Annotated in this window: 103 protein-coding genes and 1 tRNA gene (1 of these 104 cut by a window edge); 58 read left to right on the top strand and 46 right to left on the bottom strand. The window is 66.7% G+C overall.

From position 1 onward, the window contains the following. Positions 1-132 precede the first annotated feature (132 nt). Together MWN33_RS19180 and MWN33_RS00005 are read right to left on the bottom strand one after the other, a co-directional pair. Positions 133-309: a Coenzyme F420 hydrogenase/dehydrogenase, beta subunit C-terminal domain gene (locus MWN33_RS19180; protein ID WP_425531946.1), complete on the bottom strand. Its 177-nt coding sequence runs from the start codon at positions 307-309 to the stop codon at positions 133-135. 121 nt (positions 310-430) lie between these two features. Further along, positions 431-802, bottom strand: coding sequence for a hypothetical protein (locus MWN33_RS00005; RefSeq protein ID WP_247197983.1), 372 nt, complete (start codon positions 800-802; stop codon positions 431-433). 355 nt (positions 803-1,157) lie between these two features. Between MWN33_RS00005 and MWN33_RS00010 the strand changes: the two genes are divergently transcribed. The 4 genes from MWN33_RS00010 (at position 1,158) to MWN33_RS00025 (ending at position 5,980) form a co-directional block, all read left to right on the top strand. Continuing rightward, positions 1,158-2,162, top strand: a complete 1,005-nt coding sequence (locus tag MWN33_RS00010; protein ID WP_247197984.1) for a nitroreductase family protein — start codon at positions 1,158-1,160, stop codon at positions 2,160-2,162. Between the two features lie 271 nt (positions 2,163-2,433). Further along, positions 2,434-3,558: a polysaccharide pyruvyl transferase family protein gene (locus MWN33_RS00015; protein WP_247197986.1), complete on the top strand. Its 1,125-nt coding sequence runs from the start codon at positions 2,434-2,436 to the stop codon at positions 3,556-3,558. Continuing rightward, on the top strand, positions 3,542-4,723 hold the full coding sequence (locus tag MWN33_RS00020) for a Coenzyme F420 hydrogenase/dehydrogenase, beta subunit C-terminal domain (protein WP_247197988.1): 1,182 nt from the start codon (positions 3,542-3,544) through the stop codon (positions 4,721-4,723). Before MWN33_RS00015 ends, MWN33_RS00020 begins: the two co-directional genes overlap by 17 nt. Before the next feature lie 81 nt (positions 4,724-4,804). Further along, positions 4,805-5,980 (top strand): glycosyltransferase family 4 protein, encoded by a 1,176-nt coding sequence (locus tag MWN33_RS00025; protein WP_247197989.1) that lies wholly within the window; start codon positions 4,805-4,807, stop codon positions 5,978-5,980. Positions 5,981-7,589: 1,609 nt separating this feature from the next. Here MWN33_RS00025 and MWN33_RS00030 read toward each other — a convergent pair. The 5 genes from MWN33_RS00030 to MWN33_RS00050 all read right to left on the bottom strand — a co-directional run bounded on the left by MWN33_RS00030 (position 7,590) and on the right by MWN33_RS00050 (position 12,684). Continuing rightward, positions 7,590-8,339: a glycosyltransferase family 2 protein gene (locus MWN33_RS00030; RefSeq protein WP_247197990.1), complete on the bottom strand. Its 750-nt coding sequence runs from the start codon at positions 8,337-8,339 to the stop codon at positions 7,590-7,592. Between the two features lie 94 nt (positions 8,340-8,433). Then, positions 8,434-9,585 carry a glycosyltransferase gene (locus tag MWN33_RS00035; protein ID WP_247197991.1) on the bottom strand — a complete coding sequence of 384 codons (1,152 nt, stop codon included), beginning with the start codon at positions 9,583-9,585 and terminating at the stop codon, positions 8,434-8,436. A 150-nt stretch (positions 9,586-9,735) separates the two neighbouring features. Then, a complete protein-coding gene (locus tag MWN33_RS00040; protein ID WP_247197994.1) occupies positions 9,736-10,716 on the bottom strand; it encodes an NAD-dependent epimerase/dehydratase family protein in 981 nt (326 codons plus the stop codon). Between the two features lie 82 nt (positions 10,717-10,798). Beyond that, entirely contained in the window at positions 10,799-12,172 is a 1,374-nt protein-coding gene (locus MWN33_RS00045; RefSeq protein WP_247197996.1) for an O-antigen ligase family protein, read from the bottom strand. 68 nt (positions 12,173-12,240) lie between these two features. Further along, positions 12,241-12,684: a hypothetical protein gene (locus MWN33_RS00050; protein WP_247197997.1), complete on the bottom strand. Its 444-nt coding sequence runs from the start codon at positions 12,682-12,684 to the stop codon at positions 12,241-12,243. A 418-nt stretch (positions 12,685-13,102) separates the two neighbouring features. On the opposite strand from MWN33_RS00050, the gene MWN33_RS00055 reads away from it, so the two are divergent. Genes MWN33_RS00055 through MWN33_RS00075 form a run of 5 tightly spaced genes read left to right on the top strand, consistent with a single transcriptional unit; the run spans position 13,103 to position 19,439 of the window. Then, positions 13,103-13,948, top strand: coding sequence for a tyrosine-protein phosphatase (locus tag MWN33_RS00055; protein ID WP_247197998.1), 846 nt, complete (start codon positions 13,103-13,105; stop codon positions 13,946-13,948). After that, positions 13,851-14,702 carry a polysaccharide biosynthesis/export family protein gene (locus MWN33_RS00060; RefSeq protein WP_247197999.1) on the top strand — a complete coding sequence of 284 codons (852 nt, stop codon included), beginning with the start codon at positions 13,851-13,853 and terminating at the stop codon, positions 14,700-14,702. The genes MWN33_RS00055 and MWN33_RS00060 overlap by 98 nt, the downstream gene beginning before the upstream one ends. A 58-nt stretch (positions 14,703-14,760) precedes the next feature. Continuing rightward, positions 14,761-17,091 carry a GumC family protein gene (locus tag MWN33_RS00065; RefSeq protein WP_247198000.1) on the top strand — a complete coding sequence of 777 codons (2,331 nt, stop codon included), beginning with the start codon at positions 14,761-14,763 and terminating at the stop codon, positions 17,089-17,091. Positions 17,092-17,094: 3 nt separating this feature from the next. After that, entirely contained in the window at positions 17,095-17,814 is a 720-nt protein-coding gene (locus MWN33_RS00070) for a J domain-containing protein (protein ID WP_247198001.1), read from the top strand. An 8-nt stretch (positions 17,815-17,822) separates the two neighbouring features. Next, the gene (locus tag MWN33_RS00075; RefSeq protein ID WP_247198002.1) at positions 17,823-19,439 is read left to right on the top strand and encodes a hypothetical protein; all 1,617 of its coding nucleotides are present in this window, start codon (positions 17,823-17,825) and stop codon (positions 19,437-19,439) included. A gap of 3 nt (positions 19,440-19,442) precedes the next feature. Here the strand turns inward: MWN33_RS00075 and MWN33_RS00080 are convergent, their stop codons facing one another. The 4 genes from MWN33_RS00080 to MWN33_RS00095 all read right to left on the bottom strand — a co-directional run bounded on the left by MWN33_RS00080 (position 19,443) and on the right by MWN33_RS00095 (position 26,806). After that, positions 19,443-20,912, bottom strand: a complete 1,470-nt coding sequence (locus tag MWN33_RS00080) for a lipopolysaccharide biosynthesis protein (RefSeq protein WP_247198003.1) — start codon at positions 20,910-20,912, stop codon at positions 19,443-19,445. Positions 20,913-21,306: 394 nt separating this feature from the next. Beyond that, complete coding sequence (locus tag MWN33_RS00085) at positions 21,307-22,641, bottom strand: YncE family protein (protein ID WP_247198004.1); 1,335 nt, start codon at positions 22,639-22,641, stop codon at positions 21,307-21,309. A 522-nt stretch (positions 22,642-23,163) separates the two neighbouring features. Beyond that, the gene (locus tag MWN33_RS00090) at positions 23,164-26,232 is read right to left on the bottom strand and encodes an autotransporter outer membrane beta-barrel domain-containing protein (protein WP_247198006.1); all 3,069 of its coding nucleotides are present in this window, start codon (positions 26,230-26,232) and stop codon (positions 23,164-23,166) included. A gap of 498 nt (positions 26,233-26,730) precedes the next feature. Continuing rightward, positions 26,731-26,806, bottom strand: a tRNA-Ala gene (locus MWN33_RS00095). 170 nt (positions 26,807-26,976) lie between these two features. Here MWN33_RS00095 and MWN33_RS00100 point away from each other — a divergent pair. Both MWN33_RS00100 and MWN33_RS00105 read left to right on the top strand, forming a co-directional pair. Next, on the top strand, positions 26,977-27,261 hold the full coding sequence (locus tag MWN33_RS00100; RefSeq protein ID WP_247198008.1) for a YggT family protein: 285 nt from the start codon (positions 26,977-26,979) through the stop codon (positions 27,259-27,261). Further along, positions 27,258-27,593, top strand: a complete 336-nt coding sequence (locus tag MWN33_RS00105) for a DUF167 family protein (protein WP_247198012.1) — start codon at positions 27,258-27,260, stop codon at positions 27,591-27,593. The genes MWN33_RS00100 and MWN33_RS00105 overlap by 4 nt, the downstream gene beginning before the upstream one ends. Positions 27,594-27,614: 21 nt before the next feature. Here the strand turns inward: MWN33_RS00105 and MWN33_RS00110 are convergent, their stop codons facing one another. The 3 genes from MWN33_RS00110 to MWN33_RS00120 all read right to left on the bottom strand — a co-directional run bounded on the left by MWN33_RS00110 (position 27,615) and on the right by MWN33_RS00120 (position 30,469). Next, entirely contained in the window at positions 27,615-28,124 is a 510-nt protein-coding gene (locus MWN33_RS00110; protein WP_247198013.1) for a GNAT family N-acetyltransferase, read from the bottom strand. A 121-nt stretch (positions 28,125-28,245) separates the two neighbouring features. Then, complete coding sequence (typA, locus tag MWN33_RS00115) at positions 28,246-30,075, bottom strand: translational GTPase TypA (RefSeq protein ID WP_247198014.1); 1,830 nt, start codon at positions 30,073-30,075, stop codon at positions 28,246-28,248. Positions 30,076-30,235: 160 nt separating this feature from the next. Then, positions 30,236-30,469, bottom strand: coding sequence for a hypothetical protein (locus MWN33_RS00120; RefSeq protein WP_247198015.1), 234 nt, complete (start codon positions 30,467-30,469; stop codon positions 30,236-30,238). 208 nt (positions 30,470-30,677) lie between these two features. On the opposite strand from MWN33_RS00120, the gene MWN33_RS00125 reads away from it, so the two are divergent. Further along, on the top strand, positions 30,678-30,944 hold the full coding sequence (locus MWN33_RS00125; RefSeq protein ID WP_247198016.1) for a hypothetical protein: 267 nt from the start codon (positions 30,678-30,680) through the stop codon (positions 30,942-30,944). Between the two features lie 10 nt (positions 30,945-30,954). On the opposite strand, the gene MWN33_RS00130 is transcribed toward MWN33_RS00125, so the two are convergent. Continuing rightward, complete coding sequence (locus MWN33_RS00130) at positions 30,955-32,070, bottom strand: site-2 protease family protein (RefSeq protein ID WP_247198017.1); 1,116 nt, start codon at positions 32,068-32,070, stop codon at positions 30,955-30,957. A 160-nt stretch (positions 32,071-32,230) separates the two neighbouring features. Between MWN33_RS00130 and MWN33_RS00135 the strand changes: the two genes are divergently transcribed. Next, entirely contained in the window at positions 32,231-32,752 is a 522-nt protein-coding gene (locus tag MWN33_RS00135; protein WP_247198019.1) for a pyridoxamine 5'-phosphate oxidase family protein, read from the top strand. Positions 32,753-33,097: 345 nt separating this feature from the next. Here MWN33_RS00135 and MWN33_RS00140 read toward each other — a convergent pair whose 3' ends face one another. From MWN33_RS00140 to MWN33_RS00155, 4 genes are all read right to left on the bottom strand, one after another. Next, on the bottom strand, positions 33,098-34,324 hold the full coding sequence (locus MWN33_RS00140) for an argininosuccinate synthase (protein ID WP_247198021.1): 1,227 nt from the start codon (positions 34,322-34,324) through the stop codon (positions 33,098-33,100). A 150-nt stretch (positions 34,325-34,474) separates the two neighbouring features. Next, a complete protein-coding gene (locus MWN33_RS00145) occupies positions 34,475-35,005 on the bottom strand; it encodes a hypothetical protein (protein WP_247198022.1) in 531 nt (176 codons plus the stop codon). Positions 35,006-35,011: 6 nt separating this feature from the next. Continuing rightward, positions 35,012-36,244, bottom strand: coding sequence for a dual-specificity RNA methyltransferase RlmN (rlmN, locus tag MWN33_RS00150; protein ID WP_247198024.1), 1,233 nt, complete (start codon positions 36,242-36,244; stop codon positions 35,012-35,014). Between the two features lie 267 nt (positions 36,245-36,511). Next, complete coding sequence (locus MWN33_RS00155; RefSeq protein ID WP_247198025.1) at positions 36,512-37,315, bottom strand: GyrI-like domain-containing protein; 804 nt, start codon at positions 37,313-37,315, stop codon at positions 36,512-36,514. A 201-nt stretch (positions 37,316-37,516) separates the two neighbouring features. On the opposite strand from MWN33_RS00155, the gene dapF reads away from it, so the two are divergent. From dapF to MWN33_RS00175, 4 genes are read left to right on the top strand one after another with little or no spacing between them, the layout of a single operon-like run. Then, the gene (dapF, locus tag MWN33_RS00160) at positions 37,517-38,410 is read left to right on the top strand and encodes a diaminopimelate epimerase (protein WP_247198026.1); all 894 of its coding nucleotides are present in this window, start codon (positions 37,517-37,519) and stop codon (positions 38,408-38,410) included. A 3-nt stretch (positions 38,411-38,413) separates the two neighbouring features. Then, on the top strand, positions 38,414-39,694 hold the full coding sequence (gene mtaB, locus MWN33_RS00165; RefSeq protein ID WP_281493547.1) for a tRNA (N(6)-L-threonylcarbamoyladenosine(37)-C(2))-methylthiotransferase MtaB: 1,281 nt from the start codon (positions 38,414-38,416) through the stop codon (positions 39,692-39,694). Then, positions 39,691-40,641: a signal recognition particle-docking protein FtsY gene (gene ftsY / locus MWN33_RS00170; RefSeq protein WP_281493548.1), complete on the top strand. Its 951-nt coding sequence runs from the start codon at positions 39,691-39,693 to the stop codon at positions 40,639-40,641. The genes mtaB and ftsY overlap by 4 nt, the downstream gene beginning before the upstream one ends. A 2-nt stretch (positions 40,642-40,643) precedes the next feature. Beyond that, positions 40,644-41,246, top strand: coding sequence for a septation protein A (locus MWN33_RS00175; protein ID WP_247198027.1), 603 nt, complete (start codon positions 40,644-40,646; stop codon positions 41,244-41,246). Between the two features lie 589 nt (positions 41,247-41,835). Here the strand turns inward: MWN33_RS00175 and MWN33_RS00180 are convergent. Beyond that, positions 41,836-42,792, bottom strand: coding sequence for a LysR family transcriptional regulator (locus MWN33_RS00180; RefSeq protein ID WP_247198028.1), 957 nt, complete (start codon positions 42,790-42,792; stop codon positions 41,836-41,838). A 154-nt stretch (positions 42,793-42,946) separates the two neighbouring features. On the opposite strand from MWN33_RS00180, the gene MWN33_RS00185 reads away from it, so the two are divergent. From MWN33_RS00185 to MWN33_RS00220, 8 genes are all read left to right on the top strand, one after another. Next, positions 42,947-43,771, top strand: coding sequence for an HpcH/HpaI aldolase family protein (locus MWN33_RS00185; protein WP_247198029.1), 825 nt, complete (start codon positions 42,947-42,949; stop codon positions 43,769-43,771). Between the two features lie 187 nt (positions 43,772-43,958). Next, complete coding sequence (locus MWN33_RS00190; RefSeq protein ID WP_247198032.1) at positions 43,959-45,116, top strand: enolase C-terminal domain-like protein; 1,158 nt, start codon at positions 43,959-43,961, stop codon at positions 45,114-45,116. A 41-nt stretch (positions 45,117-45,157) separates the two neighbouring features. Further along, positions 45,158-46,114: a D-2-hydroxyacid dehydrogenase gene (locus tag MWN33_RS00195; RefSeq protein WP_247198034.1), complete on the top strand. Its 957-nt coding sequence runs from the start codon at positions 45,158-45,160 to the stop codon at positions 46,112-46,114. Between the two features lie 112 nt (positions 46,115-46,226). After that, the gene (locus MWN33_RS00200) at positions 46,227-46,682 is read left to right on the top strand and encodes a tripartite tricarboxylate transporter TctB family protein (RefSeq protein WP_247198036.1); all 456 of its coding nucleotides are present in this window, start codon (positions 46,227-46,229) and stop codon (positions 46,680-46,682) included. Beyond that, complete coding sequence (locus MWN33_RS00205) at positions 46,682-48,187, top strand: tripartite tricarboxylate transporter permease (RefSeq protein ID WP_247198037.1); 1,506 nt, start codon at positions 46,682-46,684, stop codon at positions 48,185-48,187. The genes MWN33_RS00200 and MWN33_RS00205 overlap by 1 nt, the downstream gene beginning before the upstream one ends. A gap of 35 nt (positions 48,188-48,222) precedes the next feature. Next, entirely contained in the window at positions 48,223-49,191 is a 969-nt protein-coding gene (locus MWN33_RS00210; RefSeq protein WP_247198038.1) for a Bug family tripartite tricarboxylate transporter substrate binding protein, read from the top strand. Between the two features lie 105 nt (positions 49,192-49,296). Further along, positions 49,297-50,229 (top strand): Bug family tripartite tricarboxylate transporter substrate binding protein, encoded by a 933-nt coding sequence (locus MWN33_RS00215; protein WP_247198039.1) that lies wholly within the window; start codon positions 49,297-49,299, stop codon positions 50,227-50,229. Positions 50,230-50,434: 205 nt separating this feature from the next. Next, complete coding sequence (locus MWN33_RS00220) at positions 50,435-50,902, top strand: GntR family transcriptional regulator (RefSeq protein ID WP_247198041.1); 468 nt, start codon at positions 50,435-50,437, stop codon at positions 50,900-50,902. A gap of 51 nt (positions 50,903-50,953) precedes the next feature. On the opposite strand, the gene MWN33_RS00225 is transcribed toward MWN33_RS00220, so the two are convergent. From MWN33_RS00225 to MWN33_RS00240, 4 genes are read right to left on the bottom strand one after another with little or no spacing between them, the layout of a single operon-like run. Continuing rightward, positions 50,954-52,117: an osmoprotectant NAGGN system M42 family peptidase gene (locus MWN33_RS00225; RefSeq protein ID WP_247198043.1), complete on the bottom strand. Its 1,164-nt coding sequence runs from the start codon at positions 52,115-52,117 to the stop codon at positions 50,954-50,956. Continuing rightward, the gene (ngg, locus tag MWN33_RS00230; protein WP_247198045.1) at positions 52,114-53,805 is read right to left on the bottom strand and encodes an N-acetylglutaminylglutamine synthetase; all 1,692 of its coding nucleotides are present in this window, start codon (positions 53,803-53,805) and stop codon (positions 52,114-52,116) included. The genes MWN33_RS00225 and ngg overlap by 4 nt, the downstream gene beginning before the upstream one ends. A gap of 13 nt (positions 53,806-53,818) precedes the next feature. Further along, entirely contained in the window at positions 53,819-55,594 is a 1,776-nt protein-coding gene (locus MWN33_RS00235) for an N-acetylglutaminylglutamine amidotransferase (protein WP_247198047.1), read from the bottom strand. Further along, on the bottom strand, positions 55,525-55,848 hold the full coding sequence (locus tag MWN33_RS00240) for a hypothetical protein (RefSeq protein ID WP_247198049.1): 324 nt from the start codon (positions 55,846-55,848) through the stop codon (positions 55,525-55,527). The genes MWN33_RS00235 and MWN33_RS00240 overlap by 70 nt, the downstream gene beginning before the upstream one ends. Between MWN33_RS00240 and MWN33_RS00245 the strand changes: the two genes are divergently transcribed. Both MWN33_RS00245 and MWN33_RS00250 read left to right on the top strand, forming a co-directional pair. Beyond that, a complete protein-coding gene (locus MWN33_RS00245; protein WP_247198051.1) occupies positions 55,840-56,220 on the top strand; it encodes a hypothetical protein in 381 nt (126 codons plus the stop codon). The two genes, MWN33_RS00240 and MWN33_RS00245, sit on opposite strands and share 9 nt — an antisense overlap. Before the next feature lie 341 nt (positions 56,221-56,561). Further along, complete coding sequence (locus tag MWN33_RS00250) at positions 56,562-58,256, top strand: uracil-xanthine permease family protein (protein ID WP_247198052.1); 1,695 nt, start codon at positions 56,562-56,564, stop codon at positions 58,254-58,256. A 331-nt stretch (positions 58,257-58,587) separates the two neighbouring features. Here the strand turns inward: MWN33_RS00250 and MWN33_RS00255 are convergent, their stop codons facing one another. Together MWN33_RS00255 and MWN33_RS00260 are read right to left on the bottom strand one after the other, a co-directional pair. Further along, the gene (locus MWN33_RS00255) at positions 58,588-58,743 is read right to left on the bottom strand and encodes a hypothetical protein (RefSeq protein ID WP_247198054.1); all 156 of its coding nucleotides are present in this window, start codon (positions 58,741-58,743) and stop codon (positions 58,588-58,590) included. Between the two features lie 129 nt (positions 58,744-58,872). Continuing rightward, the gene (locus MWN33_RS00260) at positions 58,873-59,721 is read right to left on the bottom strand and encodes an oxidoreductase (protein ID WP_247198056.1); all 849 of its coding nucleotides are present in this window, start codon (positions 59,719-59,721) and stop codon (positions 58,873-58,875) included. 156 nt (positions 59,722-59,877) lie between these two features. On the opposite strand from MWN33_RS00260, the gene MWN33_RS00265 reads away from it, so the two are divergent. The 12 genes from MWN33_RS00265 (at position 59,878) to MWN33_RS00320 (ending at position 73,373) form a co-directional block, all read left to right on the top strand. Further along, a complete protein-coding gene (locus MWN33_RS00265; RefSeq protein WP_247198058.1) occupies positions 59,878-60,744 on the top strand; it encodes a LysR family transcriptional regulator in 867 nt (288 codons plus the stop codon). Positions 60,745-61,236: 492 nt separating this feature from the next. Beyond that, positions 61,237-62,364, top strand: coding sequence for a DegT/DnrJ/EryC1/StrS family aminotransferase (locus tag MWN33_RS00270; protein WP_247198060.1), 1,128 nt, complete (start codon positions 61,237-61,239; stop codon positions 62,362-62,364). A gap of 41 nt (positions 62,365-62,405) precedes the next feature. Continuing rightward, positions 62,406-63,110 (top strand): acetyltransferase, encoded by a 705-nt coding sequence (locus tag MWN33_RS00275; protein ID WP_247198062.1) that lies wholly within the window; start codon positions 62,406-62,408, stop codon positions 63,108-63,110. After that, a complete protein-coding gene (locus MWN33_RS00280) occupies positions 63,107-64,138 on the top strand; it encodes a glycosyltransferase (RefSeq protein ID WP_281493550.1) in 1,032 nt (343 codons plus the stop codon). The genes MWN33_RS00275 and MWN33_RS00280 overlap by 4 nt, the downstream gene beginning before the upstream one ends. A gap of 75 nt (positions 64,139-64,213) precedes the next feature. After that, positions 64,214-67,099, top strand: coding sequence for a glycosyltransferase (locus MWN33_RS00285; RefSeq protein ID WP_247198066.1), 2,886 nt, complete (start codon positions 64,214-64,216; stop codon positions 67,097-67,099). Between the two features lie 244 nt (positions 67,100-67,343). Further along, the gene (locus MWN33_RS00290) at positions 67,344-68,474 is read left to right on the top strand and encodes an ABC transporter substrate-binding protein (RefSeq protein ID WP_247198068.1); all 1,131 of its coding nucleotides are present in this window, start codon (positions 67,344-67,346) and stop codon (positions 68,472-68,474) included. Positions 68,475-68,500: 26 nt separating this feature from the next. Then, positions 68,501-69,430 (top strand): ABC transporter permease, encoded by a 930-nt coding sequence (locus MWN33_RS00295; RefSeq protein ID WP_247198070.1) that lies wholly within the window; start codon positions 68,501-68,503, stop codon positions 69,428-69,430. Next, positions 69,427-70,248, top strand: a complete 822-nt coding sequence (locus MWN33_RS00300; RefSeq protein WP_247198072.1) for an ABC transporter permease — start codon at positions 69,427-69,429, stop codon at positions 70,246-70,248. Before MWN33_RS00295 ends, MWN33_RS00300 begins: the two co-directional genes overlap by 4 nt. 1 nt (position 70,249) lies before the next feature. Next, positions 70,250-71,332, top strand: a complete 1,083-nt coding sequence (locus MWN33_RS00305; RefSeq protein ID WP_247198074.1) for an ABC transporter ATP-binding protein — start codon at positions 70,250-70,252, stop codon at positions 71,330-71,332. A gap of 47 nt (positions 71,333-71,379) precedes the next feature. Then, a complete protein-coding gene (locus tag MWN33_RS00310) occupies positions 71,380-71,889 on the top strand; it encodes a nucleoside deaminase (protein ID WP_247198076.1) in 510 nt (169 codons plus the stop codon). Between the two features lie 30 nt (positions 71,890-71,919). Continuing rightward, positions 71,920-72,699 (top strand): GntR family transcriptional regulator, encoded by a 780-nt coding sequence (locus tag MWN33_RS00315; protein ID WP_247198077.1) that lies wholly within the window; start codon positions 71,920-71,922, stop codon positions 72,697-72,699. Further along, positions 72,696-73,373 (top strand): flavin reductase family protein, encoded by a 678-nt coding sequence (locus MWN33_RS00320; RefSeq protein ID WP_247198079.1) that lies wholly within the window; start codon positions 72,696-72,698, stop codon positions 73,371-73,373. Before MWN33_RS00315 ends, MWN33_RS00320 begins: the two co-directional genes overlap by 4 nt. A gap of 92 nt (positions 73,374-73,465) precedes the next feature. Here MWN33_RS00320 and MWN33_RS00325 read toward each other — a convergent pair whose 3' ends face one another. The 3 genes from MWN33_RS00325 to MWN33_RS00335 form a co-directional block, all read right to left on the bottom strand. Continuing rightward, positions 73,466-74,509 carry an aldo/keto reductase gene (locus MWN33_RS00325; RefSeq protein ID WP_247198081.1) on the bottom strand — a complete coding sequence of 348 codons (1,044 nt, stop codon included), beginning with the start codon at positions 74,507-74,509 and terminating at the stop codon, positions 73,466-73,468. A 95-nt stretch (positions 74,510-74,604) separates the two neighbouring features. Then, positions 74,605-76,659 carry an acyltransferase family protein gene (locus MWN33_RS00330; RefSeq protein ID WP_247198083.1) on the bottom strand — a complete coding sequence of 685 codons (2,055 nt, stop codon included), beginning with the start codon at positions 76,657-76,659 and terminating at the stop codon, positions 74,605-74,607. A gap of 155 nt (positions 76,660-76,814) precedes the next feature. Continuing rightward, complete coding sequence (locus MWN33_RS00335; protein WP_247199742.1) at positions 76,815-77,411, bottom strand: arylesterase; 597 nt, start codon at positions 77,409-77,411, stop codon at positions 76,815-76,817. 155 nt (positions 77,412-77,566) lie between these two features. Here MWN33_RS00335 and MWN33_RS00340 point away from each other — a divergent pair, with 155 nt between their 5' ends. The 3 genes from MWN33_RS00340 (at position 77,567) to MWN33_RS00350 (ending at position 81,874) form a co-directional block, all read left to right on the top strand. After that, complete coding sequence (locus MWN33_RS00340; protein WP_247198091.1) at positions 77,567-78,319, top strand: ABC transporter ATP-binding protein; 753 nt, start codon at positions 77,567-77,569, stop codon at positions 78,317-78,319. Continuing rightward, positions 78,316-80,928, top strand: a complete 2,613-nt coding sequence (locus MWN33_RS00345) for an ABC transporter permease (RefSeq protein ID WP_247198092.1) — start codon at positions 78,316-78,318, stop codon at positions 80,926-80,928. The genes MWN33_RS00340 and MWN33_RS00345 overlap by 4 nt, the downstream gene beginning before the upstream one ends. A gap of 163 nt (positions 80,929-81,091) precedes the next feature. Further along, a complete protein-coding gene (locus tag MWN33_RS00350; protein ID WP_247198093.1) occupies positions 81,092-81,874 on the top strand; it encodes a Bax inhibitor-1/YccA family protein in 783 nt (260 codons plus the stop codon). A gap of 71 nt (positions 81,875-81,945) precedes the next feature. On the opposite strand, the gene MWN33_RS00355 is transcribed toward MWN33_RS00350, so the two are convergent. Beyond that, complete coding sequence (locus tag MWN33_RS00355) at positions 81,946-82,653, bottom strand: winged helix-turn-helix transcriptional regulator (RefSeq protein WP_247198094.1); 708 nt, start codon at positions 82,651-82,653, stop codon at positions 81,946-81,948. Positions 82,654-82,757: 104 nt separating this feature from the next. Here MWN33_RS00355 and MWN33_RS00360 point away from each other — a divergent pair, with 104 nt between their 5' ends. From MWN33_RS00360 to MWN33_RS00375, 4 genes are all read left to right on the top strand, one after another. Then, a complete protein-coding gene (locus tag MWN33_RS00360) occupies positions 82,758-83,183 on the top strand; it encodes a VOC family protein (protein WP_247198095.1) in 426 nt (141 codons plus the stop codon). A 36-nt stretch (positions 83,184-83,219) separates the two neighbouring features. Then, positions 83,220-83,579: a DUF1428 domain-containing protein gene (locus tag MWN33_RS00365; RefSeq protein ID WP_247198096.1), complete on the top strand. Its 360-nt coding sequence runs from the start codon at positions 83,220-83,222 to the stop codon at positions 83,577-83,579. 4 nt (positions 83,580-83,583) lie between these two features. Continuing rightward, positions 83,584-84,060, top strand: coding sequence for a VOC family protein (locus MWN33_RS00370; protein WP_247198097.1), 477 nt, complete (start codon positions 83,584-83,586; stop codon positions 84,058-84,060). Between the two features lie 97 nt (positions 84,061-84,157). Next, a complete protein-coding gene (locus MWN33_RS00375) occupies positions 84,158-85,600 on the top strand; it encodes an NAD-dependent succinate-semialdehyde dehydrogenase (RefSeq protein WP_247198098.1) in 1,443 nt (480 codons plus the stop codon). 26 nt (positions 85,601-85,626) lie between these two features. On the opposite strand, the gene MWN33_RS00380 is transcribed toward MWN33_RS00375, so the two are convergent. Beyond that, positions 85,627-85,851: a hypothetical protein gene (locus tag MWN33_RS00380; protein WP_247198099.1), complete on the bottom strand. Its 225-nt coding sequence runs from the start codon at positions 85,849-85,851 to the stop codon at positions 85,627-85,629. Positions 85,852-85,922: 71 nt separating this feature from the next. Then, the gene (locus MWN33_RS00385; protein WP_247198100.1) at positions 85,923-86,564 is read right to left on the bottom strand and encodes a TetR/AcrR family transcriptional regulator; all 642 of its coding nucleotides are present in this window, start codon (positions 86,562-86,564) and stop codon (positions 85,923-85,925) included. 136 nt (positions 86,565-86,700) lie between these two features. Between MWN33_RS00385 and MWN33_RS00390 the strand changes: the two genes are divergently transcribed. The 6 genes from MWN33_RS00390 to MWN33_RS00415 all read left to right on the top strand — a co-directional run bounded on the left by MWN33_RS00390 (position 86,701) and on the right by MWN33_RS00415 (position 91,840). After that, positions 86,701-87,780: a putative urea ABC transporter substrate-binding protein gene (locus tag MWN33_RS00390; RefSeq protein WP_247198101.1), complete on the top strand. Its 1,080-nt coding sequence runs from the start codon at positions 86,701-86,703 to the stop codon at positions 87,778-87,780. Between the two features lie 120 nt (positions 87,781-87,900). After that, the gene (locus MWN33_RS00395; protein ID WP_247198102.1) at positions 87,901-88,719 is read left to right on the top strand and encodes an ABC transporter permease; all 819 of its coding nucleotides are present in this window, start codon (positions 87,901-87,903) and stop codon (positions 88,717-88,719) included. Then, entirely contained in the window at positions 88,720-89,556 is an 837-nt protein-coding gene (locus MWN33_RS00400; protein WP_247198103.1) for an ABC transporter ATP-binding protein, read from the top strand. 5 nt (positions 89,557-89,561) lie between these two features. After that, on the top strand, positions 89,562-90,875 hold the full coding sequence (locus MWN33_RS00405; protein WP_247198104.1) for an NtaA/DmoA family FMN-dependent monooxygenase: 1,314 nt from the start codon (positions 89,562-89,564) through the stop codon (positions 90,873-90,875). 73 nt (positions 90,876-90,948) lie between these two features. After that, positions 90,949-91,488, top strand: coding sequence for a flavin reductase (locus MWN33_RS00410; RefSeq protein ID WP_425531947.1), 540 nt, complete (start codon positions 90,949-90,951; stop codon positions 91,486-91,488). 139 nt (positions 91,489-91,627) lie between these two features. Then, on the top strand, positions 91,628-91,840 hold the full coding sequence (locus MWN33_RS00415; protein ID WP_247198105.1) for a hypothetical protein: 213 nt from the start codon (positions 91,628-91,630) through the stop codon (positions 91,838-91,840). A 30-nt stretch (positions 91,841-91,870) separates the two neighbouring features. On the opposite strand, the gene uraD is transcribed toward MWN33_RS00415, so the two are convergent. The 7 genes from uraD to MWN33_RS00450 all read right to left on the bottom strand — a co-directional run bounded on the left by uraD (position 91,871) and on the right by MWN33_RS00450 (position 99,727). Then, positions 91,871-92,758: a 2-oxo-4-hydroxy-4-carboxy-5-ureidoimidazoline decarboxylase gene (uraD, locus tag MWN33_RS00420; protein WP_247198106.1), complete on the bottom strand. Its 888-nt coding sequence runs from the start codon at positions 92,756-92,758 to the stop codon at positions 91,871-91,873. An 8-nt stretch (positions 92,759-92,766) separates the two neighbouring features. Then, the gene (guaD, locus tag MWN33_RS00425) at positions 92,767-94,119 is read right to left on the bottom strand and encodes a guanine deaminase (RefSeq protein WP_247198107.1); all 1,353 of its coding nucleotides are present in this window, start codon (positions 94,117-94,119) and stop codon (positions 92,767-92,769) included. Then, positions 94,116-96,842: a molybdopterin-dependent oxidoreductase gene (locus MWN33_RS00430; protein WP_247198108.1), complete on the bottom strand. Its 2,727-nt coding sequence runs from the start codon at positions 96,840-96,842 to the stop codon at positions 94,116-94,118. The genes guaD and MWN33_RS00430 overlap by 4 nt, the downstream gene beginning before the upstream one ends. Continuing rightward, the gene (locus MWN33_RS00435; RefSeq protein ID WP_247198109.1) at positions 96,839-97,660 is read right to left on the bottom strand and encodes an FAD binding domain-containing protein; all 822 of its coding nucleotides are present in this window, start codon (positions 97,658-97,660) and stop codon (positions 96,839-96,841) included. Before MWN33_RS00435 ends, MWN33_RS00430 begins: the two co-directional genes overlap by 4 nt. 48 nt (positions 97,661-97,708) lie before the next feature. Then, entirely contained in the window at positions 97,709-98,548 is an 840-nt protein-coding gene (gene pucL, locus MWN33_RS00440) for a factor-independent urate hydroxylase (protein WP_247198110.1), read from the bottom strand. Between the two features lie 121 nt (positions 98,549-98,669). After that, positions 98,670-99,239, bottom strand: a complete 570-nt coding sequence (locus MWN33_RS00445) for a TetR/AcrR family transcriptional regulator (RefSeq protein ID WP_247198111.1) — start codon at positions 99,237-99,239, stop codon at positions 98,670-98,672. Further along, complete coding sequence (locus MWN33_RS00450) at positions 99,239-99,727, bottom strand: HPP family protein (RefSeq protein ID WP_247198112.1); 489 nt, start codon at positions 99,725-99,727, stop codon at positions 99,239-99,241. Before MWN33_RS00450 ends, MWN33_RS00445 begins: the two co-directional genes overlap by 1 nt. A gap of 140 nt (positions 99,728-99,867) precedes the next feature. Here MWN33_RS00450 and MWN33_RS00455 point away from each other — a divergent pair, with 140 nt between their 5' ends. From MWN33_RS00455 to MWN33_RS00465, 3 genes are all read left to right on the top strand, one after another. Beyond that, entirely contained in the window at positions 99,868-100,656 is a 789-nt protein-coding gene (locus tag MWN33_RS00455; protein WP_247198113.1) for an SDR family oxidoreductase, read from the top strand. Positions 100,657-100,736: 80 nt separating this feature from the next. Further along, positions 100,737-101,381 (top strand): TenA family protein, encoded by a 645-nt coding sequence (locus tag MWN33_RS00460; RefSeq protein WP_247198114.1) that lies wholly within the window; start codon positions 100,737-100,739, stop codon positions 101,379-101,381. Between the two features lie 415 nt (positions 101,382-101,796). Further along, positions 101,797-102,261 carry a Ros/MucR family transcriptional regulator gene (locus MWN33_RS00465; protein WP_247198115.1) on the top strand — a complete coding sequence of 155 codons (465 nt, stop codon included), beginning with the start codon at positions 101,797-101,799 and terminating at the stop codon, positions 102,259-102,261. Between the two features lie 143 nt (positions 102,262-102,404). Here MWN33_RS00465 and MWN33_RS00470 read toward each other — a convergent pair whose 3' ends face one another. The 6 genes from MWN33_RS00470 to MWN33_RS00495 all read right to left on the bottom strand — a co-directional run bounded on the left by MWN33_RS00470 (position 102,405) and on the right by MWN33_RS00495 (position 108,419). Further along, on the bottom strand, positions 102,405-103,151 hold the full coding sequence (locus MWN33_RS00470) for a glutamine amidotransferase (protein WP_247198116.1): 747 nt from the start codon (positions 103,149-103,151) through the stop codon (positions 102,405-102,407). A gap of 134 nt (positions 103,152-103,285) precedes the next feature. Next, entirely contained in the window at positions 103,286-103,747 is a 462-nt protein-coding gene (locus MWN33_RS00475) for a tellurite resistance TerB family protein (RefSeq protein ID WP_247198117.1), read from the bottom strand. Positions 103,748-104,054: 307 nt separating this feature from the next. Beyond that, entirely contained in the window at positions 104,055-104,780 is a 726-nt protein-coding gene (locus MWN33_RS00480; protein ID WP_247198118.1) for a GntR family transcriptional regulator, read from the bottom strand. Positions 104,781-105,110: 330 nt separating this feature from the next. Continuing rightward, the gene (locus MWN33_RS00485; RefSeq protein WP_247198119.1) at positions 105,111-106,622 is read right to left on the bottom strand and encodes a tripartite tricarboxylate transporter permease; all 1,512 of its coding nucleotides are present in this window, start codon (positions 106,620-106,622) and stop codon (positions 105,111-105,113) included. A gap of 55 nt (positions 106,623-106,677) precedes the next feature. Beyond that, entirely contained in the window at positions 106,678-107,178 is a 501-nt protein-coding gene (locus MWN33_RS00490; RefSeq protein WP_247198120.1) for a tripartite tricarboxylate transporter TctB family protein, read from the bottom strand. A 230-nt stretch (positions 107,179-107,408) separates the two neighbouring features. Beyond that, positions 107,409-108,419, bottom strand: coding sequence for a Bug family tripartite tricarboxylate transporter substrate binding protein (locus MWN33_RS00495; RefSeq protein WP_247198121.1), 1,011 nt, complete (start codon positions 108,417-108,419; stop codon positions 107,409-107,411). A 769-nt stretch (positions 108,420-109,188) separates the two neighbouring features. On the opposite strand from MWN33_RS00495, the gene zwf reads away from it, so the two are divergent. The 3 genes from zwf (at position 109,189) to edd (ending at position 113,435) form a co-directional block, all read left to right on the top strand. Then, positions 109,189-110,664: a glucose-6-phosphate dehydrogenase gene (zwf, locus tag MWN33_RS00500; RefSeq protein ID WP_247198122.1), complete on the top strand. Its 1,476-nt coding sequence runs from the start codon at positions 109,189-109,191 to the stop codon at positions 110,662-110,664. 144 nt (positions 110,665-110,808) lie between these two features. After that, positions 110,809-111,507 carry a 6-phosphogluconolactonase gene (pgl, locus tag MWN33_RS00505; protein ID WP_247198123.1) on the top strand — a complete coding sequence of 233 codons (699 nt, stop codon included), beginning with the start codon at positions 110,809-110,811 and terminating at the stop codon, positions 111,505-111,507. 89 nt (positions 111,508-111,596) lie between these two features. Continuing rightward, entirely contained in the window at positions 111,597-113,435 is a 1,839-nt protein-coding gene (gene edd / locus MWN33_RS00510; protein ID WP_247198124.1) for a phosphogluconate dehydratase, read from the top strand. 112 nt (positions 113,436-113,547) lie between these two features. Here the strand turns inward: edd and MWN33_RS00515 are convergent, their stop codons facing one another. Next, on the bottom strand, positions 113,548-113,911 hold the end of the coding sequence (locus tag MWN33_RS00515; protein ID WP_247198125.1) for a DUF2125 domain-containing protein. Its footprint extends 743 nt past the window's final position; the window shows 364 of its 1,107 coding nt (coding positions 744-1,107); its start codon lies beyond the right edge, outside the window; it ends in the stop codon at positions 113,548-113,550.

Below are 113,911 nucleotides of genomic sequence, written 5' to 3' on the forward strand. Positions count from 1 at the left end.
CCGCTCCGCACGCCCGAGAGGGAAAATCCAACCGTCAGGGCGAACTCACAGCTGGATAGAAGTTGGGGGCAACGTCACCAGTCGTCAGTATATTGTGGCAACCAGGCATCCCCGAGGGCGACATCCGCCGCCTCACCGAAAATGCGTGCTCTTCATATGACCGCAGACCAGAGCCACAAAAACGGTGATTTGCTGCCCCAGAACCGCATCGACTCGCGCGAGATGACGCGCCGCCGTAATGACACGAGGAACGCCTACGATTGCATATCTGCGGCCGTCGCCCTTTATACAAAGAAGCGCTTCATGCATGGACGATGCGTAATATTTCGACTTTCGACCTTGGCGTAGCTCGTGGGCGTTCTGGCTTGCGCAGAATGAAAATTTTCGTAGTCGGTGCTCGCATCTCCGCTACTCAGATGAACGACGCCATCTATGTATTTTTCGAGAGTAGAGATTCGAGCATCCAATTCGTCAGCCCGCCGGAACTGCTTTGTTCCCGTGCGGCGGCGTCAGTGACATAACCACTCATGAGACGGGAATATCGACCGATACGCCGATCCTGGATCGGATCCTCGTCGGAGAAAAGCGTCGCCGCCAACTGCGTTTCGTCAGGTGTGCTGTCGGAGAAGGGGCATACGGCATCCGCCCGAATGAGATCGTCATCGCCAAGATGGGAGACGTCGGGTTCAAAAGTGCCGAAATCCGTCCGCTCGATAGTGATTGCGGGTTGCGCAATCGCACACACACCGCAGCCGACACGGATTCCGGTGTCTACCACATCGCGAATACCGAACGCGGCCATCACCTACACAACTTTCCAATGCCGCGGGACGCGGCGAACCCGCCTGCCGGCGGACAGCGGCTTGCCGCAAAAACCAGCCGAGCAACGATCCGACGACAGAGCGAAAATGCCCGAGTCGTTAGCCGTTCGCGACTCTTTTCACGACCGCCGCAGCAGCACAGAACTCTCCCGCCCGCGCCCGCGATGCCGACATACGTTGCGAATGCTTCCTCTGGTTCCATTCGCAAAGCTCGCGCACATATGCCGGGCTCGGTCCGGATTGTCTGGACCGGCATCGACTTGGCGCGGCGAGACACGCGCCTTGCATAAGGGCCCGACTATGAAAGCGGGCGAAAACAGGTGACGGACGTCATTAATGAGCACACTCGGCCGCATCGCGAAGCGCGTACTGCCCGCCCCCCTCGTCCGCACGCTGAGGCGGTGGGCCCGACACCTGTCGCTGTGGCGCAACGGCGCTTATGATCGAGACCGCTTCGGCCGGCATTCCTATGCCCTCGGGCCGCCGTCGAACCGTGGTCAGCGCCGGGCGGCGCTGACCTTTATCTATCACCGCATCGAGAAGGGGCTGGCGCTGCCACAGCCGCGTGCGGGTTTCGGCGGCGACAGCGTCCGCGATCTCATCTCGGGCCTCGCGCGGTACGAGGCCAAGTTCGGCCGGGACGACCTCGGCGCGACCGTCGAGGGCGTGCTGCGCGATTATGTCCGCTCTGGCCTGGGCGATCCTGTGGTCGCGAGAGAAGCGGGCCGGTTCCTGGCCGGCCGCCCGGACCTTCTGGCTGAACGAGCCGGCACGCTGTCGCTGACGCGCGACACCCTTTGTCCGGTTTCGCCGGATATCGCCATGCGCTTCATGGAAAGCCGCCACAGCCTGCGCAGCTATACCGGAGCTCCGCTGCCCCGCGAGCTGATCGAGCGCGCCTCGCTGCTGGCGCAGACGGCACCCTCGGTCTGCAACCGCCAGGCCGGGCGGCTCTACGTCACTAACGACGCTGCCCGGATGCAGGAGGTTCTGTCTCACCAGAACGGCAATCGCGGCTTCGGTCACACGCTCGGGGCCGTGTTCATCGTCGCCGTGGATCTGAGCGCCTTCAATTCCGTGGGTGAGCGCAACCAGCCTTTCGTGGATGGCGGCATCTTCGCCATGTCCCTCGTCCTCGGCCTGCATGCTCTCGGCGTCGGTGCCTGCATGCTCAACTGGAGCAGCACGCGCGAAGCCGATCTGGCGCTTCGCCGCGCCTTCGGCATTCCCGACAGCCATGTCGCCATCACGATGGTAGGCGCTGGCGAGGTACCCGAAGGCCCGTTCAAGGTCGCCGCATCGCATCGCATCCCGCCGACCGACGTGCTGCACTGGCTGTAGAGCGTCCCTGGGCGTTTCAAATGGCTCCCGCGCCTGCTCAGAGACACAGACGTCAATGACATGATCGGTCGTGGCTCAGCATCCGACGCGCTAGAACAACCAGCGACACCTTCTCGTCTTCCCGACTGTTCATTATTGTGATTCACCGCATGTCGAAGCGGCTTGGATGAGGTTCGCCACAGGCCTCAGGGATGCGCGTGTGAACGAGCTGAAGATCGGCCTGGTCTGGCATAATCTGAATTCCAGCAATTACGGCGTCGCCGCCCTTGCCGTGGCGCATATCGGGCTGCTCGTCGAGGCGGCCCGCGAATGCGGGCTCGAACCTCGCTTCGAGACGGTGGGCACGCGCGGCATGAGTGATATTGGCACCCGCGAGGAAACCGAACGTCTCTTCGACACGCGCATTACCCATGTCGATTATTCGCTGCGCACGCTGGTAAAGCGGCTGCTCAGGCTCGATCTGGGCATGGTCCGCCTGTTTCGCCGCTACCATATCGTGTTCGATATCGGCGAGGGCGACAGCTTCACGGACCTCTACGGCCCGCGGCGCTTCATCGTGCAGATGTGTACCAAGACCTTCACGGTGTTGGCCGGCGTGCCGCTGGTCATCGCGCCGCAGACGCTCGGGCCGTTTCGCTCATTCGCCTCCCGGCGCGCGGCGACCTGGATCCTGAAGCGGTGCCGCTCCATCTACACGCGCGATGCCAGTTCGGCGACGCTCGCCGGCGAACTCGGCGTCGCGGCTACGGACCTCACCGATGTCGCCTTCGCGCTGCCTTATGACGCCGCGACACCGGCCCCTTCGAGCGTAGGCCTCAACGTGTCGGGCCTGCTCTATAGCGGCGGCTACGACCGCAGCAACCAGTTCGGCCTGAGCATCGACTATCCCGCCTTCGTCGCGCGCGTCGTGGAGATGTTCCGGACAAAAGGGGCGAGCGTGCATCTCGTCGCCCATGTCATCGCGCCGGATAACGAGGTCGAGGACGACTACCGTGCCTGCGAAAAGGTGAAGGCGCTTTATGCGGACGACCCCGCCGTCGTGGTGGCGCCACGCTTCACCTCGCCAATGGACGCCAAATCGGGGATCTCGGGCTTCGGCTTCTTCGTCGGCTCGCGCATGCACGCCACAATCGCAGCGGTTTCCGCAGGCGTGCCGACGGTGCCGGTCGCCTACAGCAAGAAGTTCGCGCCGCTCTTCGAGGGCATCGGCTACCCGTTCACCCTGGACGCCCGCAGCGCGACGATCGAGGAACTGCTCGAAGCGATTTCCACGGCCTATGACGCGCGGGCGGAACTGGCGGCAAAGGCGCAGGCCGCCGCGCAGGCGGCCCGGACGAGACTGGACATCTACCGGGACCGGCTGAAGGACGAGTTGCGCGATGCCAGACGCGCTTAGTACCGTCCTGCGCAACGGCATGTGCGTGGGCTGCGGGCTGTGCGCCACCGAGGCCGGCGAGATGCGCATGGATCCCAGCGGCTTCCTGCGCCCGGTCGCGCCCGCCCTTGCCGAGGCACGGGACGCCTGCCCCGGCTTTCATGTCGCGCATCACAATGACGAGGCGCCCTACCATCTTCTCTGGGGACCTATCCGCAGCTGCGAGGTCGGCTATGCCACCGACGCTGCCTTCCGCCATGCCGGCTCTTCGGGCGGCGTCGTCACCACGCTCCTGCGCTTCCTGCTGGAGAGCGGACGGGTCGACGGCGTCGTGCAGATCGGCGCCGCGACCTCCGATCCGCTGCGCAACGAGACCTATGTCCATGCCAGCGTGGAGAGCCTGCTGCATCATGCCGGCTCGCGCTATGCGCCTTCCGCGCCGCTTGCCGCGCTGCGTGCGCTGATCGGCAACGGCCGACGCTACGCCTTCGTCGGCAAGCCCTGCGATGTCGCTGCGCTACGCGCCATGACCCGGCTTCGGCCGGAATTCCGCGAGCAGTTCCCCTACCTGCTTTCCTTCATGTGCGCGGGCATACCCGGCGAGAAGGGAACGCGGGCGGTGCTGGACAGGCTCGGGCTCGACCCGGCCGAGGTGATCTCCTTCCGCTATCGCGGCAATGGCTGGCCCGGCCTCACCACGGCCGTGACTGCATCGGGCGAGGAGCGCTCGCTCACCTACAACGAGGCCTGGGGAAAGATGCTCAACCGGCATCTGCATCCCCGCTGCAAGATCTGCGCGGACGGCATCGGCGAGGCGGCTGACGTCGTGTGTGCCGACGCCTGGCACGCGACCGGGGACGGATACCCTTCCTTCGACGAGATGGACGGCCGGAGCCTCGTATTGGCGCGGACCGATCTGGGCGAAGAACTTGTGCAAGGTGCCGTCCATGCCGGCTACGTGCGGTGTGCGCCGCTCGATCCCGGCGCGATCGAGCGGATGCAGCCCTACCAGGCCAATCGCAAGCGGACCGCCCTCGCCCGCGCAGCGGCGCTGAAGCTGTTCGGCGTGCGGACGACGCGTTTTTCCGGCTATCGCCTTGTGCGAAATGCCTGCACCTATGGTCTCATCGCGAACGCGAAGGCATTCCTTGGAACGGTACATCGAAAGCTCGTGGGGCGTATCTAGGCCCCCTCGGTACCCCCGACGCGGCACGGCCGTTGGCCGTCCCGGCCGTTCGGCCGAACAACGCGGCCGGAGCGGCCGGCCATGACAGCGAGTAACGCGCCGCCGCATGGCGAGCTCGCCGCGGGCTTCCCCCGTGCCGTGACCATACTCACCTGCGAATTTGACCCGTTTCCCGGCGGTATCGCGACCTATTGCACACGCATGGCGCAAACGCTGGACGCGGCCGGCGTTGTCGTCGACGTGATCTGTCCCGCCTATCCCGATCTCGCCTCCGCCACGGACCCGGGCAGCATGCCGGGCGACATTTTCACCCGCCGGCTGCTCGGCCACCATTCGATTCCGGCGAAGGCGGTACCTACCATGCTGCGCACCCTGCGCGGGGGCGGCGCGGACAAGATCGTGCTGGCGGCAGACATTCGCAGTGTGCTGTTCATGCATGTCACGCGCCGGCTGCACGGGCGGCGCTATCTCGCCATGGTGCATGGCAGCGAGGCGGCCAAGTTCCGCCCGGGGTCCCTGCTGTACCGATTGGTGCGGGGCGCCTATTTTGGCGCGGAGCGGGTCAATTACAATTCGCAGGCGACCCGAGCGATCTTCCACGCCGCTTTCGGCGCGCCACCCGAAGAGCGGGTGACGTATCTCGGCGTTGATCCCGGCTGGTTCGAGGAGGCACCGGGCCCCTTCGATCACCCGCTTCTTGCGCAGCTTCCTGCAGGCGCACAGGTCGTCTGCTCGGTTGGCCGTATCGAGCCACGCAAGGGTCATGTCGAGGCCGTCCGCGCCCTGGCCAGGATGCGGGACGACATGCAGACGGGCGAACTCATTTACGTCGTCGCCGGCAAGCCGGAGGAACCAGCCTTCGCCGAGCGGATCGAAGCGGAGGCCCGTCGCCTCGGGGTGAACGCGATCCTCGCCGGCCGCTTGTCCACCGACGATATCAAGCGGCTTTATCGGCGCGCCGCCTGCCATGTTCTCCTCGCTCAGCCGATGCCGGGCAAGGTCGAGGGATTCGGCCTGGTGCTGGCCGAGGCGGCCGCCCAGGGCTGCCCATCGGTCGCCACCAACGAGGGCGGCATCCCGGAGGTTATCGCAGGCTGCGGCGCCCTTGTGCCGGCCGGCGACACGCCGGCTGCGGCGCGGGCGATACAGGCCTATCTGTCGGACGCCGCCTCGCGCGCCCGTGCCTCCGCCGCATCAAGGGAGCGGGCGAGGAGCTTCACGTGGCAGCGCTGCGCCGACGCGACGTTCCGCAGGTGAGGCATACAGATGCATTCTCTCAGGAGGTCACATCTATCTTCGGCGATTCATCTGTCATTGTTGCCGGTCATCGTCCCATGCCGGATGGACTTCCACGTGAGAAGGATACCCAGATCAGGAACATGGAATAATCGAAAGACTATTCACCTGGAAGCACGAAACAATGATGCTTCAAACTGCAAATCTTCACCGGACGGGGTGATTTAGCGAAAAGGCACCAAAAGCCGCCGACGACGCGCCGGCTTTTTTAACTTCGCGACCGACGTAACGCCTTCCGCTTTTGATATTAAATAGAGACCAATCATAATCAGAATCGCAACTCTCGCCGAAGTCGAATCTGGACTTACTGTGGTATACACCATCAGAAACGCGGATAGCGGCTTGTATGCAAAACCTTTAGTATTTACACACATATGTATCATTACGATGTAGAAAATCATCGCCGGTATTGCACCAAGGAAAAGACCGAAGGCGAGATACAGACAATGAACGGACAAACCCTCTCTATCCTGCGTATACCTGAACTCGACAAATTCAGAAGATACATCTTCATTTAAAGTAAATGGTGTATACGAAAGTATTTCTAACGATCTATAATTCATGAATGCGCGCTCATAATTTGAAATACTACCATATATGTATTCCAGATTGTTTAAATATTGTAGAATATCAATTATATAGGCATAAATTAATCCGAATGCAAATAATCCAATGTATTGAACTATTCTTGGTATCGGAACATTTCTTTCTAAAGAAAATATTACGGCTACGATTGAGCATAATGTTATGCCTCTAGCGGACACCTGCTGTGACACTACAATGTCAGCAATAACAAATATCATAAATATAAATATCTTATATTTTATTGCCAAATTTGAAATAACCGCCGCACCCCATGTGTACTGAAAACTTGGAGCGTCGTATTTATTTTTATAGTCAATCGACGATTTAGAGAATTCATTTAACGAAAGGACAACAAGAGAAAATAGCATCACAGCTCGAATTTGTCTCGCAATCGTCATGTCGAAAGGATTGCTTAAGGCAGCAAGAATAGCAAGAAAGATAAAAATCAAATGGTACGCGCTTTTATAGAAGCCGTACGCGAAAATTATCACTACAAATAAAAATAGTAAAACAGATATTAAGAAATTTATCTTGCCGTTCTTAAAACTAAGAACGGATATCAAATAGTATAAGTAAAGTAAAATAAAAATTTCAACTATTGGACTTAGTATAAACATATTAATTTGATCCAAAGCAAGATTCGAATAATGCGACGATACATCCGGATATCATCAGGTCGAATTCTTTGGAATCACGACAGCCGATTACTCCATGTAGCCCGTCCTCGGGGATCGCCCCAATGGCCAGATTCGGGCCGCATCCACGCCTCTCGTTCCAAATCACACTGCCGTGGCTGCAAAACTGAAAGAAACAAATTCTCTTCGCCTCGATTAACCTCATGCAGTTCTCTGGCTGTGGGCCGTTATGAAACTCCAATGTCGTTCTCATGTTGTCAAACGTCCGAAGCCCTCGGCAGCCAGCGCACGCAAAGGTACCAAAACCCCGCTCGGCGCCCTCCTTTCCGCGATCCGATTAAGCTCATTTCTCAAATCCGCCGTCCGCTGGCGAGATGAACGCTGTCCAGCGCCGCCCGCAAGGGACCCCAGCCGTGGCTGCGCAGCGCCGTGTAGTGGCCGCGACAGGAGCGGAAGAACCGCTTCCAGCGCGCTTCGAAGCTGGAGGAGGACCGCCCACCGGAATGGTCGATCACGATAGAGCCGAAAATATGCATCCGTGCACCGTGCCGCGCGGCGGTCAGGCAGAGCGACAGGTCTTCGCCATACATGAAGATGTTCTCGTCGAAGCCGCCATATCCGAGAAAGCTCGCCCTCCCCACCACCATGCAGGCGCCCGAAATGTACAGCACCTCGGTCGGCGCGTCGCGGGACGGCGCGATCACGTCCCGGCGGAAGGACAGGAACAGGCGGCCGGGGCGTCGCAGCGTGGCGACGGTACCGCGCCGGCTCAGGATGGCCGGCCCCCAGATCTCACCGGCATCGACATGCCCGCACCGCACCAGCTCCACAAGGTCTTCCGCCTCGATGACCGCGTCGGGGTTGAGGAAAACGACGATATCGGCATCGGTGGCGCGCACGCCCGCATTGCAGGCGGCGCCGAAGCCGACATTGCGGCCGGGCCGCACGATGAGCGTGTCGGCATTGCGCGCGGAAAACTCGCCGCTGTTGTCGACGACGATGATCCGCGTGTCCGGCGCCTGGCCGAGGCGCGCCTCCATCTCATGGATCAGCGGCGCGGAGAAATAGTTCACGGTGATGACGGCTGTCCGCGTGCTCACTCGGTCACCTCGCTCTAGTCCGCCGTCGTGAAGGATCGCTGCCAGCGACGATGGCTGCCGGTAGAGGTGGCTGTATGCTCCGAGCCCGCCACGGTCAGCGCTCCGCCCTTGTTAGCAGGTTCCGATACACTTCCTCGATGCTCCGGCACATGTTCTCCACCTGCCAGCTATCGAGATCGGTTGCACGAGCCCCCTGCGTCAGTCTCTGCCGGACAACTTCGTTCTCAATCAGCTCTATGGCCGCCTGAGCGGCAGCCTCCATATCGTCGGCTGGCGTGACGATGCCATTCCACCCATGTCGGACCACAACCTCAATCCCCGGGAGATCAGACACGATGCAGGGTCGTCCGCCGGCAAGATACTGCATGATCACACGCGGCAAGCCTTCGCGGGTGGAAGTCAGCATGCAGAAATCGGCCAGCGCGATGAGATTTTGCGGATCGGTACGATAGCCGAGAAGCAGCGCGTTCCTTTCCAGTCCAAGCTCGCGAATGACGGATTCGACGGCCTCCCGGTGCGGCCCCTCTCCAGGCATGAGGAGCCGCACGCCCGGATGACGGGCGACGACGGCGGGAAATGCCCGCAGGAACTCGCAATGGCGCTTGCGCGGCTCGAGCGCGGCCATCATCAGGATGACCGGCGGGCGCGGCTCGTTTTCGGCGAGCCCGAGAATATCCCGCCACTCCTCCGGCGCATGGCCGGCACGAAACCGGCCAAGATCGAAGCCGGAAGGGATGACGTGGTGCCGATCTGCCGTGCCGACGCCGGCATTGACGCATGCCGCCTTCATGGCCGGTGAAACATCGATGAAGGCGTCGGTTACGGCACCGGCCGCGCGCTCGGCCGCGAGATAGACCAGGCGCTGCAGCGTGCCGACATTCATGAACGGCACGATATGGACGCCATGCACGATATGCCGGACGCCCGCCGCCTTCGCCGCGAACCGGCCGAGAACCCCGGCCTTGCTTTGATGCGTGTGAACGATGTCGGGCCGAAGCTGCGAGAACAGACGCTTCATGGCCCGGAAGGCTGCCACGTCCTTCCCCGGGTTCAGCGGGTGAACCAGACTGTCCACCCTCACCAGTTTCAACCCTGCAATCGGATTTTTATAGTAGGATTCATCGTACTCATTGCCATGGATCAGGTAGACCTCGTGCCCACCCGCGATCTGGGCGCTACAGGACGCCAGGGTATTTTCTTCCGAGCCCGCCCGTAGAAGCCGCGTCAGCACGTGAACGATACGCATGAATTCTACCCAGCGGACGACAGCCGTAACAACGATGGAATAAAGCGGCGAAAGAAGTTCACGGCCGAGACCCGCATGACAGCGCCACCGCCGAAATGGACAGCCGCCGATGCGAAGTAAGGGTATGCACGATGATCAGCCCGCGCGCGCTCACCGATAAGTTCCGCCCGTCTTTTGTCCCCAATCCCTGAGGGCGCTTTCCACGTCGGTGCGGTATCGATAGCCCGCCTCAACCAAGGCTGTCGGCAGCACGTTGGTTGAGCGCGCAAGCTTCAGGACCCGCTCCCTATTGATGGAAGTTCGCAGCCCGAGCTTGCCCAGTATCTCGAAGCCGAATGCCGCTGCAAGCATCAGGGGGAGAGGTACGACCCACCTCGGCGCGGCAAAGCCCGCGGCGCGCACGAAGGCATTGCAGATATGCTCCGATGTCGTGCGCTCGGGATAGGAGAAGTTGTAAGTGAACGTGCGGCGATTGAGATCGCGGGCAAACTCCATGGAGTCGACGAGTTCCTCCACATAGCCGCACGACTTGATCGTCTCGCGGCGTCCCGGATAGACGAAACGTTTGCGGGCGAGCAGCGAAGCGAGCTTGGTGAAGTTGCCGCCTTCGCCGGGCCCGAAAATGACGGCGGGCCTGACGATCACCAGCTGGCGATCGCTCCCGTTCTCGACCCAGCTGCGATGAATTCCCTCGGCCTGGAACTTCGACCGGCCATAGGCGGAGACAGGGGCCGGCGGCGTGCCCTCATCCACTGGCTCCTCGCTCGGGCCGTAAACCGAAATCGAGGCGGTGAACAGCAGAAACGTCGTACCTATCCGTGACGCGAAATCGCAGACATGGCTGGCACCGAGAACGTTCGTCCAGAAATATTCCCAGTCTTCATGTCCGGGCGTGGTATGTATCGCAGCCAGATTATAGATTTCCGCTCCGGACAGATCGCCGTCGAGCGAGATCGGCTCCCGCACGTCGCCGGTTACATACTCCACCCCGGCGACGGGGGCCTTGGCAGCGCGGATGTCATAGGAGATGACACGCCCGTAGCGACCCGTATGGGCGAGACGTTCCAGCAGATGGGTGCCGATAAACCCGGCTCCCCCGAACACGATCACAGCCGAACGTCGAGCACTCATAACCACGTCCTGTAAGACCCCTATGCGTTCTGCACACGGCCCTGTTCCCCATCGCATCCATGGTTGCGCACAGCAGGGCCGGTTACACGGGCTGTCCATCCACCCGCGCGCTGCCGGGCGGTGGCGTCATCAGGGCGCAGCAGAGGGCGAAATAGGCGAACAGCGTCGCGGTGCGCAACGGATAATCGACGAAGGAATGGATCAGCAACAGCAGCACGGCAAGCGACGCGCAGCGGGGCAGCAGGAGGCGCACCGGTGCCGCTCCGTCCGGCGGTCGCAACCAAAGGCGGAAGCCGCGCAACATGAACCACGCGAGAAACAGGACCATCAGCAGGATGCCCGCCGCGCCCGCCTCAAGCGGGAACTCCAGCCAGTCATTGTGCGCGCGGTTGACATAACCCGGCCGAAGATCGTCAAGGCGTTCATAGGCGGGGTAGACGGCGGTGAAGCTGGCGAGCCCGGTGCCCGTGGGCAGCGCGTCGCCGACGAGTTCCAAGCTCCTGGCGTTCAGCTTGAGGCGGATCTGGTCGACGATGCCGTCATCGAAACGATGGAGGAACCGCTCCGCGCCGATCTGGCCGACAAGGAGCAGGACGCCGGCGACGGCTGCGAAGGCGATCCAGCGCACGCGCCGAAAGTTGCCGCGCCGGCCGGTCAATATGGTGAGGATCGAGGGTGAGATCGCGACGATCACCCCGGCCACCAGAACGGTGAGCAGGATGCCGGCGCGCGAGCGCGCCAGCGCGATGCCCCCGAGCAGCAAGACCAGAAGCCCGAAGGTGGTGACGAGCCAGACCAGCTTACGCTGCTGCGGCACACGCGCCGCCAGCACGCCCTCTCCCCGCGCGACACACCACGCCGCGCCGAGCGTGAGCGTGACATAGAGCAGCGCGGAGAAATGATTGCGGTTGGCGAAGAAGCCGACCGCCTCGACCCGGTGTCCGAACTCGAAGAAGCGCAGCGGGCTTTGCGGCCCCTGCGAGACCTGGACGACGCCGAGCGCCAGCGCCAGCAGGCTGAAGAACACCGCCCAGCCAATGAGGCGCAGGCGCTGCTCGCCGCCCAGAAGCCCGACCAGCAGGAACAGCGCCAGCGGCGGCAGCACGGCCGGCAACGCGGCAAGGCTCGCCGCCGGATCGACCGACGAGCTTCCGGTCCACGCCGCGTCGAGGGGGGGGCCGCCGGCCGCGACGATCTGCCGGGAGATCCCCGCCCAGCCGGGCGCGCCGAACAGCGGAACAAACTGTGCAAGGCCGATGGCGAGGGCGACGACGATCATGCCGACACCGAGAATGAGTTCCGGGGACGGGGCCCGGCTCCGCGCTACCGAGCTCAGCCGATCGATCCACAGCCAGATTCCCAGCATGAGGAAGGGAACCGAGAGGAACTGCAGGATGACGTCGGACAGGTAGCCGGCCGTCGTGGCCCCGCCGAGAACGATGTTCGCAAAAAGCAAAAGGACCGACGCTGGAAACGCCGGCCCTATGTCGAAATGGGATTTCTGAAACAGCTTGAACGTCCCGCTCAGGGGCTGATCGGAATGAACGGCACCTTCTTGTCATCCGAATCGGAAACCAGCACCGCCGCCGTGATGCCGCCTGCGATCACCGTCGTGGTGACGATCAGCCCGGTAGGATCCTCGGTAAGGGTCAGGCCGCAGCCCGGAATCTTGAGGGTCTCGGTGGTGGAGCCGGGGACGGTCACCGTCCGGTCACTGCCGAAGTCGACGACGGCACTGCCCGACCCCTGCACGGCAACCTTGTCGCCACTCTTCAGCGAGGTACCCACCGTGCCGGGAACGAAGCCATTCCCCTTGTCGACCACAACCGTGCCGGCTACTTCGGTCAAGGTTCCGGCCGTCTGGCAGACATCCGCCCGAGCGGCGCCCGCAAAGCCCAGCATTACCAAACCACAGGTAGCGACTACCGTTCCCGCGCGATACATCGGCCCCTCAACAAATTTCAGCACGCGCTGCCCAACGCATTCCGAAGGCTAAATTCCAGCTTCTTTGTAACCACACTTCCTTCCCGGGGGTCAAGGATCGAATGGCCGACAACGGCATCCGGATACAGATCATCCGCTCCGACAGACCTTCTCGTCGCCGCCGCGACCAAAATGCAACAGCAGAAAAAACGTGCAAAATCGCCGATCCGCGCAGAGATGAACCATCCGTTAACATAAATGCACTTCATTCGATAAATAGTTCCGCGGCCGAGGGCGCGGGTTCCAGGATGTCATATCCTCTTGCTTCACGGTAAGTCCGCGCCGATAAGCTCAAGGACGACCACGTGCCCGGTAATGGCGGTCGCGATTCGGGAGCGGATCGACAACGCCGGAGCAAACGGCGCGGCGGCGACGGGCCTGCCAACCATATCGAACACAACGAATGATCGACCTGCACAGCCATATTCTTCCCGGCATAGATGACGGCGCACCCGACATGCGGACGTCGCTGGAGATGGCGCGGATGCAGGTCGAGCAGGGCGTGCGGATCGCCGCCTGCACGCCGCATATTCTTCCCGGCGTTTTCCACAATTCCGGCGCGCAGATCCGCGGCGCCGTGGCACGGCTGCAAGCGGCCCTCGACGAAGCGGGCATCGCGCTCAGGCTGGTCACCGGCGCCGACAACCATGTCGTTCCCGGCTTCGCCGAGGGGCTGCGCCAGGGGCATCTGCTCACGCTGGGCGACACGCGCTACGTGCTGGTCGAGCCGCCCCACAATCTGGCGCCCGCACGCCTCGACGAACTGGTCTTCTCCATCCTGCTCGCGAATTACGTGCCGATCATCACCCATCCAGAACGGCTGCGCTGGGTGGAGGACAAGTACGAATTGATCGAAAGCCTGGCCGCGCGTGGTGTCTGGATGCAGGTGACCTCGGGATCGCTTACGGGCAGGTTCGGCCGCCGGCCCAAATATTGGGCCGAGAGAATGATCGGCGAAGGAATTATTCATATCCTGGCAAGCGACGCGCATGATACTGTCAAGCGGCCGCCGGATCTTGCGGAAGGATGGCGGGCGGCGGAACGCCTGGTCGGCCGGGCGGAGGCAGACCGATTGGTCTTCGGGCGCCCACGGGATATCATTCTGGATAAACCGGCCGCAGAATGCGCGCCTATAGAAGTGGAAAGGTTCGATGGGGCTTGGCAGGACGATGGCGGCGATGGCCATGCGCGGGGCGGCGCTGGTGGCGGCGGTCTTCGTGGCCGGCTGCGTCGCCTCCTCGGGCGGTAACGACCCCGCCTTCACCACCGGCACCTCATCGGATCCCGCCTCGGTCAGCAGCTTCACCGAAACCCCCGCACCGGTCAGGTCTTCCTCGCGGACATCGCCCTCACTAGGCACCTCCATTCCGGTCGAGGCGGCTCCGGCCGGTCCCGCCGGCGCTGCCGCCGCCAGCGAGGCGAGCGCGGTGACGGCGGCCAGCACGCCGGGCAGCGAGGGCTACCGGGTCGGCCCGCTGGACGTGCTGTCGATCCAGGTCTTCAAGGTCGAGGACCTGACGCAGACGGTGCAGGTGTCCGAGAGCGGGCGCTTCGGTTTCCCGCTCGTCGGCGAGGTTCAGGCGGGCGGGCGCACCGTGAGCGAGATCGAGAAGGATCTCGCCGGCAAGCTCGAAAAGGACTATGTGCGCAATCCCCAGGTGACGGTGCTGGTGAAGGAGTACAACAGCCACCGCATCACCGTGGAAGGCGCCGTGAAGAAGCCGGGCGTGTTCCCCATGCAGGGGCCGATGTCCATGCTGCAGGCCATTGCCTCCGGCGGCGGTCTCGACGAGACCTCGGACGGCACCGTGCTGCTGTTCCGCAAGGTCGAGGGCCGCACGGCGGTGGCGCGTTTCAGCATGAACGACGTGCGCGGGCAGCGCACCGAGGATCCCGCGCTGCAGGCGGGCGACATCGTCATGGTGCCGACCTCCGATATGAAGGTCGGGATGCGCTATATCCTCCAGGCCGTGCCGCTGGCGCGCATGTTCCTCCTTCTGTGACGGCTCTGGCTGCGCTTTAAGGATATCGGGGTGGTGGCTTTTCATGCGGGATGAAGGCTTGGAGGGAGATTCGGCCGGGGCACGCTCGCGGCAATTGCCCGCGATCGCGGAGAACCGCGCCGTATCGACCCGTACCGAAGGCGCCGGCTACGGGCCCGGCGGCTATCCCGTCACCGAGCCCATCTACGAATCGGAGCTGGCCGCGGCGCTGCACTATCTGATCGGCATCGCGTGGAAATGGCGGACCCTGATCCTCGGCACCGCCGGCGCCGCCTTCGTCGTCGGCGTGATCTACTGCTTCCTGGCGACGCCCCTCTATTCCGCCATCGTCCGCATCCAGATCGACCGAGAGCCTGGCAAGATCATCGACGGCGGCTCGACCTCACCCACCGAGCAGGGCGGCACCGAGTTCCAGAAGACCCAGTACGAGTTGCTGAAGAGCCGGGGCATGTCCGAGCGCGTTGTGGCGTCGCTGGCGCTCGACCAGGACCGTAACTTCTCCGTCCCCACGCCGGGATTGATCGGCAGCCTGCTCGGCATCTTCTCCGATACGTCGCAGGAGGCCGATACCGGGGCGGCACAGGAGCGCGCGCGGGCGGTGGCGGTAGGCCGTATCCAGCAGAATGTCGAAATACGCCCGATCACGGTCTCCCGCCTCGTGGACATCGAGTACACGGACCCGTCCTCGCAGCGAGCCGCCGCCATCGCCAACGCCTATGCGGACGCCTATGTCGCCTCGAACCTCGACAAGCGCTTCGAGGCGAGCTCCTACGCGAAGGTGTTCCTGGAAGACCAGATCAAGCAGCTCAAGCTCCGGCTGGAGGAATCCGAGAAGGCGATGATTGCCTTCGCCGAGAGCGAGGACATGGTCGAGACCAGCGACAAGACCTCCATCGCCGAGAACAATCTCGCCGCCGCGAATGCCGCGCTCGGCCAATTGATCTCCAACCGGATCCGCGACGAGGAGACGTGGAAGCAGGTGGCGAACTCGACCGCGATCAACCTGCCCCAGCTGCTCACCAACAATGTCATCGACGGCCTGCGCACCCAGCGCAACGAGCTCAAGCGCGACTATGAGGAGAAGCTGGAGACCTTCAAGCCGGGCTATCCGGCCATGGTCGAGATCTCCAAGAAGATCGCCGAGCTCGACCGCCAGCTCGCCACCGAGGTGAACACGATCCGCAGTTCGTTGAAAGCGGCCTATGAATCGTCGGCCAACCAGGAAGCGCAGATGCGCGCCCGGATCGACGAACTGCGCGCCGAGGTCATCGAGCTGCAGAAGAAGAACGTGCGCTACAACATCTTGCAGCGGGAGGTGACGTCCAACCGAAACCTCTACAACGACCTTCTGCAGCGCTATAAGGAAGTCGACGTCGCCAGCGGCGTCGGAACCAACAACGTCTTCATCGTCGACCGCGCCCTCGCCCCGCCCTCTCCCTCCTATCCGCGCACGCTGCTCATCCTCGCGGGCGCACTCGCAGTGGGACTGCTTGGCGGTTTCGGCGCTGCCAATCTCATCGAGCTGCTCGACGACCGCATCCGCAATCCCGAGGACGCGGAGAAGGCCACCGGCCTTCCGGTACTCGGTATCGTGCCGCGTTCGGAATTCGAGAACGGGCTTATGGCCGAACTCGCCGATCCGCGCTCGCCGGTCGCAGAAGCCTATCGCTCGCTGGCGACCTCGCTCCAGTTCTCGACCGAATACGGTCTTCCCCGCACGCTGGTGCTCACCAGCGCCGGCGCGTCCGAAGGCAAGTCGACCACCGCCATCGCGCTGGCACGCCATTTCGCCGTGACCGGCAAGAAGGTCCTGCTCATCGACGCGGACCTGCGAAAGCCCTCGGTCCATGCCAAGATCGGCCTCGACAACGCCGTCGGCCTCTCCAATTGCCTGACCGGAATGGCCACGCTCGAAGAGGTGACCCAGCGGACGGAGATCCACAATCTGTTCTTCATCGCCTCGGGCCCGCTTCCTCCCAACGCGGCGGACATTCTCGGCGGAACACGGGTGTTCACGCTGATTTCCGTGGCGCTTGAGACCTATGACCTGGTGGTTTTCGACAGCCCGCCCATGCTCAGCATCGCCGATGCACAGCTGCTTGGCGCGGCGGCCCACGCGACGATCTTCGTCGCCGGCGCCGGCGACAGTCGTCGGGCGGTCGCCCGCAACGCGCTGCGCCGCCTCCAGCTCGCCCGCGCCCTGACGATCGGCCTCGTCCTCACCAAGTTCGACGCCCGCAGTTCGCGCTACGGCTATGGGTATGGTGCGTACGGCTATGGCTACGGCTATGGGCAGGAGCAGGACGGCGTCGGCTCGGGCGGGGTGAAGGCGCTGCTCCCGAAGTTAAAACGGCGCGATTCGAAGTCGAACGAGTCCGAGCTGGTATGAGCCATGGCGGAATTCGACGCGCTCGAAGCCGCATTGGCGCTGCTCAAGGACCCGGTCGTCGCGCATCGGCTGCCGCAGGTTCCCCTTCCCGACGGCGTCGCCGTGGTGCTTGCTGCGGCGATCGGCGATGAGCAGGTGCTTGGACTGGTCAGCCGCCGCTACGGCAAATCCCAGGAGGTGATCCGGGAAGCCGCCAGCTTCTATGTCGAGCAGGCGCTGCTGGCGCCGGGCGGCGACAGCTACCGGGTGCTCGGCGCCTCCCGCAAGGCGACCCACGAGGAGCTGCGCCGGAACATGGCGCTGCTGATGCGCTGGCTGCATCCGGACTTGCAAGCTCTGCGAGGAACAGCCGCCTCCGTCAATCGCGAGGTGTTCTCCGCCCGCGTGACCGCCGCCTGGGGCGACCTGAAGTCGGACGAGAAGCGCGCCAGCTACGATCTCGCGCACCCCCCTTCTGCCGATCCCCCCAGGCCGGGTCGGGCTGGCTTCCGGTGGACGAAGCGTGGAGTGAGGCGCACCGCGAGTGACAGCGGTCGCCCCCCCGCGCACCCAACGGGCGCCGCGTCGAAGCCGCGTGTCGCAGCTGAGAGCGCGGATGCACGCATCAAGGACGCTGTGCCGCTCATTCGCCGGGGACGGCGGCCCTCGGCGCTGAGCCTGCGCAAGATCGAGGGCGGCTCGTTCTGGCTCCGCCTGCTGTTGCTGTTCCGGGGAGCGCGATGACCCTTCACGTGGGGAAGGCCCGGCGCCCGGTGCGTGCCCCCCGGCCGCAGCCGGCCCAGCTGCGGGTTCGCAGCCTGCGCCTCGGCATCGCCGTGCATCCCTGGCGCACCGGCGCGCTCGCCCTCGCCGGCCTGCTGCTCGTCGTGGGTATCGCGACGACCTCGTTGCCGACGGCTCTCGCCGATCAGCACCCTCGCCTGGCGCTGATGCTTCACCCCAATCACCCCGCCGCGATGCTTTCGCTCACGCGTGACGAACGGGAGGCCCTGCTCGCCCTGGCCGCCGGCGGGCGGGAGGCGCTCGCCGCTGACACCGGCGCTTCGGAAGCTGCCGACGCCGCAGCCGCCGCGGACGAGGAGCGCCCGAGCGAGGAGATGGTGCCAACCGATCAGGACGCCGGCGCGGCTCCCTCTCCCGACGGCGACGCGCAGGACCCGGCGGCGACGGACCAGAGCGCACCCGCCGCCGCGCCGGACGCGTCCGCCGACACGCCCACCGATGTGGGGACTTCTCCCACGGTCGCCGCCGCGCCGCGAACCGACGCCCTCCTCGCCGCCGAGATTGCCGCCCGCCGGGAGCACATTCGCGCGCTCGCCGACGCCATCATCGCGCGCGCGCCGCTGGAGGCGGCCGCCTACCGGCTCCTGGCCGATGGCTCCGATGACCCCGCGCTGATCCGGCAGGCGATGATCGACGCCGTCGCCCGTTCGCGGCGCGAGACGGTGGCGGTGTTCTGGCTGCTGCAGCACAGCTATATGGACCGCGATTATCCCCGCGCCGTCGCGATGGCCGACATATTGCTGCGCACCCGCCCGGTGCTCAACCGGTTCACCTTCAGCTATCTCAACTCGATGGTGCTCGCGCCCGAGGGACGGGAAGCGCTCGTATCCGCGCTCGCCCCCGGCCCCGGCTGGCGCATGGGCTTCTTCCGCAACATGGCACGCCCGCTGGCCGCCTCGAACGAGCCGCTGCTGCTGTTCGAACGGCTCAAGGAGACCGGCGCCGCGCCGTCGGACCTCGAGTTGGCGCCTTTCCTGCGGCAACGGATCGCGCGGGACCGCCGCCCCGACGGCGCCTACAATATCTGGCTTCAGATGCTGCCCGGCGATCAGCTCCTCAAGGTGCGTCCGATCAATAATCTGGACTTCTCGCAGGACCCGACCCCTCTGCCCTTCGGCTGGAATGTGCCGCGCTCGACCAACGCCTTCGTGGACTTTGCGCCGAGGCCGACGGGGGAGAGCGGGCGCATTCTCCGGGTCCGCTTCGGGCTCGGGCGCGTCACCGTCGGCAAGGTCAACCAGATCGCGTTCCTGCGGCCGGGAACCTACCGCTTCTCCGGCCAGCAGAGAGGCTCCATGTCGGCGAGGCGCGGCATGCGCTGGCAGGTGATCTGCTTCGGCACCGGAATGCTGGCAGGCCAGTCGGAGCAGCTTATGGGCTCGCCGCGCCAGTGGCGCGACTTCTCCTTCGACCTGACGATTCCGGACGACGGCCGCTGCACCGCGCAGCAGGTCCGGCTGATCCACGATGCCCGCACGCCTTCCGAACAGCTGGCCTCGGGCGACATCCAGTTCCAGTCGCTGGACGTGAGCCCGATCCCGACGGCAGCGGGCGCCTCGCAATAGGCCCTAGCGCCCCCCAAGACGGCTCCGCGCCAGCGAGATCACGAAGGTCTCGGCGCCTTCCGGCCGGCCGGCGGCCAGCCACAGGCCGACATGGGTGGCGACATAGGCTCCCGCCCCGGCGAGGACGAAGACCAGAAGGTTCGCGATCTCGCCCGCGAGGGCGTCGGACGGGGCAAGCCAGTGCTTCGCCAGCAGCGTCGCAGCGATCATCGCCAGCGTGCTTGCGAGACTCCGGCCGACATTGGCCAGTTGGTGCAGCACGGAGACGTGCAGGAATCTGCGCGCCAGCGTCAGGGTGAGGAAGATGATAAAGGCGCCGCCCACCGAGCGCGCGACGACGGCGCCCAGCAGGCCGTAATACCAGGCGCCGGCCAGCGTCGCGGGAAGCCGGCAGCCCAGGTTGATGGCCTCGCGAAGCGTGACCACGCCCGGCCGGCCCATCGCCATGGAGAGCGACATCAGCGGCAGATACAGCACCTGAAGCGCGACGACCGGCCCCAGCCAGACGATCACGGTGACGGCCGCATCCCAGTTCGGACCCAGCACCAGCGGCACCAGCCGGTCCGCGACGACCGACAGACCGACGCCAAGCGGCAGGAGGAAGATGACGAGCACCTGCTGGCCTTTGAGATAGGCCGCGCGCAGGCGTCCGGCCTCGGACTGCAGGCGCGAGAAGCCGCCGAACATGGTCTGCATGATCGGGTTGGCAAAGGTGTAGGTCGCGATCGAGGCGATGTCGCTGCCCATCGTGTACTGGCCGAGCTGCGACTTGCCGAGCATATGGCCGATGAAGAACCGATCCGACTGCAGGTTGAGCGTCGAGATGATCCGCGAGGCGGTCAGCCATCCCGTGAACTTCAGTATGTCCCCCGCGCCGCCGAGGCGCAGGCGCGGCCTGTAGGGCGCATAGCGATAGGTCACGGCGGTCGAGATGAAGGCGGATGCCAGCTGTCCGACGATCAGCGCCCAGTAGGAATGCGTCGCCAGCGCCGTCGCCAGCGCCACCAGCACCCCGCAGAACTTGCCGACAAGCTGCGAACGGGCGGTCGGGCCGTATTCGATCCGGCGCTGGAAATGCACCAGCGCGGGGCTCGCCAGCGCGGTCAGCAGCGGCACGAGCGAGAGCGCGTAGAGGATCGGCGCCAGCCGGGCGTCCTCGTAGATCCCCACCATCGGACCGGCGGCGAGGCCGATGATCAGCATCACCGCCAGACCACGTGCCAGATTGAGGGTGAAGGCGGTGTCGATGTCCTGCGGCTCGATGCTGTCGCGCTGGACGAGGGCGTGCGCGACCGGGATGTCGGTCACGGCGGAGGCGATCAGCAGCACCGACGCGGCGAGCGCGACGAGGCCGAAATCGGCGGGGGTGAGCAGCCGCGCCATGACGACGAGGGCGAGCATGTCGATGCAGCGGGTCAGCAACTGCAGCGCCGTCAGCAGCGCCGCGCCGAGTGCCACCCTGTGTCCAAGCATGTTTCCCGGCTTCCCCCTTCGCACGGCGGCGCGCGGGCGGTGCACGGACGCCGCCGCTCTCGCCCGGAAGGCGATTCGAGATGAGTAAGGCCCCGCGCCGGGTTTGGCTATGCCCGCGGCGTCCCAAGCCGCTGACGCCCGCGCATGCCGTCAGTCGACGATGTGGCTACCCCCGTCGATATAGAGCACCTGCCCCACCATCAGCCGCGCCGCATCATGGGCGGGTGCGGGCTGGGAAGGCCTCCGCTATCGCCGGATTGACGGCGGCGCGCATGAAAGGCTGCACCAGCGGGTCGAGCTCCACGCCCTCGGGCGGCGCGATGCGCATCAGGAGGTGTTGACCGGCTGGGCGCCGCCCGCCCTTGAGGCGACGGGCGACGCTTCGCCGGAGGGTTCAGTCGGCCTTGAAATAGCCGATCATATAGCTTTCCGAGCCGATCTGGGTGACGCGGCCGGCGACCTTGTTGGCCGCGAGGTCGATGATCCAGACCATGCTGGAATTGTGCCCGCCCTTGGGCGGCGCGCCGGTGATCGCGGCGTAGCGCCCGTCCGGCGTCACCGCCACGCCGCGCGGGCGCGAGGGATCGTTCGAGCCGGTCGACAGCGGGATGCGGGCGATGGTCGCCTTCTCGCCGGCGAGCGCCTTGGCGACGTCGATGATGTCGATATTGTTGGTGCGGAAATTGGTGGAGATGATCTTCTTGCCGTCCGGCGTGAAGGCGGCCACGAAGGGGCGCGAGGGCTCGTTCGCGTCGTCCGTGCCGACCTGCACGCGGGCGACCTCGGCCTTGGCCGGCTCCTTGCCCGCCTTCTCGACATCGATGATCGAGATGGTGTTGCCTTCCTTGCCGTCCTGCGCGTTCTCGCGCGAGGCCTGGGCGACCAGCTTGCCGTCCGGCGAGGCGGAGATGCCGAACCCGCCGGCCTGCACCGGGATGCGGCCGATCTCGGCGCCCTTCTCGCCGGCGATGGCCTTGGCGACGTCGATCACCGAAATGTCGTCCGTGCCGCCATTGGCGGTGAAGATCAGCCCCTGCGGCCCACCCAGCGGCGAGGCGGCGACACCGTTCGAATCCGGGAAGCAGCCGAAGCGCTTGTCCGGCGCGCTGTGGGGAATCTCGGCCGGCGGGCAGGAATGGCCGGGCGAGCCATAGGCCTGCTCGACCTTGTGCACCACCTTGCCCTGGGCGAGGTCGACGATGTTGATGTGCCGGCCGCCATCCTCGTTGCCTTCGGCCTCGGCATGGGCGAGAGCGGCGAACTTGCCGCCGGGCAGCAGCGCGAAGCCGGTGGCGCCGAAGCCCTGGCTGTCGATCCAGCCGTCGACCGCGCCCAACGCCTCGTTGTTCTTGGGGTCGCGCGCCTTCTTGAGGTCGAGCACGGTGACGGAGCCGGCATGGCCGTGCTGGAAGGCCTGCGCCAGCTTGGCGCTGGTCTTGCCGGAATGGTTGGCGATGTAGGCCTTGCTGTAGTCCGGCGCGATGGCGACGGTGATGGGCTGGCCGCTGGCGATCTCGGTCTTGCCGTCGACCTGGATGTCGTGGGTGACGCGGGGGCGGTTCACCACCGCGTTCGGGGTGCCGTCATTGGCCGGGTCGATCGCCTTCTCAAGGTCGATCACCAGCATCACATTGTCCCAGCGCCCGGTGGCGAGGAAATAGTCCTTCGCGCAGACAGGCGTGGCGAGCGCCGTCGCTGCCAGCAGCGCGGCGGTAAAGATTTTCGACATGGCGTTTCCTCTCTTGCCCCGATTTGCCCGGGTGCCTTGTGCCGGCGGGGCCGGCTCCCTCCCCCGGGGCGGGCAAGGCCCGTCCCGATGCGGATCTGCAGGGCCGCCGCGCCTTGTGATCGGCGCAGCCCCTCGCCCGCGCCGGCCAAAGGGCAGCACGTTCCGGCCTCACGGCCGGCGAGGGGTTCTGGCGACAGAAGGTGCCGGATGGCGAAGGAGGTTACCCTCGATCCGGAGCGCCCTATGAGCCGGCACATAATCGGCGCGGCGGCTCCGGCCGCGCACGGCTCATTCGACTAAAGGGTAAAGCAGCCGCGCCCAGGCAGCAAACGAAATATGAATGCAGAATTCATAAAACAGTTATCGGTTTCAAAAGGACGCCGACGCCCGCAGGCGTTGCGGGTGCAGATCGGCGACGCGCGACGGCCCAAACCGACGGCGGGACGGACGAGGCTACGGCAAAGACTGCCCCGCCGGGCATCGATCTGCGCAGCGGGGCAGCGGGAGCGTGGGAGGGCGCCCTCAGAAACGGAGCTGGCCGCCGAGCTTGATGCCGACGCCGGTGCGGTCCTCGGTGAAGTCGAAGCTGCCCTGCACGAAGCCGCCATAGCTGTTGGTCAGGTCGCTGACCGCAAGGCCCGCGCTCAGATCGCCATAGACGCCCTTCTGCTCGCCCGCATAGCTGCTGTCGAGCGCGGGCACGACGACGTTGTCGTCCGCCAGGAATTCATAGCCGAGCGTGAAGATCGTGTAAGGCTTCAGCAGGACGCGTTCGTTGCGGAAATTGCCGGCAAGGCGCAGCCGGCCCTCGGCCGCCAGACCCGTCGTGTCGTCGAAGCCGGCGGTGATGGCGGCCACGTTCACCGTGTCGAACGAAGTGTAGCTGGCCTGCAGCGCCACCGAGGGTTCGACCACCAGCGTGCCGTAGTCGAGGCGCACGCCGGTCTCGACCCGGCCACCCACGCTCGATCCGCTGAAATCGGTCGAGACGGAGGCCAGCGTCATGTCGACGTCGAACACCTGGCCCATCACGATGCCGTTCACGAACACGCCGTTGCCGGCGACATAGGTGGCGTAGGCGCCGAACAGCGGCCCGTCGATCGCGGCATCGGTGGCGCCGGCGTTGAAGTCGAGCGTGGAGCGCCCGTAGCCGGCGATCAGGCCCGCCGCGACGAAGTCGCTGCCGACTTCGCGGGCGAGGTCGAGGCCGCCCTGGAAAACGCCGGTGTCCATGTCGTAGCCGTCGCCGTTGGAGGTCTCGCCGGTCGCCTTCAGCCAGAGCCGTCCGCTCGGCGCGCCCGGACCCTGGTCGATGCCGGCGAAAGCGGAGGACGGCGCCTTCACCGGCGCGTAGGACATCGGTGCGGCGGGCGCCGCCGCCGCGAAGAACAGGTCGCGCAGCTCGTCGATGCGGTCGGTGACGAGCTGGGTCGAGATGCCGAGAAGGTTGCGCGCGGCAGAGGCGGTGTCGCTTAGGGCGGCGGCGCCGTCGACGTTCACGCCGCGGGTGAGCGACCAGGTCTCGTCCTCGCCGCTCGCATAGGCGAGACCGTAGTTCACGAGGCCGTAGGACTGGTCCATGTAGAAATGGCTGGCGCCGGCGGGGGCATCGCCTTCGACTGTAACGACGGTGATGGGAGACGCGGCGGCCCAGTTCACCGTGGCGAGCTGCCAGGGATTGGCCAGCAGCACCTCGGTCCGGCCGCTCACATCGCCCTCCACGTGCAGCGCCGGTATCGCCGAGACATCGGCGGCCGACGGCCAGCTCAGCGACAGCCGCGACAGGCCGGTGCCGGTGTAGTCGCCGAGGATCGAGGTGCCGCCGCCATGCGCGGTGGTGGCGACGATGTTGAGAATGCCCGCATTGACGAAGTCCCCTTCGAACCCGGTCTTGTCGAGCGCCCAGATCGCCCCGCTGTTGCGGAAGGTGCCCGAGGCGGCGTCCGCCGTGATGGAGGACAGGCCCGTGACGACCCAGGAGCCGGAATTCGTCACCGCGACCGCGCCGGTCGTATCGGGGATGTCGATGCCCTCGGAGACGGCGGCCGGCGTCTCCACCACCACGCGCCCGAACAGCACGCCGGCATTGCCGATGGACACCTCATCCGCCCGGACGGCGGAGAAGATGGCGAGATTGCCGGCGGCCTGCGAAAGGCTGCCGAACTCGCCCGCCGTCATGCCTGGCAGCTTCGCGGCGTCGAAGCCCTCGTCGAGATCGAGGCCCGCGCCCACGACGCCGCCGGCCTCGTTGATGAAGGAGGCTGTGTTCACGTCGCCGGACAGCGTGACGAGGCCGAAGGTGCCCTGCGGATCGGGCACGGTTGCGAACGCCGTAACGATCCCGCGATTGGCGATGGTCAGGTCGCCGCCCATGGCGCCCGCATAGGCGGGAATGTCGTCGCCGACGATGACGGCGCTGTCCTGCGCGCCGACATGTATCGCCGTACTCGCGCCCTTGATGAGGCCGGCATTGTCGATGACGACATCGCCGTCCGTGCTCATCAGCCACGCGCCCCAGCCATCGGGAGCGACGAGGCTGCCGCCGGCGAGGTTGATCAGCTCCGCCTTGCCATAGGTCTGCGACCAGATGTGCGCACCGTTGTAGAGCGTGGCGTAGACGTTCCGGTCCAGATTGTCGTGCGAGGTGATCGCGCCGCTGTTGACGAGGGTGGCGTCGCCGGAAACCGCGCCGCCGGCCCACACGTTGACGCCCGGACCGTCAAACGAGGTGACCGTACCGTAATTGGTCAAGATGGCGCTGTTCGTGTCCGACCACACGACCACGCCCCGGCGGCCGTTCGAGGTCACGACGCCGTTCACATCGTTCACAACGCTGGCGAGGCCGTTGTAGCTGTTGACGCGAAGGCCGTCATTCATCGCCGTGACAGTGCCGTCATTGTAGATGCTGACGGGGACGACCTCGGCCGCCGAATGGCCGCCATCGGCAAGGATGCCGTAGGTGTCCCAGGCATCGTAGACGGTGTTGGTGGTCGTCACCGTCCCGTAGTTGACGATCGAGACGCCGCCGCCATTGGCGAGGCCAGCGATGCCGTTCGTGCCCATCGGATCGGGCGTTGCGCCGGCGATGACGGTGCCGCGATTCGTGATCGTGACGTTGCCGCCGATATAGGTGTCGCCGGCCGGCCAGCTTGGGGTTTCGGTGGAGGCGACATAGACTCCCGTCTCGTCCGGCGCGATAGAGACGTTCTCACCGATATTGACCGTGATGTCGCCGCGCACTGTGCGCACGTCGACGCCGTCATAGAGCTGGCCGAGCACCGTCGTGGTACCGGTCAGGTTCAGGGTGATGTCGGTCGGGTTGGCAGCGTCGTCATCCGCCTTGAAGAGGATGCCCGGCCCGCCATTGGTGTTCGAGCTGAAGTAGCCATTGTCGACATTCAGCGTCGCGGACGGCCCGGTGGCGGTCGCCGAGAGCCGCTCAGCGGTACAGTTGAGAATGGTGACGGCGCCTTCATAGGTCACCGTGCCGGCATTGGTGCAGATGGGGCCGGCCGTCGCGGTCGTCGCCGCGAGGACGACGCCACCCGATACCACAAGCCCGGCAAAAAGCGGTTTGCGAACAAAAACCATCTGCACCCCCGTCGCCGTTTCTTGCCCTGCTCCTGAATGGAACCAACGGCAAGACGCGCCAATGCCAAAGTCGCCACTTCCTCTACGGCAGGCTTTCCATTCGCACGACCTGTTGCCATGGGGTGACAGTCGCTCGGGTCGTCAGGCGAGAGGCTACTCCACCGCTGCGCCATCCGCTGTCTCGACGGCTGGCGGCGGACCACGCGAATACGCTATCTAAGGAGCGCCATGCCCTCGTTCAGCGATCTTCTCGATTTCCACCTTCAGCCGAGCATGATCTTCGGCCTGATCGGCATCATCATGCTGGTCGCCATCGCCGTCATAACCTTCTGGGGTTTTGACGAGTGAGCCCCCGCGCCGGCACGGCACCCGGGCGGGAGCCAAATGACAGACGGGTCGCCACATATGGTGGGCCGAAGACCTCAGAATGGGCGGAGTCGGCACAGGCTGGCCGATTGCCGGGACGGCACGGGCGCGCCCGTCGCGGAGGCTGGGAAATGGTGGAGCCGAGGGGATTTGAACCCCTGACCTCTGCAGTGCGATTGCAGCGCTCTCCCAACTGAGCTACGGCCCCAAGCCTCAGGCCGCGCCTTGTACGTTCGGCGCCCGCCCGCTGTCAAGGCGGCTCGACGGGTCGGCGGGACGTGCCTGTGAATCGGGGTTGCCGCAATGCGGCCGCGCCATTAAGCATCTTGACGGGCGGCGGTTCGCGCGTCGCCCGCCGGTCCCCTTCCGAGGCTCACGATGTATTCGTTCATCTGGCTTTTCGACACGCTGATCACGCTCTATGTCTGGATCCTCATCGGCTCGGCCATCCTGTCGTGGCTGGTGGCGTTCAACGTCGTCAACCCGCACAACCAGTTCGTCCGCAGCCTCGGCGAATTCCTCTGGCGCGTCACCGAGCCCGTGCTGGCGCCGATCCGCCGGCTGCTGCCCAATCTCGGCGGCATCGACGTCTCGCCGGTGATCCTGATCATCCTGCTCTATTTCATCCGCAACCTGGTCATCGAGCTGCTGGTCGGCGCGTGAGCGCCGCCCCGGCCTGGAGCCTCGGCCCGGATCACGTGCTGGTAACGGTGCGCGCCACCCCGCGGGGCGGGCGCGACGCCATAGACGGGCTGGTCGTGCTCGGCGACGGCCGCCCGGCACTGAAAGCCCGCGTATCCGCGATAGCCGAGGACGGCAAGGCGAACGAGGCGCTGGCCCGCCTGCTGGCCAAGGCCGCCGGCATCGCCCCCTCCCGGGTCGAGCTGATATCCGGCGCCACCGGCCGCACCAAGAGCTTCCGCCTCGCGGGCGACCCGCAGGACATCGCCGCGCGGCTCGCGGCGCTTACCGGTGCGTCTTCACGGAGCGATTAGCCGCCGCGGCGAGCGGAAGGCTCAGCCGTTCCAGCCGAAGGCGAGCTTTTCCAGCGTGCGCTCGCCGAAGGTCTCGGTCGAGCGGGCGACGCCCAGCCCGCCCATGGCGCGGTAGAAACCGACGGCTGGCTCATTGGCGGCCAGCGCCCATACCGCCATGCCGTCGAAGCCGGCACTGGCGAGTTCCTTGCGCGCATCGGCGAACAGGCGGCGGCCGAAGCCGAGCCCCTGATATTCCGGCCGCAGATAGAGTTCGTAGATCTCGCCCTCATAGGGCAGGCCGCGCGCCCGGTTGCGCCCGACATTGGCGTAGCCCGCCACGCTGTCGCCGAAGGTCAGCACGACGACGCGCGAGCCGCGCTTCAACGCGGTCTCCCACCAGGCGGGGCCGCGCCGCTGGATCATCTTTTCCAGCTCGAAGCCGGGGATCAGCCCGCGATAGGCGAAGCGCCATGCCGAGTCGTGGATCTCGGCAATGTCGGCCGCGTCGGCCGGGCGAGCCCGGCGGGTCTCGATGAGGAGCGTGCTCATGACCCGATGGGAGCAAAACCGCTCCCCCGGATCAAGAGCTTTCCGCGCGTAAGGCGATTTCGTTCCACCGGAGCGTGGCACGCGTGCCACGCCGAGGGAGCTCCTTCCGCAGCGCGAGGGCTCAGACGCCCTCGGCTTCCTTGCGGCGCTCCTCGCGCTTGCGCTCGTTCGGATCGAGCCAGCGCTTGCGGATGCGGATCGACTTCGGCGTCACCTCGACCAGCTCGTCGTCCTGAATCCAGGCCAGCGAGCGCTCCAGCGTCATGCGGATCGGCGGGGTGAGCCGCACCGCTTCGTCCTTCGACGTGGTGCGGATATTGGTGAGCTTCTTGCCCTTGAGAACGTTCACTTCGAGATCGTTCTCGCGGTTGTGCTCGCCCACGATCATGCCCTGATAGACCTTCCAGCCGGGCTCGATCATCATCGGGCCGCGATCCTCGAGGTTCCACAGCGCATAGGCCACCGCCTCGCCCGCCTCGTTGGAGATCAGCACGCCGTTGCGGCGGCCGGGAATCTCGCCGCGATGCGGCTGATAGGCGTGGAACAGCCGGTTCATGATGGCGGTGCCGCGCGTGTCGGTCATCAGCTCGCCCTGGTAGCCGATGAGGCCACGGGTGGGGGCGTAGAACACCAGGCGCTGGCGACTGCCGCCCGAAGGCTTCATCTCCACCATCTCGGCCCGGCGCTCGGACATCTTCTGGACCACGACGCCGGAATATTCCTCGTCGACGTCGATCAGCACTTCCTCGATAGGCTCAAGAATTTCGCCGGTCGCCTCGTCCTTGGAGAACACCACGCGCGGACGCGAGACGGCGATCTCGAAGCCTTCGCGGCGCATGGTCTCGATCAGCACCGAGAGCTGCAGTTCGCCGCGACCGGAGACGAAGAACGAATCCTTGTCGGACGACTCTTCGATCTTCAGCGCCACATTGCCTTCCGCCTCGCGCAGCAGGCGGTCGCGGATGACGCGGCTCGTCACCTTGTCGCCCTCCGTGCCGGCGAGCGGCGAATCGTTGACGATGAAGGACATGGTGACGGTCGGCGGATCGATCGGCTGGGCCTTGAGCGGCTCGGAGACTTCAAGCGCGCAGAAGGTGTCGGCGACCGTGCCCTTGGACAGGCCGGCAATGGCGATGATGTCGCCCTGCACGCCTTCCTCGATCGGCTGACGCTCGATGCCGCGGAAGGCGAGGATCTTGGAGACGCGGCCCTGCTCGACCAGCGAGCCGTCCTGCGCCAGCACCTTGATGGACTGGTTCGGCTTGATCGAGCCGGAGGTGATGCGCCCGGTGATCATGCGGCCGAGGAAGGGGTTGGCTTCCAGCAGCGTCCCGATCATGGTGAACGGGCCGTCGTCGACGGTCGGCTCGGGCACGTGCTTGAGCACGAGATCGAACAGCGGCGCCATGCCCTGATCCTGCGGGCCCTCCGGGCTCTCGGCCATCCAGCCATTGCGGCCGGAGCCGTAGAGGATCGGGAAGTCGAGCTGCTCGTCGGTCGCGTCGAGCGCCGCGAACAGGTCGAACACCTCGTTGATCACTTCCTGCGCGCGGGCGTCCGAGCGGTCGACCTTGTTGATCGCCACGATGGGGCGCAGGCCTACCTTCAGCGCCTTGCCGACCACGAACTTGGTCTGCGGCATCGGGCCTTCGGCGGCGTCGACCAGCACGATGGCGCCGTCCACCATGTTGAGGATGCGTTCCACCTCGCCGCCGAAATCGGCGTGGCCGGGGGTGTCGACGATGTTGATCCGGGTGTCCTTCCAGACCACCGAGGTGGCCTTGGCGAGGATGGTGATGCCGCGCTCCTTTTCGAGGTCGTTCGAATCCATCACACGCTCGGCGACGCGCTGGTTCTCACGGTAGGAACCGGACTGCTTCAGCAGTTCGTCCACCAGCGTGGTCTTGCCGTGGTCGACGTGGGCGATGATGGCGATGTTGCGCAGCTTCATATGAAAACACCAAAAAGCGGGCCCGAAGGGCTTCGGACCCGCGTGAATTTTGCGGCGCACTATACTGAGAAAGCCCGCAAAGGCAATGACGGCGCCGCATCGGCGTTCAGCGCCGGGGCGATGACGCTGCGCAAGCCCGGGGCCGGAACGTCGACCCGGCTCAGGAATCGCGGCGCAGCTCCCAGAGCCGGCGGATCTGCGCGGGCTTGAGGATGGCGCCGTCGTCGGTGCGCAGCCAGGCCAGTTCGCGATTGGCCGGCGCCTGCGTCATCGCAAAGGCGACGGCATCCTCCACCGAGCCGAATTCATAGGCGTCCGGCCAGGTATCGGGGGCGTCGACCGTGTGGGAAGGCGGCCAGTATTGCAGCCGGACGGGTTCGTGTGCAGTAGCCATGAACCTCTCTCCTCGGCGCGCGAACGAGTGGAGATGCCGCAACCGCGCGCGCTGGAACGGGCGCGACAATGCGGTCAACGTACACCGGGGCCGGAAGGTTCCGAACCGCGGACGGCGCGGGGCGTGCGCGGCAGCCCTTGAAGAGCGCGGAGGCCGGCCCACCTTGAGTCAATCTGGGGAAGGTCTTCCGCAAACCGAGGAGAGGGCGATGATCGACGACAGCGGCAAGCCGGGCACACCGGAGTACACCGAACGCGAGATCGACGAATCGGTGGAGGACACGTTCCCGGCCAGCGATCCGCCCGCGCTCGGCGGCATTACCGGGGAGGTCCCGCCATCCGACGGCGGCGTGCCGGGTGGCACGCAGGTGATGCCGCCGCCCTCCGAAGACGAGATCGACGAGGCGCTGGAAGAGAGCTTCCCGGCCAGCGACCCGCCCTCCTTCACCCCGGTGACGGGCGTCAAGGAAGGCTGAGCATCGCCGCCTAGCCGGCCGGCCGCTTCGCCCACGGGCCGAAGCGCGCGTCCGGCTGGGCGGCCCGCAGCATCATCATCTCGCCGACATTCTCCGCCGACAGCAGGCCGATGAGCTTGCCGGACGGATCGACCACGCCGACCACCGGCGCGCCACTCTCGGTGATCTGCTTCAGCGCGCGGTCGAGCGGCGCGCGTGCGCCCACCGTCGGCACGTCGCCCTGCATCGCCTCGATCACCGAGGAGGCAGGTCCCTTGGCCTGCAGCGCGTGGATCATCGCGTCGCGGGTCAGCACGCCGCGCAGATGGCCGGCGCCGTCGACGATCGGAAACTCCTTCTGCGTCGTGCGGATCAGGGCTTCCGCCGCGTCGCCCACGCTCGCCTGCGGGCCGAGCGTCTCGAAATGCGTGATCATGGCGTCCTGCACCAGCAGCCCCTGCGCCGCCTGCTTCATCTGCACCTGCCCCGCCTCCCCCGTCGCGGCGAGGAAGACGAAGACGGCGATGATGATCAGCATCGGATTGCCGAAGATGCCGAGGATGCCGAGCATCACGGCGAGCCCCTGCCCGATCGAGGCGGCGGTCTGCGTCGCCTGCGCGTGGCTCATCTTCAGCGCCAGCAGCGCGCGCAGCACACGTCCGCCATCCATCGGGAAGGCCGGGATCAGGTTGAACACGACGAGGAAGATGTTCGCCGCCGCCAGCTTGGCGACGAGGCCCATTTGCGGATTCTCGATGTTCTCGATGTGCTCGACCCCAACATTGCCGCCGAGATAGAGCAGCAGCAGCACGGCGATAGCGACGTTCACCAGCGGCCCGGCAATGGCGACGACGAGTTCCTCGGACGGCTTCTCGGGGATGCGCTCCAGCCGGGCAATGCCGCCGAAGGGCCAGAGCGTCACTTCCGGCGTCTTCACCCCGTAGCGGCGCGCCGCGAAGATGTGGCCGAACTCGTGCAGCAGCACGCAGAAAAACAGCAGCGCCACGAAGGCCACTCCCTCCCAGGCCGCGCCTGTCCCGCCCTGCCGGTAATAGGCGACCCAGATCCACACGAGGAACAGCAGGAAGGTGACGTGGATGCGGACCGCGGTGCCGTAGACATGTCCGACGGTGAGCGACCAGGGCATGGGGAACTCCGAAAGCGGGGAACGGGCCGTGGCATGAGCTTAGCTGGTAATCATGTCACCCCGAAAGCGCTCCCGCACGAGACGGGGCCGGGACGAGGGAACTCCCGCGCCCGCCGCCGGTTGCCGTGCGACACGTCACCCGCAACGGGAGGAAATCCACATGGGCCAGTCGACCCCGTCCACGTCGAACGAACGCACCACCGCCGAGGCCATCGACCGCGCCTGGGAGCTGATGGGCGATATCCGCATCTGCATGCTCGTCACCCGCGAGGGCGAGACGTTGCGCGGCCGCCCGATGGACGCCCACCCCTCGCAGGAGGAAGGCTGCATCTGGTTCCTCGCCGACCGGCGCGGCCACAAGGATGAAGAGCTGATGCGCAACCCGCAGGCGATGCTCGCCTTCGCCCATCCCGGCCGCAACGATTTCGTCTCGGTGTCGGGAGAGGCCGAGATCGTCGAGGACCGCGCCAAAATCGACGCGCTGTGGAGCGACATGAACAAGGCGTTCTGGCCGGAGGGCAAGACCGACCCGAGTATCTGCGTCGTCCGTTTCCTGCCCGAGCGGGCGGAATATTGGGACGGCCCGTCCTCGTCGATCATGGTGGCGCTGAAGATGGCGGCCGCCCGCATGACCGGCCGGCCGACCGACCTCGGCGAGAACCGCAAGGTGCCGCTGGACTGAGGCGGCCGGCGCCAACAAATTGCCCGTCATCCCGGACGGCCGCAGCCGGTCCGGGATCGCGCGGGAGTTGGCGTGCGATCCCGGCTCTCGCTCCGCTCGGCCGGGATGACGGCCTTGAGCCAGCCTCTCCCCGAGCGGCCTCCACGCACCTTGCGGTCGCGAAAGGCGACGGGCACAGGCTCACAGAATAATCGACGTCATGGCCGGGCTTGACCCGGCTATCCACGTATTCGCGCCAAACTCGTGCGTGCACAAGTCGTGCCCACCCAAGTCGTGTCCAGCCGAGTCTTGGATGCCCGGCTCAAGGCCGGGCATGACAGCGGGACAACGACCCGCCGAGCCGCTTCAGCGTACCTTGCGGTCGCGATTGGCCAGCGTGCGCAGGCGCAGCGCGTTGAGCTTGATGAAGCCCGCCGCGTCGCGGTGGTCATAGGCCACCGCACCTTCCTCGAAGGTCACGAGGTCCTGATTGTAGAGCGAGTAGGGCGAGGACCGCCCGACCACCTCGACATTGCCCTTGTAGAGCTTGAGCCGGACCTCGCCGGTGACGAATTCCTGGCTCTTGTCGATCAGCGCCTGCAGCATCTCGCGCTCGGGCGAGAACCAGAAGCCGTAATAGATCAGCTCCGCATAGCGGGGCATGATGTCGTCCTTCAGATGCGCCGCGCCGCGGTCGAGCGTGATGCTCTCGATGCCGCGATGCGCCTGAAGCAGGATCGTACCGCCGGGGGTCTCGTAGACGCCGCGCGATTTCATGCCGACGAAGCGGTTCTCGACGAGGTCGAGCCGGCCGATGCCGTTCTCCTTGCCGAGCTCGTTGAGCCGCGTCAGCAGGCCGGCCGGCGACAGCGCCACGCCGTCGATGGAGACAGCATCGCCCTTCTCGAAGCCGATGGTGATGTAGCTCGCCTTGTCCGGCGCCGCCTCGGGCGAGATGGTGCGCTGATAGACATATTCGGGCGCTTCCTCGGCCGGGTCCTCCAGCACCTTGCCCTCGGAGGAGGAGTGCAGAAGGTTGGCGTCGACCGAGAACGGGGCTTCGCCGCGCTTGTCCTTGGCGATCGGGATCTGGTGGCTCTCGGCGAATTCCAGTAGGCGCGTGCGCGAGGTCAGGTCCCATTCGCGCCACGGCGCGATCACCTTGATCTCCGGCTCCAGCGCGTAATAGGAGAGCTCGAAGCGCACCTGGTCGTTGCCCTTGCCGGTGGCGCCATGCGCCACGGCATCGGCGCCGACCTTGCGGGCGATCTCGATCTGCTTCTTGGAGATCAGCGGGCGCGCGATGGAGGTGCCGAGCAGGTATAGCCCCTCATAGAGTGCGTTGGCACGGAACATCGGGAACACGTACTCGGAGACGAATTCCTCGCGCACGTCCTCGATGAAGATGTTCTCCGGCTTGATGCCGAGCAGTTCGGCCTTCTTGCGCGCCGGCTCCAGTTCCTCGCCCTGGCCGAGATCGGCGGTGAAGGTCACCACCTCGCAGCCATAGGTCGTCTGCAGCCATTTGAGGATCACCGAGGTGTCGAGACCGCCCGAATAGGCGAGCACCACCTTCTTCACGTCGTTCGCCATGTCAGATTCCGAGAAAAGGTCACGTTCCGCAGGAAAGAAGCCACGCCGCAGGAAAGAAGCCGCGCTTCTGAAAGCGCGCGGACTATAGGCATGGCGCGCGCCGGTGCAAGTTGCGATGTGCATCGCCCCGCCGGTGCCGGCGTGTGTCCCTCAGATGGCCGGAGGTGCCGGCGGCGGAGGCAGGGGACCGACGGACGGCGCCGGGGCGACAGCCGGCGGCGCGGGTGGGCGCGCCGGCCCGATCGGCTTCCAGAAGCCGGCGCTCCACCCCGCCACCAGCCAGTAGCCGAGCCCGCCGGCAAGGCCGGCCGCGACGATGTAGAGATTGCCGTCGAAGGGCACAGGCGCCTGCGCATAGGGCGCGAAGACCGAGGCGGCGAGCCAAGCCGAGACGGCGCCGTTGGCGACGTGGAAGATCCACGAGCGCACCGCGAAGGCCTCGGCGAACAGAATGCCGATCAGCGCCACCGCCCACATGGCCAGCACCACCATGACCAGCAGATAGCTCGCCGCCGCCAGCGCGTCGAACAGCGCTTCCGCCTGCACTTCGGCATTGCCGGCGAGAACGTCGCCCAGCCGCCAGTAGCCGAACAGCACCACGCAGAAGGAGGCGATGAAGCCGACGATCATGCCCAGCGGCACGATGATGAAGCGCAGCAGCAGGCGCAGCAGATTGTCCATGATATCCTACTCGGCCGACGCCGCCATGGCCCGCAACGCGAGGCGCTCGCGGGCGGAGAGCTTCTCGGTCTCGCTCTTGAGCTGGCCGCAGGCGGCGAGGATGTCGCGCCCGCGCGGCGTGCGCACCGGGCTGGAATAGCCGGCGCGGAACACGATGTCGGAGAACTGCTCGATGGTCTCCCAGTCCGAGCATTCGTACTGCGTGCCCGGCCACGGGTTGAAGGGGATCAGGTTGATCTTGGCGGGAATGCCCGCCAGCAGCTTCACCAGCGCCTTGGCGTCGGCGGGGCTGTCATTCACGCCCTTCAGCATGACGTACTCGAAGGTGATGCGCTTGGCGTTGGAGGCCGGCGGGTAGGTGCGGCAGGCGTCGAGCAGGTCTTTGAGCGGATACTTCTTGTTGATCGGCACCAGCACGTCGCGCAGTTCGTCGCGCACCGCGTGCAGCGAGATGGCGAGCATCGGTCCGACCTCGCGGCCCAGCCTCTCGATCTCCGGCACCACGCCCGAGGTGGACACGGTGATGCGGCGCTTGCCGATGCCGAGCCCCTCGCCATCCGCCAGCACCTCGATGGCCTTGGCCACCGAGTCATAGGCATAGAGCGGCTCGCCCATGCCCATGAATACGATGTTCGTCACCAGCCGGTCGCCCTCGGTCGGCAGGCCCGGGCCGACCGCGCGCTCACGGCCGGGATAGTCGCCGAGACGATCCCGCGCCACCATCACCTGCGCGACGATCTCGGCGGCGGAAAGGTTGCGCACGAGGCGCTGCGTGCCGGTGTGGCAGAAGGAGCAGTTGAGCGTGCAGCCGACCTGCGAGGAGACGCAGAGCGTGCCGCGGTCGCTCTCGGGGATGTAGACCATCTCGACGTCGTGCGGCTTGTCGCCCTTGAGGTCGGGCGGCAGGCGCAGCAGCCATTTGCGGGTGCCGTCGTTCGACACCTGCTCGACCACGACCTCGGGACGGTCGAGGGTGAAGGCCGCACTGAGCGTCTCGCGCAGCCCCTTGCCGACATTGGTCATCTCGTCGAAGGACAGGGCGCCACGCAGATAGATCCAGTGCCAGAGCTGGGCGACGCGCATCTTGCGCTCGCGCTCCGGCAGGCCGATCTCGGCGAGCGCCGCGGCGAGGCCGGCGCGGTCGAGCCCGGCCAGCGAGCGCCGCGTCTCGGCGCGGGCGATCTGTACGGGAGCACGCGCCCCGGCGGCGGACGCCGCAGTGGTATCGATCAGGTTCATCGCTTTATCGAAGGTGAGTGTTTGCGCGCCTCATAGCACAGCGCGCCGTTCGTGGCGAATGGGGACTGGCAACGCCGCACGCCATGGCGCCAGCCGTTTCTGCAGAAGTATCTCTGCTGGATCCCGGATCGGCGTTCCGCCTACGGCGTCACTTGTCCGGGACACGGATGCCCGACACAACACGGTTTCCCGGACGAGGTGCGCGAAGCGCGCCGATGATCCGGAACCCCGCGAAAACTCTTCGGCGAGATTCCCTCGTGGCAGCGGCTATTTCAACGGCACCCAGATGTCGATGACGAGATCGTCCGGCGAGGTGGTGCGCGGGTCGGAGCGGTACTCCTCGACATAGAGGTCCTGCGCCTCAAGGTCCTTGGCGTCGAGCAGGTTGGCGATCTGCTCATAGGTCGGGTCCATCGCGTCGTAGGAGCCGCGATGGGTGAAGCGCAGCGCCCGCCCGGCCGGCGAGGCGGAGAACTCGGCGCCGTTCTGCGGTTTCTCCGTCGTCGCACCCTCGAAAGGCACCGCCGCCTCGAAGTCGAAGCCGAGGTCGTCCGTCGCGGTATAGATGACAAAGGAGGCGCCGTTCGGCTTCAGCTTGAGCCGCGCCAGCTCGGCGTCGATGTCCTTGAGCGTGGCGACGATGGTCTCGAAGGCCTCGTCCCAGCTCGCATGCGACTTCTTCATCAGCACCGGCACGGGCACCAGCGTCGCCTCGTCGCCGAAGCCGTCCGGCCGCTTCAGCGGATCGGAGGCCGGGGCCACGGCATGCGTGTCGACGCCCTTGGGGTCGATGACCGGCGGCGCCACCAGCGTGTCGTCGTCGAGCGTGTCGCCGTCGAGCGGCTGCCCCTCCCCTGAAGGAGCGGGATCGGCCGGCTCGGGATTTGGCGGCGCGGGGTTTTCGGGAGCCGGATTGGCGGGCGCTGCCTCGGGCGCGGCCTGTGCCGGCGGCGCCCCGGGCGCGGGCGCCTGCGCGTGCAGTGGCGACGGCCCGAGCGTGCCCACCGCGAGCAGCGCGGCGAGAAGGAACAGCCGGCGCATCGGCAGGCGAGCGGGCGGAGGCAGCAGCATGATCGGATCACCGGAAAGGGCGCGGGCGCGCGCGATATGTAGCATTGTCCCGCCCGCCCCGCGAGGCGCCGCGAGGGCCGCCCGCCGGTCAATACCGCGTTCCCGGCACCGGTCGCGCGGTGTTGAGGCTGGCCAATGCGCGGCGCTTCGCCATATAAGGGCGGCAACCTTCAGTCCCGAGGCTCAAGCCGCGATTTCGTCATGGCCGCGCTGGAAAACCGCCCCTTCGTGAAGATGAACGGCCTCGGCAACGAGATCGTCGTGCTCGACCTGCGCGACGGCCCGCTCGCCGTGCCGCCGGCGGAGGCGCGCGCGCTGGCGCGGCGCGACGTGCTCCCCTTCGACCAGATCATGGCGCTCTACCCGCCGGAGAGCGAGGGCACGAGCGCCTTCGTGCGCATCATCAATTGCGACGGCTCCGAATCGCAGGCCTGCGGCAATGGCACGCGCTGCATCGCGCTTTACGAGGCCGGCCGCACCGGCGCGGACCATATGGCGTTCGAGAGCGTCGCCGGCCGGCTCGACTGCACCGTGGCGCCCGAAGGCATCACCGTCGACATGGGCATGCCTCGCTTCGGCTGGCATGACATCCCGCTCGCCGGCCCAGTCGCCGATACACGCGCCATCGAGCTGCAGGCAGGTCCCGCCGAGGCGCCGGTGCTGCGCGGGCCGGCGGTGGCCAATGTCGGCAACCCGCACGCCATCTTCTGGGTCGACGATATCGACGCGGTCGATCTCGCCCGCTTCGGGCCGGAGCTGGAGCACCACCCGGTCTTTCCCGAGCGGGCGAACATCTCGGCCGCGCAGATTCTCTCGCCCGACCATATCCGGCTGAAGGTGTGGGAGCGCGGGGTCGGGCTGACGCAAGCCTGCGGCTCGGCCGCCTGCGCCACCGCCGTCTCCGCCGCGCGCCTCGGCCTCACCGGCCGTCGTGTCACCGTCTCCCTGCCGGGCGGCGATCTGGTGATCGACTGGCGCGAGAGCGACGATCACATATTGATGACTGGCCCCGCCGAGTTCGAGTTCGACGGCCGGCTGACCGCCGACATGCTGACGGCACCGGCGGACCGCCCGGCCAACGCCGGCGCCGCCTGAGCGATGCACCCGGCCCGTCCCGTCGAGATCGTGACCTTCGGCTGCCGGCTGAACGCGCTCGATTCCGCCACGGCGAAGTCAATGGCGGAGGCGGCGGGCCTCGACAATGCGATCATCGTCAACACCTGCGCCGTCACCGCCGAGGCGGTGAAGCAGGCGCGCCAGACCATCCGCCGCCTCCGGCGCGAGGACCCCGGCCGCCACATCCTTGTCACCGGCTGCGCGGCGCAGACCGATCCCGCTGCCTTCGCCGGCATGGCGGAGGTCGACCGCGTGCTCGGCAATGGCGAGAAGCGCGACCCGGCGAGCTGGGCCGCGACGCGCCGGGCGCTCGATCTCGGCGAGGGCGAGAAGATACTGGTCGGCGACATCATGAGCGTCCGCGAGACCGCGCCGCATCTTCTCGATGGTCCGGCCGACACCATCGACGGTCACACCCGCGCCTTCGTGCAGGTGCAGGACGGCTGCGACCACCGCTGCACCTTCTGCATCATCCCCTATGGACGCGGGAACTCGCGTTCCGTGCCGATGGGCGCGGTGGTGGAGCGCGTGCGTGGGCTGGTCGCGCAGGGCTTTGGCGAAGTCGTGCTGACCGGGGTCGACCTCACCTCCTACGGCGCCGACCTGCCAGGCGCGCCGCGCCTCGGCACGCTGGTGCGCACGTTGCTGCGCCATGTCCCGGAACTGCCGCGCCTGCGCCTCTCCTCCATCGATTCCGTCGAGGTCGACGACGAGCTGATGCGCGCGCTCGGCGAGGAGGAGCGGCTGATGCCGCATCTCCACCTCTCGCTGCAGGCAGGCGACGACCTGATCCTGAAGCGCATGAAGCGCCGCCATTCGCGCGCCGAGGCCATACGCTTCTGCGCCGAACTGCGCCGCCGCCGGCCGGACATGGTGTTCGGCGCCGACATCATCGCCGGCTTTCCCACCGAGACCGAAACCCAGTTCCGCGCCTCGCTCGATCTGGTGGATGCCTGCGGGCTGACGCATCTGCACGTCTTCCCCTTCTCCTCTCGCCCCGGCACGCCGGCCGCCCGCATGCCGCAGCTGCCGACATCGCTCGTGCGCGAGCGGGCGGGACGGCTGCGCGAGAAGGGGGCGCAGGCCCTGCGTCGCCACCTCGCCGCCGAAATCGGCGCACGCCGCGAGGTGCTGGCCGAGCGCGGCGGCCTCGCCCGCACCAAGTCCTTCACCCCGGTGCGCCTCGCCACCCCGCTGGCGCCGGGCACGCTCACCCATATCCGCATCGCCGGCCACGACGGCGTTCGGCTGATCGCGGCATGACCGACATGAACGAAACGACCGGCACCCGCCCCGGCTTCTGGAAGCGCCTCACGCAGGGCCTGACCCGCACCGCGACCGAGCTGCAGACCGGCATCACCGATCTGTTCACCAAGCGCCAGCTCGACGCCTCGACCATCGAGGAGTTCGAGGACGTGCTGATCCGCGCCGATCTCGGCGTCGAGAACGCCGCCCATATCGGCGAGATCCTGCGGCTCGGCCTGTTCAACCGCAACATCAGCGGGGAAGAGGTACGCGAGGCCGTGGCGGGCGAGATCGAGGCGATCCTGACGCCCGTGGCGCGCCCGCTGCAGTTCGAGGCCGCCGGCAAGCCCTTCGTGCTGCTGATGGTCGGCGTCAACGGTTCCGGCAAGACCACCACCATCGGCAAGCTCGCCTCGACCTTGAAGGCCCAGGGCAAGAAGGTGGTTCTCGCGGCCGGAGACACATTTCGCGCGGCGGCGACCGAGCAGCTCAAGGTCTGGGCCGAGCGCACCGGGGCGAGCCTGGTCGCCCGCGGGCCCGGGGCGGATGCCGCCGGCGTCGCCTATGACGGCATCGAGAAGGCGCGCGCCGAGGGAGCCGACGTGCTCATCGTCGACACCGCCGGCCGGCTGCAGAACCGCGCCGAGCTGATGGCCGAGCTGGAGAAGATCGTCCGCGTCATCAAGAAACAGGACCCTTCCGCCCCGCATGCCGTGGTGCTCACCCTCGACGCCACGGTCGGGCAGAACGCGCTGGCGCAGGTGGAAGCCTTCCAGCGCGTCGCCGGCGTCACCGGGCTCGTCATGACCAAGCTCGACGGCACGGCGCGCGGCGGCATCCTGGTTGCCATCGCCGCAAAGTACCGGCTGCCGATCCACCTGATCGGCGTCGGCGAGGGCATAGACGACCTGCAACCTTTCGCGGCGCGCGACTTCGCCCGCGCCATCGTCGGACTGGAGAGCTGAGAATGAGCGAGGCTTCATCCGGGAGCGGACTGCGCTCCATGCATCCCCTGCTCAAGCTGGCGCTGGAGCTCGGCCCGCTCGTCGTGTTCTTCGTCGCCAACGGGCGCGGCGGCATCTATGTCGCCACCGGCGCCTTCATGGTCGCGACCTTCGCCGCGCTGGCGGCGATGTGGATCATCGCCCGCAAGATCGCCGTCATGCCGCTGATCTCGGCCGGCGTGGTTCTGGTGTTCGGCACGCTGACGCTGTGGTTGCAGGACGACCACTTCATCAAGCTGAAGCCGACCATGGTCAACGCGCTGTTCGGCCTGGCGCTGCTCGGCGGCCTGTATTTTCGCAAGCCCCTGCTGCCCTATGTGCTGGGCGACGTCTTCGTGCTGACCGACCGCGGCTGGCGCGAGCTGACGATCCGCTGGGGCGTGTTCTTCATCGCCATGGCGGTGCTGAACGAGATCGTCTGGCGCCATTTCTCGACCGATATCTGGGTCGCCTTCAAAACCTTCGTCTACCTGCCGCTGACGCTCGTCTTCGCCATGGCGCAGGTCCCCCTGATGACCCGCCACGCCCCGGAGCCGAAGGACGAGGCGAAGGGTAAGCAGGGCTGAGGGCGGGACGGGTGACGAAGGCCGGCGCCGGCGACAGCTTCGATCTCAACGAGCAACAGGAACTACCGGCAACGCGCCCAATCCATCTGCCCTCTGACGGGCTTGAAGCAGAGCCCGCAGCGGTTCAGCTCATCGGAGGCCGTGCTTCGCCGACTACGATCGCTCCGTCGCCGGATCGTCGGGGACCCCCCCCGGCACCCCTCGTTCTGCTCCGCCCAATAGTCGATCAGCGCCTTGTTTGACAGCTATCTCAGCGCGGGAGCGGAAGGAACACTCGGCTTCGGAGGGTTCTGCGCAGCGGCTTCAGGCGGACCGGTGCACCACGTGTACTCCTCGCCCTCAATCCGGAACAATGGAGACGGTGAATCACAACGCTGCAAGAACGTCACCTCCTCATCGTATCGGCGTTCAGCGGACGCGCTTTAGCCTAGATCATCCTGCGCCAGCCGCAGTATCCGAAGGCTGGCCTTGGCCGCGCTGAGAACGGAATCGGGACTGGTTATCGACCATCTACCGGCAGGGCGCCCGATCCATTTGCCCTATGACCACCTTGCCTTGCTTGAGAGCTTTCGCGGCACGCCGCGGCGGCTCAGGGAGCGGCGGCGACCATCTCGGAGAAGATGCCGTCCCGCGTCAGGTACAGCGTCTTCTCCCTGAGCACATCCTCAAGCGAACGCTCGAACTCCTCCGCCACCCTGTTCGAGGCCGACAGGGGCCGGAGCACCGCCAGCGTCAGTTCCACCCTGGGCTCGAAGGGGATCGCCACCAGGGAGCTCTGGACATGCGCGAACATGTGCAGGGGGTGCGTCAGCGCGATGCCCATGCCGCTGGCGGCCAGGCTCAGGGCCACATGCGACTGGTTGGCCTCGACGGAAGGCCATTCAGACAGCCTGGCTTCGCTGAAATAGCTCTTCAGCACATAGCCCGGCGGCGAGTCGGCGCCCTGCGAGATGATGCGCTCATTGGCGAGGTCGCGCGCGCGCAGCGCCTTGCGGCCGGCAAGGTGATGGTCGCGCGGCAGAAAGCAAGTGATCGCCGTCCGCAGCAGAGGCTTGGCGTCGATGTGAAACTCGTTGGTCGGCAGGAAGGCAAGACCGAGATCGGCCAGCCCGTTCTTGATGCGGCGCGCCGTCTCGGCGGCGGTGAAGGACCCGAAGGACAGGCGGATGTTCGGCCGCACCTGCGAGAACCGGCAGGCTGCGGTGGGTATCGTGTGTTGCAGCAGGGTCGGGATCGACGCGACGGTAAGCGTGCCCGCCTTGCCGGTGCGCAATTCGAGCGCCTTGTCCTTTATCCGTCCGTAGTGCCGGATGAATTCCTCCACCTCGGGCAGGAACTCGACGGCCTCGGCGGTCAATTGCAGCGTCCGGCCCGACTTGCGGAACAGGCTCATGCCCACTTCCGCCTCGAAATCGCGCAGCGTCTGGCTCACCGCCGGCTGGGAGAGCCGCAGCAGGGAGGCCGTCTCCGTGACGCTACCCGTCAGCGCGAATAGCCGGAATGCCTCCAAATCCTGGATTCTGAAATGCATTTCCGGCGCCGCCATTCATAAGCAAGGCTTATCATTTCATCATCCTTAAGTCTTGGACCGGAAAGGAGCGACTGTCTAGTTTTTGTCCATCCGCTGACTTCCAGATAGCCAGAGATGCAAGATGATACCTCGACTGAACGGTGCGATCAGAGCAATCGAAAGCGGCAGGGTGGCGGTCGTGCCGTTCTCGCCGCCCGACATCGGCTCCTCCATCGCCGTCTCCCAGGGACAGTTCGATGCCGTGGTCTTCGAGATGGAGCACAACCCTTTCGACGTGACCAACCTGCGCCATTGCCTCCAGTACCTGCTCGACCGGAAGCAGATCGCGGAGGCTGGCACGGTGGCTGCCGGGGTGACGCCCTTCGTGCGGTTGCCCGTGAACGGTGCCGAGCGGAGCCAGTGGCTGGCCAAGCAGGTGCTGGACATGGGTGCCTACGGCGTGATCTGGCCCCACATCCGCACGGTCGAGGAGGCGAAGGCGGCGGTCGCCGCCTGCCGCTACGCCCGCCCCAGGAGCGCTCCGAACTATGAGCCCGAGGGGAGGCGCGGCGACGGGCCGGGCATCGCGGCCCGCTACTGGGGGCTCACCCAGGCCCAGTACTATTCCAAGGCCGATGTCTGGCCCATCGACCCCGCCGGCGAGATCCTGGTCGGCATGATGTGCGAGAGCGTCGAGGCGATCGAGAACCTTCCCGCGATCCTGTCGGAAGTTCCCGGCATCGGCATCGTGATCATCGGCGAAGGCGACCTCTCGCAGAACCTAGGCTTCCCGCGCCAGTACACACATCCGGCCGTTAAAGCGGCGATGGACGAGATCGTCGCCATCTGTCAGGCGCACGGAAGGGTTTGTGGCCACCCTCACGTCGACAAGGGTAATCTGCGGGAGACGATCGAAGCCGGCTACCGTTGGATCATGCCGCTGCGCTCTGTCTCGTTCAGCGGCCTTGAGAAAGGCCTTCCCAGCGACCTTCCCGTTTCCGTCGGCGCTCTCTAGGCGCCGGCCGCCACACCCACCGGAAGGAGCCACATACGCAGCGATCGGACGGCACACGCGCAAGACCGGCCCGACGCCATGGGCCACGACGTGTCGCCCGGCCGCCGGCGATCGGTCGATCGACGTCTGAAACACAGGAAGCCGGGCAAAGCATCAAAATCATAATGCTCGGCACGAGGGAGGATTCATGCGCATCGTCGCCATTCACGAAGCGACAATCTTTACTGGAGAGAACCGCGCCAATGCGGTGATGAACTTCAGTGACATGACCACCGGCCTGGTGGCGGTGGTCACCGACGTCATCCGCGACGGCAAGCCGGTCGTCGGCTACGGGTTCGGCGGAACGGGACGCTACAGCCAGAACGCGATCTGCCGTGAACGACTGATCCCGCGCATCCTCGCCGCGCCGGACAAGCATTCCAATGGCGCCGGCGACAATCTCGACCCGTTTGCGATCTGGGATTGCATGATGAGCAGGGAGAAGCCCGGTGGCCATGGCGACAGGGCTGTCGCGGTGGGCACCATCGACATGGCGGTGTGGGACGCCGCTGCCAAGATCGCCGACATGCCGCTCGCCGCTTTCCTCGCCGCCCGCCATGGCAGCGGCGAGGTCCCGGACAGGGTGCCCGTCTATGTCGGCGGCGGCTACTACTATCCCGGCGCGGACCACAGCGCCCTGCAGGACGAGATCCGCCGCTACCACGACGACGGCTTCAAGCTGGTGAAGATCAAGATCGGCGGCGCGCCGCTGGATGTGGACCGGCGTCGGATCGAATCCCTTCTGGAGATCACCGATTCCAGCGGCCTCGCGGTCGATGCCAATGGGCGTTTCGCGCGGCAGGAAGCGCTTTCCTACGCCGCGGCGCTGGAGCCCTACAAGCTCGCATGGCTGGAGGAGCCGGCCTACCCGCTCGACTATGCGCTGCACGCGGAAGTCGCACAGTGCTATCAGGGGCCGATCGGCACCGGCGAGTCGCTGCTCTCCACATGGGACGCGCGCAACATGCTCCTGTTCGGCGGGTTGCGGCCCGACCGGGACATACTGATGTTCGACTGCGCGCTGAGCTATGGCATCTGCGAATACATCAGGACGATCGAGGCGATGGAGCAGGCAGGCTGGTCCCGCGCAAGCGTCTATCCCCATGGCGGGCACCTGCTGTCGCTGCACATCACGGCGGGCCTCGGCCTGGGCGCCACCGAGGCCTATCCCTATACCCACCAGCCGATGGGCGGCTTCACCGACGGCCTGAAGATCGCGGACGGACTGGTGGACGTTCCCGATCTCCCGGGCATCGGCTTCGAGGGCAAGTCAAACTTCGCCTTCGAGTTTCGCAAGCTTGTCTGATGCATGCCGGCGTCCCCGGATGCCGCATCGTGAGGGACATCATGAAACTGGTCTTCAGGCTGCAGTTCGAGGGTCCCGCCGTGGCGGCCCTGGCGCCCGAGCATCCCGATGTGAGGTTCGTCGGTGCGGGCTCTCACGAGCAGGCCATCGCCGAACTCGCGGACGCGGACGTCTTCGTCGTGGCGGGGCCCTATTACGAGGGCGCCATAGCGGAAGCGGTCAACAACCGGGCGCCGCGCCTGCGATGGGTGCAGTCCTCGTCCATCGGTACGGACAGGTTCGAGAAGATCGGCCTGCCGCCGGGTGTCGCCTTCACCACCGCCGCCGGGCTGAAGGGGCGCACGGTGGCCGAGCACGCCATGGCGCTCCTGCTCGCGCAGGTTCACGCCGTGCCGGCTATGGAGAGCTACAAGGCGGCCGGGACGTGGGCGCGCGACGCTCTGCGGTCCCACGTCTCCAGCGTCGAGGGCGGCCTGATGCTGCTCCTCGGCTACGGCTCGGTGGGCCTGGAGATCGCCCGCAAGGCAAAAGCCTTCGACATGCGCGTCGTCGCGCTGAACCGGACCGGCGGCGGCAAGGGTCCGGCGGACAGGGTGGAGACGCTGGCGGCTCTGGACGACTGGCTGGAGCAGGCGGACGTCGTGATGTCGACGCTGCCTCTCACCGAACAGACCCGGCATCTGATCGGGGCGTCGCAGCTGAGCCGGATGAAGACCTCCGCCGTCATCGTCAATGTCGGCCGAGGCGAGGTGTTCGACGGCAGCGCCCTGAGCCGGGCGCTCGGCGAGGGCAAGATCGCGGCGGCCTGCCTGGACGTCTTCGAGAACGAACCCCTGCCGTCCTCCGATCCGATGTGGACGCTCCCCAATCTCATTCTTTCGCCGCACGTGGCAGGAACCGGCGGCCCGACGGAGCGACGCTTCGCCGAGCTGGTGTCGCTCAATCTGAGCCACTTCAAGGCCGGAATCCCGCTGCGCAACCAGGTCCTGCTCGGGTGACGTACTGTGAAATCATGCCCCTCCACCTGACCATAACGGGGATATACGCGCGACAAGCGCACTAACTGGCCGGCTCGACTTATGCCGTCGCCATTACGCTGGATACGCCACAATGAAAACCAGCATTCTAGGGAACAAGGACTTTCTCGGCGGGCTGCTGCTCGTCGCCATCGGCGCCGGAGCCGCCTTCATCTCGCGCTCCTACCCGATGGGAACACTGCGGCAGATGGGCCCCGGCTTCATGCCGTTCTCGCTGGCGCTGCTGCTGATGGGCCTCGGCCTGCTGCTCGCCCTCCGCGCTCCGCATGACGGCGAGGAACTCGAATGGGGAGGCGGCCTGCGTCCCGTCCTCGTCGTGCTCGGCGCGGTCCTTCTCTTCGCCCAAGTGCTCGAACCGCTCGGCCTCGTGCTGTCGTCGATGATCCTCATAATCGCGTCGAGCCTGGCCCACACGCCCTTCCGGCTGCGCGAGACGCTGCTGCTATCGGTCGGGCTGACGGTCGGCGTCGTGCTGCTCTTCGCCTATGCGCTTGAAATACCCTTCGCTCTCTGGCCGAGGGGTCTGTGATGGAACTCTTTTCCAACCTCGCTCTCGGCTTCTCGGTCGCGCTGTCCTTCCACGGCCTGCTCTACTGCTTCGTCGGCGTCATGCTCGGCACCTTCATCGGCGTGCTGCCGGGGGTGGGGCCGCTGGTGACCATCAGCGTGCTGCTGCCGATCACTTATAATCTGGAGCCCTCCTCGGCGCTGATCATGCTGGCCGGCATCTATTACGGCGCCCAGTATGGCGGCTCGACCACGGCGATCCTGGTCAACCTGCCGGGCGAATCCTCCTCCGTCGTCACCTGCCTCGACGGCCACCAGATGGCGCGGCGCGGCCGGGCCGGGCCGGCGCTCGCCATCGCCGCCATCGGCTCCTTCATCGCCGGTACGGTGTCGAACGTCGTGGTCGCGGCCTTCGCTCCGGCGCTGAGCGCCTGGGCGCTCAATTTCGGCTCGCCGGAATATTTCTCGATCATGGTGCTGGGCCTGGTCACGGCCGCCGTGCTGTCGCACGGCTCGATGATCAAGGCGATCAGCATGATCGTGCTCGGGCTGATCCTCGGCCTGTCCGGCACCGACGTGAATTCCGGTACCTACCGCTTCACCTTCGGCCTTCCCGAACTGACGGACGGCATCGACTTTGTGGTCGTCGCGATGGGCATGTTCGGCCTGGCCGAGATCATCGCCAACATCCAGCGTCCGGAAGCCCGCGAGATCTTCTCCTCGAAGGTGAGCAACCTGCTGCCGAGCCGCGCGGACATGAAGGCGAGCGCATGGCCGATCGCGCGCGGCACGGCGCTCGGCTCGATACTGGGCATCCTGCCGGGTACCGGGACGACCATCAGTTCCTTCATGTCCTACGCCCTTGAGAAGAAGTTCTCACGCCACCCCGAGCGGTTCGGGCATGGGGCCATCGAGGGCGTCGCCGGTCCGGAATCGGCCAACAACGCGGCGGCGCAGACCGCCTTCATCCCGACCCTGACGCTGGGAATTCCGCACAACGGCACGATGGCGCTGATGCTCGGCGCCCTCACCATGTTCGGAATCGCACCGGGCCCGCAGGTCATGACCAGCCACCCCGACCTGTTCTGGGGCCTGGTGGCGTCTATGTGGATCGGCAACCTGATGCTGCTCGTCCTCAACCTGCCGATGCTGGGGCTATGGGTGAAGATGCTCGCAGTGCCCTACCGCCTGCTCTACCCGGCCATCGTGATCCTGTCCTGCGTGGGCGTCTACACACTGAGCAACAGCTCGCTGTCGGTAGTGCTGCTGGCGGTATTCGGTCTGGTCGGGCTGGTGTTCGTGAAGCTCGACTTCGCACCGGCGCCGCTGCTTCTGGGCTTCATCCTCGGCCCGATGATGGAGGAGAACCTGCGCCGCTCCATGGTCATGTCGAGGGGCGATCCGAGCATCTTCGTCACCCGTCCGATGAGCGTCGCCATGCTGCTGATTGCGGCGATCCTGCTGGCCTCGATGCTCATTCCGATGATCCGGCACAAGAAGGAGGAGGCCGTCGCCAGCGACGCGTGACCTGACCGACCAGAACAAACCAACGGGAGGAACAAATGCTGAAGCTGAAAGCCCTCGTGCTGCCCCTGCTGATCGCGCTCGCCGCGCCCGCAGCGGCGCAGTCGGACTACCCTACCAAGCCGATCCGCGTCGTTCTGCCCTTCCCGCCGGGTGGCGGCACCGACGCCGTCGCCCGCCTCATCGGCGACGGCATGTCCAAGCGCCTCGGCCAGCAGGTGCTGATCGACAACCGGCCGGGCGCGGGAGGCAACATCGCCTCCGATCTCGTCGCCCGGGCGGCGCCCGACGGCTACACGCTGCTGATGGGATTCAGCACGGCGCTGACCGTCACGCCCGGCGTATCGCCGAACCTCACCTTCAACGTGGCGAAGGACTTCACCCCGATCACCGAGCTGGCGGCCGGCCAGTACGTTCTCGTGGTGCATCCCGACGTGCCGGTGAAGAACATCGACGAACTGATCGCCTATGCGAAGAAGAACCCCGGCAGCCTCAATTTCGGTTCCAGCGGCACCGGAAGCCCGCACCATCTGGCGGCCGAACTGTTCATGGCGAAGACCGGAACGAAGCTCACGCATCTGGCCTACAAGGGCGCGTCCGGCTCAACCACGGCGCTGCTCGGCAACGAGATCCAGCTTGTGTTCGGTAGCGTCACCGCCACGCTGCCCCACATTCAGGTCGGCAAGATGCGCCCGCTGGCGACATCCGGCCTGAAGCGCCTGCCGGCTCTGCCCGATATCCCGACGCTCGACGAAAGCGGACTGAAGGGCTTCGACGTGACCACCTGGTACGGCCTGCTCGCGCCCGCCGGCACCTCGCAGGCCATCGTCGACAAGCTGCACGACACTGCGGTCGCCGTGCTCAACGAAGAGAAGACCAAAGAGACCCTGAACTCGCTGAGCCTTGAGCCCATCGGCAATACCGGGCCGGAATTCGGCGCTCTCATCGCCCGCGAGACGGCCTCCTGGGCCAAGGTGATCAACGAGGCCGGCATAAAGCTCGAATGATCGGCAGACCCTAAGGTCGACAGCGGCCGCCCGCGCGGCCAACCCATAAAATCGAGAGGGGAGGAACGCATGCGCAAGCTATGTGCTGCCGTGTTCGCGATATCTATGGCCGCTTGCCTGCCGGCGGCGGCTCAGGCGGACTATCCGACCAAGCCGATCCGCCTGGTGCTGCCTTACCCGGCAGGCGGCAGCACCGACGGCATCGCGCGGCTGGTGGCCGACGGCATGTCGAGGCGCCTCGGCCAGCAAATGGTCATCGACAACCGGCCGGGGGCAGCGGGCAACATCGCCTCCGACCTTGTGGCCAAGGCCGCGCCCGACGGCTACACGCTGCTGCTCGGCTTCAACACGGCGCTCACGGTCACGCCGGGGCTCTCGCCAAATCTGACCTTCAATGTCCAGAAGGACTTCGTGCCGATCACCGAGCTGGCGGACGGCCAGTACATTCTCGTCGTCAATCCCGAGCTGCCGGTGAAGAACGTCGCCGAACTCGTCGCCTACGCCAAGGAGAACCCCGGCAAGATCAGCTTCTCCTCGGGCGGACTGGGCAGCTCGCACCATCTGTCGGCCGAGCTGTTCATGGCGATGACCGGCACCAAGCTGACCCATCTCTCCTACAAGGGCGGCGGCCCGGCCGCGACCGCCGTTCTCGGCAACGAGGCGCAGATGGTGTTCGGAAGCGTCGCGACGACGGTTCCCCATATCCAGGCGGGCAAGATGCGGGCAATCGCGACCACCGGCCTTCAGCGCTTCCCGGCCCTGCCTGACGTGCCCACGCTCGACGAGAGCGGCCTCAAGGGCTTCGACGTCGGCACGTGGTACGGGCTGCTGGCGCCCGCCGGCACGCCCCAGCCGATCATCGACAGGCTTCAACAGGCCGCCTCTGCCGCAGTGAACGAGGATTCGGCCAAGAGCGGATTGGCGCTGATGGGGCTGCGGCCTATCGGCGGCAGCGGCAAGGACTTCAACGACCTGATCGTGCGGGAGACCGCGACCTGGGCCCGGATCATTAAGGAGGCCGGCATAAAGCTCCAGTGATCGCCCCACGCCCCACCCGGGCGGCCCCGCCCTCGCCGGCGGAAGGTCGCCCGGGACGGCGCGGCTTTTTGCCCTCCAACGCGCCGCATCCAGCCCGCCGCGCGCCGCTCGTCGCCGCCGGCCCGCGCAAGGCATCATGTGGAGGGGCCGCGGCTCTGAATGAGCATCGGCGCCTCGCGCCCAGGCATATCGCGCTATGGTAGGGATGATTGGCAGCAAGGTCGGGGCGCTCGTCGAATCTTTCGAGCTTATGGCGGAGATCGAGGCATCCTGCGCGCGTCTTGCGGCGCAGCGCCTTGGAGCGGCGGATCGGGCCGCGATCACCCGCGCGCATGTCGCCTGCCAGGAAGCCGTCGCCGCCGGCGACGACGATGCGTATTATCCGGCGAATGCTCAGTTCCACGCAGCGATCTATGCCGCTACCGGCAATCGCGTGCTTCGAGCGGAGGCGGTCCGCCTTCAGACGGCATTGCAACCCTATCGGCGCCTTCAGCTGAAAGTGCCGCGCCGGATAGCGGCGTCATTGGCGGAGCACGAGGCTATTCTGGCGGACCTGATCGCTGGAGACGGCATCGCCGCCGCGGACCGCATGCGGGCTCACGTCCTGGTACAGGGCGAACGCTTCATGTCGCTGTTGGCTGCACTGCAGCAAGAAACCCAAACGGATGACTGATGTAGGCGGACGTAGGGCCAATCATGTGTGTCCGTGAGGACCACCAATCTACTAGGTGCCGAGATCCCCACTGCGTACATCCGGGGAGAGGATCTGGTCCGCCTCTTGGCTGGGTTGCCGTGTGAACCCTTTCAGACCGGCTGTCGGCTGGAAATCACGGGTGATCTCCACCGGGCTCTGCACATAGGCCGTGATCAACTCGGCCAAGGAGCGCAGGGCGTGCATGTGAATGCGCTCATAACCGTGCGAGGCGTCGATGCCGAATGTGAGCAGCGCCGTGCGTACATCTGCACCGGCCACAACGGCGCTTGCGGAATCCGATCGATAGTAGCGGAACACATCCTTCTGGTAGCGGATGTCATTGGCACGGCACAGCTCGACGAGTTTTTTCGTCAAATGGTAGTCGAAGGGGCCACTCTGATCGGCGAGGCAAACAGTGACGCCGAACTCGTCGGATGCCTGCCCCGGCGCCGATGTTCCGTTGTCTATGGCAATAAGGGACGCCACGTCGGACGTCAGCACGGCCGAGGCCCCGACGCCGACCTCCTCCGAGATCGAGAAAAGCCAGCAGGTGTCCACGGGCGTCTTCGTGTTGGACTCATGTAGCGCTTTGAGCGCTGCGAGGATGACCGCCACGCCTGCCTTGTCATCCAGGTGGCGGGAGACGACGAAGCCGCTTTCGAGGAATTCCGGCTGAGGATCGATGGCAACGATGTCGCCCACGTCGAAGCCCAGACGTGACAGGTCGCCGGCGTTGCGTGCGCGGGCATCGACGCGCATCTCGACGTAATCCCATCCAATCGGAAGGCTGTCGACTTCGTCGTTGAAGGTATGTCCGGAGGCCTTGAGCGGCAAAATCGTGCCCGTGTAGCTGCCCTTCTCTGTAAAGACCGTACACCGCGCGCCTTCGGCGAAGCGCGCCGACCAGGTTCCGATGGGGACAAGAGCCAGCCGGCCGTTCGGTTTCAGAAACTTTACTTGCGCACCAAGCGTGTCGACATGGGCGACGAGCGCACGCGCGCCAAGATGTGTATGTCCCGGCCGAACCACGCGGATGGCGCCGCGCCGTGTGAGTTCGACATCAAGCCCGAAGGAGGCAAGCTCGCGGGCGACGAAACGCACGATCGTGTCGGTGTACCCAGTCGGGCTGGGGATCGCCAGCAGCTTCGCCAGCATGTCGGCGAGATAGTCGGCGTCGATCGACAGTCGGCTCATAAGTCCGCCCTCGCCTGCGACGTTTCAAGCACCTGTCGCACGCCGGCAGGGATGGCGAGTGGAAACAGCAGATCGATGAAGCGCTCGGCGGTCGGCTGAGGCTCATGATTGGCAAGGCCGGGTCGTTCATTGGCTTCAATGAACGCGTAGCCCGGCTCCGTCGGCGCGCGAACCATCAGGTCGACACCGACGACAGGAATGTCGATGGCGCGGGCCACCTTGACGCCGGCCTCGATCAATGCGGGATGCACCGAGTCCGTGACGTCGTGGATCGTGCCGCCCGTGTGTAGATTGGCGGTGCGTCGGACCTTCAGTTCCTGGCCCGCCGGCAGCACGGAATTCAGATCGAACCCAGCCGCACGCACTGTCCGTTCGGTCTCTCCGTCGCGCGGAATGCGGGACTCGCCACCCGTTGCCGCCGCCCTTCGGCGGCTCTGCGCCTGAATAAGTTCGTCAATCGTGCTGCTCCCGTCACCCACCACCGTAGCCGGGCGCCGGATCGCGGCTGCCACCACCTTGAAATTGATCACCACGAGGCGCAGATCGTCGCCGTCAATGCATTCCTCGATCAGGATATCGTTCGAGACCTTGCGCGCCTCGACGATCGCGGCGTCCAGTTCGTCCAGGGTTGTCAGGCCGACCGAGATGCCCTGCCCCTGCTCGCCGCGCGCCGGCTTCACGACCAGACGCTGATGCTGCTTGAGAAAGGCCACGATGTCGTCCATCGGCGCGGCCGTGGTCAGTTGCGCCGGCACCCGCACCCCCGCGTCAGCGACGACCTGCCGGCTGCTGCTCTTGTCGTCGCAGATCGACATGGCGACTGACGAGGTCAGCTCGGACAGGCTCTCGCGACAGCGCACGGAACGCGCGCCGAAGGTGAGGCGGAAAAAGCCGCCCTTCGCATCGATGGGTTCGACCAGAATGCCGCGCCGGCGCGCCTCGTCGATGATGATCCGCGCATAGGGATTGAAGCCCTCGACCTCCCCCTCCCCGGCAAACAGCTTCTCATTGATCGGGTTCTTGCGCTTGACGGTGAACATGGTCACACGCTCGAAGCCGAGCTTTTCGTACAGCGCGATCGCCTGTGTATTGTCGTGCATGACCGACAGGTCGAGAAAGCTCGCCCCCAGCGCCGAGACATGCTCGGCCAGATGGCGCACGAGCGCCTCTCCTATCCCGGGCTGGCGCGCCTGCGGGTCCACGGCCAGACACCAGAGCGACGTGCCCAGCTTCCGGTCGTTGAAGGCCAGCCTATGGTCGACACCCGTCACCGTGCCGATAACCCGTCCCGTCAACTCGTCCTCGGCGACCAGATAGGTGATCGGGTCGGGATCGCGCGCCGACTGGAAGAACTGCGGCGGCACCGTCACCATGCCGCGCGAGGCGTAGATACGATTGATGGCGTCGGCATCGGCCTGCGAAGCCAGCGGCCGGATGACAAAGCCGGCCGGCTTGCGCTCCGAGGGGCGGTAGTCCGCCATCTGCAGGCGGTAGGTATGCGATGGGTCGAGGAACACCTCCTGTGGCGCGAAAGACAGCAGGACGTGTGGCTCCTCCACATAGATGGCGATGTCGCGCCGCCCCGGCGCTTCCTCGCGCAGGACATCGACCAGTTCGCCGAGGCTTTCGAAGGTCTGGCCGAAAATCAGCCGGCCCCAGCCGACATCGAAGGCGCAGTTGGGTGTCATGGTGCGTTCCCCCTCAGATGCCGTGCGACTGGAGCCAACTCTCCAGCAACGCGACCTGCCAGAGCTCGGAACCGCGCAGCGGGGTGATGTGCGACACCGGATCGGCGAACAGGGTGTCGAGATAATCCTGCCGGAACAGACCGCGCTCGCGCGCTCGCTCCGAGCCTAGGACATCCTTCACCATGCCGAGATACGGGCCGGAGATGTATTTCAGCTGCGGCACCGGGAAGTAGCCCTTGGGCCGGTCGATGACCTCGTGGGGCACCACCAGCCGGGCAGCGTCCTTCAGCACCCCCTTACCGCCATGGGCGAGCTTGAAGGCGTGCGGGATGGTGGCCGCGAGTTCCACCAGCTCATGGTCGAGGAAGGGCACACGCGCCTCCAGCCCCCACGCCATGGTCATGTTGTCCACGCGCTTCACCGGATCGTCGACCAGCATCACCTGCGAATCCAGCCGCAGCGCGCGGTCGACCGGGGTCGCGGCGCCGTCCGCAAGCAGATGGGCGGCGACAAGGTCGCGGCTCGCATCTGTGTCCGCCATCCACTCCGGACCGAGTTGGCGGGCCAGCGTGGCGTGGTCGCGGTCGAAGAAGCCGTGCGCATAGTCGCCGACCACGTCATTGCTGTCGGCGAGCGGCGGGTACCAATGATAGCCGGCGAATATCTCGTCCGCACCCTGTCCGGACTGGACCACCTTGATCGACTTCGACACCTCCCGCGACAGCAGGTAGAAGCCGATATTGTCGTAGGAAACCATCGGCTCGGACATGGCGTGGATGGTGTCCGGCAATGCCCCCATCAGGTCGCTGGAGGGCACAAAGATCTTATGGTGGTCGGTGCCGAATGTGCGGGCGATCAGGTCGGAATACAGAAACTCGTCGCCCTTCTCGCCATTGGCCTCCTCAAAGCCGATGGAGAAGGTTGCGAGATCGCTCTGTCCCTCCTCAGCCAGCAGACCGACGATGATGGATGAATCCACCCCGCCCGAAAGCAGCACGCCGACCGGGACGTCGGCAACCATGCGCCGCCGCACCGCAACGCGCAGCGCCTCAAGCACGCGATCGCGCCAGTCTCGCGCCGTCATCCCAGCATCCGCAGGTCGACGCTCGTGGGAAGGCCGCCAATAGGTCCGTTCGGCAAAAGAACCGTCCGTTGCGTAGCGGCGCACCGTTGCGGCAGCGAGTTTGCGCACACCATTGAGAATGGTGCGGGGCGGCGGCACCACGGCGTGGAAGCTCATATAATTGTGCAGGGCTTCGCGGTCGATCGAGCGGTCGACGTCGGGCGTCGCCAGCAGCGCGGGCAGGCTTGATGCAAACCGCAGCAACCGAGCGCCCTGCGAATAGTAGAGCGGCTTGATACCCAGGCGGTCGCGCGCGAGCGTCACCGTGCCTGTATCGTGCTCGGCGATGACGAAGGCGAACATGCCGTGGAACCGCTCGACGCACGTGTCGCCCCAGGCGTGATAGGCTTTGAGGATGACCTCCGTGTCGCCATCGGAGAAGAACCGGTAGCCTTTGGCTTCCAGTTCACGGCGCAGTTCCGGGTAATTATAGATGCAGCCGTTGAAGGTAAGGCTCAGCCCGAGATCGGGATCGACCATCGGCTGTGCGGCCTTGTCGGACAGGTCGATTATGCGCAGCCGCCGGTGGCCGAAGGCGACGGCTCCCCGTGCCTCAAGACCCGCGCCGTCAGGTCCACGCGGCGCAAGAACGTCCATCATCGAAGCGACGGCGCGAGGATCGGCAAGCGAGCCATCGAAGCGAATTTCTCCGGCGATTCCACACATACGGGCTCTCTGTCTCCATTGTTTCTTCTGATCAGCCACACTACCGAGGCAAAACGCTTCATCAGCGACCACGGGCGAAAGTAACGCCAAACGGAGACAGAAGTTCCCAATGCGCCGCGCAGAACAACGTCTGGTGGTTTGCGATCATCGACGGCGTCGACGTCTCCTCCATAGGCTACGATGCCGAAACCGACACCGGTTCCATCGTTCTCGACATCCGCTATGGCAACGAGCACCTGCTGGCCATGCAGCATGTCGATTTTGAGGGCGATCGCATTTTGCGGCTGCAGACCTACGCGTCGAACGGCTTCTTCGGCAAAGCCGCGCCGCTCGTCCGTCTGGATGCTTATGGCAACGCGATCTGGCTTGAGACCGGATACGATCTGAAGATTTCCGCCGAGGCTGCGGAAGTATTCCTGCGGACACCCACGGGCCGCCTCTTCTCGGAGTCGGGAGATGAGGCCGATCACGCCCAGATCCTGAAGAGCCCGGAAGACCGTCGCGCGCGCGATGCGTTCATCCGCGGGATTTTCGCCAACCCGACCACGCGCTATCAGGAAGCCGTCGCCGAGGCGGAGCTGAATATCGACTACGGCGCGTCACCCATCTTTGGGTGCGCGGCATGAGGCGCTGGCCCCTGGCCAGCTTTGGCCGAGCGACATCGAAATCCGGTCCACCGAAGGGGTAGGTGCCGCGTTCGACGGCGGCGCCAATCATAAGGGGCATATCGCCATCGTTGTCGATGGGGACAACGTGGAGCCGGGCGAGCTGAGCGCTCTCCATGAAGAAGGCCGAGACCGCCTACGGCCTGCTCACGGCATCTCGCCGCCGTCCCCTTTCAGCGTTGGGGTAAGCGGGATATCCTGCGACGCTACGCGCGCGGTGGTTGGCTTGCACCTCGCGGCGTCGCCTTCGCTTCAGGAGACTCACGCGTGATGTTGGCGTCGGCGCTCATGCTCGGGTTCTCATGACCGCACGTTACGACCTTCATTCCCGTCCGCCTCGAGGCGTGCTTCTCATTTCCATCGCGCAGCATGTCGGCCTGATGGCGGTGACGCTTGTCTTCCCCCTGCTCGTGGCTCGGGCGGCCGGCGCAGACGAGGATATGCAGGCGCATTACCTCCAGCTGTCCATGCTGGCCATGGGCGTGGCAACGCTCGCGCAGGCGTGGGGTGGACGGATACTCGGTTTGGCGCAGGTCGGCAGCGGCTTCCTGCTGCCGGCCGTATTCACCGCCGCCTATCTTCCCGCAGCCCTGTCGGCGGCGCGCGAGGGAGGCCTCGGCGCCGTCGCCGGCCTCACCATCGTCGCGGGCTTCACAGAAATCATCCTCAGCCGCTTCATCGGCCGGCTGCGGCCCTATCTGCCGGTGGAGATCGTCGGACTGACCGTGCTGATGATCGGGATCATACTCGGCATCGTCGCCCTGAAGCTCGTGATCGGCTACGATGGCCAGCAGCCGCTGGCGGCGGTGGAAAGCGGCCCCGCTTTTGCGGCGCTGGCGGTCATGGTCGGTCTTGCGGTGTGGGGCGGTACGCGCCTGCGCACGATGGCCGTGCTGGCGGGTCTGGCGGCGGGAATTGCCCTGCATACGGGCTACGGCATGGCCATCGGCGACGTTCGCTTCGACCTCGCTTCTCTTGTCCCCCGACTGTTCATCTGGCCGCTGGTCACGCCGAGCTTCGAGGCATCGCTGCTGCCGGGTTTCCTGGTCGGCGCGCTCGCCTGCACGCTCCGTGCCTTCGGCGACATGGTGGCCAGCCAGAAGGTCAATGACACCGCGTGGAAGCGGCCGGACTATGCCAACATAGAGGCCGGCGTGCTTGCCGATGGCCTCGGCACGCTCCTCGCCGGTGCCATCGGCACGATGGGCCTCAACACCTATTCCGCCAGCGTCGGCCTTTCCGTGGCAACCGAGGTCTTCGCCCGCCGCGTCGCCATCGGGGTCGGCATCGGCTGGGTCAGCCTGGCCCTCCTGCCACGCGCGTCCAGTGTGCTGCTCACCATCCCCCAGAGCGTACTCGGTGCGGCGCTGCTTTTCGCCTCCACCTATGTCGTGCTGTCCGGGATATCCATTCTCGGGCAACGCATGCTCGACGCCCGCCGCACACTGGCGGTCGGTTTGAGCTTCTTCCTCGGAATCTCCTTCGACGAGATGCCCGGCTTCTATGCCCAGCATCTGCCGCCCGTGCTGCATCCGCTCGTCAGTTCCTCGCTGGTGCTCGCGCTTTTGACGGCGTTGACGCTGAACGCGCTGTTCCGGATCGGCGCCCGTAAGGTTCTGCACTTGAGCTGGGCGCCAGCGTCAGGCTTCGCACCCTTGCAGCAGTTCCTGCTCCGCACCGGCGGTACGGAAGGGGCGCGCGGTGAGGCGGTGCTCCGGCTGTCGCAGATCGCCGAGGAGTTTGCGGAGGTGGCTTCGTCCCTTTCCGATGGCGGTCAGATCCAAGTCGCCACGCGGTTCGACGAGTATGAGCTGGAGCTGGCCTTCTCCTGGCAGGGCCGGCCGCTTCGCGGCGGCGTTACGCCGAGCCTTGATGCCGACGAACAGGCCATCATGGACGGTGTCGTGCTCGCGCTGATGACGAGATTGGCGGATCGCCTGACGTTCCGGGAAATGACCGGTGACCGGCACGAACTGACCTGCCGGATCGATCAATGAGGACGTCTTCAGAAGAAACGCCTTCAAGGTAAGGAAAATCGTCTCGAAACAGGTGCCGCGCGGCGCCGGTGCCGTAGCTTATTGGCTTATGGGCCAGCAGAAACACAATTGTCGCGCCGATCAGCATCGAACGAATAGAGAGCGGCTCTGATGGAGCCGTGGAGATTATCTCAAACCTGCCCCCCTCGTCCTGCGGAGGAGGCGCAGGCCGGACGAGGGTGATGCTCAGAGCCACACCGCCGGCGAGACGGAGGGCGATACAGAGCATGGCGACGATGAGCGCCTGCGTGATGGCGGCCGGATCGGACGAGCGTCGCCACCGGCAGGTTGATCAGGAAGATCGCCCGCCACCCAGCCCCATGATGTCGAGCGAGATCAGGAGGCCGCCGAGCGCTTGCCCGATGACCGCAGCCAGGCCGAAGACCGCACCATAAATGCTGAGGGCGAGCGGCGGCAGGAACGTGCCGACCAGCAGGATCGCGAACATCGTCCAGCGCCGCGGCTCAAGCAGGGCGTCACCGTTTCGGACGCCGACGGCCGCAAGGGCCACGGCTTCAGATGTTGTCGCGCTCGTGAGAGTAGTTCCGTTCTCTAGACTTGGCAGCCGCCGGCCGGTTCAGGCCGCCCCATCCGGTGGGTCGAAGTCGGTGGCGATGGAGATGTCGCGCCAGGCGGCGATGTCCGCGCGGAACGAGTCCAGCTTCTGCTCGGCGGTCGCGTGGGCGCGCGGCCCGATCGGCAGATGCAGCGGCGGATGCGCGGCATCGACCGCCTGCAGCATCACGGCGACGGCTTTGACGGGATCGCCGTCCTGCCGGCCGTTATTGGTCTGCCGGTATTGGCGTCTCGCCGGCACCGTCTCGGCATAGGCGGCGATCTCCCGCACCGCAGTGATCATCGAGCGACCGAGAAAATCGGTGCGGAAGGGGCCGGGCTCGACGATGATCACGTGCACGCCGAGCGGACGAAGCTCATCGGCAAGCGCTTCGGACAGGCCTTCGACCGCAAACTTGCTGGCATTGTAGAAGCCGAAACCCGCCGATCCGGCGATCCCGGCACCGGAGGAGAGATTGACGATGCGGGCGCCGGGACGTTTGCGCAGTGCCGGCAGGGCGGCGCGGGTCGTCTCGATCAGCCCGAACAGGTTCACCTCGAACATCGGCCGGTATTCGTCGGGCTCCCCCTCTTCGATCGCGCCGATGAAGCCGAAGCCGGCATTGTTGACGAGGACGTCGAGGTCGCCAAACGCGCTTTCCGCCAGGTCCACGGCCCTTGCCGCGTCGCCGGTACGAGCGACGTCGAGCGGAATGCTGCGCACCGTCTCGGGATAGCGATCGCACAGGGATTTCAGGCTCTCCGTCGAACGAGCGGTGGCAACGAGGCGGTCGCCGCGCGCGGCGACGGCCTCGGCAAGCTGCCGGCCGAGGCCCGACGAGCATCCCGTGATCAGCCAGGTCTTCATCATGTCCTCCTTCAGCGTCGGAAACGGGCGCCGCGTTGACCGGCGCCACATGGCCGGCGTGCTCGCCATCCCCAACGGGATGAGGCGAATGTAGGTGATTGGATTTGTTCAATAACTGACAGTATCGTACGTTCTCCGTTCATTTTTGTGGGCACTGCGATGGAGTGGAGCGACGTCAGGATCTTTCTGGCCATAGCCCGTGCCGGCACGCTGGGCGCCGCCGCCCGTACTCTTGGTTTGAGCCACCCCACCGTCGGACGCCGCCTTCGGGCGCTCGAACTGGCCACCGGCCACACGTTGTTTCAACGAACGGCCGACGGTTTCATTCCGACGGAGGAAGGCAGCGCCGTCATCGCCCTGGCGGAGCAGATGGAGGAAGGCGCGCTGGCCATCGAGCGGCGGCTTGCCGGACAGGAGCAGGCGCTTCAGGGCACCTTGCGCATATCCTCCGCCGACTGGTTCGGGGCCTATGTCCTGCCGCCGATCATCGACGACTACGCGAAGATCTGTCCACACGTCGATCTGGAAATTCTCACCGGGACCCGGCTGTTCAGCCTCGCCCAGCGGGAGGCCGACATCGCTTTCCGGATCGTCCCGTTCGACAACCCCGACGTGGTGCAGCGACGGCTGGTCCGCCTGCCCTATGGCGTCTACGTCGCGGCCGGCTCGCCCGAGCCTGTCTATGGCGACGGAGCCGGCTTCCGGCTCATCACCCACGACACCTCGACCGGCCAGTTCCCGGATATTGCCTGGCTCACCGAGAGCTTTCCGAACGCCAAGCCGCTCCTGCGGTCGAACAATCGGAACGTGCAGGGGCGGATGTCCCGCCAGGGCATCGGCATCGCCGTCCTGCCGCAAATGGTCGGAAGTCAGATGGAGGGTCTCCGCAAGCTCGATCTGCCGGCGGAGCCGCCCTCACGAGACATCTGGATGGGCTATCACCGGGACATGAGGCGTCTTCAGCGGCTGCGGGCCTTCATAGCCGTCGTGACCGATCATATTACGAAGATACCCTTTCAACAGTAACCTCCGTGCTCGGCAATTAACTGTTGGCGCTAGTGTTTTACTTCGCGCGGACACAGGATGCAGCTGCCGTTGGCATCGTCCAGCGTCTGGTTGAACGGCAGGATGCGTAAGGTATTTGATGAGCGCCGCCTGGCGCTGCTTGAAACGGTCACGCCGGCGGCGTATGGCACGTGCATCGCGGCGCTCAACGGCGAGGGACGCACCGGACTTCGGCTCGCGCCCGTCCGAGAAGATGCGGGAGCTGGCGACTCTGGCTGTTAACAAGCAGTCACGTCTGCACCAGACAAGGGCGACGCTCCGGCGTCACCTTTTTTGCTATCTCGACAGCTCAGCGCATCGACCAGCCGCGACAGCTGCTTCGCGGCAAGGTCGGCATGTGGGAGTTATGGACATACGCGCATCCGGTCATCAGTATCGTCGCGAACTTGCTGAAGGCGACAAGCGAGAGGATTTTTCGCTCCCGGCGAGTATCTTGTACGAACAAGAAATCACATGCGCGTACCATTCCTGAAGCCCCGGCCCGTGCGCCTGAGCGATCATCTCGATGAGCTGGCCGCGCATGAGGCGTCCGGCGTCTTTTCGAATTTCGGGCCCGTCAACACCGCGTTCGAGACCCGGCTGCTGCACCGCGCCTTCGGAGACGAAGGCGCGTGCATGACAGCCTGCAACGCCACCATCGCGTTGCTGCTGGCGCTCCGCGAGGCCACTTACTTCAACCGTCGACGCGGCGCGAAATTCGCCCTTGTGCCTTCCTTCACCTTCGCGGCAACGGCTCATGCGGTGTCTTGGTGTGGCCTGACGCCCATCCTGTACGACGTCGAGCCGGGGACGTGGCTACCGTCGCGCGAGGCGGAGCGCCGGCTGCTCGAACGCCATGGCGACGATGTCGCGGCACTTCTGCCCTGTGCCACCTTCGGCAACTGCCTCGACCTTGAGGGCTATGCCGAGCTTTCGGCGCGCACCGGCGTCCCGGTCGTGATCGATGCCGCAGCCTCACTCGGCTCGCTTGACGCCCAGGGACGGGCTTTCGGGCGATCGGCGCCGATGGCGGTCGTGTATTCGATGCACGCGACCAAGACCTTCGCGACCTCGGAAGGCGCCGTCATCTATTGCGCCGACAAGGATCGCATCGCGCGCCTGCGGCAGATGGCCAATTTCGGCTTCGACGACCGGCGTTCGTCCCAGATGCCGGGGCTCAATGCCAAGCTCGCCGAATTGCCTGCGCTGCTCGCGCTGAAGAAGCTCGACGAGATCGACCGGATCGTCGAACGCCGTACCGGCCTCTACGCGCTCTATCGCAATCTGCTGCCCGACTTCGTGTTTCAGGAACTGACCGGCCTGCGAACCGCCCATCAGTTCGTGCCGGCCCTGCTGCCCGAGGGCGCTCCTGTTTGCCGTGCCGATTTCGTCCAGCGCATGAAATCGCTCGGCGTGGGGCTCGGCACCTATTTCAGCCCTCATCTCGCCGAACAGCCCTATTTCCGGGAGATCTCGCTCGTGGACCAACTTGCTGTCACCGAACGGCTCGCCTCACGTATTGTCGCCCTTCCGCTGTACGATGAGATGGAAGAGGCGGAACTCAGATATGTCTGCGAGGCGGCGGCGGGCTGCCTGCACTGAGATCCTGGATTCGGTGAGCGGGGCCGGACCGGCGCCGGAGCGTGAGCGACAAGTCGATGCTGGGCCGGGACGAACTCCAGCTTCCTCGGGAAGCGACACTGTACGGCGCGGGGGGCCATGCCCGGGAACTGCGCTTCGAGCTTGAGGCGGACGGTGTGAACGTCCGTGCCTTCGTCGACGACTTCGCCTCCGGACGGCAGATCGACGGCCTGCCGGTCCTGTCCTTCGAGGATGCCGCCGTCCGGCTCCGCGACAGCGACTGGTTCATCGCCGTCGGCGGGATCGCCGCGCGGATGACGCTCGCCGCGAAGGTTGCGGCCGCAGGCCTGCCGCTCGGGCGCTTCGTCAGCCGCGCCGCGCGCATGCTGCCTTCGGCCCGCGTCGGCATCGGGGTCCAGGTCTTTCACGGAGCGGTGCTCTCGGCCTCGGCGCAGCTCGGTGATTTCAGCCTGGTGAACTTCGGCTGCGTGCTCTCCCATGACGTGCATGTCGGCGCCTATGCCACGATCTGCCCGGGTGTTCATGTCGCCGGCCATGTCGTGATCGGCGAGCGCGTATGGATCGGCGTCGGTGCGTCCATCCGTAACGGCAGCCCCGGCAAGCCGCTGATCATCGGCGACGACGCCTTCGTCGCGGCAGGGGCCTGCGTGGTCGGCGATGTGGCGGCTCGCGCCACTGTGGCCGGCGTCCCGGCGCGGCCCTTCTCACCGGCGGCGCCGGGCGAACGGGGCGGCTCCGGCACATGAGGAAACCGCGGGTTTCCGTCGTCATGCCGTCCTACCGGCATGAGGCGTACATCGCCGAGGCGATCGGCTCGGTCCTCGGCCAGTCCGTCCGCGATATCGAGTTGATCGTGATCGACGATGCTTCGCCGGACGGCTCGAACGCCGTAATCGGCCGTTTCGACGATCCGCGGCTGGTCCACATCCCGCTCACGAGCAACGTCGGCGCCAGCGCAGCGATGAACGTCGGGTTGCGGCGGGCGCGCGCGCCGTTCATCGCCGTGTGCAATTCCGACGACGCCTGGGAGCCGGACAAGCTGGAACGCCAGCTCGCCATTCTCGACCGGTCGCCCGAAATCGCCGCCGTCTTCACCGACGTGTCCTGGGTCGATGCCGCCGGCGCACCCATGGACCGTGCCGTGCCCGGCGCGCTCGGGAATTTCGCGTGGGAAAACGGCACCCGGCATGTGTGGCTGAAGCGGCTGGCGGAGGAAGGAAACTGCCTGTGCCACCCCTCCGTCCTGCTCCGGCGCGAGGTCTATGAGAGTTGCGGAGCCTATGACGACTATCTGCGCCAGCTGCCCGACTATGACATGTGGCTGCGTCTGCTGCAGAAGCACGAGATACACGTCCTCGCCGACCGGCTGGTACGGTTTCGCGTCCATGACCGCAACACATCGGGCGGAGCCTCCGAGGTGCGGCGGCGCGACGCGCGCGAGGGCTTGTTCATCCTTCGAAGGTTCTTCGAGGAGATCGACGCAGGAGATTTCGCGGCCGCCTTTCTCGGCGGCGAGTTGTCCGGTGCGGCGACCGCTGCATCCCCAGACCCGCGCGAGCTCCTGCGCTACCTCCTTGCGCATGAGGGGCACCGTCGCGGCCTTTTCAGAGAGATCGCGCTCGAAGCGATATTTCGGGCGCCGCCCGACATTCGACAGGACGCGATGTCCGTCGCGGCCTTCCAGCGGGCGATGGGCGATGCCATGCCGCGCCCGGACCGCAAGCGCGGCCTGATGTCACGTCTCTATGGGGTTTTCGCTTCTCTCGGACGATAGCCGGGACTGACGGGATGCCGCGCCACGCCTCACCTCGCCTCGCCTCGCCGAACCACTCACCCTTGCCGGAGCACCATGACCGATATCCGCAAGCTGGCCGATCTGCTCTTCTCAATTCCCGTCGACATGGGAGGCGGAAGCGCGCTCGACAAGATTTACGTCATGGCCGGGCTTGCCGGCCGCCTCGGCCTGAAGAGTTATGTCGAGATCGGCGTCTATCGCGGGCGCAGCCTGCTTCCCATGGCGTTGTCCTTCGCGGCGCGAGGCGGCCGCAGCTACGGCATCGACCCCTATCTGCGCTCGGCTGCCTATGAGCAGGACATTCCGCCAGCGCAGTTCGACGCCGTGACGGCTTTCATCGAGGCCACCGACTACGACGCCGTGCATGACGAATTCCTGCGGCGGCGCGACGAGGTGAAGCTGGCCTCCTCCTGCGAGCTGCTTCGCGAGACATCCGCGCGGGCGGGCGGTCTTCTGCGCGCGCGCGGCATCCTCGCGGACATGGTTCATATCGACGGAAACCACGACCGCGCTCACGCACTCGCCGACGTCATGAACTACATCGGGATCATGACCGATGGCGCGATACTGGTTCTGGACGATATCGATTGGCCGTCTGTCGGCGATGCTCTTTCCTATGCCAAGGAAAGGATGTCGCTGGTCTTCGAGACCGCCACCTATGCTGTTTTTATCGGCTCGAGCGACGGCGCCCTCATTCGCGACCTCGGCGCGTTCTGCCGGTCTCTGGAACGGCACGCGCAGCGCTTCCTCGACACAGAGCCCGCGCCGAGGGTGTCGGTGTCGATCATCACCTACAATCAGGAACGCTATATCGGGCAGGCCATCGAGAGCGCCCTGTCGCAGAAGACGGATTTCGACGTCGAGCTGGTGGTCGGGGAGGATTGCTCCAGCGATGCCACGCTGGCGATCTGCCGGGACTATCGCGACCGCTACCCCGACCGCATCCATCTGGTCGAGCGCCCCGGCAACCTGGGGGCGGTCGCCAACTATCTCGAAACCTACAAGGATTGCCGTGGGGAATACGTCGCCTTCCTGGAGGGCGACGATTTCTGGACCGACCCGCTCAAGCTCCAGAAGCAGGTCGACTTCCTCGACGCCCACCGCGATTATGCGATCTGCTTCCACAACGTCCTGCTGGTCGACGACGCCGGGCGGCCGATCCGGCCCCTGTTCAGCACGCTGCCCGACACCAGCACGGCCGCCGACCTCTGCGAGGGCGACTACATCTCGACGCCGTCTTGCATGGTCCGCAACCGCCTCGTCGAAGAGATTCCGGCATGGATGTACACCCTTCCGGGTTGCGACTGGCCCTTCGACATACTGAATGCCGAGCATGGGAAGATAAAGTTCATCGACCAGACCATGGCTGCCTATCGGCTGCATGGGAGCTCGATATGGTCCAGCCGTCCCGCTTATGAAAGGTTCGCGGCCGCCATCACAATCGGCATGCGGCTCGATCGCTTTTTCGGCTTTCGCTATCGTGACCGTTTCGCGCGCTATATCGAATCCAATCGGCGGGCCCTGACGGCGGAGATGGACGCGCGTCGCCGCAGCGCCGGGCCGCAGCCGGAGCGGAATCGCGCGCTCCCGGCCCAGCCCCTGCCGGTTGTCGAGCAAGCCGAAGTAGAGATGCCACCAGCAAGGGCGCCGACGAAGCGGCGGGGAAGGGTCTCGACCGCCCGCAAGAAGCTCCAGCGGCACTGGCGGCGCCTGTTCGCAAGGCCCGCGCACATTGAACCGGTCGCACCTCCCGACGAGCCGCTGCCCCGTTCCGATCCTCCCGAGCCTTCATCGCCGCTGGACCTCATCGTCCTCGACGATGCCTTCCCGCACCCGCATTCCGGTTTCCGACTGGAGGAACTCGACACCTATCTGGCGATGTTCGAGCGCATGCGGGTGTTCACCACGGGGCGCGCTTTTTCCTTCTTCAAGGATCCGCGTGACGTTCGCGAGGTCATCGCCGAGCATGATGAGCGGGCGCCCGCCCTCCTCGGCCGCACCCTTCCCTTTGCCGATCTCCCGCCGACCATCACGGCGCGGTGCGGCTATGCTGTATTCGCGGGAAATGCCTGGGAGAACGTGGCCTATTTGGAGGCCAGCAACATTCCCTTCGTGTTCACGCTCTATCCGGGAGGCTCGTTCTACATCCATGACCCGGCGTCCGACGAACGCCTGCGCCGTGTCTTCGGCAGCCCGATGTTCCGAAAAGTGATCGTGACGCAGAAGCTCACATTCGACTATATTATCGATCAGGGGTTCTGCGAGAAAGAAGACATAGAATTCATATACGGGGTAGTGACCCCTACGGAAACTCTTGTAGCGTCATCTGCTCCGCATATTTATTACAAGAATGGAAAGGAGCGGCTGGACATCTGTTTTACGGCGCATAAATACACGTCGGACGGGCACGACAAGGGCTACGACATCTTCCTGGACGTAGCACGCATGCTCGCGGCCCGCTTCGAGGACTGCCACTTCCACGTCGTCGGCGGCTTCGGCGAAGACGACCTCTCCATCGCCGGGCTGGAGCGGCGTATCAGCTTCTACGGCCTGCGCGATCAGGAATGGCTGCGCGATTTCTATCGGGACAAAGACCTGATCCTGCTGTGCAACATTCCCTTCGTCATCAGCCCCGGCGCCTTCGACGGGTTTCCCACCGCCTGCGGATCGGACGCGATGCTGAACGAGGTGGCGCTCTTCTGCACCGATCCGCTAAACCTCAATTGCGCCTTCGTCGACGGACGCGACATCGTGATCGTTCCCTACGACGTCGATGCGATCGTCGAAAAGCTGAGCTGGTACAGGGAACACCCCCACGAACTGGCCGAGCTGGCGCGCAATGGCCGCAAGCAGGCGGCGCGTGCCTACAGCTTCGAGGCGCAATTGGCCCCCCGCCTGGCAGTGCTGCGCAATCAGATCGAATCGTCCGCACGCGAATAAAAATCGTCCTGCGACGAGCCATCCTCTCCCGCGAGGACGTCCGCACATTGCACGCAGTCGTGCATACGATTTAACCCTTTCAGACATTTTCCGTGCAGGTGGCGCCGAGCGCCAAAAGCAGCCGCGTCACGCAACTCCTTGAATCGACTGAGCTTGAGTCTGCCCAGACGAATGGCACGCCACTTGCTTCATAAATCGCATGCACTTGATGCATGCAAAAAATCCAGAAGCAGGAACAGACCCGATGCGCACATCCTTCGTTTCGGGCGACATCAGTCGCCGCTCCTTCCTCAAGGCCGGCGCCGCCGCCGGCGCGCTCGCCGCCGCCTCGCGCTGGTCCCCGGCGCAGGCCGACGATCCCAAGGTGCTGAACTATCTCTCCTGGCCCGGCAATGCCGATCCCTATCTCGTCGAGCAGTTCGAGAAGGAGAACGGCGTCAAGATCCGCATCAAGGAATATGTCGGCGGCGACCAGATGCTCGCCGTCATCAACCAGTCGCCGCCGGGCTCCTTCGATGTGGTTCTCGCCGACGCCGAGTACATGCACTTGTTGCATGCAGCCGACTTTATCGAAGAGCTCGATCCGGCGGATTACCCCCTCAAGGATTTCTGGCCCGAGTTCCAGAAGTTTCCGCTGCACTGGTTCGACGGCAAGCTCTACGGCGTGATGACCGATTTCGGCTATCTCGGCCTGTCCTACAACACGAAGGAGTTCACGCCGAAGGAGGTCGCCTCCTACGCCGCGATGTGGAGCGACAAGGCCAAGGGCAAGGTCGGCTTCTTCGACTGGTATCTGCCTTCTATCGGCTCGATCAGCCTCGCCAATGGCAACCGTCCGCCCTTCGACATCGACGAAGCGCATTTCGAGGCGGTGAAGGAGAAGCTGTTCTCGCTGAAGCCGCAGGCTTCCGGCTTCTACACCATTGCCGACATCTTCTCCTCGCTCACCAATGGCCGCGCCCAGCTTGTGCCCGGCATCGGCGAATGGATCACGCTCGGCCTGCGCACGAACGGCGTGCCGGTGGACACCATCATCCCCGAGGAAGGCGGCCTGCAGTGGACGGAATCGCTGTCCATCGTGAAGGGCACGCCCAAGCGCGACCTCGCCCGCCAGTTCATCCAGTACACCACCTCGCCCGAGGGACAGGTGAAGATGGCGACCAAGGTCGACAACAAGAAGTCGATCCCCTCCATCGCCGGCTGGAAGCTGCTCAACGAGACCATGCCGAAGGAGGCCGAGATCCTGCGCATGACGCTGACCGGCCCGAACGTGATGGACGAGTACAAGGCCAAGAAGATCCAGTTCCGCCAGCTGCCCAAGCAGCAGGAAATCGCCGACTGGAACGACGCCTGGAGCGAGTTCAAGAGCCTCTGATCCAACGCGAACAAAGGGGTTTCGCCATGACGGCCGCCTCTGTGACGACGCGTGCCAGCGCCTCCCGGCGCTGGTTCCGGCTGCCGAGGCCGCGCATTGCCGGATCGTCCGGCGTGCTGCCCAGCCTGCTCGGCATTCCCGTGGTGCTCTGGCAGGCGGTGTTCTTCGCGGCGCCGCTGATCTTTCTTGTCGTGGTGACGTTCTGGCAGGTGAAGTCGTTCCGGCTGGAACCGGCCTTCGTGGTGGACAACTGGACGCGCATCCTGTTCTCGGCAACGTTCCAACGCGCGCTGGTGCACACCTTCCTGGTGGCGGGCACGACGACGGTGCTCGCCGTCGCCATCGCCTTTCCCGCCGCCTACACCATCGCCTTCCGCCTGGGTGCACGGGCGCGGGACCTCGCCGTCGCCTTCCTCGTGGTGCCGGTGTTCTCCAGCTACATGCTGCGCATCTATGCGTGGCAGATCGTGCTGAGCCCGGAGGGCATCACCAACGCCCTGCTCGGCGGGATCGGCATCGGCCCGCTGCCGCTGCTCGGCGGGGCGTTCTCGCTGCAGGTCGGGCTGTTGACGCTGACCCTGCCGATCGCGGTCCTGATCCTCGTCTTCGCCATGGCCGGGATCGACCGGACGCTGATCGAAGCGGCGGAAAATCTCGGCTGCCGCCGCGCGCGGGTGATCGCCCATGTGATCATTCCCTCGCTGCGCCCGGCCATCGCGCTGACCGCGACCACCAGCTTCCTGCTGGCTTTCGGCGACTATATCAGCCCGCTCTTCATGACCGGCTCCAAGCCGCCGACCCTCTCCATCCTGATCGTCGACACGGTGAAGTCCGGCTCGCAATGGCCGCGCGCCTCGGTGATCGGCGTCTCAATGCTGGTGATGCTGGCGCTGGTCCTTAGCCTCGGCCAGTACCTGTCGCGCGGCCGCACGGGACGGAAGGAGGCGGCACGATGAACCGCAGCCTCGCCACCCGCCTGTCGCGCCTCGCCCAGTACGGCTTTCTCGGCCTGCTGTTCGCCTTCATCGCCACGCCGATGCTGGTCATCGTCGTGTTCTCCTTCGACGCCAATCGCTTCCCGACCATCCCCTGGGGCGGCTTCAGCCTCGAATGGCACCGCGCGATCCTCGACGACCCGATGATCCGCGATGCTTTCCTCAACAGCATAAAGGTCGGATTCGGGACGGCCGTGCTCTCCACCGCGCTCGGCTTCGCGGCGGCCTATATCGATTTCCGCTACCGCTTCCGGCTCAAGCTGCCCTTCGTGCTGCTGGTGGCGGTGCCGCCTGCGGTGCCGGCGACCATCCTCGGCATGGCGATGCTGGCGTTCCTGTCGCGCATCGGCCTGTTCGGCCGGCTGGAGACGGTGATGGCCTGCCATGTCGCCATCGCCACCTCTTTCTCCATGGCGATCATCCGGCTGCGGCTCAACGATCTCAGCCGCGATCTCGAACCGGCGGCCTGGAACCTCGGTGCCTCGCCGGCAGCGGCGCTGGTGCATGTCGTTCTGCCGTTCTGCAAGCCGGCGCTCATCGCCTCGTTCTTCCTGTCGGCGGCGGTGTCGTTCGACGAGTTCCTCATCGCCTGGTTCGTCGGCGGCGTGCACGAGACGCTGCCGGTGCGCATCCTCAATCTGCTGCAGGGACAGGTGAACCCGAAGATCAACGCCATCGGCGCCGTGGTGCTGGTGGTCAGCATCGCGCTGGTGCTGATCGCACAGCGCTTCACCGGCGTGCGCGCCGGCCGTCGTCCCAGCCCCGATCCCGGAGAGTGACATGAAGACGCCGTTCATCGCGCTCGACCAGCTCGACAAGCGCTATGCCGACCACCACGCCGTGAAGTCCGTCGACCTCGACATCGAGGCCGGCGAGTTCATCGCCCTCATGGGCCCCTCGGGCTGCGGCAAGTCGACGACGCTGCGGCTCATCGCCGGGCTCGACGAGCCGACCGGCGGCGAAATCCGCATCGGCGGGGACAGCATGCGCGGCGTGCCGGCCTTCCAGCGCAACACGCCGATGGTGTGGCAGAGCCTCGCCCTGTTCCCGTTCCTCACCGTCGCGGAGAATGTCGCTTTTCCCCTGCGCATGCAGAAGGTCGGCACGGCCGAGCGGCGCCGGCGCGCGCTGGAATGGCTCGACCGTCTCGGCCTCGCCGGAATGGCCGAACGCAACGTCGCCCAGCTCTCCGGCGGCCAGCGCCAGCGCGTGGCAATCGCCCGGGCGCTGGTGACGGAGCCTTCCGTTCTCCTGCTCGACGAGCCGCTCTCCGCGCTCGACGCGCATCTGCGGGTGCGGATGCAGACCGAGCTGTCGCGCCTGCATCGCGAACTTGGCATCACCTTCGTCTATGTCACGCATGCCCAGTCGGAGGCCTTCGCGCTGGCGGACCGCATCGTCATCATGAGCGAAGGCTCCATCCAGCAGGTCGGACGCCCGCAGGACGTCTACCGCGCGCCCGCCAACGCCTTCGTCGCCGAGTTCATGGGCATGAACAATCTGGTGCGCGGCGAGGTGCGGGGCGAGCGTGACGGCCTGCTCGACATCGCCGGGGCGCTCGGCGAGTTCCGCGTGCCATCCGCGACGCCGCGGCCCGAGGGAAGCTCGGGCGATTTCGTCATCGCCGCCGACCGCATCGCGCTGGCGGCCGATGGCGAGGGCCTCGCGGGCACGGTGCTCGGCCTCGAATTCGTCGGCTCGACGCAGACTGTCTTCGTCGAGATCGAGGGCGGTGCCGAGTTCCGCGTGCAGAAGCAGCAGCACGAGATTGAGGCGCTCGATCTGGTACCTGGCCGCAAGGTGCGGCTGAGCTGGAACCCGCAACACGCCTGGCTGCTGCCGCAACCCGCCCAGGCACATTGATGGCCGGCTGCGGGCTCCGTTCGCCCCGTACTTCCAAGGAGGAAACCATGTACCGCGAGAACTTCATGCGCCGCGCGATCGACATTTCGCGCCGGGCACTCGACGAGCCGGGCACCGAACCGTTCGGCTGCGTGATCGTCAGGAACGGCGAGATCGTCGGCGAGGGGCTCAACCACTCGCTCGCCCATTTCGACCCGACCTCGCATAGCGAGGTGGAAGCGATCCGCGACGCCTGCCGGCGGCTGGAATGCGTCGACCTCACCGGCTGCGAGCTCTACACCTCATGCGAGCCCTGCGCGATGTGCGTGGCGGTGATGGAGGTCTCGGGCATCTCCCGGCTCTATTACGCCGCCTCGCAAGGCCAGGCGGGCGAGGCGTTCGCGACCCTTACCCCGGCGGAGCGCCATCCGATCGACGTCGAGGCGCTGCGCCTCGCGGCGGGGGCCCTCGTCGAGGACCGCGCCATGCCCGCGCAGCAGGAGATGGACGCGCAGGCCATCGTCGTCCTCGACAGCTGGGTGAAGGCGCGCAAGGCTGCCACCGCCTCGGCCGGCTGATTCAGTGCATACGAAACCCAGAGAAGTCGCATGAGCATCCGTGTGAAGAAGGGCGCTTCGCGCTCCGTCAACGACCCGACCGCGAAGGGGAAAGGTCCCCCTGCCGCCGGCGAAAGCGGGACGATCTCCCGCACCGAGGCGGTTCAGGACGCGCTTCGCCAGGCCATCATCGAGCAGCGGCTCCAGCCCGGAGCCAAGCTCCCGGAGGACGCCATCGGCGATGCCTTCGGTACAAGCCGCACCATCGCGCGCGAGGCGCTCGGGCGTCTTGCCGTGGAAGGACTGGTCGAGTTGAAACCCAATCGCGGCGCCTTCGTCGCCAATCCGACGCTCGACGAGGGACGTGATGTGTTCGTGGTCCGCCGGGGCCTTGAACGGATCGTCACCGAATGCCTTTCCGGCAAGCTGAAGCCCGACGAGATCGCGGTGCTGCGCGAGCATGTCGCCCGCGAGCACGAAGTGTCCGGCCATAACGAGGTGGAATCGATCCGCCTCGCCGGGGAATTCCATCTGCTGCTCGCCCGGCTGACCGGCAACCATGTGCTGGTACGCTATGTCACCGAGGTGGTGTCGCGCTGTTCGCTCATCCTCGCCATGTATGGGCGGCCGCACTCCTCGGACTGCGGCGTGAGCGAGCATGGGGAAATCGTGGACGCGCTGATCGCGGGCAAGGGCGCGCGCGCCGTCGAGCTCATGGATCATCATCTGGAGGCCGTCGCGAGCCGTGCTCTGCTCCAGCAGAAGACGGAACGCGACATACGCGACGTGCTGGCGCCCTATGCCGCGCGAATCAAGGGGCTCGACGCATGAGCCTGCACCGCGAACCCGAAACCGATTCCGTCGCCTTCGACTTTCGCGCGCTTGGCGAACGCGAGCGCTACAAGCTGATGATCGGCACCATCGTGCCGCGCCCAATCGCGCTCGTCACCACCGTCGATCCGCAGGGTCGGGTGAACGCGGCGCCGTTCAGCTTCTTCAACTGCCTCTCCGCCGATCCGCCCATCCTGGCGCTGGGGGTCGAGAACCATGCCGACATGTCGTTCAAGGACACGGCGCTGAACATCCGGCTGACCGAGGTGTTCACGGTCAACATCGTCTCCCACGCTATCGCCGAGAGCATGCATCTGTGCGCGGCCGATTTCCCGCCGGGGGCGGACGAGCTCAGCGCGGCGGGGTTCACGCCCGTGCCGGGGGTCAAGGTCGCCTCGCCGTGGATAAAGGAGGCGCCGGCGGCGCTGGAATGCCGCCGCCATCTCACGCTCGAACTCGGCAGATCGCGGCAGATCATCCTCGGCGAGATCGTCTATGCCCATTACCGCTCCGACGTCGTGGACACGGAGCGCCTGCGCATCGACCCGGCGCGGCTGGACGCAATCGCGCGGCTCGGAGGGAGCGTCTGCTCCACCATCCGCGACCGTTTCGAGATGCCGACGCCGAGCTTCGCCGAATGGTCGACGCGGTCTCGCAGCGAGAAGGTCGGCTAGTTCGACACATGCTGCTCCGCTTCGCGCCGGAGCGGGCGCCGGGTGCAGCATCCGGGACCGGCGGCAGGCACAGCCCGCCGCCGGCCTATTGCTCAGGGGCAGGGGTTGCCGCGCAGTTGGTGCACCGCATCGATGCGCTCCAGCACCTCGGCCGACAGCGTAACCTGCGCCGCGCCGATATCGGCGACGAGCTGCTCCATCGAGGTGGCGCCGATGATCGCCGACGTCATGAATGGGCGCGTCAGGCAGAAGGCGATGGCCATCTGTGCGGGGTCGAGCCCGGCGTCGCGGGCGATGGCGAGATAGTCGTCCACCGCCTCCTCCGCGCCCGGCACCTGGTAGCGCGTCGCCCGCTTGAACAGCGTCGTGCGCGCCCCGGCCGGCAGCGCGCCCTTCTGGTACTTGCCGGTCAGGTAGCCCTGCGCCAGCGGGGAATAGGCGAGCAGGCCCACCTGTTCGCGCAGGCTCACCTCGGCAAGCGCCGTCTCATAGGTGCGGTTCAGCAGGTTGTAGGCGTTCTGGATCGAGACCGCGCGCGGCCCGCCGGTGCGTTCGGCCTCCGCGAGGAAGCGCATCGTGCCCCAGGCGCTCTCATTGGAGAGGCCGAAATGGCGGATCTTGCCCTCCGCCACCAGCTCGGCGAAGGCGGCCAGCGTCTCGGCGATCGGCGTCTCCTCGCCCGGCTGCGTCTTCCAGCGCGTGGGATTGGCGCCCCACTGCATGGGCCGGCCCGGCCAGTGGAGCTGGTAGAGATCGATATAGTCGGTCTGCAGCCGGCGCAGGCTCTTCTCCACCGCCTCGCGAATCTGCGGGCGGGTCGGCCGGCCCGGCGCGCCGTCGTCGCGGAACCAGGTCATCTCGGACAGGCCGACGGCCTTGGTCGCCAGGATCACCTTGTCGCGGTTGCCGCGCGCCTTGAGCCAGGAGCCGATGATGCGCTCGGTGGAGCCCTGCGTCTCGGGTCTGGGCGGGATGGAATAGAGCTCGGCGGTGTCGAGGAAGTTGATGCCTTGATCGAGCGCGTAATCGAGCTGTTCGTGGCCCTCGGCCTCGGTGTTCTGCTGGCCATAGGTCATGGTGCCGAGACAGATCGCGCTGACCTCGAGGCCGGTGCGGCCTAGCGGACGGTACTGCATGGGGAGCTTTTCGGAAGGTTGAGGAAAGTGGCGACACCATAGGCAGCGTCGCCATCGCGCACAAGTTGCCGGACCGGAATGCCGGCCGACCCTCCTCAGGGGTGGTCGGCGACCGCCGACATGTCGCCGCGCGCCTGCCGGCTGATCTGCTCGAAGGCGCGCGTCACGCTGTCCCGGAGAAACTCCGTGCCATGCACCGAGAGATGGTTCTGGTCCGAATAGAAGGCGCCGCCGCGGTCGCCCCAGACATAGCGGCCATTGCGCTCGAAGGCGTCCTCGAAGGACACCACCCAGACCTTCTCGCCCCGCAGCTTCTCCACCACGTCGCGGGTGAAGGCGAGGCGCTTGCGGCCCTCCTCCACCGTCGTCGAGCTTTCCCAGATCGCCTTCTCGAACGCCTCGTCGTCGACCCCGCCGCTCATGCCGAGCAGGGCGGCCTGCTGCAACGTCTTCTCCGGCAGCACCTTCTGCTCGGGAATCTGCTCGACCAGCACGACATTCACGCCGAGGGCGAGATAGGCGGCAACGGTGTTGGGCAGCGCCTGTGCGAACAGCTCGGCGGAGTCGGCCTGCGAGGTGCCGCGCATCTCGCCCTCGCGCGACAGGCTTACCCGCCGGCCGAGGCCCGGATTGTAGCCGTCGGGATAGAGCGACCAGCGCGCGACCAGCACGACCGTGTCGAAGCCGCGCTCCTTCACCATCTCGATCTGCCGGCGGGCGACGTCCTCGCACACGCCGAGATCGAACATGCCGCCGTGCACGCTCACGCCGATGAGCGGCGGGCAGCCGGGTGCGCCGAGCCAGTAGACGGCATTGCGCTCGCCCACCCCCGCCCAGGCCGGCAGCATGACCGAGGAATGGCTGTCGCCGACAATGAGAATGCGGCGTTCGGCGTTCGCCGGCTCGAAGACGGCGCAGAGGGCGCCGGCCCCGTTCGTGCGGGGGCCGGGCTCGCAGCGCCCGGTGCCCATGGGCATGCGCGCCGAGGCCATCAGGCGCTCCTCGCGGCTGCCGGGCTCGATGGCGGCGAGACGGCTGGGAATGCCCTTGGAGACATTGGCATAGGTGCCGATGGCGGCGAACAGCACGCCCGCCACCGTGCTCGCCCGGAACACTGCCTGCCGGCTCGGCAGCAGCGGAATGGGCCCGCGCCGGAATGGCTGCTCGACATAGCGCCAGCTCAAATAGGCGAGCGCGAGGGAGAGCACCGCCAGACCCGACATCAGCTCCGGCGAGGGGTCGGCCATCGAGCGGATGCGCGCGAAGGCAAAAAGCGGCTGGTGCCAGAGATAGGCGCTGTAGCTGATCAGCCCGATGCCCACGAGAACCGGCGTCGAGAGGAGCCGCGCGGTGAAGGTGCCCTTGTGGGCGTAGAGCACGATCAGCGACGCCCCGACCACCGGCACCAGCGCGTAGAAGCTCGGAAACGGCGTGCCGGAATCGAAGGCGAAGATCGCAAAGACGATCAGCGCAAGACCGATGGCGGCGAGAAGCTCGTTCGGGCGCGGCGCGCGGCTCGTCGCGATGAAGCCGCAGATCGAGCCCGCCAGCAGTTCCCAGATGCGGAACTGCGGCAGGTAGAAATTGGCGCGCGGAGCGAAGCGCCAGCCCCATTCGGTGGCCAGCAGGCTGGCCAGCGCGGTCGCCACCACGCACCAGAACACGGCGCGCCGGCCAAAGCGCCAGAGCAGCGCCAGCGAGACCGGCGCCAGCAGGTAATATTGCTCCTCAACCGCCAGGCTCCACGTGTGCAGCAGCGGCTTCAGCTCGGCGGCGGGAGCGAAATAGCCGCCCGATTCCTGCCAGAACAGGATGTTCGAGACGAAGAACACGACGGCGGTGACGCTCTGCCCGAACGCCTTGAGCTGGTCCGGCACCATCCACAGCCAGGCGAAGGGCAGGCAGGCCGCCATGACCACGAACAGCGCCGGCAGGATGCGCCGCGCCCGCCGCTCGTAGAACTTCGCGATCGAGAATTCGCCTTTCTCGATCTCCGTCAGGAGGATAATGGTGATCAGGTAGCCGCTGATGACGAAGAAGACGTCGACACCGACGAAGCCACCGCTGAATACCTCGAAGCCGGCATGAAACAGGATGACGGGAACGACGGCGACGGCTCTCAGGCCATCAATCTCACGGCGGTATTTCATCGGGCGCGGTATTTCATCGGCGCATTGGTGGCGAAGCGCGGCGGGACGTCGACTGCGCCGCCGCCCGCCTGCCGGGCGTCCTCAATACAGCACCATGCGCGCCCACGTCGAGCGACACGGCGACACGGTCAGCTCCGATGCAGGTTCTTGCGCCGTCAGTCCGTGCGGGCGGGCAGCGTCGCGATGAAGGCCTCAACGGCCGGCAGCATGCGCGCGACGATGATGTCGACGCCCTCCCCCGTCGGGTGGATGCCGTCCGCCTGGTTCAGCTTGGTATTGCCCGCCACCCCGTCAAGAAAGAACGGATAGAAGGGCACGCCGAACTCTTCGGCGAGGTGCGGATAGATAGGGTCGAACTTCGCGACATATTCGAAACCGTAATTGGGCGGCGCCCGCATGCCGGCCAGCAGCACGGGAATCTTGCGCGCCTTCAGCCGCTCCAGAATGGCGGTGAGCGACTTCTCCGGGATCGCCGGATCGAGCCCGCGCAGCGCGTCATTGGCGCCGAGTTCGAGGATCACCCCGTCGGTGCCGTCGGGCACCGACCAGTCCAGCCGCGCCAGGCCCCCGGAGGTGGTGTCGCCGGAAACGCCGGCATTCTCGATCACGACATCGTGTCCCTTGGCCTTCAGCGCCGCCTGCAGACGCACGGGAAAGCTCTGGTTGGCGGGCAGCCCGTGGCCGGCGGTCAGGCTGTCGCCAAGCGCCACGATGCGCAGGGACTCGGCGCCGGCAGGTGCCGCAGCGGCCATCAGTGCGCCGGCAAGAAGAAGCAACTGGAGCAATCGTGACAAGGCCGAACCTTTCCCAAAGCGATGCAGTGCAGCATATGTTGCGACCATTCCCGGCCGCAAAGAGGCGATGCGGCGACGTTTTCCCGCCGCCCGCCTTCAACGCACAGGACGACATGCAGTCTCACCCTCAGCCCGACATTTCCCGCACCGCCGCACGTCCCGAGACGCAGACCGCCCCCGGCCAGGCCGTGCGGCTCGACGGCGTCGAGCTCTCGCTCGGCAGCGGCGCGGCGCGGGTGCACATTCTCAAGGGCGTATCTCTGAGCATCGCGCCCGGCGAGGCGGTCGGCCTCGTCGGCCCGTCGGGCTCGGGCAAGTCGAGCCTGCTGATGGTGCTGGCAGGCCTTGAGCGCGCCGATGCAGGCAGCGTGCAGGTGGCGGGGCAGGAGCTGACCGGGCTGGACGAGGACGCCCTCGCCCGCTTTCGCGGCCGCCATGTCGGCATCGTCTTCCAGGCCTTCCATCTCATCCCGACCATGACGGCGATCGAGAATGTGGCGGTGCCGCTGGAGCTTGCCGGCCGCGCCGATGCCTTCGAGCGCGCCGCCGCCGAGCTGACGGCGGTGGGCCTCGGCCACCGGCTCGACCATTACCCCGCCCAGCTCTCCGGCGGCGAGCAGCAGCGCGTGGCGGTCGCCCGCGCGCTGGCGCCGGAGCCCCGCATCCTCGTCGCCGACGAACCGACCGGCAATCTGGACGAGGCGACCGGCCGCCAGATCATGGACCTGCTGTTCGAGGCGCAGGCGCGGCGAGGCGCGACGCTGGTCATCGTCACCCATGACGCGACGCTGGCGAAGCGCTGCGACCGCACCGTCCGGCTGCGCTCGGGCGCGGTGGAAACCGACGCGGCCGGAATTCCCGCATGAGCACGGAGCAGCTTTCCGCCACCGCCGGCGCGGGCCATGCGCCTTCCGCCCGGCGTTCCGGGCGTGGCCCGCTGGCCCTGCGCTTCGCCCTGCGCGAACTGCGCGGCGGCCTGCGCGGCTTCGCCGTGTTCCTCGCCTGCCTCGCGCTCGGCGTCGCGGCCATCGCCGGCGTCGGCGCCTTCTCGCGCGCGCTGACCGACGGGCTCGCCCGCGAGGGCGCGACGCTGCTCGGGGGCGATGCCGCCTTCTCGCTGGTCCAGCGCGAGGCGAGCCCGGAGGAATACGCGCTGATTGCCTCGGGCGGGCGCGTGGCGGCCATCGCTACCACCCGCGCCATGGCCCGCACGGGCAGCGGCGAGACGCTCGACGCCACCCTCGCCGAGGTGAAGGCGGTGGACAGCGCCTATCCCATGGTCGGCGCGCTGGAGCTCGATCCGCCGCAGTCCGTCCCGAACGCCCTTGCCCGCGACGGGGAAGGGGAGGGCAAGGCTTTCGGCGCGGTGGTCGACCCGGCGCTGGCCGAGCGGCTCGGCCTGAAGACGGGCGACCATTTCCGTCTCGGCGATGTCGATCTCGTACTGCGCGGCACCATCGTCCGCGAGCCGGACGCTCTGTCCACCGGCATCGGCTTCGGGCCCCGGCTGATGGTGTCCATCGACGCGCTGCGCGCCTCGAACCTGCTGCAGCCCGGCAGCCTGGTGCGCTGGCAGTACCGGGCGCAGCTCGCCGACCCCGCCGGCCTCGCCGCCTATGTCGAGCGCGTGCAGCACGGCGCCCCGGAGGCCGGATTCGAGACCCGCACACGGGAGGCGGCCGCCCCGCGCCTTGAAAACAATGTCCGCCGCTTCACGGAATACCTCACCCTCGTCGGGCTGACCGCGCTGCTGGTGGGGGGCGTCGGCGTCGCCAATGCGGTGAAGAGCCATCTCGACGCCAAGCGCGGCGTCATCGCCAGCTTCAAGAGCCTCGGCGCACCCGGGCTCACGGTGTTTTCCATCTACCTCGTCGAGGTCGGGCTGATCGCGCTGGTCGGCATCGGCATCGGCGTGGCGGTCGGCTCCGCGCTGCCCTTCATCGCCAACGCCGCCTTCGGCCATCTGCTGCCCGTGCCCATCGCGCCGAGCCTGCAGCCGGGGGCGCTGGCGCTCGCCATCGCCTATGGCGCGCTGATCGCGCTCGCCTTCGCGCTGTGGCCGCTGGGCCTCGCCCATGACGTGCCGGTCTCGGCGCTGTTCCGCGAGCGGGTGGAGACCGCCCGCCGCCGCCCGCGCCGGCTCTATGTCGCGGCGACCGCCCTCGCCGTCGCTGCGCTGGCGGGGCTGGCCGTGGCGGCCTCGCAGGAGCCGCGCATCGCGATCTACTATCTCGTGGCCGCCGCAGCTGTTCTGGTGACGCTGCGCCTCGTCGCGGTCGGCATCATGGCGCTGGCGCGCCGCCTGCCCCGCCCGCGCTCCACCGCGCTGCGCCTCGCCCTCGCCAACATCCACCGGCCGGCGGCACTGACGCCGACCGTGGTGCTCTCGCTCGGCCTCGGCCTGACGCTGCTGGTGACGCTGGCGCTTATCGACCGCAGCCTGACGCGCGAGCTCTCCTCCCGCCTGCCGACCGAGGCGCCGAGCTATTTCTTCCTCGACATACAGAGCGCGGAGACGGACCACTTCGCCTCCTGGCTGCGCCATCAGGCGCCGGAAGGCGAGGTGGAGGTGGTACCGATGCTGCGCGGACGCATCATCTCCATGGCCGGCCGTCCGGTCGAGGAGATCACGCCGCCGCCGGAATTCTCCTGGGTGCTCTCCTCCGACCGCGGCGTGACCTATTCGCCCGACATTCCGGAAGGCTCCACCGTCGTCGCCGGGGACTGGTGGCCGGCCGACTATGCCGGCCCGCCGCAGGTCTCTTTCGAGCAGGAGATCGCCGACGCCTTCGGGCTGAAAATCGGCGACAAGGTGACGGTGAACGTGCTCGGCCGCTCCATCACCGCCACCATCGCCAATCTGCGGCAGGTGGAATGGGAGCGGCTCGCCATCAATTTCGTCATGGTGTTCTCGCCCAACACCTTCGCGGGCGCGCCGCACACCTCGCTCGCCACGCTGACGCTGCCCAACGGCGGCGATCCGGCCTTCGAGCGCGCCATCGGGCGGGCGGTGGCGGCGCAGTTCCCCGCCGTCACCTCGGTGCGGGTGAAGGAAGCACTGGTGCAGATCGGCGAGATCGTCGGCAACCTGCTGACCGCCATACGCGGCGCGAGCCTGGTGACGCTGCTCGCCAGCGTGCTGGTGCTCGCCGGGGCTCTCGCCGCAGGCCAGCATCACCGGGTCTACGACGCCGTGGTGCTGAAGACGCTGGGCGCCACCCGCGCGCGGCTGGTGGCGGCGTATGCGCTGGAATATGCCGCGCTCGGCCTCGTCACCGCCGTGGTGGCGGTGGGTGCCGGCGCGGCGGCGGCCTATGTGGTGGTGGTGTATGTAATGAAGCTCGGCTTCGCCTGGTCGACCGCCACGGCGGTCGGAGCGGCGGCGGTGGCGCTGGCGCTCACCGTCGGCTTCGGGCTGATCGGCACGTGGCGGGCGCTCGGGCAGAAGCCGGCACGCATCCTGCGCGATCTGTGAGCGGGCGAGCCAGCAAAAGCCTCTGCCGCAGCGTCATATCTGTCGCAAACTTCACTTGCGGCAGACGGTTGCGCCCCTCATATTCGCGCTGACGCCCTTCTCGCGCCGATCGCCGGCGGGTACCGGGGTGGGCAACGCACTATCAGGAGAGGATCCGTCCAACATGTCCGACTTCAACCGCAACGTCTCCGTGCCGCGCTTCGGGGCGACGGCGGCGCGGACGCAGGCCGAGATCGACCTGGGCCTGCGCGCCTACATGCTGCGCGTCTACAACTACATGACGCTCGGCCTCGCCATCACCGGCGCGGCGGCGCTCGGCATCTACATGCTGTCGGTCTCCGACGTGCCGACCCAGGCCGCCATCGCGCCCGGCGTCTACCTCACCGATCTCGGTGTCGCGCTGTTCTTCAGCCCGCTGCGCTGGGTGGTGATGCTCGCCCCGCTGGCGGCGGTGTTCTTCCTCAGCTTCCGGGTCGACCGGCTGAGCGTGGGCGCGGCGCAGGGCATCTTCTGGCTCTATGCCGGCCTCGTCGGCGTGTCGCTGGCCAGCATCTTCCTCGTCTACACCCATGAAAGCGTCGTCCGCGTGTTCTTCATCACGGCGGCGACCTTCGGCGGTCTGAGCCTCTACGGCTACACCACGTCGCGCAGCCTGAGCGGCATGGGCTCCTTCCTGATCATGGGCCTGTTCGGCATCATCATCGCGTCGCTGGTGAACATCTTCCTCGGCTCGTCGATGCTGCAGTTCGTCATCTCGGTGGTGGGCGTGCTCGTCTTCGCCGGCCTCACCGCCTACGACACCCAGCGCATCAAGGAGATGTACTTCGCGGGCGACGACGACGTGGTCGCGGGGCGCAAGGCCATCATGGGCGCGCTGACGCTCTATCTCGACTTCATCAACCTGTTCCTGATGCTGCTGCAGCTCTTCGGCAACCGGAACAACTGATCCCCGGGCACCTCCCGAAACCGAAAGCCCCGGCCTCGCGGCCGGGGCTTTTTCGTTCAGGGCACGTCGTTTCAGATATCTGCGGCGGTCGGCATCTCCGCCTTGGGCGGCAGCGGGAACAAAGTGAGGAAGCGCGCCGCGAGGGCGCGGTCGCCTTCCAGCTTCAAGAGCCCCGCCGCCTCCAGTGCCTCGACGGGCTGGCCGCCATAGACGGCAGCGGCGATGATCGCCGCGTCGCCCGTGAAGGTGACATCCGGCCCCGCGTGATGGCCGCGCTCGACCTCCAGCTCACCGTCCGCCAGCGTCAGGCGGAAGCTCTCGCGGCCCGTCACGAGGTCGATGCGCGCCGACAGCCCGGCCGCGCGGGCGGGCTCCAGCATGGTGCGCAGCGACAGCATCAGCGACACCGCGCCGAAAGGCAGCGTCGGATCATGCGAGGGCGAGCGCGCCGCCCAGCGGCCCAGCGCCTGGAAGATCGGCTCGCTCTCATAGCCCCACTCGGTCAGCTCGTAGACCTGCGCCGAGGACGGCGGCGGCAGACGGCGGCGGCGCAGTATGCCGGCACCCTCAAGCCCCTCCAGTCGCTGGGTGAGGATGTTGGCGCTGATCCCCGGCAAGCCCGTCTTGATGTCACCGAAGCGCTTTGGCCCCAGCATAAGCTCGCGCATCACCAGCAGCGCCCAGCGCTCGCCCACTAGGTCGAGCGCGTGCGCGGCCGCGCAGGCATCCAGATATCGCCGGCGGCCGGGAGTTCCATCAGTTATTTTCATTAACGACATGGTTGTTTTTGCTAACCAGCGCCTTTACTCCTGTCAACGGACTGCCGCACGGTCATGCGACAAAGGGATAAAGGTGCCGCAGGGTGCCGACCGGAGGAAACCCGATGCCCAAAATGATCTTCGTGAACCTGCCGGTTCGCGACCTGACCCGCGCCATCGCCTTCTACGAGGCCGTCGGCGCGACGAAGAACCCGCAATTTTCCGATGAGACCGGCGCCTGCATGGTGTTCTCCGACACCATCTACGTCATGGTGCTGACGCACGCGAAATTCGCGAGCTTCGCCCCGCGCCCCATCGCCGATGCGCACGCCGCCACCGGCATGCTGATCGCGCTCGCGCAGGACAGCCGCGCCGACGTCGACGCGGTCGTGGAGAGCGCCGCCGCAGCCGGCGGCAGGGCCGATCCCAGCGCGATGCAGGATCACGGCTTCATGTACTCGCGCAGCTTCGAGGATCCGGACGGGCATGTCTGGGAGCCGTTCTGGATGGACATGGCAGCGGTCCAACCCGCCGCCGACGCCGCATCCTGACACCGCTTTGCCGGCAATACGAGACGGGAGGAAATGATGAGTTACATCGACGGATTCGTGGTCGCGGTACCGACGGCCAACAAGGAGGCCTACCGCGCCATGGCGGAAAAGGCGGCGCCGATCTTCATCGACCATGGCGCCCTGCGCCTCGTCGAGACCTGGGGTGACGACGTGCCGGACGGCAAAGTCACCGACTTCCGCATGGCGGTGAAGGCGACGCCGGACGAGACGGTGGTGTTCTCCTGGATCGTCTGGCCGTCGAAGGAGGTGCGCGACACCGGCATGAAGAGCTTCATGGAAGACCCGCGCATGAAGGAGATGACCGAGATGCCGTTCGACGGCAAGCGCATGATCTTCGGCGGCTTCTCCCCGATCGTCGATATCGGGAAAGAGTGACGCCATGTCTCCGCTGTGCACCTGCCTGTGGTTCAACGGCAAGGCGGAGGAAGCCGCGCGTTTCTACACGTCGCTGCTGCCCGATTCGCGGGTCGATTCCGTCAACCTCTCCCCCGTCGACACGCCCGGCAACAAGGCGGGCGAGGTCATCACGGTGGAGTTCACCCTGAACGGCGCGCCCTATCTCGGGCTGAACGGAGGGCCGCGCTACCCGTTCACCCCGGCCGTCTCGCTGATCGTGCCCTGCGAGGACCAGGCCGAGGTCGACCGGCTCTGGGAGGCGTTCTCCGATGGCGGCACGCCGGTGCAGTGCGGCTGGATCACCGACCGCTACGGCCTGTCCTGGCAGATCACCCCGCGCTGGCTGCTGGAGGCCATCAAGGACCCGGACGTCGCGCGCGCGAAGCGGGTCATGGAGGCGATGTTCGAGATGGTGAAGCTCGACCTTGCCGCGCTGCAAGCCGCCTATCATCGCAGCTGATGCGCGCGCCGTGGCGTTGTGGCTGCCCGGCGCGGACGCTACAACGCCAACCCGGTGCCGGTCATGAGGGTCCGCGCCGGGCGTGGCGGAGGCAGAGATGAGCTGGACCGACTTCAGGCGCGAGGCGAATTTCATCGGCGGCGAATGGCAGGCTGCCGATAGCGGCGGCACCATCGACGTGACCAACCCCGCCACGGGCGAGGTCATCGGCACGGTGCCTAACGCCGGCGCCACCGAGACCCGTCGCGCCATCGCGGCAGCCGACGCGGCGTTCGAGAGCTTCTCGCACACCACCGCCGACGAGCGCGCCAGGATGCTGCGCCGCCTGCACGCCGCGATCATGGACAACCAGCGCGCGCTCGCCGAGCTGCTGACCATCGAGCAGGGCAAGCCGCTGGCCGAATCCATGGGCGAGGTCGGCGCCAGCGCCGCCTATGTGCTGTGGTTCTCGGAGGAGGCCCGGCGCGCCTATGGCGATGTCATCCCCTCGCCGTGGGGCGAGCGGCGCATTCTGGTGACGAAGCAGCCGGTCGGCGTGATCGCCGCCATCACGCCGTGGAACTTCCCCTCGTCCATGCTGGCGCGCAAGATCGGCCCGGCGCTGGCGACGGGCTGCACCTCGGTGGTGAAGCCGGCGACGCAGACCCCGTATTCGGGCCTTGCCTGGGGCGTGCTGTGCGAGCAGGTCGGCTATCCCGCCGGCGTCGTCAACATCCTCACCGGCTCGGCCTCGGCGATCGGCGGCGAGCTGACCGCCAACCCGACCGTGCGCAAGATCACCTTCACCGGCTCGACGCCCATCGGCAAGATCCTGATCAAGCAGGCCGCCGAGACGGTGAAGCGCGTCTCGATGGAGCTGGGCGGCAATGCGCCCTTCCTCGTCTTCGACGACGCCGATCTCGACAAGGCGGTGGAAGGCGCCATTGCCTCCAAATACCGCAATTCCGGCCAGACCTGCGTCTGCGCCAACCGCTTCTACGCCCAGGCCGGCATCTACGACGCCTTCGTCGAGAAGCTCGCTGCCGCCTCGGCGAAGCTGAAGGTCGGCCCCGGCCTTGAGGACGGCGTGGTGCAGGGCCCGCTGATCGACGACAAGGCGGTCGCCAAGACCGAGGGCTTCATCGCCGACGCCCTCGCCAAGGGCGGCAAGGTCGTCACCGGCGGCGGGCGCCACGCGCTGGGCGGCCAGTTCTTCCAGCCCACCGTCATCGCCGGCGCGACGCCCGAGATGAACTTCGCCCGCGAGGAGATTTTCGGCCCCGTCGCCCCGGTGTTCCGCTTCGAGACCGAGTCGGAAGCGATCAAGCTCGCCAACGACACCGAGTTCGGCCTCGCCTGCTATTTCTATACGCGCGACCTCGCGCGCGCCTTCCGCGTCTCGGAGGCGCTGCGCTACGGTCAGGTCGGCATCAATGCCGGCGTCATCACCACGGAAGTGGCGCCGTTCGGCGGGGTGAAGGAATCCGGCATCGGCCGTGAGGGCTCGAAATACGGCATCGACGAGTATCTCGACCTGAAATACGTCTGCATCGGCCTGTAAGGGCGGATGCGATGAGACCCGACGCGTCAGCGCCGGGTCATCAGGGTCCGATATTCCTGGGTGAGGCTCTCGATCTCGCCGGATGCGAACGGCCAGTCGCCCACTACCACCCCCTGGCGGATCTCATTGGCCAGAACCGGCCAGAACCGGTCCACCAATGCAGGAATCTCGCGCTCGGCGATGCCCAGCGCGCGCAGGTCGAGCGCGCAGATCCGCCGGGCGGTCTCTTCTGTTTGACGCATGATCGCCATCTAGCATGGAACCGGACGGACATGCGTACACTAGTGCACACAAAAATGCGCATTGGTGCACAGAAGGCGCGCTAGCCTGCCGCCCCTCGCATCGCCGCGGGCCTCGCACCCGCACCCAGCGTGGCGCGCACGAAATCGGCGAGGTCGGCGATATCGGCGACGATGCGCTCGTCGCCGCGGCTCGCCGACGCATAGAAGATGCCGTCGAGCATCAGGCCGATGCGGCGCGCCGTGCGCGGGATGTCGACCGGGGGAAAGCGGCCGCTCTCCACCCCGCGCCGCAGCGCGCTTTCCAGCAGCGTCTTCTCGCGGCCGTAGAAGCCGGCGATCAGCCCGTCGAGCTCCTCGTCACGCAGCGAGGAACTCGCATAGTCCGACATAAGCTTGACCATCAGCGCCAGCGTCGGGGCCAGTTCCATATGGATGTCGAGCCAGGCGAGTATGTCGGCGAGCGGTTCGGTATCGACCGGCCGGCGTGCCTCATAGCCCGCCATCAGCTGCTCGATGGCGTGCCCGAGCGCGCTGCGCACCAGATCGTCCTTGTTGGCGAAGTAGTGGTAGAGCAGCCCGACATTGATGTCGCAGACCAGCGCGATGTCGCGCACCGTGACCACGGAGAAATGCCGCTCGGCGAACAGCCGCAACGCTTCTTCGAGGATCATGCCCCGCCGTTCGGCGGGGTGCAGGCGCTTGCGCGCAGGCCGGGCAGTCATGCGTTTCCTCCGTAATTGTACGGAATTTTTTGCCTTGCTCATATGCTATGCGTGCCCATTTGTTGGGCTTGCAGACGATATTAAGTCACCGTTTAATAGCCCGGTCCAGCCATTTCAGCGACCGGAGCCACTCCTCATGATGCGTGTTATCAGGGCTGCAGCCGTTACACTCGGCCTAGCCGCCGCCGCCTTCGCGGCCGTGCCGGGGGCGCAGGCCGCCCCCAAGAAGAGTTTCAAGGTCGCCTACACCGTCTATATCGGCTTCATGCCGTTCGCCTATCTCAAGTCGTCCGGCATCATGAAGAAGTGGGCCGACAAGTACGGCATCGATGTCGAGATCATCCAGGCGAACGACTATGTCGGCTCGATCAACCAGTTCATCGCCGGCGAGATCGATGCGGTGGGCGTCGCCTCCATGGACGGCCTCACCATGCCGGCCGCCGGCGGCGTCGACACCTCGATCTTCCTGATCACCGACTATTCCAACGGCAACGACATCGTCGTCTCCAAGACCGCCAAGACGGTGAAGGAGCTCGCCGGCCAGGATGTCTACCTGCTCCAGTATTCGGTCTCGCACTATCTGCTGAACCGCGCGCTGCAGCAGGCCGGCATCGACGACCCGACCGCCGCCAAGGCCGTGAACATCTCCGACGCCGAGATTTCCGCCGCCTTCGTCTCGCAGCCCGACATGAAGCACGCCGTGTCGTGGAAGCCGCTGACCGAGGACATGCTCAAGGTCTCCGGCACCACCAACCTGTTCGATTCGTCGAAGATCCCCGGCGAGATCATGGACGTATTCATCGGCAACACGCAGACGCTGAAGGACAATCCCGACTTCGCCAAGGCCGTCGTCGGCGCCTGGTACGAGGCGCTCGGCATTCTCAAGGACGGCGGCCCGAAGGGCGAGGAGATGCGCGCGGTGATGACCAGCGCCATGGGCACGGATACGGGCGGCCTTCAGGCGCAGCTCGACACCACCCACTTCTTCTACACCCCGGCCGAGGCGTCGAGCTTCCTGCTCTCGCCGGAGAACGAGAAGATCTGGAACAGCATCCGCACCTTCTGCTTCCAGCAGGGCCTGTTCGGCCAGGGCGCCACCAGTGTGGATTCGATCGGCATCGAGGTCGCCGACGGGACTGTGCTCGGCGACAAGGCCAACATCAAGCTGAGGGTCAACGCGACCTTCACCAAGGATGCGGCGGACGGCAAGCTCTGAGCCTGCGGGCTCGGACTTCCTCCGCTGCCGGAGGCGGCACGCCGCTCTTAGCGCCCCCCGCAAGGCGTGCCGCCCTCCCCCACCGACCCGCATCACCGGAACGACGCCCAGGGAACCCCCATGCGCCGAATGATCAATTACGCGCCCCGCCCGGGCGTCCGGCTGATCCTTGCCGCCCTGCCCTTCGTGCTGATGATCGCCGCCTATATGCTGGCCTCGAATGCGCGCCTCGCGGTCGAGCCGGCCGACAAGCTGATGCCGAGCTTCGCCAGCTTCTGGGCGACGATCCTGCGCATGGCGACCACGATCGACGTCGCCACCAAGCAGTATCTGCTGTGGTGGGATACGTGGCTCAGCCTGTGGCGGCTCTTCGTCGGTCTCGGCATCTCTGCCCTGCTCGGCCTCGTGCTCGGCATCGTGGTCGGCTTCATCCCGTATCTGCGCTCGACCTTCGAGCCCTTCTTCGCGGCCTTCTCGCTGATCCCGCCGCTTGCCGTGCTGCCGATCCTGTTCATCCTGTTCGGCCTCGGCGAAGCCTCCAAGATCGTGCTCATCGTCTTCGGCATCGCGCCCTTCATCATCCGCGACGTGATGCTGCGCGTCGCCGCCATTCCGACCGAGCAGATCGTCAAGGCGCAGACGCTCGGCGCCTCGACCTGGCAGATGATCACCGGCGTGGTGCTGCCGCAGGTCATGCCGCGCCTGATCGACTCCGTGCGCCTCTCGCTCGGCGCCGCCTGGCTGTTCGTCATCGCGGCGGAGGCGATCACCGCCGAGGGCGGGCTCGGCTACCGCATCTTCCTCGTCCGGCGCTATCTCGCGATGGACGTGATCCTGCCCTATGTCGCCTGGATCACCCTGCTGGCCTTCCTCATGGATTACGCGCTGCGCCGCATCGGTGCCGCCGCCTATCCCTGGGACAAGATCAAGGCGGCCTGAATGACCACGATCGTTTTCGAGAATGTCTGGAAGGAATATGATGACCGGGTCGTGCTGGAGCGCGTCAATCTCGCGCTCGACGACCACGAATTCCTCGTCATCATCGGCCCCTCGGGCGTCGGCAAGACGACGCTGCTGCGCATGCTGCTCTCGCAGGAGCTGCCGACGCGCGGGCGCATACTGATCGACGGCGAGCCCATCGCCGCCGAGCCGACCGCCGACCGCGGCGTCGTCTTCCAGCGCTACTCGGTGTTCCCGCACAAGACCGTGCTGGGCAACGTCATGATGGGTCCGCAATGGGCCGGCGCGCCCGTTCTCGGCCGCTTCTTCGGCGCCCGCCGCCGCGCGCTGGAAGAGCGGGCCATGGCGCTGCTCACCCGTGTGGGCCTCGCAGAGCATGCGGAAAAATACCCCGCGCAGCTTTCCGGCGGCATGCAGCAGCGTCTCGCCCTGGCGCAGGCGCTGATCATGAAGCCCAAGGTGCTGCTGCTCGACGAGCCCTTCGGCGCGCTCGATCCCGGCACGCGCAAATCCATGCACGAGCTGGTCGGCGAGCTGTGGGAGGAGAACCGCATGACCATCGTCATGGTCACGCACGATCTGCCCGAGGCCTTCCTGCTCGGCACCCGCGTGATCGCGGTCGACAAGCCGCGCAAGGACCCGCAGGCGCCCGAACGCTTCGGCGCCACCATCGTCTCCGACTTCGAGGCCAAGTGCCGCAGCGTGCGCGAATCGCGGGTCTTCGAAGCCGAGCGCGAGAAGGCGCGCCTCGCCCTCATCGGCGGACATTCCGTACCCGTGGACGCCTCGCCCGTCCCGGCCCTAATGAAGGACTGACAGACATGGCCGACAACCGCTTCCATCTCGCCTGGTTCATGAACTTCACCCCCGACGAGTGGCGTGAACCCTTCGGGCAGGGCGGCTATCCCTGGGACGGCCAGTTCTACATCGAGATGGCCCAGAGCCTGGAGCGCGCCTGCTTCGATCTGATCATGATCGAGGACAAGCTGATGGTACCGGAGACCTACGGCAAGTCGCGCGACCTCTCGCTCAAGCACGCCATGATGGTGCCGAAGGCAGACCCGGCCCCGCTCGCGGTCGCCATGGGCATGGCCACCCGCCACCTCGGCGTCGTCGCCACCATGTCGACCATGGCCTACCCGCCCTTCATGCTGGCGCGCCTTTCCTCCACCATCGACAGCCTCACCAAGGGCCGCTTCGGCTGGAACGTCGTCACGTCCGCCGAGGACCTGATGGCGAAGAATTTCGGCATGGACAGGCTGCCTCCGCGCGAGGACCGCTACGCCATGGCCGACGAATACATGGAGGTCGTCGGCAAGCTGTTCGAGAGTTGGGAGCCGGACGCGGTGGTGCTCGACCGCGAGAACGGCATCTATGCCGACGGCTCCAAGGTCCACACGGTCGACCACAAGGGCCGCTTTTACCAGGTGCGCGGGCCGCTCAACACCGTGCCCTCGCCCCAGCGCCGCCCGGTCTACCTCCAGGCCGGCGCCTCGCCGCGCGGACGCGATTTCGCCGCCCAGCACGCCGACGCCATCGTCTCGGTGGCCAACGGCGTGGAGGGCATGAAGGAGTTCCGCGCCGACATCCGCGCGCGCGCCGAGAAGATTGGCCGCAACCCGGACGACATCAAGGTGTTCTTCTGCATCACGCCGAGCCTTGGCGAGACCGAGGCGGCGGCGCGCGCCCGCTACGAGCAGGTCACCCTGTCGGACAATTTCGTCACCGACGTGCTGATCTCGATTTCCGCCATCACCGAGATCGACTTCGCGCAGTACGACCTCGACAAGCCGCTGCCGGAGAAGCTCGTCACCAATGGCGAATCCGGCACGCTCGACAAGTTCCAGCAATGGGGCTCGGGCAAGACGCTGCGGCAGCTCGCGGCCGATGGCGGCGGCGGGCTCGTCTCCTCGCTGGAGCTGATCGGCACCCCGGCGCAGGTGGCCGAGAAGATGGGCGCGGCGATGGCCGAGGTCGGTGGCGACGGTTTCCTCATCACCACCCCGGTGCTGCGCGTCTCGCGCCGCTACATCACCGAGATCGTCGACGGGCTGGTGCCAGAGCTGCAGCGCCGGGGCCTCACCCGCACCGAGTACAAGCACCAGCTTCTGCGCGACAATCTGCGCGAATTCTGATCCGCGAAGGAGGGCGCGGGACAACCCGCGCCCTTCGCTTTGCCGGCTACCGGCAGATGCGAGGGAGACGAAGATGGGCCAATGCATGCCCGCCGGGGAGACCCCGGCCACGATTGCCCCGCCGGTCACGCGGCAGCAGTTCCGCGACGCCATGGCGTGCCTCGGCGCGGCGGTGAACATCGTCACCACCGACGGGCCCGCGGGACGCCACGGCTTCACCGCCTCGGCCGTGTGTTCCGTCACCGACAGCCCGCCGACGCTGCTGGTCTGCCTCAACAAGAGCTCCTCGGCGGCGAGCGCGGTGCACGCCAACGGGGTGATCTGCGTCAACACGCTCGCCGCCGGCCATGAGGAACTCTCCAACCTGTTTGGCGGCCGCACCCCGCCGGAAGAGCGGTTCGCGCGCGGGCAATGGTGCGCCTCCGCCACCGGCGCGCCCATGCTGGCCGGCGCCGTGGTCGCCTTCGACTGCAAAATCGTGAGGACCGTCGAGGTCGGCACGCACGACGTGCTGTTCTGCGAGGTGGTCGGCCTCGCCGAAGGCGGCGCGCGCGAAGGCCTGATCTATTTCAGCCGCCGCTATCATACCCTTCCCGGCGCGCCGGAGGCCTGACCCCTCCACGGCGCGCGGCGCGTCCTTCAACAGCCGGTGATAGGCCAGAACGGTCGCAGGGATGTGAGCGCCGCCGCCGCGCGAAAGGTGGATGCTCCCCCGAACAGCGCTGCGGCGCCCCGTTCGAGGCATGACGACCATGAAGACGAACCGTTTCATCGCACGGGCCGGCGCCGCTCTCGCCGTCGCGCCGCTCCTCATCGTCGCCGCGCAAGCGCAGAACCAGCCGCGCTCGCCCTTTCCATGGGAGCAGCGGCAGAAGCTGCCGAACCAGCCGAACAACGCCGCCGCCACCAATGGCGACGCCGCCATCCGCTGGCAGTCGCTGATCAATTCCTACGCCCATCGCTGACGCGCCACCCATCGCCGAGCGGCGACGCGCTCAGCTCCCGCGATAGGTGGAATAGCTCCACGGCGTGACGGCGAGTGGCACATGGTAGTGCCCTTCCGGTTCGGCGATGCCGAAGCGGATCGGCACCGTGTCAAGAAAGGGCCGCTCCGGCAGGTCGAGCCCCCGCGTGGCGAAATAGGCGCCAATGCCGAATTCCAGCTCATATCGGCCGACGCGCAGCGGCACGCCCGCGATCAGCGGCGTATCGGTGCGACCATCGGCATTGGTTACGGTCCGGCACAGCAGCGCCCGCCCCGAGGCGCCGACCTCGTAAAGCGCAATGCCCACACCGGCCGCGGGACGGCCGGCGTGGGTGTCCAGCACATGGGTCGACAGCCGCCCGGCCACCGCCGGCAGGCCGGGGCCTTCCACCCGCTCCACCAGCCGCAGCCGGGTGATGTGGCCGATCTCGGCCAGCGCGGCGGCCAGTTCACCCGCCCGGTCGTTGCCCAGCCGGCGCTCGAAGGCATCGAGAATGGCGTCGCGCGTCTGCCGCCGCACGCAGATCACGAAGGGAAATCCGAAGCGCGCGCGGTAGGCGGCGTTCAGCTTTTCGAAGCGGGCATATTCCTCCTCGGACAGCCGGTCGAGCCCGAGGCCCGCCTGCTCGGAGACGGAGGCCGCCGTCATCGCCCCGGCCCGCGCCGCCTTGCCGGCGAGATCGGGATGGGCGGCGACGAAGGCCGCCTGCTCCGCCTCGCCGCGCACCCGCAGCGCCTCCATCATCGCCGCATGCAGCGCGCTCACCGTCGCGAAGGGGCGTCTGTCGAAAGCGTACTCCGCCGCCCAGGGCGCGTGCTCGAAAATATCGCCCAGCGCGGCGACGAAGCCGGCTTTGTCCCGCCCGTTGAGCTCGTCGAGGCTGATGCGTTCGGACACGGGACACCTCAGGAGGAAGCAGGGAGGAAGGGATCGCCGGGCCGCGCGCGGTCGTAGACGCAGGCGCCGGCGGCATAGGTGGCGCGCACGGCGCGGTCGTCGCCGAGCGTCATCAGCATGAACAGCAGTTCCTCGATGGAGGCGCAATAGCCGGCGCGGAATGCCATCAGCGGCGTCGCCTGCGGGTCGAGCACGCAGATGTCGGCCTCGTGGCCCGGCGCCAGCCGGCCGAGCGTGCCTTCCAGCCCGAGCGCCCGCGCCCCGCCGAGAGTGGCGAGATAGAAGCCCTGCACCGCGTCGAGCTTGTGGCCGGTGAGCGCCGCCACTTTGTAGGCCTCGTTCAGCGACTGGAGCTGCGAGAGCGAAGTGCCTCCGCCCACATCGGTGCCGAGGCCGACCCTCACCGGGCGGCGCGGGTCCACCGCGTCGAACAGGCGGAACAGCCCGCTGCCGAGAAAGAGGTTCGAGGTCGGGCAATGCGCCAGCCCCGCCCCGCTCTGGTGGCAGGTGCAGAAATCGCCCTCATGCATGTGCACCGCATGGCCGAACATGGAGCGCGGCCCAACGAGGCCGGCATGGGCGTAGACATCGAGATAGGAGGCGCGGGCGGGAAACAGCTCGCGCACCCATGCCACCTCGCCGGGGTTCTCGCACAGATGCGTCTGCAGGAAGAGCCCGTCGCGCGTCTTCAGCAGCGCGCCGGCGGCGTCGAGCTGCGCCTCGGTCGAGGTCGGCGCGAAGCGCGGCGTCACGCAATAGAGCTGGCGCCCGCGCCCGTGCCAGCGCTCGATCAGCGCGACACTCTCGTCATAGCCGCGCTGGGCGGTGTCGAGCAGCGCCGCCGGGGCGTTGCGGTCCATCAGCACCTTGCCGGCGATCATGCGGGTGTTGAACCGCTCGGACTCGGCGAAAAAGGCGTCCACCGAATGGGGATGCACGGTGCAGTAGACCATCGCCGTCGTGGTGCCGGCGCGCAGCAGCTCGCGCAGGAACAGCCGTGCCACGCGCGCGGCATGGCCGGCATCGGCAAAGCTCATCTCGGCGGGGAATGTATAGGTGTCGAGCCATTCCAGCAGTTGCGCGCCATAGGCGCCGATCATCTGGAGCTGGGGGAAGTGCACATGCGCGTCGATGAAGCCCGGCACGAGGAGATGGTCGGGATAGTGATGCACCTCGGCACCGGCCGGCACAGCATCCTTCAGCTCGGCATAGGGGCCGAAGGCGCGGATGATGCCATCCTCGATCACCACCAGCGCGTCCTCGTGCGTCACGAGGCACGCGCGCGAGGGCTGCTCGAACGGGTTGTCGACGAGCGTCGCCGCCGGCCCGCGCAGCGCCCGCATCCCGCTCCCCGCGCTCATTCCGCCGCATCCCTGGCAAGTTGGTCGGGCAGCAGCGCGTAGAGCTCGTCGGCCATGAAGGGCGTGCGGCGCAGGCGCACGCCGGTGGCGTCGAAGATAGCATTGGCGAGCGCCGCCGCCACCGGGTTGTAAGGGCTCTCGCTCATCGACTTGGCGCCGAGCGGCCCCACGCTGTCATGGGTCGCCGCAAAGAAGACCACCGTGCGCGGTACGTCGGCAAAGGCCGGAATGTGGTAGCCGCGAAAGCTTGGATTCGAGACCGCCCCCTGTTCGTCCATGATGAGCCGCTCATAAAGCGCTGCGCCGATGGCCTGCGCCACGCCGCCTTCCACCTGCCCCCGGCACTGCATGGGATTGATGACGGTGCCGGCATCCGCCCCGTGGACCGAGCGCAGGATACGGATCTCGCCATAGCGCCGGTGCACCGCCACCTCGAAGCCCTGCACGTTGAAGGCGACCGAGCGCGGCGAGCCGTCGGCATCGCCCGTCGCCTCCAGCGGCGCGAGGTCGGCGAGCGCGACCCGGCCGGAACCGGCAACCACGGAATCAGCTTCGATCCGGCACGCCTCGGGCAAGACGTCGAGCCGCACGGCGGCGGCCATACGGATCGCCCCCGCCAGCGCCTCGGCCGCCCGGCGGGTCGCTTCGCCCGCCACCACCGTTCCGGTCGAGCCATAGGCGCCGGTATCGTGCGCGACATGGGCGGTGTCGGACTGGCGCATGTCGATCTGGTCGACGCGGGCGCCCAGCAGCGTGGCGGCGATCTGCACGTGCACGGTCGTCGTGCCATTGCCGAATTCCGCCGTGCCGGTGCGCAGTTCGTAACGTCCCTGCGGCGTGAGCGTCAGCCGCGTCTGCGCGACATGGCCGCGCGGGGGAATGGTGTCGATCATCGCCGCCGCCACACCGCGCCCGACCAGCCAGTCGTCGGAGAGGTTCACCGGCGCCGGCCGGGCCAGCGCGGCTTCCACCGCATCAAGGCATTGGTCGAGCCCGTAGCTGCCCATCTCGACGTCGTGCTTCTCCTCCGAAGTGGAGACCATCGTGTCGCCCGGCACGACGACGTTTAGCCGGCGAAATTCAAAGGGATCAATGCCGAGCCTGTGGGCCAGCTCGTCCATGGCGGATTCGACGGCGAAATTGGTCTGGCTCAGGCCATAGCCGCGAAAGGCGCCACTCGGCAGGGAATGGGTGTAGACCGAGTAGCCGTCCACCTTCTTGTTCGGGCAGCGATAGAGCGCGATGCACTCGCCCGAACCGTGGAAGAGCACGCCGCTGGCATGGTTGCCATAGGCGCCGGTGTTCAGCAGCATGCGCATGGAGATGGCGGTCAGCCGCCCTTCGCGCGTGGCGCCGATTTTCAGCGTCACCTTCATCGGGTGGCGGCTGGTCGAGGCGGCAAACTGTTCGGCGCGGGTGAACTCCAGCTTCACCGGACGTCCGGTCTTCATCACCGCCAGCGCGACGATATCCTCGGTCAGCATCTCCTGCTTGCCGCCGAAGCCGCCGCCCACGCGCTCGGCGACGACGCGCACATCCTCGCGCGGCAGGTCGTAGAGCGCGGCCAGCGCGTCGCGGGTGAGGAAGGGCGTCTGCGTCGAGCTCCGGATGTTCAACCGCCCGCCGGCGTCCCTCCAGCCGATGCAGCCATGCGTCTCCAGATGCGCGTGCTGCACGCGCTGGCTCTCATAGGTCGCCTCATGGATCACCTCGGCCTGCGCGAACCCGGCTTCCACGTCGCCGACATGGCCGTGCAGTTCGGCGGCCATGTTGCGCGCGGGGTCGGCGATGCGCGAGGCCTGCGTCTTGTCGCCATGCACCAGCGCCGCGCCGGGTCGCATCGCCGCCTCCGGGTCGAACACCGCCGGCAGAATTTCGTACTCGACACGCAGCGCGTCGCGTCCCGCCTCGGCCGCCGCCTCGCTCACCGCGACCACGGCGGCGACGCGCTGGCCGATGTGGCGCAGCACGGGATCGAGCACGCGAGTGTCGTCGGCATCGTCGGTCGGGTGGTGGTGGCGGGCGGTGGAGAACAGCCGGCGAGGTGCGTCTTCATGGGTCAGCACCGCCACCACGCCGGGAAGGGCGAGCGCCGCCGCCGTATCAATGGAGAGAACGCGCGCATGGGGATGGGGCGAGCGCAGCAGCTTCATGTGCAGCAGTCCGGCGAGTTCGCCCTCCGGCGCCACGTCCATCGTGTAGCGGGCGCGCCCGGTGACAATGCCGGGGCCGGCGGGGGCCGGCAGGCTGCGCCCGGCCGCCGCGCCCGGCCGGTCCGGCTCCACGGCGGCGATGCCCTGGATCGCATCCGCGATGGCGCGGTAGCCGGTGCAGCGGCACAGATTGCCCTTCAGCGCGGCGGGGAGCTCCGCCTTCTGCCCCTGGTCGAGCGTCGCGGCGGTCATCAGCATGCCGGCGGTGCAGAAGCCGCACTGGAAACCCTGCGCGGCGAGAAAGGCCTGCTGGATCGGGTGCAGCCCCTCGCCCGGCACAGTGTCGGCGAGGCCCTCCAGCGTGGTGACGGCGAGCCCCTCGGCGCGGAAGGCGGGCGTCACGCAGCTGTGCACCGCCCGGCCGTCGAGATGCACGGTGCAGGCGCCGCAATCGCCGGCGTCGCACCCCTTCTTCACCCCGAACCAGCCAAGCTCCCGCAGCAGCGTGCGCAGGCACTGGCCGGGCCTCGGCTCGACCTCGTGCGCGCGGCCGTTGACGCTCAGCCTCATGCATCCGCCTCCGCCAGTTCCTCGCGGATCTCCTCGGCCAGCAGACCCGTCATGTGCCGGCGCCAGTCGGGCGCGCCGTGCACGTCGTCGTAATAGAGGTCTTCGGGAATAGCCCCCGCGAGCCGCTCGGCAAGCGCCTGGCGGCCGGGAAGCGCGGGAAAGTCGAGCCGCACCGGATGACGGGTGGAGGCCGTGACGGTGAGCGCGAAGCCCTCCTCGTCCAGCGTGCCGATCAGCAGCACGCCGGAGCGCCCGAGCGGGGTGAGCGAGGCGCGACGGAAGGCGGCCCGGCGCAGGAGCGCGGCGGCGGGCAGCTGGATGGCGCGCAGCACTTCACCCGGCGCCAGCGTCGTCTCGCGCGGGCCGCGCACGAAGTCGATCACCTTCTCGCGCCGCTCGCCGCCCTCCGGCGTCCACACCACGCATTCTCCGTCCAGCGCGGCGCAGAGCGAGATCATCGGGCCGGCGGGAAGCGCGAGGCAGACATTGCCGCCCACCGTCGCCATGCTCCAGATCTTGAACGAGGCGAGGAAGGAGCGGCAGCATTCGGCGATCAGCGAGGCGGCGCGCCAGTGCGCCGGCGGCTCGAAGCTGTAGAGGTTCACAATGGTACAGGTCGCGGCGATGCAGAGCCCCTGCGCGTCCGCCCGCAACGGGTTCCAGCCGAGGCTGGAGAGGTCGATGAGGCGGCGCAGCGCCGGCTGCGGCTCGGAGAACAGCCAGGTGCCGCCGCCGAGCCAGGCGTCGCCCGCCCGCTCCTGCGGAAGCTCCTCGCGGCCGCGCGGCCTCAGCACGGCGGTGACGGCGTTCAGGTCCATGGCGCAGGTCTCATCGGGCGCGAGCGCGGCGCATGATCGGGACCGGCATCAGCCACGCGCAATGGTGCACTCGATCTGGCCATGCGGCTCGTCTGTCGGGGTGAAGACCTGCCCGTCGAAACCGCGCCCGAAAGGCGAGAGGTCGATCGGCAGGTAATGCTTGTTGGGGCAGGCGATGGTGATCTCGGCGATCTCGGGCACCGCCGCCAGCACCGCCTCGCCGATCAGGTAGAGCGTGTTCTGGACGCCGGGGCTGTAGGTGGTAGCGAACACCTTCAGCGCCTCGTCGATCACCGTGGCATTGGCGCCGGCATAGGAGGCGGGCGTCCCCGACCACAGCCAGGAGGCATCCATCGCCGTGGCGAAGAGACGGTCGGGGGTCGGCTTCAGGGTCGTCGCCTCGTCGAACCAGTAATTCTCCCAGCCCGATTCCGTCGTCTTGAGAAAGGTGAAACCGGTGATTCCCGAGACGAGGCGCCGATCCTGCCGGGTGGCTTCGAGCTTCACGAAGGGCTTGCCGTTGCCGTCGAGCACGAAGGAATGGTCGTGGCCGGCGCCGTCGACCTCGATGCGGCGCCATCGGGTCTCGGCGGCGGTGATCTCGACGCCGTCGACATGGGCATAACGGTCGAGAAAATGGCTCGCCAGCAGCCCGACGAAGTCCTCGTTCTCGGCACCCACATGGTCGCGGGCGACGATGTTGACGATGTTCTTGATCGAATCGGTGGCGATCACCTTCGAATTGTCGCCCTCGGTATAGGCAGCATCGAAATCGCCGGTCAGCATCGCCTGCACGGAGAGCTCGCGCACCTCGTGGCGAGCGTTGTCGCGCTTCACCCGCATGATGCGCACGCGGCCCTTGCCGTAGCTGTTGCGAATGAGCGGCATGCGCGAACTCCCCTGTCACCGCCGGTATCATCACCCGGCATGCGAAACCGATGCCAGTCCGAAAGCGGCCGTCGATTACTCTGGCACGGGCGGCACCTGCTTCGGAAGCGGTACGAAGGGCTCAGGCCATAAGGCCGCAGCGAGCGCGCAGGCGGGCCATTTCGCGGCGGAACACGTCCTCGTCGTCGCGCGCCTGCGCCAGCACGATGGCGCCCTGAATGCCGACCAGCACCTCCTCGGCGAGATCGACGGGCGAGCTTGCATGCCCGGCGCGGGCGAGCGCGCCGGCCAGCGCCATCTGCCAGCGCCAGAAATAGCCGTCGATGATCACCGCGAAGCGCCCCCGCGTGTCGCCCAGCGCGAAGGCGCCGATCAGGCAGCTGCGCCGGCCGGAGCGGAAATAGGCGTCGACATTGGTGAACATCGCCGCGAGGCTGGTGCGGGCGCCGTCCGCATCCTCGCCGGCGCGCAGCGGGACATAGATCTCGCGCTCGAACCAGCCGTCGATATCGGCCAGCACCGCCGCCGCCATCTCCTCCTTTCCGCCGGGAAAGAAGTGGTAGAGGCTGCCCTTGCCGAGCCCCGTGCGCGCCGTGATGAGGGCAAGACTCGCGCCCGCAAAGCCGTGCTCACGGAAAATCTCCGCCAGCACGGGCACGATGTCGGCGCGCTCGGCGACCTCGCGCGCCATCAGGGCGCCTTCAGCGGATAGGTCGTGCCGGTGAAACGGTGGAACAGCGCGGCGATGACCACCAGCGCCACGGCGCCGAGCCCCACGGGCATGAGCACGAAGCTCCAGCCGGGATCGGAGGCGAAGACCAGCAGCGGATCGGCGCCGGCCGGCGGATGGGTGACACGCAGCAGCGCCATCAGCGAGATGGCGACGCCCACGGCGATGGCCGCCGCCCACCAGGTGCCCGGCAGTACCAGATGCAGCGCCACCGCCGCCGCCGTCGCCAGAAGATGGCCGCCCACCACATTGGCAGGCTGCGAAAGCGGACTGTTCGGCACCGAGAACAGCAGCACGCTGCTGGCGCCGAAAGGCGCGATGAGCAGCGGCGCGCCGCCATACAGGCTGATCGCGCCGGTGACGCCGATGGCGATCATGGCGCCGATGCCGGCGAGCAGCGCGACATGCGGCTTGTGGGGAGGCTGGTGGCGATGGATATAGTGGCGCATCTGTGTACCGATCGGTCCTGACTGTACCTTTCAGTACACAGAGAGCGCAGGCCTGTCCAGCGTCGGAAGCGGGTGGCGCCGCGCCCCGCGCAGGGCCAGAGTGCCGGGAATCCATGCACCCCCCATCGATCGAGCTTGCGATGACCGACGCTGCCTCATCCCCGCGCCCGCCCTTCCGTCTCGACGGACGGGTCGCCCTTGTCACGGGCGCCGGCCGCGGGCTCGGCTTCGAGATGGCGAAGGCGCTCGCGCTGGCCGGCGCCCGGGTGGCGATTAACGGGCGCGACGCCGCCCGACTGGACGATGCCGCCGCCCGTATCACTGAAGCGGCCCGCCACCCGGTCCGTGCCCTGCCCTTCGACGTCGCGGATATGGCGGCCGGCCGCGAAGCCATTGCCGGCCTCGCCCGCGACGAGGGTCGGCTCGACATTCTCGTCAACAATGTCGGCGCCCGCGACCGCCGCCCGCTCAGCGACTTCACTCCCACCGAGGCCGAACGGCTGATCGCCACCGATCTTCTGGCGCCGATGATGCTGGCGCGCGAGGCCGCCGCGCACATGGCCGCGCACCGGCACGGCCGGCTGATCACCGTCACCTCCATCGCCGGCCATGTCGCCAACCGGCACGACCCGGTCTACACCGCCGCCAAGGCCGGGCTCACCGGGCTGATGCGGGCGCTGGCCGTCGACCATGCGCGCGAGGGCATCACCAGCAACGCCATCGCCCCCGGCATGTTCGCCACCGAGACGAATGAAGGCCTCGTGCGCGACGCGCGCTTCTCCGAATTCGTCGACATCCGCGTGCCGGTCGGGCGCTGGGGCCGCCCGCACGAAATCGGTGCCGCCGCCGTCTTCCTCGCCTCGGACGAGGCCTCCTTCGTCAATGGCCATGTGCTCACCGTCGATGGCGGGCAGACCGTGCGGATGTAGCGACCGGCCCCCGCGAACCATCTCGACGCCCCGCGCCTGCCGCCCTAGAACGTGGCCGACAACAGGCGGGACGGAGATCGATGAGCTTCAGCGAGGAACTGCGCGCGCAGAACGCGGAAAACTGGCGAGCCGCCACTGGCCACCGCTTCGTCGAGGAGATCTTCGCCGGCACGGTGCCGCCGGAGGTGATGCGCCGATACCTGACGCAGGACTACCAGTTCATCGACGGCTTCGTCGCCCTGCTCGGCATGGCCATCGCCACCGCCGACCGCTTCGATTCCCGCATCCGCTTCGCCCAGTTCGCGGCGATGATCACCTCGGACGAGAACACCTATTTCCAGCGCTCCTTCGACGCGCTGGGCGTTCCGGCGGCCGAGCGTCTGCATCCCGTGCTCACCGCACCGACGACGGGATTTCAGGCGCTGATGCGCGACGCCGCCGCCAGCCGCGACTATGCGGCGTGCCTCGCCGTGCTCACCGTCGCCGAATGGATCTATCTCTCCTGGGCCGACCGCCCCGGCGCGGAGCTGCCGCCGGATTTCGTGCATGCGGAATGGATCACGCTGCACAATAATGACGGCTTCCGCGCCTTCGTGGACTGGTTGCGCGGCGAGCTCGACCGGGTCGGCGACGCCATTGACGCCGAATCGCGCACCACCGCCGCCGCCTTTTTCTCGCGCGCCGTTACGCTGGAGCGCGCCTTCTTCGATCACATCTATGTTTGACGCGGCAGAGCCGGCCGATAAGCCCCGCGCCATCTTTAGAATCGCTACAAATTCTGCAAGAGGCGCAGCGGCAACGAATCCGCAAGTTGTTTCTATTTTTGAAACATGTCTTCGGCGGAACCGAGGTTGCGACAAAGCCCTCAAACCTCCGTCGTATCCGCTGAATCCGGGGCGTTCGAGGCGGATTTCGACCTTCCCGAACGACATGGCCGGATCGAGAGGAAAGGTGGCCGACGCCTGATGGCGGGAACGCCGCCGATCTGGCCACGAAAGACACGCATCACATCAGAACAGCGGCACCCAATTACGTGATAACCGCCCCGATTCAGTTATTTTCATCATGCGATGCTTGGCGTTCGTAGTTGACCTTTTCACCGACAGTGATAAATCCCTCGGGATATCAATGGAGAAATAAATGTCAGAGCAGGATGCTTCGTCGGTCGATTATCTCGGCCTCACTGCGGACGTCGTCGCCGCCTTCGTCGGCAACAATTCGGTTCCCGCGACCGAGCTTCCCGATCTGATCGCCAAGGTTCATGGCGCGCTGCTTCGCCTCTCCACTCCGGCTCCCGCCGTGGTCGAGGAAGTGCTGAAGCCCGCCGTTCCCGTGAAGAAGTCGGTGACGCCGGAATATATCATCTGCCTTGAGGACGGCCTGAAGTTCAAGTCGCTCAAGCGTCATCTGCGCACCAAGTACAATCTGACGCCCGAGGAATACCGGGCGAAGTGGGGCCTGCCGAACGATTATCCGATGGTCGCCCCGAGCTATGCCGAGGCGCGCTCTAACCTCGCCAAGAAGATGGGCCTCGGCCAGCAGCGCAAGAAGCCGGCGACGCCTGCCCCGGCCCGCGGCCGTGGCCGCGCCAAGAAGGCCGTCTGAGGCCGCCTGAAACAAGGAAGCCGGGGCGCAACGCGCGGCGCCGGATGGTGTTTTGGGCGAAAGCCCGACGAGAATTGGAAAAGCCGCGCCGGCTCCCCGCCGCGCGGCTTTTTCATTGGCAGTTGCGCGGACGGGCGCGGCTCCTACACCGCCGGCAGCGGACCGCTCGCCAGCCAGTGATCGAGAAAGGCGTCGAGCCAGAGCCGGATACGGCGATCGTGCTGCAGCCGGCCGTAGAAATGTGCCGGGCGGGAGCGCGCGCCGGCCTGGCCAAGCCGGTCGCTGGCCCGCGCGGTCCAGCGATACATCATGCCGAACGTCACTTCCGGATGGAACTGGATGCCGAAGGCCGCCGGACCGTAGCGGAACGCCTGGTTCGGGAAGGTCGGGCCCTCCGCCAGAAGATCGGCGCCGTTGGCAAGCTCGAAGCCTTCGCGGTGCCAATGGTAGACGTGATCCGGCCAGGCCGGGCCAGCCGTGCCGGGGGCGGCCGCAAGCAGCGCCGAGCCGGCGGCGGTAACGCGCACCGGGTAGTAGCCGATCTCCACCAGCCCTTCGGGATGCGGGGCGACCCGGGCGCCGAGATGCCGGGCCAGCATCTGCGCGCCTAGGCAGATGCCCAGATACGGCTTGCCCTCGCGCAGCGGCACCGCCATCCAGTCGATCTCCGCCCGGACATAGTCGTGGCAGTCATTGGCGCTCTGGGGACCGCCGAACACGATGGCCCCGGCATGTCCGGCCAGCGTCGGCGGCAGCGGCTCGCCGAGGCAGGGGCGCCGGATGTCGAGGCGATAGCCGCGTTCGACCAGCAGCCGCCCGACGCGGCCGGGCGAGGAATGCTGCTGATGGAGCACGATCAGCACGGGGAGCGGAGCTGCAGCGCAAGTCATATCGGGGCGAGGCACGAGCGGGGCGAAGGAGGGGCGATTCGAGGCGCGTTCAGAATATCGGCAAGCAAGGATGGCGCCATCTGGGCAACGCCGGCACGACAGCCGCGCCGGGAGCCGAAACAGGCCGGCGCCGCTCAGTCCTCGGCGTCGTCGCGCACACGCTTGCGGATCTGCACGCGGTCACGCGAGGAGATATTGAGCAGTTCGGCCGCCCGCCAGACCAGATTGTCCTCGAACTCGGTCAGCCCGCCATCGGCATAGGCGACCTCGAACATCATCTCGACCACGCGCTTGCGGCCTTCCTCGTCCATCGCGCGGTTGAGCACGCTGGTGAAGGCATAGAGATCGACCGCCTCGGCGTCGCGGGCGATCGCGGCTTCCAGCAGCCGCTCGGCATCGGCCTCGGGCAGGTCGAACTGGGCGGCGAGAATGCTGCGCAGCCTGCCCATCTCGTCGGCACCGATCACCCCGTCGATGGTCACGACATGCACAAGCAGCGCCGCCGCCGCCAGCCGGTAGTCGTTCTCCGCGAAGGCGATGGATTCGCGCCCGCCGCCGGCGATCTCGGCGATGAAATCGGTCAACGAGCGCAGCATGCCGGCGGGCTCCCCTGCGGCGTGGCGGAACGGCTGGAATGTGTGAGGGGGCCCGGCGTCCGGCCCTTGAATCGTGCGTAACGTAATCGCTGCCGGCGCGCAACGGCCGACCTCTCGCGCACGATAAAGCGTGCGGACGCGGTGCAGCAACGCCACACCCGGTCCACGCGACCGGCCGGAACGCCACAAGCGCGGGCAGGTCCTGCGACCGGCCCGCGCCTGCCAAAAAAGAGCCCGGCGGGGTCGAGGAACCCGCCGGGAAGAGGTTGGGGAAGTTCGTTCGGCGCCGCCGGATGCCCCGGCGCCGCTATTCCAGATAGTCGGCGAAGCGCGACACGTGGTCGGCGAGGCCGAGCGCATGGTTGCGCACCAGCACCTCGGCGGCGCCGGTATCGCGCGCCTCCAGTGCCTGGATGATGGCGAGGTGGTCCTGGATCGAGCGGTCCGCCCGGTCCTCCTCGCCGATCGTCTTGCGGCGGATCATGCGCATATGGGTGAACAGGTTCTCCGCCAGATTGACGAGGATGCCGTTGCCGCCCATCGCGATGATGGTCTGGTGGAACTGGATGTTGATCTCGGAATATTCATCCAGCTTGGCGTGCGGCGTGCCTTCGTCGAAGGAGGCGAACATCCGGCGAAGCTGGCTGATCTCCTCGTCGCTGGCGTGCAGGGTGATCAGGCGTGCGGCGAGGCTTTCCAGCGCCGCCCACACCTGGATCATCTCGATCACCTCGCGCTTGGTCTTGCGCACCACATAGATGCCGCGGCGCGGCACCGAGTGGACGAAGCCCTCGCGTTCGAGCTGCGCCATCGCCTCGCGGACCGGCGTGCGGCTGACGCCGAGGCTCTGGGCGAGCTGGCGCTCGTCGAGCCGGACCTCGCTGGCCTGGTCGTAGATGTTGAGCGAGACGATGACCTCCTTCAGCGCGGCATAGGCGCGGTTCTTGAAGGTGGACGTGTCCTCGAGCGGCGCGACGGAGAGCTTCGCGGCGCCCCCATTGACCCGGCGGATCGTGCTTTCGACGCTCATCATGATGCTTCCGTCCCGCGCCCGGCTGCGGGCGTCGGCCCGCCGCATCGGGAATGAAGCCTGTTATCGGCATAGATCATTGGCGTTGCCTCCCGTCCCCCGAAACACCGGCGCGCGTCCCGCTGCGGCGGCCACCTTCTCTGGCGTGGCTCGTCCGGCGGTCCCCCGCGCCGCTGATTGCCCGATCTCCCTCTCCGGGGACGAGGGATTCGGCGGAAGGGCGATTGGCCCCGCCCTTCGCCTGGGCGCCCGAGACCGGCGGCGCGGGCGCCGCCTTCCTCAGGCCGAACCCGCCGCGCGGCAGCCGCGCGGCGGGTCTTTGTCGTCCTGTACTCACGCAGGCTGGGCGGAGGAGCCGCGCAGCTTGGAGATCAGGAAGGAGATGACCGGCCACAGACCCGCGATCAGGCCGATGGCCATGATGCTGGAGACCAGCCCGTTCGAGAAGAACACGCCCAGCGAACCGCCCGAGTAGAGCAGCGCCTGACGGAAGGCCTCCTCGGCGCTGTCGCCGAGAACGATGGCCAGCACGAGCGGCGCGAGCGGATAGTTGGTCTTCTTCAGGAGGTAGCCGAGGACACCGAACACCATCATCATCAGCACGTCGAAGACGTTGTTGTTCACGGTGTAGGCACCGATCGCGCAGATCACCAGGATCACCGGAGCGATGATCGAGAAGGGGATGCGCAGGATCGAGGCGAAGAGCGGCACCGTGGTCAGCACGAGGATGAGGCCGACGATGTTGCCCAGATACATGGAGGCGATGAGGCCCCACACGAACTCGGCCTGTTCGACGAACAGCATCGGACCGGGCTGCAGACCCCAGATCAGCAGGCCGCCGAGCAGAACCGCGGCGGTCGGCGAACCGGGGACGCCGAGGGCGAGCATCGGCAGCATGGCGGCCGTGCCGGCGGCGTGCGCGGCGGTCTCGGGGGCGACGACGCCCTCGATCTCGCCATTGCCGAAGTTCTTGCCGTTCTTCGACACGCGCTTGGCGATGCCATAGGCCATGAAGGAGGCCGGCGTCGCACCGGCGGGCGTGATGCCCATCCAGCAGCCGATGATGCAGGAGCGCAGCGAGGTCGACCAGTAGCGCGGCAGCGTCTTCCAGGTCTTCCACACCACCTTCGGGTCGATCTTCGCCGCCTTGCCGCGGAACTCCAGGCCCTCTTCCATCGTGAGCAGGATTTCGCCGATGCCGAACAGACCGATGACCGCGATGAGGAAGTCGAAGCCGTTGAGCAGTTCGGTGATGCCGAAGGTCAGGCGCAGCTGGCCGGTCACCATGTCGAGGCCGACCGCGGCGAGCGCGAAGCCGATCATCATGGAGACGATGGTCTTGGAAGGCGGCTCCTTGCTCATGCCCACGAAGGAGGCGAAGGCGAGGAAGTACACCGCGAACTTCTCGGCCGGGCCGAACTGCAGCGCGAACTGGGCGACCAGCGGCGCGATCATGGTGATCATCACGATCGCGAAGAAGGCACCGACGAAGGACGAGGTGAAGGCGGCCGTCAGAGCCTCGCCCGCCCGTCCCGAACGCGCCATCGGATGGCCGTCGAAGGTCGTGGCCACCGACCACGGCTCGCCCGGGATGTTGAACAGGACGGAGGTGATGGCGCCGCCGAACAGCGCGCCCCAGTAGATGCAGGTCAGCAGGATGATCGCCGAGGTCGGCGACATCGAGAAGGTCAGCGGCAGCAGGATGGCGACGCCGTTGGCGCCGCCGAGGCCCGGCAGCACGCCGATGATCACGCCGAGCAGGATGCCGATCACCATCAGCAGGATGTTGAACGGATCGCCGGCTATGTAGAAGCCGTGGTAGAGATTGATGAAATTATCGAGCATGGGCGCTTCCCCCGGGGGAGCGGCTGGCCGCCGGCTCCGCCCTATCTGTCAGTGATCAGAGTCCGAGCATCGCCTCGATCGGCCCCTTGGGGAGGGGGATCAGGAACCAGCGCTCAAGCGTGATGTAGAAGAAGGCCGGCACACCGAAGCCGACCGCCAGCGACAGCGGCAGCCCGTACTTGCCCAGCCAGGTCATGAACACGACGATGAGGATGACCGACGGCAGGTAGATGCCGAGGAACGGCACCAGCAGCACGTAGATGGTCGCCGGAATGAGCACCCGGAGCACCTGCCCGAGCTGGCCCCATTCGGCGAACAGCTCGTTCTCGTCCTCGCGCAGGCCGGAGACCACGTTGATCAGGCTGCAGCCGACGATGATCAGGCCGACATAGAAGGGGAAGAAGCCGGCCTGCGGGCCGTCCGAACCCCAGCCCACGCCCACGAGATAGCTTCCATAGATAACGATAAGGCCGAACAGCAGGGTCAGCAGCGCCGTGCCGATCTCGACGGCACGTTGCTTGGGCCCCGTACCACCGGCTCCATGAGCCTGTTCCATCACGATCTCTCCGAAAATCCGCGCAAAGAACGGGCCGGCGGGACAGAGGCCCGTCGACGGCACAGTGGCACCAGCCCGCTGGATGTCTTGTTTTATGTCGGCTGAAGGGCGCCCGGCGGGGAGGCGCTCACGCTCCCCCGCCCCTGCGCCACGCACGTCGCGATCCGCTCGGGGATCGCGCGGCCGGCCCGAAGGTCGGCCGTGCCTAGGCTACGCCATCGCGCGCCCGATCAGTTGCCGGCGATGAAGCCGGCTTCCTGCATGAGACCCTTATGGGTCTTCTCGGACTGCTCGACCCACGCCTTGAATTCGTCGCCGGCCATGAAGGTCTGGTTGAAGGCGCCGTCCTTCATGAGCTGCTGCCACTCGGGGGTCTCGCGGACCTTCTTGAACAGGTTCACGAAGTAATCGACCTGCTCCTGCGACACGCCCGGGGGCATGAAGATGCCGCGCAGCATGAGATACTCGACGTCGAGGCCGGCCGACTTGCAGGTCGGCACCGAGGACCAGGACAGGTCGCCCTGGATCTTGTCGGTGTAGGGGAGCGTCTTGCTGTCGAACACGCAGAGCGGGCGGACCTTGTCGCCGCGCCACTGGGAGACCGCCTCGATCGGGTTGTTCACGCTCGAATTGATGTGATTGCCCACCAGCTGCACCGCGACCTCGCCACCGCCCTTGTAGGGGATGTAGGTCATCTTCTTGCCGAGCGCCTTCTCGATGGCGACGGTGATGATCTGGTCTTCCTGCTTTGAGCCCGTGCCACCCATCTTGAAGGTGCCGTCCGGGGCGGCCTTGATCGCGGCCTCATACTCCTGCGCGGTCTTGTAGGGAGCCTCGGCGTTCACCCACAGGATGAATTCGTCGAGCGCCAGCATCGCGACCGGGGTCAGGTCCTTCCAGTTGAAGGGAATGCCGGTGGCGAGCGGGGTGGTGAACAGGTTGGAGAGCGTGATGACGATCTTGTGCGGATTGCCCTTGTTGCTCTTCACATCGAGGAAGCCCTCGCCGCCGGCGCCGCCGGACTTGTTGATGACGACGAGCTGGGTCGACATCAGGTCGTGCTTGGCGATGATGCCCTGAAGCGTGCGGGCCATCTGGTCGGCGCCGCCGCCGGTGCCGGCCGGCACGATGAACTCGACCGGCTTGGTGGGCTCCCACGCCGCCGAGGCCGGCAGCATGGACAGGGCCGTCATGCCAAGAGCGGTCACGGCGCCGAGGCCGAGAGCATGCAAATGTTTCATTTGGCGTTTCCTTCCCAAGGGGTTTGTCGAACGGCCGACTTTTTCCGCTGTCGGCTCTTCGGTTTGGGCAACGTCTCACGTCTGGCGAACGGGATGTCACCTCGGATAGCCGGCGATTCTTGGTGTCTCTCCCGCCGGATATTCTGTGGAATAACTTGTACCAAGATGGCGGCCAAGCCAAGCGATAATTCTAAAGTGCAATGTTGCGACGCAAGGTAAACTGGTATTACGTATTTATATTATTTTGTATTTGGCATACCACTTTTGGTATACCTAATAATGAATAATGTGCGGAAGCATACCTTATAAAGCAAACCATTGGCCGGAAAGCCTTTTTAATCAAGCTCCCGTGAGCCGCGCGACGCTGCCGAGGCCGCCATCGACCGCCATGTCGCGAGGCCCACGCTGACGGAACGGCGCCTAGCACTCGACTTGCCAATACTGTGTACGGTCGGCCCCGCCCAATTTAGCCCCTCTGCGTACCGCTTTTTCGCCATAATGCTGCGACGCAACACACAAATCTGTTGCCGGTCCCGGCGTTCGGGCGCCGCTGCGCAGCCTTCCGGAAGCGCGCATCATCGCCGCGTCGCACTGCCCGGCCAGAGTACCGCGCTTCCTCCGCCGCGACGGTATCGCGGCGCGGAATCGTTTTTGCTAGGACACCGCCTTGAAGGCGGCGCGTCCGCAATCCGGCCCTCATGCGGGCCGATAACGCCCGCAGGCGCGCCCACGCCGCGTGCATCTGCCCCTGTCGAGGAGACACTGCCTAATGACCAGTCGCGTGATCCCGGTGGCTCCCTTCACCCTCACCGTCTTCGGAGCGACCGGCGACCTTTCCCGCCGGAAGCTGATTCCCGCGTTGTTCCACCGCGATCTGGACGGCCAGATCCCGGACGAGGCCGCGATCATCGGCGTCTCGCGCCGTCATCTCAGCGACGAGGAGTTCCGGGGCTTCGCGCACCAGGCGCTCAACGACCACATCCCCGCCTCGGAACTGCAGGGGCCGGAAGTGCAGCGCTTCCTCGCACGCCTGACCTATGTCACAGCCGATGCCGACAGCGATCCGGGCTGGGCGGAGCTTGCCGCCCGCGTCGGCAGCCAGCCCGACCACATTCCGGTCTATTATCTCGCCACCGCGCCGCATCTTTTCGGCCCGATCTGCGAGCGACTGGGCAAGTTCGGCCTCGCGGATAAGGGCCGCGTCGTCATCGAGAAGCCGATCGGCAAGGATCTGAAGTCGGCGCTGGCGCTCAACGAGCAGGTCGGCCGCATCTTCCCGGAGGAGCGCGTCTATCGCATCGACCACTATCTGGGTAAGGAGACCGTGCAGAACCTGATGGCGCTGCGCTTCGCCAACGCCCTGTTCGAGCCGCTCTGGAACAACGCCCATATCGATCACGTGCAGATCACCGTTGCCGAGGCGCTCGGCGTCGAGGAACGCGCCGGCTATTACGACACCGCTGGCGCCATGCGCGACATGGTGCAGAACCACATCCTCCAGCTGCTCTGCCTCGTCGCGATGGAGCCGCCCTCCTCGCTCGACGCCGACGCGGTGCGCGACGAGAAGCTGAAGGTGCTGCGCGCGCTCAAGCCCATCGACGACCACAACATGGCCGCGGTGACCGTGCGCGGCCAGTACCGCGCCGGCGCCTCGGCGGGCGGGGCGGTGCCCGGCTATCTCGAGGAACTCGGCTCCGACAGGAGCCAGACCGAGACCTTCGTCGCGGTGAAGGCGGAGGTCGAGAACTGGCGTTGGGCGGGCGTGCCCTTCTATCTGCGCACCGGCAAGCGGCTCGCCTCGCGCGTCTCGGAGATCGTCGTCGGCTTCAAGCCGGTGCCGCACTCGGTGTTCGATTCCGCCGCCGGCCCCGTCGAATCCAACCGCCTCGTCATCCGCCTGCAGCCGGACGAGGGCGTGAAGCTGTGGCTGATGATCAAGGATCCCGGCCCCGGCGGCATCCGCCTCACCCATGTGCCGCTCGACATGAGCTTCGCCAAGGCCTTCAAGGTCCGCAACCCGGACGCCTATGAGCGGCTCATCCTCGACGTGGTGCGCGGCAACCAGACGCTGTTCATGCGCCGCGACGAGGTGGAAGCCGCCTGGCGCTGGGTCGACCCGATCCTCGCCGCCTGGCGCGGCGCCAAGGAGCCGCCGCGTCCCTATACGGCCGGCACCTGGGGGCCCTCGGCGTCCATCGCCCTCATCGAGCGCGACGGCCGCACGTGGCTGGAGGACGGCGCCTGAGGGCGCCTCAAGCCGTCGCAGCAGCCGCGAGGGGATCGCGGCGGCGGCGGCCATGGCCCTATACTCGCAGCGGGCGGCGCGCTGGCGCCGGCCGCAGCGGAAGCCGGCCCGACCGTGGGCCGGCGAGGTGAGTGGAGTGAAAGCGTGAGCGTGGCGGGATTTCACGAATTCGGCGACGGGGCCGCGCTGGCGGCGGCGCTGGCGGATTATGTCGGCGCCGCGCTGGCGGCGCGGGTGGCCCGCGACGGCATGGCGAGCCTCGCGGTCTCCGGCGGGCGCACGCCCACCCGCTTCTTCGAGGCGCTGTCCACACGCGACCTGCCGTGGTCGAAGATCGCGGTGACGCTGGTCGACGAGCGCTGGGTGCGAGAATCCTCCGACCGCTCGAACGCCCGCCTCGTGCGCCAGCATCTGCTGATCAACCGCGCCGCCGACGCCCGCTTCGTGCCGCTGGCGAATGATGCGCCGACCCCGGAAGACGGGCTGTTCGCCGTCAACGAGGCGCTGGAGGATCTCGCCTGGCCGCTGGCCGCCGCCGTGCTCGGCATGGGCGACGACGGCCATACCGCCTCCTTCTTCCCCAATGGCGACCATCTGGAGGAAGCCATCGACCCGCAGGCGACGCTCGGCCTCATCCCGATGCGCGCACCGAATGCAGGCGAGCCGCGCATCACCCTCACCCTGCCGGTGCTGCTCGGCGCCGACGCGCTGGCGCTCCATATCGAGGGCGCGGCCAAGCGCCCGGTGCTCGACAAGGCGCTGGGCGAGGGACCGGCGAGCGAGATGCCGATCCGCGCCGTGCTGCGCGCCGACCGGCCGCTCGACATCTTCTGGGCGCCCTGACGGGCCCCGCGCTACCGGCGCCGGGCTTCCGGCGCCGCCACCGACGACCGGCCGGGATCGCCGGCCGCTGACGACCTGAGGAGAGCCGCATGGCCGACGCCATCCCGTCCAGCGTGAACGCCCGCATCGGCGAGGTTACGGAGCGCATCGCGCGGCGCTCCCATGACAGCCGCGCGCGCTATCTGGAGCGCATCGCCGCCGCCGCCGAACGCGGCCCCAGCCGGGCCAAGCTCGGCTGCGCCAACCAGGCGCATGGCTTCGCCGCCTGCGGCCCCTCGGACAAGGCGATGCTGCGCGAGGGCGCGGGGGCAAACCTCGCCATCGTCACCGCCTATAACGACATGCTCTCGGCCCACCAGCCCTATGAGACCTATCCCGACCTCATCCGCGCCGCCGCCCGCCGCGCCGGCGGTGTCGCGCAGGTCGCGGGCGGCGTGCCCGCCATGTGCGATGGCGTGACCCAGGGCGAGGCCGGCATGGAGCTGTCGCTGTTCTCGCGCGACGTCATCGCGCTGGCGACAGCCGTCGCGCTCTCGCATCAGACCTTCGACGCCGCCGTGTTCCTCGGCATCTGCGACAAGATCGTGCCGGGCCTCGTCATCGGCGCGCTGTCCTTCGGCCATCTGCCGGCGGTGTTCATTCCCGCCGGCCCGATGACCTCGGGGCTCTCCAATGACGACAAGGCCAAGATCCGCCAGCTCTTCGCGGAAGGGAAGGTCGGCCGCGACGCGCTGCTGGAGGCCGAATCGCAGGCCTATCACGGGCCCGGCACCTGCACCTTCTACGGCACGGCGAACACCAACCAGATGATGATGGAGATCATGGGCCTTCACCTGCCCGGCGCCTCCTTCGTCAACCCGAACACGCCGCTGCGCGAGGCGCTGACCACCGCCGCCGCCGAGCGCGCCATGTCGATGACGGCGCTCGGCAACGACTATGTGCCGGTCGGCCGCATGCTGGACGAGAAGGCCTTCGTGAACGGCGTCGTCGGTCTGCACGCCACCGGCGGCTCGACCAACCACACGCTGCACATTGTCGCCATGGCAGCGGCGGCAGGGATCAAGCTGACCTGGGACGACTTCTCGGACCTCGCCGACATCACTCCCCTGCTCTGCCGCGTGTATCCCAACGGCAAGGCCGACGTGAACCATTTCCACGCCGCCGGCGGCATGGGCTTCGTCATCCGCGAGTTGCTGGCCGACGGCAAGCTGCACCGCGACGTGGAGACCGTGTGGGGCAAGGGGTTGGACGCCTACACGCAGGAGCCCGTGCTGGGCGAGGACGGCGCGCTCGGCTGGCGCGACGGCGCGGCGACGAGTGGCGACGAATCCGTCGTGCGCGGCGCGGGTGCGCCGTTCCAGTCGACCGGGGGCCTCAAGCTGCTCGCCGGCCCGCTCGGCCGCGCCGTCATCAAGACCTCCGCCATCGCGCCCGAGCGCCATATCATCGAGGCACCGGCTCGCGTCTTCCACAGCCAGGAGGAACTCCAGGCCGCCTTCAAGGCCGGCGAGCTCAAGGGCGATTTCATTGCCGTGGTGCGCTTCCAGGGGCCCAAGGCGAACGGCATGCCGGAGCTGCACAAGCTGATGCCGCCGCTCGGCGTCTTGCAGGATCGCGGCTTCAAGGTCGCCCTCGTCACCGACGGACGCCTGTCGGGCGCGTCCGGCAAGGTGCCGGCCGCGATCCATGTGACGCCGGAGGCGGCCGATGGCGGCGCCATCGCGCTGATCCGCAACGGCGACCTCATCCGCCTCGACGCAGTGGCGGGCCGGCTCGACGTGCTGGTGGAACCTGAGGTCTGGGCCGAGCGCGCGCCGGCACCCGCCAATCTCGCGGGCTCCCATTTCGGCGTCGGGCGCGAGCTCTTCTCCTCGTTCCGCGCCGCGGTCGGCACGGCGGATACCGGCGCGACGATCTTCGCGGTGTGAAGGCACGCCGTCATCCCGGACGGCCGCAGGCCGATCCGGGATCGCGCACCCATCCGAAAGCGATCCCGGCGCTACAGCTTCGCCTTCGGCCGGGATGACGCTGGAGGCAGGCTCAGAACAGCGGGCCGATCTTGCCGATGGGCAGCACGCCGAGCGCCACGCGCCCGTCGCGGAACATGAAGGGGAAGCTGCTCGCCTTCTGCCCGTCGACCGTGGTCGGCAGGCCGGCGACGAGCAGGGCCGGAGCGAGATTGGCGACGAAGTCCGGCATCAGCCCGGCCGCCACCAGCGCGGTGAAGAGCGGCTGCGCCTTCACCAGCGACAGGTTGAGCCGTCCGTCGGGCCGGCGCTGGGCATCGAGACCGAGATCGCCGGAGGCGGTGAGCGCGCCGCCGCCCCCCGTCAGCTTGGCGATCTGAAGGTCCACCCGCCCGCCGGCCTGCTGCCAGAGCGCGAGGCGCTGCGCCGCCGGCATG

It is taken from the genome of Ancylobacter koreensis, from assembly GCF_023016525.1.
Lineage (GTDB): Bacteria > Pseudomonadota > Alphaproteobacteria > Rhizobiales > Xanthobacteraceae > Ancylobacter > Ancylobacter koreensis.

Bases quoted from the DNA above. Each gene is read 5' to 3' on its own strand.
- MWN33_RS00400 (WP_247198103.1), top strand. From the start codon at position 88,720: ATGACCACGATCGTTTTCGAGAATGTCTGGAAGGAATATGATGACCGG.
- MWN33_RS00035 (WP_247197991.1), bottom strand. From the start codon at position 9,585: ATGCGTATCGTTCACGTGCTGACGCGGCTTCTACGGGCGGGCTCGGAA.
- MWN33_RS00255 (WP_247198054.1), bottom strand. From the start codon at position 58,743: ATGTTCGCGATCCTGCTGGTCGGCACGTTCCTGCCGCCGCTCGCCCTC.
- MWN33_RS00250 (WP_247198052.1), top strand. From the start codon at position 56,562: ATGACCGCACGTTACGACCTTCATTCCCGTCCGCCTCGAGGCGTGCTT.
- rlmN (WP_247198024.1), bottom strand. From the start codon at position 36,244: ATGAACCTGATCGATACCACTGCGGCGTCCGCCGCCGGGGCGCGTGCT.
- MWN33_RS00245 (WP_247198051.1), top strand. From the start codon at position 55,840: ATGCAGCATGTCGATTTTGAGGGCGATCGCATTTTGCGGCTGCAGACC.
- MWN33_RS00345 (WP_247198092.1), top strand. From the start codon at position 78,316: ATGAGCACGGAGCAGCTTTCCGCCACCGCCGGCGCGGGCCATGCGCCT.
- MWN33_RS00100 (WP_247198008.1), top strand. From the start codon at position 26,977: ATGTATTCGTTCATCTGGCTTTTCGACACGCTGATCACGCTCTATGTC.
- MWN33_RS00025 (WP_247197989.1), top strand. From the start codon at position 4,805: ATGACAGCGAGTAACGCGCCGCCGCATGGCGAGCTCGCCGCGGGCTTC.
- MWN33_RS00390 (WP_247198101.1), top strand. From the start codon at position 86,701: ATGATGCGTGTTATCAGGGCTGCAGCCGTTACACTCGGCCTAGCCGCC.
- MWN33_RS00415 (WP_247198105.1), top strand. From the start codon at position 91,628: ATGAAGACGAACCGTTTCATCGCACGGGCCGGCGCCGCTCTCGCCGTC.
- MWN33_RS00120 (WP_247198015.1), bottom strand. From the start codon at position 30,469: ATGGCTACTGCACACGAACCCGTCCGGCTGCAATACTGGCCGCCTTCC.
- MWN33_RS00110 (WP_247198013.1), bottom strand. From the start codon at position 28,124: ATGAGCACGCTCCTCATCGAGACCCGCCGGGCTCGCCCGGCCGACGCG.
- MWN33_RS00130 (WP_247198017.1), bottom strand. From the start codon at position 32,070: ATGCCCTGGTCGCTCACCGTCGGACATGTCTACGGCACCGCGGTCCGC.
- dapF (WP_247198026.1), top strand. From the start codon at position 37,517: ATGGCCGCGCTGGAAAACCGCCCCTTCGTGAAGATGAACGGCCTCGGC.
- MWN33_RS00495 (WP_247198121.1), bottom strand. From the start codon at position 108,419: ATGAAACATTTGCATGCTCTCGGCCTCGGCGCCGTGACCGCTCTTGGC.
- MWN33_RS00020 (WP_247197988.1), top strand. From the start codon at position 3,542: ATGCCAGACGCGCTTAGTACCGTCCTGCGCAACGGCATGTGCGTGGGC.
- zwf (WP_247198122.1), top strand. From the start codon at position 109,189: ATGACCAGTCGCGTGATCCCGGTGGCTCCCTTCACCCTCACCGTCTTC.
- MWN33_RS00310 (WP_247198076.1), top strand. From the start codon at position 71,380: ATGTACCGCGAGAACTTCATGCGCCGCGCGATCGACATTTCGCGCCGG.
- ngg (WP_247198045.1), bottom strand. From the start codon at position 53,805: ATGACACCCAACTGCGCCTTCGATGTCGGCTGGGGCCGGCTGATTTTC.
- typA (WP_247198014.1), bottom strand. From the start codon at position 30,075: ATGAAGCTGCGCAACATCGCCATCATCGCCCACGTCGACCACGGCAAG.
- MWN33_RS00135 (WP_247198019.1), top strand. From the start codon at position 32,231: ATGGGCCAGTCGACCCCGTCCACGTCGAACGAACGCACCACCGCCGAG.
- MWN33_RS00455 (WP_247198113.1), top strand. From the start codon at position 99,868: ATGACCGACGCTGCCTCATCCCCGCGCCCGCCCTTCCGTCTCGACGGA.
- pucL (WP_247198110.1), bottom strand. From the start codon at position 98,548: ATGCCGCTCATTCGCAACAGCTACGGCAAGGGCCGCGTGCGCATCATG.
- MWN33_RS00125 (WP_247198016.1), top strand. From the start codon at position 30,678: ATGATCGACGACAGCGGCAAGCCGGGCACACCGGAGTACACCGAACGC.
- MWN33_RS00380 (WP_247198099.1), bottom strand. From the start codon at position 85,851: ATGGCGATCATGCGTCAAACAGAAGAGACCGCCCGGCGGATCTGCGCG.
- edd (WP_247198124.1), top strand. From the start codon at position 111,597: ATGGCCGACGCCATCCCGTCCAGCGTGAACGCCCGCATCGGCGAGGTT.
- MWN33_RS00475 (WP_247198117.1), bottom strand. From the start codon at position 103,747: ATGCTGCGCTCGTTGACCGATTTCATCGCCGAGATCGCCGGCGGCGGG.
- MWN33_RS00465 (WP_247198115.1), top strand. From the start codon at position 101,797: ATGTCAGAGCAGGATGCTTCGTCGGTCGATTATCTCGGCCTCACTGCG.
- MWN33_RS00090 (WP_247198006.1), bottom strand. From the start codon at position 26,232: ATGGTTTTTGTTCGCAAACCGCTTTTTGCCGGGCTTGTGGTATCGGGT.
- MWN33_RS00205 (WP_247198037.1), top strand. From the start codon at position 46,682: ATGGAACTCTTTTCCAACCTCGCTCTCGGCTTCTCGGTCGCGCTGTCC.
- MWN33_RS00080 (WP_247198003.1), bottom strand. From the start codon at position 20,912: ATGCTTGGACACAGGGTGGCACTCGGCGCGGCGCTGCTGACGGCGCTG.
- MWN33_RS00490 (WP_247198120.1), bottom strand. From the start codon at position 107,178: ATGGAACAGGCTCATGGAGCCGGTGGTACGGGGCCCAAGCAACGTGCC.
- MWN33_RS00285 (WP_247198066.1), top strand. From the start codon at position 64,214: ATGACCGATATCCGCAAGCTGGCCGATCTGCTCTTCTCAATTCCCGTC.
- MWN33_RS00450 (WP_247198112.1), bottom strand. From the start codon at position 99,727: ATGCGCCACTATATCCATCGCCACCAGCCTCCCCACAAGCCGCATGTC.
- MWN33_RS00375 (WP_247198098.1), top strand. From the start codon at position 84,158: ATGAGCTGGACCGACTTCAGGCGCGAGGCGAATTTCATCGGCGGCGAA.
- MWN33_RS00140 (WP_247198021.1), bottom strand. From the start codon at position 34,324: ATGGCGAACGACGTGAAGAAGGTGGTGCTCGCCTATTCGGGCGGTCTC.
- guaD (WP_247198107.1), bottom strand. From the start codon at position 94,119: ATGAGCGCGGGGAGCGGGATGCGGGCGCTGCGCGGGCCGGCGGCGACG.
- MWN33_RS00175 (WP_247198027.1), top strand. From the start codon at position 40,644: ATGAGCGAGGCTTCATCCGGGAGCGGACTGCGCTCCATGCATCCCCTG.
- MWN33_RS00225 (WP_247198043.1), bottom strand. From the start codon at position 52,117: ATGAGCCGACTGTCGATCGACGCCGACTATCTCGCCGACATGCTGGCG.
- MWN33_RS00350 (WP_247198093.1), top strand. From the start codon at position 81,092: ATGTCCGACTTCAACCGCAACGTCTCCGTGCCGCGCTTCGGGGCGACG.
- MWN33_RS00220 (WP_247198041.1), top strand. From the start codon at position 50,435: ATGATTGGCAGCAAGGTCGGGGCGCTCGTCGAATCTTTCGAGCTTATG.
- MWN33_RS00410 (WP_425531947.1), top strand. From the start codon at position 90,949: ATGGGCCAATGCATGCCCGCCGGGGAGACCCCGGCCACGATTGCCCCG.
- MWN33_RS00055 (WP_247197998.1), top strand. From the start codon at position 13,103: ATGATCGACCTGCACAGCCATATTCTTCCCGGCATAGATGACGGCGCA.
- MWN33_RS00385 (WP_247198100.1), bottom strand. From the start codon at position 86,564: ATGACTGCCCGGCCTGCGCGCAAGCGCCTGCACCCCGCCGAACGGCGG.
- ftsY (WP_281493548.1), top strand. From the start codon at position 39,691: ATGACCGACATGAACGAAACGACCGGCACCCGCCCCGGCTTCTGGAAG.
- MWN33_RS00235 (WP_247198047.1), bottom strand. From the start codon at position 55,594: ATGTGTGGAATCGCCGGAGAAATTCGCTTCGATGGCTCGCTTGCCGAT.
- MWN33_RS00200 (WP_247198036.1), top strand. From the start codon at position 46,227: ATGAAAACCAGCATTCTAGGGAACAAGGACTTTCTCGGCGGGCTGCTG.
- MWN33_RS00180 (WP_247198028.1), bottom strand. From the start codon at position 42,792: ATGGCGGCGCCGGAAATGCATTTCAGAATCCAGGATTTGGAGGCATTC.
- MWN33_RS00295 (WP_247198070.1), top strand. From the start codon at position 68,501: ATGACGGCCGCCTCTGTGACGACGCGTGCCAGCGCCTCCCGGCGCTGG.
- MWN33_RS00280 (WP_281493550.1), top strand. From the start codon at position 63,107: ATGAGGAAACCGCGGGTTTCCGTCGTCATGCCGTCCTACCGGCATGAG.
- MWN33_RS00070 (WP_247198001.1), top strand. From the start codon at position 17,095: ATGGCGGAATTCGACGCGCTCGAAGCCGCATTGGCGCTGCTCAAGGAC.
- MWN33_RS00335 (WP_247199742.1), bottom strand. From the start codon at position 77,411: ATGGCCGCTGCGGCACCTGCCGGCGCCGAGTCCCTGCGCATCGTGGCG.
- MWN33_RS00260 (WP_247198056.1), bottom strand. From the start codon at position 59,721: ATGATGAAGACCTGGCTGATCACGGGATGCTCGTCGGGCCTCGGCCGG.
- MWN33_RS00355 (WP_247198094.1), bottom strand. From the start codon at position 82,653: ATGTCGTTAATGAAAATAACTGATGGAACTCCCGGCCGCCGGCGATAT.
- MWN33_RS00330 (WP_247198083.1), bottom strand. From the start codon at position 76,659: ATGAAATACCGCCGTGAGATTGATGGCCTGAGAGCCGTCGCCGTCGTT.
- MWN33_RS00470 (WP_247198116.1), bottom strand. From the start codon at position 103,151: ATGACTTGCGCTGCAGCTCCGCTCCCCGTGCTGATCGTGCTCCATCAG.
- MWN33_RS00300 (WP_247198072.1), top strand. From the start codon at position 69,427: ATGAACCGCAGCCTCGCCACCCGCCTGTCGCGCCTCGCCCAGTACGGC.
- MWN33_RS00265 (WP_247198058.1), top strand. From the start codon at position 59,878: ATGGAGTGGAGCGACGTCAGGATCTTTCTGGCCATAGCCCGTGCCGGC.
- MWN33_RS00485 (WP_247198119.1), bottom strand. From the start codon at position 106,622: ATGCTCGATAATTTCATCAATCTCTACCACGGCTTCTACATAGCCGGC.
- MWN33_RS00340 (WP_247198091.1), top strand. From the start codon at position 77,567: ATGCAGTCTCACCCTCAGCCCGACATTTCCCGCACCGCCGCACGTCCC.
- MWN33_RS00040 (WP_247197994.1), bottom strand. From the start codon at position 10,716: ATGAGTGCTCGACGTTCGGCTGTGATCGTGTTCGGGGGAGCCGGGTTT.
- MWN33_RS00060 (WP_247197999.1), top strand. From the start codon at position 13,851: ATGGGGCTTGGCAGGACGATGGCGGCGATGGCCATGCGCGGGGCGGCG.
- MWN33_RS00240 (WP_247198049.1), bottom strand. From the start codon at position 55,848: ATGCTGCATGGCCAGCAGGTGCTCGTTGCCATAGCGGATGTCGAGAAC.
- MWN33_RS00145 (WP_247198022.1), bottom strand. From the start codon at position 35,005: ATGGACAATCTGCTGCGCCTGCTGCTGCGCTTCATCATCGTGCCGCTG.
- MWN33_RS00370 (WP_247198097.1), top strand. From the start codon at position 83,584: ATGTCTCCGCTGTGCACCTGCCTGTGGTTCAACGGCAAGGCGGAGGAA.
- MWN33_RS00430 (WP_247198108.1), bottom strand. From the start codon at position 96,842: ATGAGGCTGAGCGTCAACGGCCGCGCGCACGAGGTCGAGCCGAGGCCC.
- MWN33_RS00460 (WP_247198114.1), top strand. From the start codon at position 100,737: ATGAGCTTCAGCGAGGAACTGCGCGCGCAGAACGCGGAAAACTGGCGA.
- MWN33_RS00405 (WP_247198104.1), top strand. From the start codon at position 89,562: ATGGCCGACAACCGCTTCCATCTCGCCTGGTTCATGAACTTCACCCCC.
- MWN33_RS00215 (WP_247198039.1), top strand. From the start codon at position 49,297: ATGGCCGCTTGCCTGCCGGCGGCGGCTCAGGCGGACTATCCGACCAAG.
- MWN33_RS00395 (WP_247198102.1), top strand. From the start codon at position 87,901: ATGCGCCGAATGATCAATTACGCGCCCCGCCCGGGCGTCCGGCTGATC.
- MWN33_RS00290 (WP_247198068.1), top strand. From the start codon at position 67,344: ATGCGCACATCCTTCGTTTCGGGCGACATCAGTCGCCGCTCCTTCCTC.
- MWN33_RS00320 (WP_247198079.1), top strand. From the start codon at position 72,696: ATGAGCCTGCACCGCGAACCCGAAACCGATTCCGTCGCCTTCGACTTT.
- MWN33_RS00010 (WP_247197984.1), top strand. From the start codon at position 1,158: ATGAGCACACTCGGCCGCATCGCGAAGCGCGTACTGCCCGCCCCCCTC.
- MWN33_RS00155 (WP_247198025.1), bottom strand. From the start codon at position 37,315: ATGCTGCTGCCTCCGCCCGCTCGCCTGCCGATGCGCCGGCTGTTCCTT.
- MWN33_RS00435 (WP_247198109.1), bottom strand. From the start codon at position 97,660: ATGGACCTGAACGCCGTCACCGCCGTGCTGAGGCCGCGCGGCCGCGAG.
- MWN33_RS00365 (WP_247198096.1), top strand. From the start codon at position 83,220: ATGAGTTACATCGACGGATTCGTGGTCGCGGTACCGACGGCCAACAAG.
- MWN33_RS00270 (WP_247198060.1), top strand. From the start codon at position 61,237: ATGCGCGTACCATTCCTGAAGCCCCGGCCCGTGCGCCTGAGCGATCAT.
- MWN33_RS00480 (WP_247198118.1), bottom strand. From the start codon at position 104,780: ATGATGAGCGTCGAAAGCACGATCCGCCGGGTCAATGGGGGCGCCGCG.
- MWN33_RS00305 (WP_247198074.1), top strand. From the start codon at position 70,250: ATGAAGACGCCGTTCATCGCGCTCGACCAGCTCGACAAGCGCTATGCC.
- MWN33_RS00445 (WP_247198111.1), bottom strand. From the start codon at position 99,239: ATGGCGCGCGAGGTCGCCGAGCGCGCCGACATCGTGCCCGTGCTGGCG.
- MWN33_RS00360 (WP_247198095.1), top strand. From the start codon at position 82,758: ATGCCCAAAATGATCTTCGTGAACCTGCCGGTTCGCGACCTGACCCGC.
- mtaB (WP_281493547.1), top strand. From the start codon at position 38,414: ATGCACCCGGCCCGTCCCGTCGAGATCGTGACCTTCGGCTGCCGGCTG.
- MWN33_RS19180 (WP_425531946.1), bottom strand. From the start codon at position 309: ATGCATGAAGCGCTTCTTTGTATAAAGGGCGACGGCCGCAGATATGCA.
- MWN33_RS00325 (WP_247198081.1), bottom strand. From the start codon at position 74,509: ATGCAGTACCGTCCGCTAGGCCGCACCGGCCTCGAGGTCAGCGCGATC.
- MWN33_RS00210 (WP_247198038.1), top strand. From the start codon at position 48,223: ATGCTGAAGCTGAAAGCCCTCGTGCTGCCCCTGCTGATCGCGCTCGCC.
- MWN33_RS00315 (WP_247198077.1), top strand. From the start codon at position 71,920: ATGAGCATCCGTGTGAAGAAGGGCGCTTCGCGCTCCGTCAACGACCCG.
- MWN33_RS00195 (WP_247198034.1), top strand. From the start codon at position 45,158: ATGAAACTGGTCTTCAGGCTGCAGTTCGAGGGTCCCGCCGTGGCGGCC.
- MWN33_RS00005 (WP_247197983.1), bottom strand. From the start codon at position 802: ATGGCCGCGTTCGGTATTCGCGATGTGGTAGACACCGGAATCCGTGTC.
- MWN33_RS00190 (WP_247198032.1), top strand. From the start codon at position 43,959: ATGCGCATCGTCGCCATTCACGAAGCGACAATCTTTACTGGAGAGAAC.
- MWN33_RS00085 (WP_247198004.1), bottom strand. From the start codon at position 22,641: ATGTCGAAAATCTTTACCGCCGCGCTGCTGGCAGCGACGGCGCTCGCC.